General features: G+C 38.4%; 91 protein-coding genes, 1 pseudogene and 1 other annotated feature (1 of these 93 cut by a window edge). Of the genes and pseudogenes, 46 read left to right on the plus strand and 46 right to left on the minus strand.

Going from position 1 to position 81,222, the window contains the following annotated elements:
- Both GSM42_RS11860 and GSM42_RS11865 read left to right on the plus strand, forming a co-directional pair.
- A protein-coding gene (locus GSM42_RS11860; protein ID WP_160801753.1) for a hypothetical protein crosses the window boundary here: on the plus strand, window positions 1–379 show its 3' portion. The gene continues 131 nt to the left of window position 1, outside the view; only the last 379 of its 510 coding nucleotides appear in the window; the start codon falls outside the window, past its left edge; it ends in the stop codon at window positions 377–379.
- Window positions 380–387: 8 nt separating this feature from the next.
- Window positions 388–1,866 carry a serine hydrolase domain-containing protein gene (locus GSM42_RS11865; RefSeq protein ID WP_160801754.1) on the plus strand — a complete coding sequence of 493 codons (1,479 nt, stop codon included), beginning with the start codon at window positions 388–390 and terminating at the stop codon, window positions 1,864–1,866.
- A 155-nt stretch (window positions 1,867–2,021) separates the two neighbouring features.
- On the opposite strand, the gene GSM42_RS11870 is transcribed toward GSM42_RS11865, so the two are convergent.
- From GSM42_RS11870 to GSM42_RS11885, 4 genes are all read right to left on the minus strand, one after another.
- Window positions 2,022–2,288 (minus strand): hypothetical protein, encoded by a 267-nt coding sequence (locus tag GSM42_RS11870; protein ID WP_160801755.1) that lies wholly within the window; start codon window positions 2,286–2,288, stop codon window positions 2,022–2,024.
- A gap of 23 nt (window positions 2,289–2,311) precedes the next feature.
- Window positions 2,312–3,112: a septum site-determining protein MinD gene (gene minD / locus GSM42_RS11875; protein WP_160801756.1), complete on the minus strand. Its 801-nt coding sequence runs from the start codon at window positions 3,110–3,112 to the stop codon at window positions 2,312–2,314.
- A gap of 146 nt (window positions 3,113–3,258) precedes the next feature.
- Window positions 3,259–3,696 (minus strand): hypothetical protein, encoded by a 438-nt coding sequence (locus tag GSM42_RS11880; RefSeq protein WP_160801757.1) that lies wholly within the window; start codon window positions 3,694–3,696, stop codon window positions 3,259–3,261.
- A gap of 187 nt (window positions 3,697–3,883) precedes the next feature.
- Entirely contained in the window at window positions 3,884–4,276 is a 393-nt protein-coding gene (locus GSM42_RS11885; protein ID WP_160801758.1) for a YlbF/YmcA family competence regulator, read from the minus strand.
- Window positions 4,277–4,634: 358 nt separating this feature from the next.
- Here GSM42_RS11885 and GSM42_RS11890 point away from each other — a divergent pair, with 358 nt between their 5' ends.
- From GSM42_RS11890 to GSM42_RS11900, 3 genes are all read left to right on the plus strand, one after another.
- Entirely contained in the window at window positions 4,635–5,999 is a 1,365-nt protein-coding gene (locus GSM42_RS11890) for a hemolysin family protein (RefSeq protein ID WP_237446580.1), read from the plus strand.
- A gap of 254 nt (window positions 6,000–6,253) precedes the next feature.
- Window positions 6,254–6,964, plus strand: coding sequence for a response regulator transcription factor (locus tag GSM42_RS11895; protein ID WP_160801759.1), 711 nt, complete (start codon window positions 6,254–6,256; stop codon window positions 6,962–6,964).
- 230 nt (window positions 6,965–7,194) lie between these two features.
- Window positions 7,195–8,064, plus strand: a complete 870-nt coding sequence (locus tag GSM42_RS11900) for a sensor histidine kinase (protein WP_160801760.1) — start codon at window positions 7,195–7,197, stop codon at window positions 8,062–8,064.
- Window positions 8,065–8,086: 22 nt separating this feature from the next.
- On the opposite strand, the gene GSM42_RS11905 is transcribed toward GSM42_RS11900, so the two are convergent.
- The gene (locus GSM42_RS11905) at window positions 8,087–8,833 is read right to left on the minus strand and encodes a hypothetical protein (RefSeq protein ID WP_160801761.1); all 747 of its coding nucleotides are present in this window, start codon (window positions 8,831–8,833) and stop codon (window positions 8,087–8,089) included.
- Between the two features lie 686 nt (window positions 8,834–9,519).
- Between GSM42_RS11905 and GSM42_RS11910 the strand changes: the two genes are divergently transcribed.
- The gene (locus GSM42_RS11910) at window positions 9,520–9,837 is read left to right on the plus strand and encodes a ribosomal protein L7/L12 (protein ID WP_160801762.1); all 318 of its coding nucleotides are present in this window, start codon (window positions 9,520–9,522) and stop codon (window positions 9,835–9,837) included.
- A 128-nt stretch (window positions 9,838–9,965) separates the two neighbouring features.
- Here GSM42_RS11910 and GSM42_RS11915 read toward each other — a convergent pair whose 3' ends face one another.
- Complete coding sequence (locus GSM42_RS11915) at window positions 9,966–10,229, minus strand: hypothetical protein (protein ID WP_160801763.1); 264 nt, start codon at window positions 10,227–10,229, stop codon at window positions 9,966–9,968.
- A 329-nt stretch (window positions 10,230–10,558) separates the two neighbouring features.
- Here GSM42_RS11915 and GSM42_RS11920 point away from each other — a divergent pair, with 329 nt between their 5' ends.
- Window positions 10,559–10,993 carry a hypothetical protein gene (locus GSM42_RS11920; RefSeq protein ID WP_160801764.1) on the plus strand — a complete coding sequence of 145 codons (435 nt, stop codon included), beginning with the start codon at window positions 10,559–10,561 and terminating at the stop codon, window positions 10,991–10,993.
- Window positions 10,994–11,174: 181 nt separating this feature from the next.
- On the opposite strand, the pseudogene GSM42_RS11925 reads toward GSM42_RS11920, so the two are convergent.
- The 3 genes and pseudogenes from GSM42_RS11925 to GSM42_RS11935 all read right to left on the minus strand — a co-directional run bounded on the left by GSM42_RS11925 (window position 11,175) and on the right by GSM42_RS11935 (window position 14,569).
- Window positions 11,175–12,597: pseudogene (locus tag GSM42_RS11925) on the minus strand (IS4 family transposase).
- Window positions 12,598–13,001: 404 nt separating this feature from the next.
- Window positions 13,002–13,994: a glycerophosphodiester phosphodiesterase family protein gene (locus GSM42_RS11930; RefSeq protein WP_160801765.1), complete on the minus strand. Its 993-nt coding sequence runs from the start codon at window positions 13,992–13,994 to the stop codon at window positions 13,002–13,004.
- Window positions 13,991–14,569: a TetR/AcrR family transcriptional regulator gene (locus tag GSM42_RS11935; protein ID WP_160801766.1), complete on the minus strand. Its 579-nt coding sequence runs from the start codon at window positions 14,567–14,569 to the stop codon at window positions 13,991–13,993. The genes GSM42_RS11930 and GSM42_RS11935 overlap by 4 nt, the downstream gene beginning before the upstream one ends.
- 870 nt (window positions 14,570–15,439) lie before the next feature.
- Between GSM42_RS11935 and GSM42_RS11940 the strand changes: the two genes are divergently transcribed.
- From GSM42_RS11940 to GSM42_RS11950, 3 genes are all read left to right on the plus strand, one after another.
- Window positions 15,440–16,114, plus strand: a complete 675-nt coding sequence (locus tag GSM42_RS11940) for a response regulator transcription factor (RefSeq protein WP_160801767.1) — start codon at window positions 15,440–15,442, stop codon at window positions 16,112–16,114.
- On the plus strand, window positions 16,111–17,445 hold the full coding sequence (locus tag GSM42_RS11945; RefSeq protein ID WP_160801768.1) for a sensor histidine kinase: 1,335 nt from the start codon (window positions 16,111–16,113) through the stop codon (window positions 17,443–17,445). Before GSM42_RS11940 ends, GSM42_RS11945 begins: the two co-directional genes overlap by 4 nt.
- Before the next feature lie 88 nt (window positions 17,446–17,533).
- Window positions 17,534–18,211 (plus strand): hypothetical protein, encoded by a 678-nt coding sequence (locus GSM42_RS11950; RefSeq protein ID WP_160801769.1) that lies wholly within the window; start codon window positions 17,534–17,536, stop codon window positions 18,209–18,211.
- Window positions 18,212–18,261: 50 nt separating this feature from the next.
- On the opposite strand, the gene GSM42_RS11955 is transcribed toward GSM42_RS11950, so the two are convergent.
- Entirely contained in the window at window positions 18,262–18,453 is a 192-nt protein-coding gene (locus GSM42_RS11955) for a hypothetical protein (RefSeq protein WP_160801770.1), read from the minus strand.
- A 279-nt stretch (window positions 18,454–18,732) separates the two neighbouring features.
- Here GSM42_RS11955 and GSM42_RS11960 point away from each other — a divergent pair, with 279 nt between their 5' ends.
- Entirely contained in the window at window positions 18,733–19,098 is a 366-nt protein-coding gene (locus GSM42_RS11960) for a hypothetical protein (RefSeq protein ID WP_160801771.1), read from the plus strand.
- Window positions 19,099–19,430: 332 nt separating this feature from the next.
- Here the strand turns inward: GSM42_RS11960 and GSM42_RS11965 are convergent, their stop codons facing one another.
- The 3 genes from GSM42_RS11965 to GSM42_RS11975 are packed head-to-tail and all read right to left on the minus strand — an operon-like array spanning window position 19,431 to window position 21,173.
- On the minus strand, window positions 19,431–20,567 hold the full coding sequence (locus GSM42_RS11965; RefSeq protein WP_160801772.1) for a zinc-dependent alcohol dehydrogenase: 1,137 nt from the start codon (window positions 20,565–20,567) through the stop codon (window positions 19,431–19,433).
- Between the two features lie 17 nt (window positions 20,568–20,584).
- Complete coding sequence (locus tag GSM42_RS11970) at window positions 20,585–20,953, minus strand: spore coat protein (RefSeq protein ID WP_160801773.1); 369 nt, start codon at window positions 20,951–20,953, stop codon at window positions 20,585–20,587.
- Entirely contained in the window at window positions 20,943–21,173 is a 231-nt protein-coding gene (locus GSM42_RS11975) for a spore coat protein (protein WP_160801774.1), read from the minus strand. The genes GSM42_RS11970 and GSM42_RS11975 overlap by 11 nt, the downstream gene beginning before the upstream one ends.
- 181 nt (window positions 21,174–21,354) lie before the next feature.
- On the opposite strand from GSM42_RS11975, the gene GSM42_RS11980 reads away from it, so the two are divergent.
- The 4 genes from GSM42_RS11980 (at window position 21,355) to GSM42_RS11995 (ending at window position 22,670) form a co-directional block, all read left to right on the plus strand.
- Complete coding sequence (locus GSM42_RS11980; protein ID WP_160801775.1) at window positions 21,355–21,570, plus strand: spore coat protein; 216 nt, start codon at window positions 21,355–21,357, stop codon at window positions 21,568–21,570.
- Window positions 21,563–21,868 carry a spore coat protein gene (locus GSM42_RS11985; protein WP_160801776.1) on the plus strand — a complete coding sequence of 102 codons (306 nt, stop codon included), beginning with the start codon at window positions 21,563–21,565 and terminating at the stop codon, window positions 21,866–21,868. The genes GSM42_RS11980 and GSM42_RS11985 overlap by 8 nt, the downstream gene beginning before the upstream one ends.
- A 282-nt stretch (window positions 21,869–22,150) precedes the next feature.
- Entirely contained in the window at window positions 22,151–22,372 is a 222-nt protein-coding gene (locus tag GSM42_RS11990) for a helix-turn-helix transcriptional regulator (protein WP_160801777.1), read from the plus strand.
- 1 nt (window position 22,373) lies between these two features.
- On the plus strand, window positions 22,374–22,670 hold the full coding sequence (locus GSM42_RS11995) for a hypothetical protein (protein ID WP_160801778.1): 297 nt from the start codon (window positions 22,374–22,376) through the stop codon (window positions 22,668–22,670).
- A 40-nt stretch (window positions 22,671–22,710) separates the two neighbouring features.
- Here GSM42_RS11995 and GSM42_RS12000 read toward each other — a convergent pair whose 3' ends face one another.
- From GSM42_RS12000 to GSM42_RS12010, 3 genes are read right to left on the minus strand one after another with little or no spacing between them, the layout of a single operon-like run.
- Window positions 22,711–23,244 carry a class IV adenylate cyclase gene (locus GSM42_RS12000; protein WP_160801779.1) on the minus strand — a complete coding sequence of 178 codons (534 nt, stop codon included), beginning with the start codon at window positions 23,242–23,244 and terminating at the stop codon, window positions 22,711–22,713.
- Entirely contained in the window at window positions 23,217–24,338 is a 1,122-nt protein-coding gene (locus GSM42_RS12005) for a radical SAM protein (RefSeq protein ID WP_160801780.1), read from the minus strand. The genes GSM42_RS12000 and GSM42_RS12005 overlap by 28 nt, the downstream gene beginning before the upstream one ends.
- Window positions 24,325–24,531, minus strand: coding sequence for a hypothetical protein (locus tag GSM42_RS12010; protein WP_160801781.1), 207 nt, complete (start codon window positions 24,529–24,531; stop codon window positions 24,325–24,327). Before GSM42_RS12010 ends, GSM42_RS12005 begins: the two co-directional genes overlap by 14 nt.
- Window positions 24,532–24,640: 109 nt before the next feature.
- On the opposite strand from GSM42_RS12010, the gene GSM42_RS12015 reads away from it, so the two are divergent.
- Window positions 24,641–25,087 carry a hypothetical protein gene (locus tag GSM42_RS12015; RefSeq protein ID WP_160801782.1) on the plus strand — a complete coding sequence of 149 codons (447 nt, stop codon included), beginning with the start codon at window positions 24,641–24,643 and terminating at the stop codon, window positions 25,085–25,087.
- Window positions 25,041–25,829, plus strand: a complete 789-nt coding sequence (locus GSM42_RS12020; protein WP_160801783.1) for a tetratricopeptide repeat protein — start codon at window positions 25,041–25,043, stop codon at window positions 25,827–25,829. Before GSM42_RS12015 ends, GSM42_RS12020 begins: the two co-directional genes overlap by 47 nt.
- Window positions 25,830–26,261: 432 nt before the next feature.
- Here GSM42_RS12020 and GSM42_RS12025 read toward each other — a convergent pair whose 3' ends face one another.
- A complete protein-coding gene (locus GSM42_RS12025) occupies window positions 26,262–26,603 on the minus strand; it encodes a hypothetical protein (protein ID WP_160801784.1) in 342 nt (113 codons plus the stop codon).
- Window positions 26,604–26,864: 261 nt separating this feature from the next.
- Between GSM42_RS12025 and GSM42_RS12030 the strand changes: the two genes are divergently transcribed.
- The 3 genes from GSM42_RS12030 to GSM42_RS12040 all read left to right on the plus strand — a co-directional run bounded on the left by GSM42_RS12030 (window position 26,865) and on the right by GSM42_RS12040 (window position 28,625).
- Complete coding sequence (locus tag GSM42_RS12030; protein WP_160801785.1) at window positions 26,865–27,140, plus strand: hypothetical protein; 276 nt, start codon at window positions 26,865–26,867, stop codon at window positions 27,138–27,140.
- A gap of 320 nt (window positions 27,141–27,460) precedes the next feature.
- Entirely contained in the window at window positions 27,461–27,862 is a 402-nt protein-coding gene (locus GSM42_RS12035) for a RidA family protein (protein ID WP_160801786.1), read from the plus strand.
- A gap of 460 nt (window positions 27,863–28,322) precedes the next feature.
- Window positions 28,323–28,625 carry a hypothetical protein gene (locus GSM42_RS12040; protein WP_160801787.1) on the plus strand — a complete coding sequence of 101 codons (303 nt, stop codon included), beginning with the start codon at window positions 28,323–28,325 and terminating at the stop codon, window positions 28,623–28,625.
- A 579-nt stretch (window positions 28,626–29,204) separates the two neighbouring features.
- On the opposite strand, the gene GSM42_RS12045 is transcribed toward GSM42_RS12040, so the two are convergent.
- The 3 genes from GSM42_RS12045 to GSM42_RS21175 all read right to left on the minus strand — a co-directional run bounded on the left by GSM42_RS12045 (window position 29,205) and on the right by GSM42_RS21175 (window position 32,396).
- Window positions 29,205–30,827, minus strand: coding sequence for a DHA2 family efflux MFS transporter permease subunit (locus tag GSM42_RS12045; RefSeq protein WP_160801788.1), 1,623 nt, complete (start codon window positions 30,825–30,827; stop codon window positions 29,205–29,207).
- A 1-nt stretch (window position 30,828) separates the two neighbouring features.
- On the minus strand, window positions 30,829–31,278 hold the full coding sequence (locus GSM42_RS12050) for a MarR family winged helix-turn-helix transcriptional regulator (RefSeq protein ID WP_338055292.1): 450 nt from the start codon (window positions 31,276–31,278) through the stop codon (window positions 30,829–30,831).
- A gap of 362 nt (window positions 31,279–31,640) precedes the next feature.
- On the minus strand, window positions 31,641–32,396 hold the full coding sequence (locus GSM42_RS21175) for a helix-turn-helix domain-containing protein (RefSeq protein ID WP_160801789.1): 756 nt from the start codon (window positions 32,394–32,396) through the stop codon (window positions 31,641–31,643).
- 181 nt (window positions 32,397–32,577) lie between these two features.
- On the opposite strand from GSM42_RS21175, the gene GSM42_RS12060 reads away from it, so the two are divergent.
- Complete coding sequence (locus GSM42_RS12060) at window positions 32,578–34,941, plus strand: beta-glucosidase (RefSeq protein ID WP_160801790.1); 2,364 nt, start codon at window positions 32,578–32,580, stop codon at window positions 34,939–34,941.
- Between the two features lie 924 nt (window positions 34,942–35,865).
- Here the strand turns inward: GSM42_RS12060 and spoVAD are convergent.
- From spoVAD to GSM42_RS12085, 5 genes are all read right to left on the minus strand, one after another.
- On the minus strand, window positions 35,866–36,873 hold the full coding sequence (spoVAD, locus tag GSM42_RS12065; RefSeq protein ID WP_160801791.1) for a stage V sporulation protein AD: 1,008 nt from the start codon (window positions 36,871–36,873) through the stop codon (window positions 35,866–35,868).
- 4 nt (window positions 36,874–36,877) lie between these two features.
- Window positions 36,878–37,345, minus strand: a complete 468-nt coding sequence (spoVAC, locus tag GSM42_RS12070; RefSeq protein WP_160801792.1) for a stage V sporulation protein AC — start codon at window positions 37,343–37,345, stop codon at window positions 36,878–36,880.
- 171 nt (window positions 37,346–37,516) lie between these two features.
- Window positions 37,517–37,780 (minus strand): hypothetical protein, encoded by a 264-nt coding sequence (locus GSM42_RS12075; RefSeq protein ID WP_160801793.1) that lies wholly within the window; start codon window positions 37,778–37,780, stop codon window positions 37,517–37,519.
- Window positions 37,781–38,380: 600 nt separating this feature from the next.
- Window positions 38,381–38,821: a CBS domain-containing protein gene (locus GSM42_RS12080; RefSeq protein ID WP_160801794.1), complete on the minus strand. Its 441-nt coding sequence runs from the start codon at window positions 38,819–38,821 to the stop codon at window positions 38,381–38,383.
- A gap of 58 nt (window positions 38,822–38,879) precedes the next feature.
- The gene (locus tag GSM42_RS12085) at window positions 38,880–40,088 is read right to left on the minus strand and encodes an amidohydrolase (protein WP_160801795.1); all 1,209 of its coding nucleotides are present in this window, start codon (window positions 40,086–40,088) and stop codon (window positions 38,880–38,882) included.
- A 354-nt stretch (window positions 40,089–40,442) separates the two neighbouring features.
- Between GSM42_RS12085 and GSM42_RS12090 the strand changes: the two genes are divergently transcribed.
- Entirely contained in the window at window positions 40,443–40,787 is a 345-nt protein-coding gene (locus GSM42_RS12090) for a YugN family protein (RefSeq protein WP_160801796.1), read from the plus strand.
- A 118-nt stretch (window positions 40,788–40,905) separates the two neighbouring features.
- Here the strand turns inward: GSM42_RS12090 and GSM42_RS12095 are convergent, their stop codons facing one another.
- A complete protein-coding gene (locus tag GSM42_RS12095; protein WP_237446581.1) occupies window positions 40,906–41,307 on the minus strand; it encodes an Asp23/Gls24 family envelope stress response protein in 402 nt (133 codons plus the stop codon).
- Between the two features lie 126 nt (window positions 41,308–41,433).
- Window positions 41,434–42,249 carry an NYN domain-containing protein gene (locus tag GSM42_RS12100; protein ID WP_160801798.1) on the minus strand — a complete coding sequence of 272 codons (816 nt, stop codon included), beginning with the start codon at window positions 42,247–42,249 and terminating at the stop codon, window positions 41,434–41,436.
- Between the two features lie 176 nt (window positions 42,250–42,425).
- Between GSM42_RS12100 and cax the strand changes: the two genes are divergently transcribed.
- Window positions 42,426–43,493 (plus strand): calcium/proton exchanger, encoded by a 1,068-nt coding sequence (gene cax, locus GSM42_RS12105; RefSeq protein WP_160801799.1) that lies wholly within the window; start codon window positions 42,426–42,428, stop codon window positions 43,491–43,493.
- 83 nt (window positions 43,494–43,576) lie between these two features.
- Window positions 43,577–43,858 (plus strand): hypothetical protein, encoded by a 282-nt coding sequence (locus tag GSM42_RS12110; protein WP_160801800.1) that lies wholly within the window; start codon window positions 43,577–43,579, stop codon window positions 43,856–43,858.
- On the opposite strand, the gene GSM42_RS12115 is transcribed toward GSM42_RS12110, so the two are convergent.
- Window positions 43,847–44,128 (minus strand): Fpa/YlaN family protein, encoded by a 282-nt coding sequence (locus tag GSM42_RS12115; protein ID WP_160801801.1) that lies wholly within the window; start codon window positions 44,126–44,128, stop codon window positions 43,847–43,849. The genes GSM42_RS12110 and GSM42_RS12115 overlap by 12 nt on opposite strands.
- Before the next feature lie 151 nt (window positions 44,129–44,279).
- On the opposite strand from GSM42_RS12115, the gene GSM42_RS12120 reads away from it, so the two are divergent.
- On the plus strand, window positions 44,280–44,645 hold the full coding sequence (locus GSM42_RS12120; protein ID WP_160801802.1) for a hypothetical protein: 366 nt from the start codon (window positions 44,280–44,282) through the stop codon (window positions 44,643–44,645).
- A 334-nt stretch (window positions 44,646–44,979) separates the two neighbouring features.
- Window positions 44,980–45,135, plus strand: coding sequence for a hypothetical protein (locus GSM42_RS12125; RefSeq protein WP_160801803.1), 156 nt, complete (start codon window positions 44,980–44,982; stop codon window positions 45,133–45,135).
- A gap of 259 nt (window positions 45,136–45,394) precedes the next feature.
- Here the strand turns inward: GSM42_RS12125 and GSM42_RS12130 are convergent, their stop codons facing one another.
- From GSM42_RS12130 to GSM42_RS12150, 5 genes are all read right to left on the minus strand, one after another.
- Complete coding sequence (locus GSM42_RS12130) at window positions 45,395–45,703, minus strand: hypothetical protein (RefSeq protein ID WP_160801804.1); 309 nt, start codon at window positions 45,701–45,703, stop codon at window positions 45,395–45,397.
- A gap of 238 nt (window positions 45,704–45,941) precedes the next feature.
- A complete protein-coding gene (locus GSM42_RS12135) occupies window positions 45,942–46,157 on the minus strand; it encodes a helix-turn-helix domain-containing protein (RefSeq protein WP_160801805.1) in 216 nt (71 codons plus the stop codon).
- Window positions 46,158–46,172: 15 nt separating this feature from the next.
- A complete protein-coding gene (locus GSM42_RS12140) occupies window positions 46,173–46,655 on the minus strand; it encodes a DUF2975 domain-containing protein (RefSeq protein WP_160801806.1) in 483 nt (160 codons plus the stop codon).
- 527 nt (window positions 46,656–47,182) lie between these two features.
- Window positions 47,183–48,523: a helix-turn-helix domain-containing protein gene (locus GSM42_RS12145; protein ID WP_160801807.1), complete on the minus strand. Its 1,341-nt coding sequence runs from the start codon at window positions 48,521–48,523 to the stop codon at window positions 47,183–47,185.
- A 261-nt stretch (window positions 48,524–48,784) separates the two neighbouring features.
- Window positions 48,785–49,567, minus strand: coding sequence for an alpha/beta fold hydrolase (locus GSM42_RS12150; RefSeq protein WP_160801808.1), 783 nt, complete (start codon window positions 49,565–49,567; stop codon window positions 48,785–48,787).
- A gap of 511 nt (window positions 49,568–50,078) precedes the next feature.
- On the opposite strand from GSM42_RS12150, the gene GSM42_RS12155 reads away from it, so the two are divergent.
- From GSM42_RS12155 to GSM42_RS12165, 3 genes are all read left to right on the plus strand, one after another.
- On the plus strand, window positions 50,079–50,333 hold the full coding sequence (locus GSM42_RS12155) for a hypothetical protein (protein ID WP_160801809.1): 255 nt from the start codon (window positions 50,079–50,081) through the stop codon (window positions 50,331–50,333).
- 5 nt (window positions 50,334–50,338) lie between these two features.
- Window positions 50,339–50,665: a hypothetical protein gene (locus GSM42_RS12160; protein WP_160801810.1), complete on the plus strand. Its 327-nt coding sequence runs from the start codon at window positions 50,339–50,341 to the stop codon at window positions 50,663–50,665.
- Window positions 50,666–50,943: 278 nt separating this feature from the next.
- Window positions 50,944–51,426, plus strand: a complete 483-nt coding sequence (locus GSM42_RS12165) for a hypothetical protein (RefSeq protein WP_160801811.1) — start codon at window positions 50,944–50,946, stop codon at window positions 51,424–51,426.
- 224 nt (window positions 51,427–51,650) lie between these two features.
- Here GSM42_RS12165 and GSM42_RS12170 read toward each other — a convergent pair whose 3' ends face one another.
- The 4 genes from GSM42_RS12170 to GSM42_RS12185 form a co-directional block, all read right to left on the minus strand.
- Complete coding sequence (locus GSM42_RS12170; protein WP_160801812.1) at window positions 51,651–51,827, minus strand: helix-turn-helix domain-containing protein; 177 nt, start codon at window positions 51,825–51,827, stop codon at window positions 51,651–51,653.
- Entirely contained in the window at window positions 51,805–51,954 is a 150-nt protein-coding gene (locus tag GSM42_RS12175; RefSeq protein ID WP_160801813.1) for a hypothetical protein, read from the minus strand. Before GSM42_RS12175 ends, GSM42_RS12170 begins: the two co-directional genes overlap by 23 nt.
- 43 nt (window positions 51,955–51,997) lie before the next feature.
- Complete coding sequence (locus GSM42_RS12180; RefSeq protein ID WP_160801843.1) at window positions 51,998–52,105, minus strand: type II toxin-antitoxin system RelE/ParE family toxin; 108 nt, start codon at window positions 52,103–52,105, stop codon at window positions 51,998–52,000.
- Between the two features lie 71 nt (window positions 52,106–52,176).
- A complete protein-coding gene (locus tag GSM42_RS12185; RefSeq protein ID WP_160801814.1) occupies window positions 52,177–53,292 on the minus strand; it encodes an aminopeptidase in 1,116 nt (371 codons plus the stop codon).
- Between the two features lie 126 nt (window positions 53,293–53,418).
- On the opposite strand from GSM42_RS12185, the gene GSM42_RS12190 reads away from it, so the two are divergent.
- On the plus strand, window positions 53,419–53,925 hold the full coding sequence (locus tag GSM42_RS12190) for a GAF domain-containing protein (RefSeq protein ID WP_160801815.1): 507 nt from the start codon (window positions 53,419–53,421) through the stop codon (window positions 53,923–53,925).
- A gap of 19 nt (window positions 53,926–53,944) precedes the next feature.
- Window positions 53,945–55,210, plus strand: coding sequence for a cation:dicarboxylate symporter family transporter (locus GSM42_RS12195; RefSeq protein WP_160801816.1), 1,266 nt, complete (start codon window positions 53,945–53,947; stop codon window positions 55,208–55,210).
- A gap of 773 nt (window positions 55,211–55,983) precedes the next feature.
- Here the strand turns inward: GSM42_RS12195 and GSM42_RS12200 are convergent.
- On the minus strand, window positions 55,984–56,433 hold the full coding sequence (locus GSM42_RS12200; protein WP_160801817.1) for an NUDIX domain-containing protein: 450 nt from the start codon (window positions 56,431–56,433) through the stop codon (window positions 55,984–55,986).
- A 14-nt stretch (window positions 56,434–56,447) separates the two neighbouring features.
- Window positions 56,448–56,924, minus strand: a complete 477-nt coding sequence (locus GSM42_RS12205) for a PaaI family thioesterase (RefSeq protein WP_160801818.1) — start codon at window positions 56,922–56,924, stop codon at window positions 56,448–56,450.
- A gap of 131 nt (window positions 56,925–57,055) precedes the next feature.
- Between GSM42_RS12205 and GSM42_RS12210 the strand changes: the two genes are divergently transcribed.
- From GSM42_RS12210 to GSM42_RS12250, 9 genes are all read left to right on the plus strand, one after another.
- Window positions 57,056–57,262: a hypothetical protein gene (locus GSM42_RS12210; RefSeq protein ID WP_160801819.1), complete on the plus strand. Its 207-nt coding sequence runs from the start codon at window positions 57,056–57,058 to the stop codon at window positions 57,260–57,262.
- Between the two features lie 154 nt (window positions 57,263–57,416).
- On the plus strand, window positions 57,417–57,626 hold the full coding sequence (locus GSM42_RS12215; protein ID WP_160801820.1) for a hypothetical protein: 210 nt from the start codon (window positions 57,417–57,419) through the stop codon (window positions 57,624–57,626).
- A 129-nt stretch (window positions 57,627–57,755) separates the two neighbouring features.
- Window positions 57,756–57,965, plus strand: a complete 210-nt coding sequence (locus GSM42_RS12220) for a hypothetical protein (protein ID WP_160801821.1) — start codon at window positions 57,756–57,758, stop codon at window positions 57,963–57,965.
- Between the two features lie 167 nt (window positions 57,966–58,132).
- Complete coding sequence (gene trmB / locus GSM42_RS12225; RefSeq protein WP_160801822.1) at window positions 58,133–58,783, plus strand: tRNA (guanosine(46)-N7)-methyltransferase TrmB; 651 nt, start codon at window positions 58,133–58,135, stop codon at window positions 58,781–58,783.
- 276 nt (window positions 58,784–59,059) lie between these two features.
- Window positions 59,060–59,434: a 2Fe-2S iron-sulfur cluster-binding family protein gene (locus GSM42_RS12230; protein ID WP_160801823.1), complete on the plus strand. Its 375-nt coding sequence runs from the start codon at window positions 59,060–59,062 to the stop codon at window positions 59,432–59,434.
- 513 nt (window positions 59,435–59,947) lie between these two features.
- Window positions 59,948–60,550 carry a 30S ribosomal protein S4 gene (rpsD, locus tag GSM42_RS12235; RefSeq protein WP_160801824.1) on the plus strand — a complete coding sequence of 201 codons (603 nt, stop codon included), beginning with the start codon at window positions 59,948–59,950 and terminating at the stop codon, window positions 60,548–60,550.
- A 111-nt stretch (window positions 60,551–60,661) separates the two neighbouring features.
- The gene (locus GSM42_RS12240) at window positions 60,662–62,428 is read left to right on the plus strand and encodes an ABC transporter transmembrane domain-containing protein (RefSeq protein WP_160801825.1); all 1,767 of its coding nucleotides are present in this window, start codon (window positions 60,662–60,664) and stop codon (window positions 62,426–62,428) included.
- A gap of 49 nt (window positions 62,429–62,477) precedes the next feature.
- Window positions 62,478–62,891 carry a hypothetical protein gene (locus tag GSM42_RS12245; RefSeq protein WP_160801826.1) on the plus strand — a complete coding sequence of 138 codons (414 nt, stop codon included), beginning with the start codon at window positions 62,478–62,480 and terminating at the stop codon, window positions 62,889–62,891.
- 311 nt (window positions 62,892–63,202) lie between these two features.
- Window positions 63,203–63,700 carry a hypothetical protein gene (locus GSM42_RS12250; RefSeq protein WP_160801827.1) on the plus strand — a complete coding sequence of 166 codons (498 nt, stop codon included), beginning with the start codon at window positions 63,203–63,205 and terminating at the stop codon, window positions 63,698–63,700.
- A gap of 139 nt (window positions 63,701–63,839) precedes the next feature.
- Here GSM42_RS12250 and tyrS read toward each other — a convergent pair whose 3' ends face one another.
- Both tyrS and GSM42_RS12260 read right to left on the minus strand, forming a co-directional pair.
- Window positions 63,840–65,108 carry a tyrosine--tRNA ligase gene (gene tyrS / locus GSM42_RS12255; RefSeq protein WP_160801828.1) on the minus strand — a complete coding sequence of 423 codons (1,269 nt, stop codon included), beginning with the start codon at window positions 65,106–65,108 and terminating at the stop codon, window positions 63,840–63,842.
- Between the two features lie 30 nt (window positions 65,109–65,138).
- Window positions 65,139–65,291: a hypothetical protein gene (locus GSM42_RS12260; RefSeq protein WP_160801829.1), complete on the minus strand. Its 153-nt coding sequence runs from the start codon at window positions 65,289–65,291 to the stop codon at window positions 65,139–65,141.
- Between the two features lie 90 nt (window positions 65,292–65,381).
- Window positions 65,382–65,592 (minus strand) — a binding site (T-box leader).
- 49 nt (window positions 65,593–65,641) lie between these two features.
- Between GSM42_RS12260 and GSM42_RS21180 the strand changes: the two genes are divergently transcribed.
- The 4 genes from GSM42_RS21180 to GSM42_RS20375 all read left to right on the plus strand — a co-directional run bounded on the left by GSM42_RS21180 (window position 65,642) and on the right by GSM42_RS20375 (window position 74,002).
- On the plus strand, window positions 65,642–68,101 hold the full coding sequence (locus tag GSM42_RS21180; RefSeq protein WP_160801830.1) for a transglycosylase domain-containing protein: 2,460 nt from the start codon (window positions 65,642–65,644) through the stop codon (window positions 68,099–68,101).
- Window positions 68,102–68,234: 133 nt separating this feature from the next.
- Window positions 68,235–70,571: a transglycosylase domain-containing protein gene (locus tag GSM42_RS12270; RefSeq protein ID WP_160801831.1), complete on the plus strand. Its 2,337-nt coding sequence runs from the start codon at window positions 68,235–68,237 to the stop codon at window positions 70,569–70,571.
- A 235-nt stretch (window positions 70,572–70,806) separates the two neighbouring features.
- Entirely contained in the window at window positions 70,807–73,014 is a 2,208-nt protein-coding gene (locus GSM42_RS12275; protein ID WP_160801832.1) for a transglycosylase domain-containing protein, read from the plus strand.
- A gap of 202 nt (window positions 73,015–73,216) precedes the next feature.
- Window positions 73,217–74,002 (plus strand): hypothetical protein, encoded by a 786-nt coding sequence (locus tag GSM42_RS20375; RefSeq protein ID WP_202404892.1) that lies wholly within the window; start codon window positions 73,217–73,219, stop codon window positions 74,000–74,002.
- A gap of 77 nt (window positions 74,003–74,079) precedes the next feature.
- Here the strand turns inward: GSM42_RS20375 and acsA are convergent, their stop codons facing one another.
- The 5 genes from acsA to GSM42_RS20380 form a co-directional block, all read right to left on the minus strand.
- Entirely contained in the window at window positions 74,080–75,771 is a 1,692-nt protein-coding gene (acsA, locus tag GSM42_RS12285) for an acetate--CoA ligase (RefSeq protein ID WP_160801844.1), read from the minus strand.
- Window positions 75,772–75,957: 186 nt separating this feature from the next.
- The gene (locus tag GSM42_RS12290; RefSeq protein WP_160801833.1) at window positions 75,958–76,116 is read right to left on the minus strand and encodes a DUF1540 domain-containing protein; all 159 of its coding nucleotides are present in this window, start codon (window positions 76,114–76,116) and stop codon (window positions 75,958–75,960) included.
- 88 nt (window positions 76,117–76,204) lie between these two features.
- Complete coding sequence (locus GSM42_RS12295; RefSeq protein WP_237446582.1) at window positions 76,205–76,912, minus strand: 5'-methylthioadenosine/adenosylhomocysteine nucleosidase; 708 nt, start codon at window positions 76,910–76,912, stop codon at window positions 76,205–76,207.
- Window positions 76,909–77,952, minus strand: a complete 1,044-nt coding sequence (gene ccpA / locus GSM42_RS12300; protein WP_160801834.1) for a catabolite control protein A — start codon at window positions 77,950–77,952, stop codon at window positions 76,909–76,911. The genes GSM42_RS12295 and ccpA overlap by 4 nt, the downstream gene beginning before the upstream one ends.
- Window positions 77,953–78,098: 146 nt before the next feature.
- The gene (locus GSM42_RS20380) at window positions 78,099–80,195 is read right to left on the minus strand and encodes a hypothetical protein (protein ID WP_202404893.1); all 2,097 of its coding nucleotides are present in this window, start codon (window positions 80,193–80,195) and stop codon (window positions 78,099–78,101) included.
- Window positions 80,196–80,247: 52 nt separating this feature from the next.
- Between GSM42_RS20380 and GSM42_RS12310 the strand changes: the two genes are divergently transcribed.
- Together GSM42_RS12310 and mazF are read left to right on the plus strand one after the other, a co-directional pair.
- On the plus strand, window positions 80,248–80,520 hold the full coding sequence (locus GSM42_RS12310; RefSeq protein WP_160801835.1) for an AbrB/MazE/SpoVT family DNA-binding domain-containing protein: 273 nt from the start codon (window positions 80,248–80,250) through the stop codon (window positions 80,518–80,520).
- On the plus strand, window positions 80,517–80,867 hold the full coding sequence (gene mazF / locus GSM42_RS12315; protein WP_338055293.1) for an endoribonuclease MazF: 351 nt from the start codon (window positions 80,517–80,519) through the stop codon (window positions 80,865–80,867). The genes GSM42_RS12310 and mazF overlap by 4 nt, the downstream gene beginning before the upstream one ends.
- Window positions 80,868–81,222: the final 355 nt, after the last annotated feature.

An 81,222-nucleotide genomic window follows, 5' to 3' on the forward strand; every position in this document is an offset into this window, starting at 1 on the left:
TCGTGAACATGGTCAAGATAGTTTAACCGAATTAGGGGATAAAACGACATTTGTCAAAGACTTTTTAGAGATGAATGGAGTGGACCTTCATTCTCAAATAAAGCAGATCCGTAAATCTAAGAAGAGTACAGGAATTTTAGTTGTAATCGGATTTACTACTCTAATCATTACCTACCTTCTCTCCCAGTTAATCTTATCTATGTTTTTGACAGAATCATTCAATCCACTACATACAAATAATTCGTTTCAATATAATATCTTTTATCGAATTTCGGATAATTCATGGTGGAATTCTTTGCTAGTAATTACTAGCATTGTTACTTCTTTAATTGTATCTGTGTGTGTAAGCTGCTTTGTACGAAATAAAACAAACAGGTGATCAGAACGATGAAATTACGAGTAACAACAGGTAAAATCATAATTATTTTATTATGTACTTCTTTGTTGGCGAATCTTCCAATCACCCAAGCTTTTGCAAAACAAAATAATTATCAGACAATAGACAACTATGTGAAAGCATTTCTAGCAGAACATCGAATTCCAGGAGCCTCTATTGCCATTCTTCATAATAATAAAGTTTTTTATTCGAAAGAATGGGGTGTAACAGGATCAAAGAAAAGGGTAACTTCTAGAACTCCCTTTTTGATAGGTTCTATTAGTAAATCATTAACAGGTTTAGCCATCATGAAATTAGTGGAAGAAAAAAAGATTCATCTAAAAGATCCAGTACAAAAGTATATCCCATGGTTTACGCTTAAAAATCAACAAACAGCCTCACAAATAACCATAAAAAATTTACTCTCCCATACAAGCGGAATTAGCGGTTATTCAGGTTTTGCGGTAGCAGATCAAGGTTCAAAGGATATCCATGCGATAAAGAATACCACGAAAAGCCTTTCAAATATTGAACTTACTGCATCTCCTGGGGCAAAATATCAATACAGTGATGCCAATTACTTAATTCTAGGTGCACTCATTGAACAAGTTACAAAACAAACATTTGCTGACTACATGGAACAGAATGTATTTTTACCGTTAGGTATGAATGATGCCATTGCTGACAATGATACAGCAAATAAAAAAGGATATTCTTCCGGCTACCAGTCCTTGTTTGGAATTCCCAAAAAAAGTACAGTGTTATATGACAATGGAGGAGCTCCATATGGGTATATCGCAGCAAGTGCAAATGATATGGTTCAATATTTAAAGTTTGTCACCAAACAACACTCTGGAAAAATTTTAAAGAGTGAAAATATAGATTTGTTATTTTCTCCTCTTGTTCAAAAGGATAAGGATGAATACTATAGCTTTGGATGGAGAATAACAAAACCAAATTCTTATGAGAAAATGATATGGCATGCCGGTTCAACCCCTGATTCACGATCGGAAATTTTTTTCTTACCTAAAAGTGGTTGGAGTGCGGTTATTTTAACAAATAAAAACAATGAACTAGAAGCAATGGAACTTACCCATTTAAAAAACAGTATTATAAATATTTTAAATGAGGAGAAACCAGTTGACACATCTGATGATATTTCTTTTGTGCTTCTCATCTCAATAGGGATATCAGGTGTGTTTTTGGGGATTTTTATATATCTGATAGTAAAGATTAAGAAAGGAAAAAGGATTCATATAAGGAGAATTTGGTGGATCTCTAGTTTCATTTTTTCCGTATTCTCCATAGCTCTTATTCCATTGCTGATCTTTTATTTAGAATTGCCTTGGCGTTCGATAAAATTATTTGCGTCTGACCTTGCGTTACTAGTCACATGGGTAGTTATTCTTTCAGGATCTAACAGCTTGTTATCCCTCTATATATCGTTTAAACAATACACTGTAAAAAACAAAGCAGCATCCTTAAATTAAAATTTCTATGAACTATTACAATAGGAAAACAAAGTTCGAATGAGTGATTCTAAAACGCAAATCTCGACACTGGTTTATTCTGAAAGTAAAAAGTCTATCCAATTTAAGTTGGATAGACTTTCTTTTATCTCTATTCACAGGGATTGTGATCTTTTTCATTCTTTGGGAGCGCCCTTTGGTCTTACTGGGATACTCGCATTGATAATCGTGGTCCGTTCTTTTGACTGAGGAACAACCGTAACTTGTCCAACGACATCATACCCAAAATCATCACAAAGCTCGATTAATCTCGATTGAAATAGCTTTAATTTCTTTTCATCAATATCCGATCTTTGATAGCTAAGGACAAGAGATAAGCGGTCATCGGCTGTCACTGCTGTTGGTTCTTCTCTCTCCTTGTTGAACATATTGAACAAAGTCAATGCTGTTTCACCTCGTTTTCATTTCACGCGATGTGAAACAATCGTTTAATCCGTGAAATAAGTGTACCTTCTTCTAATTCGAGAAAAGGCACATCCTCTCCAGAGAGCCTACGAGCAATATTGGAAAACGCTTTACCTGCATACGATTTTCCGTCTAAGATGACAGGTTCACCTGTGTTAGATGACCGAATTATTCTCCTATCTTCTGGAACAATACCTAATAAATTAATTGCCAAATGGTTTTTTACACGATCTACACTAAGCATATCTCCGTCTTTCACCATCTCTGGTTGAACACGGTTGACTACAAGATCAATATGATCTAAGTTTGCTGATTCCAAAAGTCCTATAACACGATCAGAATCTCTAACGGAGGGAATCTCTGGATTAACCACGAGAATCGCTCGATCAGCCGCTGCAATCGCGTTGCGAAATCCACCTTCTATACCAGCCGGAGAATCAATAAGAATAAAGTCGAATTCTTTTCGTAACTCATTTACTACTTGCTTTACTTGTACTGGTGAAACCTCTTCTTTGTACCTTGTTTGGGCTGCTGGAAGTAAAGCTAAATCAGGATATTCTTTGTGGCGAACTAGTGATTGTCTCAGCTTACTGACACCTTCGATCACATCCACAATATCATAGACAATCCGATTTTCTAACCCTAACATTAGATCAAGTTTGCGCAAACCAATATCTGTATCAACAAGACATACACGATGTCCCAATTGGGCTAAACCAAGACCTACAGAAGCAACTGTAGTAGATTTACCCACTCCCCCTTTCCCACTTGTGATGGTAATGGCTACTGATCGCTGGCTCATCAACATACTCCTTTCTGGAGAAGTCAGTTATTTTTTCGTTTTATATCAAATTGGATTAAAACCGACACAATACTCGTCCAGAAGGTGTAATTTCATTTTTCCTAAATTCGACAAATATTGGTCATTTCCTTCAAAAAATGGTAAAATTAGTAATATCTTTTCTGGCAATTTCCACACTGCCTATCTTCTTCTCCTACTTGATGGGCACAATATGGGCATAAATAAATCAATAAAGCAGAAGGCTCTGATGATGGTGAATTACTTGTAGGATAAAAGTTATCCGAATATAGAAGTTTATCACTCTTAACTTTTTCGATGTCGACATCTAATAATTTTATCTCATTTTGAATATATTGTAATCTCTCTAATCCACTTTTCAAATCTTTGTTGACACGAATATCCTGTTCTTTTTCCCATTGCAAGAAAGCAATCCAACCGATTTCCTCTGCAATACGATCAGCTTCTCTTTTCTTTTCTTTCCGCTTGTAATTCAATTTGCTCAATTCAATCATTCGTTTAGAGGCTTGACCCGTTTCAGCTACACTCTTCCCTATTTTATTGCGTAAATCCTCAAATAAATTCACTTACATCCCCCGCTTTTTAGCACTTAGCCTATATTTTATATAAAAGGTGCATTCGTTCTTCGTGTCAAGCTTTTTAACTATTTTTTAGTAAAGCTCTGTTTCAAATAGCAAGATGTCAGCTGGTAAAACATTTCCATATAAGTCGTACCAGCATCTATCCAACTATTAAACATATATTACTTCAATTCTATTTCCTTTTTTGTCTTCCCAAATCGTTTGGAACTTTTACCTCTTTGGAAACAGATCTCGCTAAAATGTGGGATACTTGGAATAACAACTGCTCGACTTGTTCCTCAGCTTGCATGTACTTTCCTATCAATGGATGTTCTCTTAATTTTACTTGATATTCATCCATTTGTTCCTTCGCTTCGTGATAATTTGGATGAAAAATACCAAATCGTTTGGTTTCCTCAAAGTCTTCCTTTACTTTTTCAAATGACTTTATGATCATCTGTGCTTCTGCATTTGCATAAAGTTCTTTTTTTAATTGCAAGTAACGTTTTACTTCTTCTGAATCATTTATCTGATTACCCAATAATTGGGCTGCTTCGATCAATTCATTCATATCAAGCGTACTCATCTTACGTCCCTCCATCTTTTTTATTGTAACACAAAGTGCCCCCCTGTTTCGCTCAGGAGGGCCATGTGCAAGGAAGGGGGAAGCTATAAAAACTGCTTCCCCTACTATTTATGATAAGAAGGGAAAAAATATCCCATGAAAACAATAGTAAGTTAGATTTTCCAGTACATAATAAAAGGAAATGAGGATCATTAGGTATTTTCAGCTCTTTTGGATAATATTTCTTATTAATGTGAGCTAACTGGTAAAACAAGAGGTGTAAATCAAATACGAAGGAAAATTATTAAAAGACGAAGAGATAAACATTATCCTGTGTTATAATTTATTTTGATACTTACTTTTAGGAGGTTGTCCATCATTGGATAGTGACCATGACCTGGTTAGTCTCATTTTACAAATAGCACTAGTAATTTTCCTTGTTTTACTAAACGGTTTTTTTGTAGCATCCGAATTTGCAATGGTGAGAGTTCGATCAACTCGCATTGCTCAACTAACCGAAGAAGGAAACTTCCGTGCGAAGATAGCGCAAAGAGTACTACTCAACCTAGACGCTTACCTATCCGCTACTCAGTTAGGAATTACTTTGGCGTCACTTGGTTTAGGTTGGGTGGGAGAAAGCGTAATAGCTGAGCTTTTAAAGCCAGTTTTACAGAATTTCAACCTTTCAAATAGTGTTTTGCATATTATCTCTAGCATCATCGCCTTTATTGCCATTACTTTTCTGCATATTGTATTAGGAGAAATGGCACCTAAATCTCTTGCGATTCGTAAAGCAGAGGGAACAACCTTACTTGTGGCAAGACCGATGCAAATATTTTTTGTAGTCTTTCAGCCAGTAATCTGGATATTGAATCATTCCGCGAACTTAATCTTAAAATTTTTTGGAGTTCCGTTAGAGCCGGATCACCAGCAGGCACATACCGAAGAAGAGATTCGAATGCTGGTAGAACAGAGTCATAAAAGCGGTATGATTGACAAAACAGAGCTTTCTTTGTTTGATAACATCTTTGAATTTGCCGATCGTGTAGGGCGAGAAGTCATGGTGCCACGAGTAAACATGGTTTGTATTTATGTGGAAGATGATCTAGCGTCTAATATAGAAGTAATAAAAGAGAGTCAGTTTACCCGCTTTCCTTTATGCGGTAAAGATAAAGATGATATTATTGGGATTATTCATATTCGAGATGTATACGAACGAATTATCCAAGCAGAAGATTTTCAGTTATCTCAAATGGTAAGACCAGCAATCTTAGTCCCAGAAACAATGGAGATCAAAGATATTCTCGCTACTTTACAAAAAAATAAAACCGAAATGGCGATTGTAGTAGATGAATATGGTGGTACATCTGGTCTTGTGACTTTAGAAGATATCATCGAAGAAATCGTTGGAGAAATCCAAGATGAGTTTGATGATGAGCGTCCTTTCTTCCAGCAAAAAGGAGTCGAAACATCTATCGATGCCAGATTATTGATCGAAGAAGTAAATGACTACTTCCACACAGATATCGAAGACGATGATAATGACACCATTGGCGGTTGGGTATTCTCTCGTCTCCAAGAAGTGCCCAAAGTCGGGAAAGTCGTAGAGTACGATGGTTTAACCTTCACCGTTCAAGAGATGGATCACAACAGTGTTACACGATTAGCGGTCGTGAGGAAAATAGTCCCCGAAGAAGACCCCCTTACAAACGAAACAAATAAATTAGAAGTGAACCCTCATTAAAGCCGTTTGATATTCCCAAACGGCTTTTTTCACATCGAAACAAGAATTACTTTTCTATGCTATTAAATATAGTTTGAATATTTGTAATTTAAAACAAGGAAATATCCATAATGACATGGAAATAAGAGACTCTTACTCACGTATTTTAAGTTTTATAGATTATATAGAGATCTAAAAATCATGTAACTCCGGCCCCTCGCAAGTGATTTATAATAAAACGTAAATACTGAAGTCTTTAGTTGAGGAGAAAATATATGATGGAAAGTAAATTGCTACTAGTAGATGATGAAGTAGGATTACTCGATATGTTGACCTTTATCTTAAGAAAAGATGGGTTTAAACAAATATCTTATGCGGGAACAGCCTCAGAGGCACTCGATTATGTACAAAAAATGACCTTTGATCTTATCATTTTAGATATCATGTTGCCTGACATGGATGGTTTTGAATTATGTCGTCGTCTTCGAGAAATAACAAACATACCAATCCTATTTTTAACAGCCCGAACAATGGATATGGATAAAATCATGGGTTTGACTATTGGCGGAGATGATTATATTACGAAACCATTTAACCCTTTGGAAGTTGTCGCTAGAATTAAAGCACAATTACGTCGTCAGAGCTTATCTGTCCAGAAAAAAACCGACAAAGAGGTATACAATTTCGGGTCATTTCAATTATATAAACGTGAGGGAAAGCTGGTTGTAAATGGGAAAGAAATGAGCTGTCCAGCCAAAGAATTTGATCTCTTGTGCTTTCTTTGTGAAAACCCTAATCAAATTTTTAGTATTTCCTATCTCTATGAACGAATATGGGGTTTGGCAAGCATGGGCGACGAAAACACCGTCATGGTCCATATTAGGAGACTGCGTCAAAAAATTGAAAAAAACCCTAATGATCCAAAACGAATCATTACTATTAGAGGAATGGGGTATAAGCTCATTGTTTCAAAGGGGACGGCATAATGAATTTAGAGAAGAGATTGACATTACACTATATTATAGTTGTCGTTGTGGTCATGTTGTTCTCATATGGTATATCTTCTTTCATTATTATACTGATGTCCGGGTTCGATTTTAATCTCTATGGGATAAAAATTTCATGGTCAAGCTTTTCGGACACTACGATTTTATCAATATTTTTTCTTACTTTTCCTGCTTTTTTCTTGGGGATTTCCTTTCTATACGGACGTAAGATGAGTTCTCCTGTCTTTTATTACCTGAATTGGATTGATCAATTATCCCAAGGAAATTACAATGTTCCTGAAACCTCGAAAGCAAGAAACATCCAAATTCCAGGTCTATTTGATGAATTAAGCACAAAAATAGAAAAACTAACCAATAGATTGAAAGAGAACGAGCTCGAACGAAAAAAACTGGAGAAGACGCGCAGAGACTGGACTTCTGGGGTTACACATGACTTAAAGACCCCCCTGTCTTATATCCAAGGATACTCAACAATGCTATTGTCTGATGAACATCAATGGACGTTTGAAGAGAAGAAAAAGTTTATAACCATCATACAAGAAAAAGCGAATCATATGAATCACTTAATAGACGACTTAAATGATGCTTTTCGTTTTGAGAGCAATACCATACAACGCAGGATAAAGCAACTGGATGTTGTTTCACTCGTAAAAAAAATCGTGAAAGATGTAAGTAAACAACCTGCTGCTCGATCTAAACAATTTCGATTCGTATCGGACGAAGAAACAATCTTTTACAGACTTGATGAGAAATTGATTAAAAGATCTCTAGTTAACTTACTCATGAACGCAATTCTTCACAACCCACCTAATACGAACATTACCGTCACTGTCCAAATGAATACGATGTTGAGCATAACGATATCAGATAATGGTAACGGGATGAACGATGAAGAAAAAAATAACATATTCCAGCGTTATTATCGTGGAATTTCTACTTCAGCACCAATTGGCGGAACAGGTCTAGGCATGGCAATAGCAAAGCAATTTATCACAGCTCATCAAGGTACCATTCATGTTCAAAGTTCACTTGGAAAAGGGACCACTATTGTGATCCATCTTCCGAAACAAGATGACTAACAATCCTGTTATCGTACAAAAGTTATGCATTTTGACCAACAAAAAAGAACACCGTACCAAGTACAAATAATAGTATAATCCATTTCAATATCGTCTTTAAATTTGGCATTGAACCATCTCGTATTATTTTAAAGCCAAGTGGGACAAAAGCAACACAAAGACCTAATACAGCGACTAAAGTGTCCCAACTTGTTCCTTTAAGAACACCTAAGCTATGTATCCCCATTATACCTAATGCAATAGAGTAAGGTAGACTGAGTGTCCCAGAGAGATAAGCACCGATCGCAAGGACAAACCATCCCACCATACCAGAAAAAAGAATGGTAGCAACAACGTAAAATCCCTGATAGTTATAAGGATAAGACGCACGTATAACCTCAGTGGCTAGCTCTAATCCTTGAAAGTGAACAAGCCAGTAAGCAAGATTATCAACACCAGCGTGGTACATACGGCATAGTAGTCCAAAGATTCCTAGTATACCACCCCACAAAGCCCAACTTGGTTTTTTTATTCCAATCAATCTTACAAGAGCGAGAATACTTGGCACCAAAAGTATAACACCAGCGGTAAACAAACCGTAGGATATGGCCATAAGGGTTGGTTGTTCTTTAAAAGCTACAAGTTGACTAGGATAGTAGAAGTAGTATTCGATTCTGAGTAATTCACCAATTAATATAAGAAGTGGTCCAAATATCAGTGAAAATCCTCCCATCCACCGACCTGGAAACCAAAACTTGTCATTACTCTGTTCTTTTATATGTTCATTCATACATATTCTCCTTTTTTATATTTTTTTACACCTCCATTCCTATAATGGTCTTCCAAGATGAATAAACGAAAAACAGCTACTGAACAGAACCATAATTTTACCTGAATAGAACCTAAACTTTTGTGAGACAAGAGTTGAACATTTATAAAGTACAATGGTTTAACATTCAATGAGGATGAAGACCTTCTTAAACATGAAACAAATGAATGAAAGATGAATCATCAATGAAAAGCCGTTTGAAAGAATCAAACGACTTTTTTATTACGACTTTAGCCACCAATTGTTCACAACATGGGTGGTCATGATTTCTATTGCGAAATGCTAACAATGAGTAAAACGAATTTCACCATCTATTTCCTCCATCACTTTCCTCGGGGCATTACTATCCCTTGATTATTTATTCATTGTTATTATTGAACAATTGAAAAATAATACATTCCATCTTCGATGCTTGAGTTGGTTTTTTCATTAAATATTTATCGAGATAATAGTTTTTGGGCCTAGTGCAGCAAGGGAAGAAAATCGAAGTCATAAAATGTGCTAGAAATTTTATGACTATGGGTTAAGAGTATTATCTATTTTAGTTATTTGTATAAACATATTAAATCTAGACATACCACTATATTTTCTATATCGTTATAGTAATTACAATATTTGTGAAATATTTGATATGGAGGAGATTAGAAATGAATACATGGATCATTATCCTTCCATTTGTTTTTTGCGTAATCATCATGGTTGCTATCATTTTGTCTATTGGAAGAAGACACAATGTACATCATTTAGAGCAAAGGTTAAACCATATGGAGCATTTGCTGCGTCTGATTGCAGAGAAAATGGAAATAGAATTGGACAAAATCTCTCCTAAAGATAGAGAGATCGTAAAATTGGCTGAACAAGGGAAAAAAATAGCAGCTATTAAACGAGCAAGATATATATATGGATTTGGATTAAAAGAAGCAAAAGAATATGTGGAGAAATTAGAAAGAATGGTACACCGTTAAAAAGCGGCTTCCATCAGTCCAAACAACAGACGGATGGCAGGTTGAACAAAGTAGCGGTTGTATGAACTCTACCAAAACTATATGGACTGAATTTAAATCAACGAGGAAGCTCACCTGAAGATATTCTTCTAGTGTTTGCCTCCCTTGCTTTCCTTCGTGATGACAACGTCCTTCCAATTCGGACAGTTGAAATTTACTATGGAAGCCTCAACGACCAGATCCACGATCTTATTGGCCCCAGGAGTTCCCAGATCCATTACCTCTCCGTTCTGGAGGTTGAGAAGGATCTGATCGCTGTCAAACGCCACTCCCTCGAACAGGACAGTAGTATCCTGATCATTGATCGTTGCACGTACCTTAGCAGTAGACACGTCTACGCCTTTGTTCAACATAGTTTCATTTCGTGACCATTTTATATCTATGAAAAAATTTCTATAAATGTATTAACCGACCAATTCGATCATCTAAAAGATCAGTTATCATAGTAATCGAAGGAGCTTAACGAAACCCCATATAATGGTTTCAGATCATACAAAAAAAGAGGGTTAACCCCATAGCCATCAAGCTAAGAGAAATTGAATAAAGTTATACTCAAATAAGGAGTATGGCATTCGAGGAATAAGAGGGTACACACCATCGGACGAGAGCAGCTATCGTCTCACTACTCCTGTTAAAAGTGACATAAGAACACTTTTAAAATTATCAAAAAAAAGGTATAGTAATGTATAAGAAAAGCCGAAATCTCTTCCCAAGAAAGGGAAACCTGATGGCAATGAGCAGCGAGCCCACCTCTCCGGATCGCTTCTCCGTCGACGCAACCGGATTGCTCATGCTGGTGACAACGACCACATGTGTGGAATTTCGCGGACGCAGTACTCCCTCTGGTTACGGTGTGAAGGAGTACATGACCGACGATCACATCGTGACGGTTGACGAGCAGGGTAACCGGTTCATGGCGAACCCCAAGTCGCTGAACGGCAGTAGCCGACTCCGGGCCGGAACTTCCTATGGTTTCGTGGTGAGGTTTTTCAGCAACGAGAACTCTCCCGGAGATCGCTACAGGAAGTGTTTCACTCTCGGAGTCTGGCTCTCGTTCGATGAACAGGGATACCTCGTCATCGCGGGAACCAACCAGAGGGTCACGCTTCACGAGTAACTCAACTGAGTGCCTCTCGTTCCTCTTCTTGTCGAAAGAGGTTCTGGCTCTGCTCCATTCTGTACATTACATGCAGGGTGGAGCAGGCAATTTCCGAATCGATGCCACCCCCTACATGAAAATTGGTCGCTTGAAAAGCATACCAAATAAGCCTAGATAAGGCTTGTTCTTAAAAACTATGCTACTTCGCAGTGGATAGGCTATACTCATAAACAACACCCAATATGTCAAAGATCGTCTTTTTCTTGTATCGATGAGATTTTCGCCCATTTTTCTTTAGCTGGTGAAAGAGGCGAAGAAGGATCTTTGCATATGCTTGGGTGTTTTTCTGTATAGCCTGATGGAATAAAGGGAAATAGGTTTGAATGATATAAAAAGCCTTATACTCGCTTACCTCCATACGACTTTTGCGTAGCAAAATCTCTCTCATCTGAAACAAAGTGGAAAAACAAATGAGGATGGCAATAAGCTGCCCATACAGGTGACATTCCAACCTTTCCCGTTTCACATTCTTGCATCGGTCGATCTGAAAAAAGGATTTCCATGTTTTGAATACGATCTCAATCTGCCAACGCAGGGAATAGAGATGGTGAATATGTTCTTTTGGGACAATCTCCCAAGCAATATTGGTGATATAGACATTGATCCCAGTTAACTGTTTTCTTTTATCTGAAAGCTCCTTTCCTTTTTTCTGCTCTTTAAAATCCTGATTTTTTCTTCTCTTTTTCACTTGTACATCTGTGAGTCGGTACAAATTAGCACGAGCAGGTAGTTTTTTTTACCCAATAAAAGCATCTCGAATCTCTGTAGTTTCTCCTGGTTTCATTTGATTCATTTTTTTCTTCCAGATCCAGTAAGAGATACTCTGTTTTTTTCTTGATTGCTCCATTTCCATGGAATTCGGGTGCCGGATTCTTTTGATAGATCCGGTTTTTGAGTGGTAAACGAGATAGATGGAAGGCTGTCTGTTGATCAATCTGCTTTAGGTTATCCAGCGAAAAGTAACCCAAATCTCGTATGCACAAGTCCCTTGGTTGAAGAGTGGGGAAACAAACAGGGTTAAAGAGCCTGTCATTTCCTTTTCCGGCCCCCATATCCACATTCAAAAACTGTCCACTATGTAAGTCGTATTCCAATTGGATTTTTACCCCAGCCGCATGACTACTTCCTCCTGAACCTGGGTAATGATCAGCCAAGGAATCTGGCAACTGAAAGGAGGTCGAATCGAGGATGCGAATTCGAGTAAAAACATCTTGATATTTGGTTGGGAGGACACAATACGAACCTAGTTCTGCTTTTAGTAATTGTGCAAATAGTCGTCGAAGAAAAGTCACTGCTTGTTCATTCAAACGTTGATTCAATCCTTCTGCACTCATACTAATTCCTGTTGCAGCTTCCAACTCACTGCATAATTGAATCAGAGAAGTACTTGCTAGGTTGTGACTCAACCAAACACATAAGGTCACCAGATCTTGTCCCCGACATTTGCTTTTTCGTCTTACAAATTCGGTAGCCCTTGCCAACTGTTCGATTTCTTTAGGTGAAAAATATTTCTGCAATACCTGTGAAAACAAATGAAGTTCTTCTTTGGTGGATACATTCACAGAAAACACGCCATCCTTTCTTTTCATTCCTAAAGAAAGAATAGCGTGTTATTTTCGTTTTGAGTAACTATTTTGTTATTAGCTTGATGGGCATGGGGTTAACCCTCTTTTTTGTTTTCATTCCCTATGTTTATGGGAATTTCTAGCTCCACGAAAATGGCAGAGCTATCTTTTTCGTTGCTCCATTCAGTTGGGCTCTGTAAAACAATATTCATTAGCAGCTCCCCTTTTTATCATTTTACAACACTCATATTATATCATTTATTCTAAATATTAACATCTATAAAATTTGATACTTTTTTGTCATCGCTCGTAACGTGACCTCCCCTGTTCTCGATCAGTAGATTTCATGAGAGTCCCCTCTATGCCAGCCTTTATTATATTAAAATACGATTTATAGCTTTCTAATCCTTATCTTTTTTGTATAAAGGAGCAATTCTATCAATGCGATTTGTCCAGATCCAACCGGAATAATCAGCTGGAAGGCGTTTTATATCATCAGGTGTATCAAAGCCACTGGAAAAATCACTGCCATCTCCTCCAACCACAATAACTCTTGTATTTGCTTGATCCATTCGATTTAAAAATTTATTTGGCCAACCCCATAACCAAGGTCCTATCTTTTCAGGAATATGTAATTGAGTGTTATGACATGCTTGTGGCATATATCCCGTCCATCCTACTGCAATATAGGGAATCAAACAACTCTTCATCGTCGCTTTGGACATCACTCGCATATCCGGTAATTTTTCTTTCAAAGCAGCGATTGGTTCATCTCCACCATAAACCGTCAACTGACTTTGACGTTCTAGCGATAACTTAGCCAAATGATACGCCAATAACTCTCCTTCTTTGGGATCACTGCTCTTTATATCTATTAAGAAAGGTTTATTCGGAAAATGATCCAACACTTCCGTTAGTGATGGCATCAATCCAATCCCTTTTCCACGAAAGGGGTACGTTTTCCCATTATCAGCAGTATAACCATAGCCAATATCTACTTTCTTTAACTCAGCCATTGTGTAATCTTTTGTCACTCCTTGGACATTGGTACGGCAGTCTAATGTCCAATCATGAAAGATAGCAAACTGTCTATCTTTGGTCTCGTGCACATCAAATTCTACGACATCAGCCCCATTTTGAAAGGCAACTTCCATCGATGCTAACGTATTTTCCAGATAAGGATGTTCCGGTTTATAAATTCGTTCAGCTGTACAGGTATCGTTCTGAATATTTTCCATCGAAAAAGTTTGTCCAAGCCCACGATGTGCTAATAGTTTAGGAGTTTCACTTATTGGTTTGCTAAACATGGAAGTGTTATTAAGGTAAATAAAAGCAAGTAGAACTATAATCACAAGAAACGTTTTGCTTTTTGCAATTTTTTTCAATCTCATCATTCTATTCCCTCCCATACGATGTCTAACTGTTGTTGGATCATCTCCATCATTTTTTCTTTGTCTACATCCGAAGACCAATTGATAATGGTATGAAAAAATATACCTACGAGTATGGCTGCCACCTTATCGCTTTCCCATCGTTTGGGGAAAGAAGCATTGTTTTTCTCTTTTTCTATTAATGTGCTTAGTGTTTCTTGAAATCTCTTTATATTGGTTGACCCTGTTTCCGATCTAATCGCTGATCGCATTGTCTCTTCTAAAGTAAAGCGTAATAGATCAAAATGTTTCAGATAGATTTGTAGCAAGTCATGAAAAATATGGCTGATACGATCTCGTAAGGTGCCTTCTTGGTGTTTATGTACAATTTCATTCAACAGATCCATATAAGTGTCTGTGACATGTAACAAGATGTGTTCTTTTTTCGGAAAATAATTAAAAAATGTTCCTTTGGCTATCCCGCAGGCTATCGTTATCTCTTCCACTGTCACGTTTTCATAGCCTTTTTGTTTGAACAGCTTAATCGCATGTTTCATAATTGCTTCTTTTGTTTGCTTTTTCTTGGTTTCTCTTAGCAAAGTCCATCACCACCAAAAAATGACTGCAGTCATAATTGACCAAAGTCATTTTATCGTTAGTTAAAAAATTTTTCAAGTGCCTACAGCCACTTATAATTTGAAATTGTATGCTTTGGGAATAACCAGCAAGCAAAATACCAGGAAAATATATTTACTGGTATGAAATCTTTATATGAATAGATAGCTACGAAATGGTTGGACAAATCCACCCGAGGTCACCCCATGATACGTTTAAAATGCCGGTGCAAATGACTCTGATCACGAAATCAAGTGATACGGCAATCTCAACAGATTCTCCTCTGAGCAAAAACTTTTGAGCAACACGACTCTTTCTGCGATCACATACTGATGAGTGGTCAATTGCACAATACTCTCATCGTGAAGTCAAATATACTTACCAAAAATGACTACTTCCTAAAAGATAATCCCAATTCTTCTACCGAAACCGATCAAAACCATGATATTATTTGCAGAGAAATCGGGATACCAACCCGTGGTAGTTTCCACGGCTACAACACTGTTTAAGGGACAGCAGAAAAAATACAAAATGAGCAAATGCTACCTCCCTCATGTCCAGTAAGCTAAAACAAAAACAGACCACGAATTAGCATTTTCCGGTGAAGAGAGCTTCCATTTGTTTTCTCAGGTATAAAAAATATCACTCTCTTTGGAAGTTGAACAATTAACAAGTAGACTGAATTTATCAGATTAACGAGCAAGTATTGGGGACAGTCTAGTAACTCCCCAGCGAACCTTCCTTGGTACACATCAAGAAGATTATAGTGATTTGTTATATTTGATTTGTATTTTATGATCAGGTTTATAAATAAAAGGGAAAACTTAGCATTCATTAGTAAGGGGGTACGTGGGATGAACTCAATGGTATTACTTATTGAGGACGATCAAGAAATCGGCTCATGGGTCAGTGAGTTTTTAACCGAACAAGGATATGATGTAGTTTGGTTGAAATCTGGGCAAAAGATCATGGAGTATATAGAGCCTGCTAATATTATTATCCTTGATATCATGCTTCCTGGGTTAGATGGATTTACAGTCGGACAGCGCCTCAAACAAAAATACCCAGAAAAGCCAATCATGATGCTGACAGCTAGAACTTCCATCGAAGATAAACTACAAGGTCTTTCATTTGCAGATGACTACTTGACAAAACCATTCCATCCTGATGAACTCCATGCGCGAATTCAAATTTTACTCCGGCGTACCGGTGCTGTATCTACAGATGTCATAGAATTGGGGCACTTGCGCATCGATCGAAAAGTCAATCGGATTATGAATTCAGTAACAAATACTGAGATTGTACTGACAGGTAAACAGTTTCACATCTTTATGTTTCTCTTGGACCATGCGAATCAAATATTGACCAAAAGGCAGATTTATGAAGCGGTATGGGAAGATCCCTATATAAAAGGAGACCGAACCCTTATGGTACACATTCGCCATTTGCGAGAAAAAGTAGAGATTGATCCTAGTCAGCCGCAAATTATCAAGACCATTCGCGGCATCGGATATCGGTTGCTTACATGAAATATCGAAAGTCACTTGTCACCAAATATGTATTCCTTATCCTTACATCCTTACTCATGTGGCCCATTTTGCCCGCCATCTACTATTCACCTGACCTTTTGGTAAAACAAGGTTCGATTTATGACGCAGAAGAATTAGAAAAAATGTGGAAACAAGCAGCTAAGCAACTTCTCTCAGTAAATGACTCTACAGTCAATGAAAAGCTAGAGAAGATACAAGCACATTATCCAAAAGCAAAGCTTTTTTGGGTCGATCAATTGGGAAAAACTCATGGAATCAATGGGTATGTAACAGATATGCCCAGTCATTGGACACCCACGAACTTAATTCACTATATAGATAGGAAAAAGCAGCAAGGGATCTACACGGTGACAGCTACTATTGGCAAAAGCGATCGAGAAGGCTTTATGGTATTCCAAATACCAAATACCTTTACCACACTAGCATTTGGAACCGAAAATTTCTTGTTAACCATCATCACCTTTATCGCTGGAGTTTCATTAGTAGTCATTTCCTTGTTATTCTTCTTTGGAATTCGAAAAAGATTAGTTCACTTACAAATTGCGATGTCACATACTGGAGAAAATGGAATACCGGATGAGGTCTCCATCCATAACGGCGATGAAATCGGACAATTGGAAAAAGCCTTTAACAGAATGATTAATCAATTGAAAAACAGCAGAGACCGCGAAAAGGAAGAGGAAAACCTTAGAAAACAATGGATCGCAAATGTATCTCACGATTTACGTACACCATTGACCATCATTCGACAGCATGCCCACACGGTTCAGAGGAACCCTTCATCGCCAAAAGCCACAAAATCAATGGAGATCATTAACAATAAAATAAATAATCTTGGAAAATTACTCGAAAACTTGCTTACGTATACATTACTTACTTCTGGAAAACATCCGTTAAAAATAAAAACTATCGATGTTATCGAGGAAGTACGCCATACGATAGCCGAATGGTACCCTATTCTCGAAAAAGAAGATTTTCAAGTCCATGTAAATTTGCCAGACCAAACATTAAACTGGAATGTTGATCCATTATGGTTGCGATGTATATTCGAGAACCTGCTGCAAAACGTTATCCGATATGCCAAATCGGGTCATTATGCGGGCATTGGTTTTGTTGAACGAGATGGTTCCCTATATCTGTTTATCAAAGATAAAGGACAAGGTATGGAGCATATCTCAGAAACGAAAGGAGCAGGTATCGGTCTGTCCATCGTCTCCCTTATGACAAAAGAGATGAACATCGATTGGGAGATATCAAGCTGCTCGAATGGGACGATCCATTATTTAAAAAAGAATTTAAACAAAATTTAAATTTCAAGTCACCTTAAATTTCCATTTTACCTTGTAAAGTGGGGATTAAGGTGATTTTTTATTTTTATAAAGGAAGGGTGTTCGATTAATGAATGTAAAGCAGGACGGACAATCGAGAATGGATCAGATCGTTTATTTCATGATGACATGGTCTGTGCTGTATGGTTTGTTTCACCTCTACTGGTTGCTTGGAGGTGCAGGTTATCCTTTTAGAAATGAAGAAGGGACTCTACTATTTGCATCATTTGTCACCTATCTCCCTGCTACGACTGGAGGTATCGCATTCGTTATGATTTGTCTTCTCGGTTTATTAGTGGGTGTAGATATGAGAAAGCAGAAAACCTTTATTCCAAAATGGTTCATTCTTACCTATTTATGGGGAACTGCTGTTTTATTAATTTTATTCGTTCCAAATACAAACTTGATTGCCGCGATAGCTTATGCCTTTCTGTTCAAATTTTATTTTGATTGGCAGATGCTGAATCAGATCATATGTATCATAGGTGCGCTTACTTTTGGTTTTGCAGCTGTCGTTTTTCAAAGGAAAATGCGAAATGCTTGTGAGTACTGTGGGAGAGCAGAAAATGATGATAAATCATTTTTTCTCATTCGATGGGGCAAATGGATTACCTATACTGCCGTTCTGGCTCCTATACCCTATGCCATTACTCGCTATGCTTGGGCACTAGGCATTAATATTGGGATTGATCAGAAGTTTTTACAAGATTTTTCAAGTCTAAATCCAAATCATCGTATCACGGAGTGAATATTTGGATCTTTATGCATCGCTGGCGGACTTCTCACCCTTGGTTTAGTTCAAAAATGGGGCGAAGTTTTTCCAACTTGGTTTCCATTCATTGGAGGTAAGAGGGTACCAGTTCTATTAGCGGTTATCCCAGCAACTTGTGTAGCCATTGCTGTAACAAGTGCCGGAGTTATCTTTACTTTTTCATTAGTTGCAGTCGAATCTCTTCTATTACCTGCTGGTGATAATATCTTACTGAGCAAGAGCAACATCTGGGGTGCATTTGGGCCGATGCTTCTCTGGATTCCTTGGGGAGTTGCATTAGGATTAGCAACTATCGCTTACTATTATCGTCGGCGTGGTCATTGTAGTCATTGTGTGGGAAGATAAAAATATCATTCATCATTCAAATGATGCTTTTTTACTGATAGACAAGGACATTACAACCACTTCGATTGAACATATAAAAATTATTTTATCAACAAAATATGCTACCAAAGCAGATAGCCCATTATTTTCATTTGAAATTAGGAGATATTACTATGAAAAAAATAATGATATTAATAGCTACTCTTATCGCGTTAATAGGAATTGCCCATATCGCGGTAACTCCTTTGACATTTAAATCATTTCATACTGATGCATTGTGGTTTGGATCTGCGGGCCTTGCATTCATTTTTTTAGCTTTTCTTCACATCATGCTAGTAATAGGAGATCAGAGAACACTACATTTCATTTTTGCATACATCGGTAATGGATTAAGTGTAATTCTTTTCATCTTGTTTTTATCCATTGTATCTAGCCCAAACTTTATTCTCTTAGTTGTTTTGGTAGTGATACAAACCATATTGTTTGTATTGCTTCAACTCAAGACACGAAAAACGAATAAGTGGAAGGCAGTGAAATGAATAAAAAAAGGTAAAAAAGTATCCGGCTATTTTACCGCCAGTTGCCTAGCTAAAAAAACTTCAGATGTCACTGTCAGGTAACTGGAGCCTTCTCATGTTTATAAAAGTGCTTTTCTGCACGGAGGACTCCCCATTTTTTTGTATTCCCACAAAGAAAGTGGGTTTCGAATCTCAGTTCGATCGGCAAAGAAAAGCCTGGATCTTCTACATTAATACATATTAGATACTTATTTTCCTATATAAAATAAAGCTCTTCTATTTTATTCCATATAAAAAAAGAGCTTTTTGTGTTTGATACCACATGTAAATATTATTGATTTTGAGAGTAAAATTTATGGTTTAAGTATGACCTTGATGCAATCATCTGTTTTCGTATCAAAGTATTCATATCCTTTTTCTGCCTGATCCAAAGGTAAAATATGCGTGATTACGTCCCCAATATCAACCTTTCCTTGAGCAACCAAATCATATAGAAAAGGCATATAGTGTATGACCGGAGCCTGCCCAGATCGAATGTTTACATTTCGTTGGAAGATATCACCTAATGGGAAACCGTTATACCTAGCTCCATAAGCTCCTGTGATTTGAATCGTGCCGCCTTTGCGTACAGCTTGACTAGCAATAACAATCGCGCTCATTGCCCCGCCTTGCAATTTTAAGCCAGTAGCGAGATATTCCAGCGGAGTCATCTTTCCATCCTGTCCCACACAATCAAGTACAACTTCTGCTCCGCCTTTTGTGATCTCTCTTAAATACTCTCCTGTGTTTTCGTGTTGCTCAAAATTAACGATTTCTACATTGTTTGTTTTTTTCGCATGTTGCAGTCTATAGTCGATATAGTCAACAGCTATAACTCTCTTTGCCTCTTTAAACCAAGCAAATTTTTGCGCTAATAGTCCTACTGGTCCACATCCTAATACGATGACGGTATCTCCTTCTTTTAGACCGGAATTATCTACTGTCCAGTATGCTGTAGAAGCTGCATCTGACAGTAATACTAACTGTTCATCGTCAACTTCACAGTTTTTTGGAATTTTAAATGGGGTAAAATTGGCATAAGGAACTCGCAGATATTCTGCTTGTCCACCTGGATATCCTCCTGTCAAATCTGAATAACCAAAATAACCCCCCATTTCCCCATTATGATTGGAATTATCACATTGGCTTTCTAACTGATTTTTACAATAAAAGCATTCTCCACAAGCAATATTAAATGGGATAATAACACGATCGCCTTTTTTTACTTTGGTAACTTCTGATCCCACTTCTTCTACAATTCCCATAGGTTCATGTCCGATAATATAGTCTTCAGGAAAATTAGGAACCATGCCGTGAATCAAATGTAGATCTGAACCACATATCGCAGAGGATGTAATTTTCACGATTATATCATCTTTTTTCTCGATTTTTGGATTTGGCACTTCTTTCACTTTTACATCTTTAATCCCTTGAAACGTAACTGCTTTCATCACTCTTCACCTTTCTATTATTGATCGCTATCTATTTGTGCCATCATCCCTAAACGTGAGGTATCTCCAGGGAATAAATCCATTTTGCCAATCATGAATGCTCCTTCAATGGATTTCAGATCTTGTTTATATTGTTCGTTATAGTTATATGGATACAGCCAACCTCTGTTCATCATAAAATTAGAAACTTCCTCATGCAGAGCAAGACCTTGTTCGATTTGAGCTCGATACAATTGCCGGAGATCAGGGTTGGTAGTTTCCGTCATTGCAATAGCAGTATTTCTTACACCTGTTTTGATGGTTAATAAAAATTCCATCGCTAAAGCAGAATCAGCTAATTCCGGCATTCCTTCTGCATTTTCTACTTCTAAGTAATCATTGATCATTGTAATTCACCTCATTTGCAGGGTTCGGCATTTGATAAAAATGTTGCAGTTGTTCCAAAGTAGCCATAGACTGTGTGACATCTTTTTCCATCAATGCTTTTAAATCTTGATCAAACACAACTCCAGACATCATTTTAGATTTAATAATGCATGTTGTTTTCAAGTTAATAATTTCATGTAAATCCAATGTTTCATGATTTGCCAAATGATTGGTATCCATCTTTTCACCTCCACGAATAAACGAAAATATTTTCTCCTGTGCCAGATTATTTATACGAAAATTAGAATGAATATTTGAAAGTAAATTTATGAAATATAACAATTAACATTACTGTATAAAAACTACTTCTAAGTTGAGAATATAAATTCGTAGATACGGTAAAACACAAGTAGGAACTTTCATGCCAAAAAGATTAGGCATACATGAAACACTGGAGTTACATGAACTACTAACCTTTAAAAATACTTGCTTAACAAAATCAGCAGCGATGAGTAATCTCGCCAGTGATGCAGCGTTAAAAGATATCTTGGTACAAGATGTCTCTCAGTCCGAACAAGATATCCAGACACTTCAAAACCTGATTTCTCAACAACAGGGGGAAACTATACATGAATGAATTCTTTAAAAGTGTTTTAGGAATGGGGGATATTACAGATGAAGTGATTGCTTCTGATTTATTAATTTCTGCAAAATCAGGGGTACGAAACTATGCATTTGCCCTAACCGAAACTGCTACACCAGAAGTACGCGCTGCCTTACAACTACAATTTTCAGCAGCAATGGACTTACATGAAAAGGTAAGCAACTATATGATTGAAAATGGCTATTATCATCCTCAAAATATGAATGAACAGCTTCAACTCGATTCCCAAAATGCGCAAGTAGCATTGAATGCTTCGAATCTAGCAGACTAGGAATCGGTTACGATTATTTTTCACTTGTCTCCCTACTAACTCAGTTGAGAAGTTTGTTCTTTCATTATGAACAAATATAACCACCATCTAAATGAAGCTTTTCCTTTCTTTATTACGATAAGAAGGAAAAGCTTCTTTTTTTCACTCCTTTTCATCCAAAAACTTAATCGTAAGAAGATTAATTATCACACCGCCAAAATTTTTGGTAAAGTATACTTTACATTTGGTAAAGTTCATTTTACAATAAGTAAAAATAAGTTTACTTTCATAGGAGATAGCGAAATGAGGGATCAAAATTGGCATTTAACCAATCGTATTGCAGTGTTAAGAGCCGAACGAAAGATGACTCAAAAAGAATTAGCTGAGAAGGCAGGTGTTAGCAGACAAACGATTATTTCGATCGAAAATAAGAAATACACTCCATCTCTACTACTTGCTTTTGAAATCGCAAATGCATTGGAAGTAGAAATAACAGAAGTATTTGCATATAGGGAGGAAGAATAATATGATGGATACCATCATTACTTACACCAACGGTTTAGCAGCACTTGCTTTTTTTGTATTTGTAGGGCTTACTATTTTGGTTGCCAAAGAAGGAAAAGACGAACGCGCTACACTCTTAGGCTATAAACTATTCAGTTTCTTATTTATATTCTTGCTTTGCGGTCTATCCTTGATCATCTTTTTTACAGGTTGGAAAACCATAAACTATGTCATGCTGAGAGTTTGTATTACTACTTTGATGTCTCTGACGATATTAGCTGGATCATTTTATTGGATTATCATTCGAAGAAAGTATTGAGCCACATAAAAACGTTAGGGTATCTGCCCTAACGTTTTGTTTATGAAAAACGCAGATCACTTCTATTATCCAAATCAATCCCATAGCGAGCATAAATTTTAACTGTATTCTCCCCTGTTAGTTGTTCCTCTCGAAAACCGAGCAACTGCGCAGTTTCTATCACTCCTTCTTTTGAATCAGCTTCTATCTCTAGATAAGCGGGTATCATCGGCCAATGGTCAATCTCTAACTTGGCATTATTCAAAACAAAACTAGTGCGCTCGTTTTCTTGATACGCTTTGGGGGTAAAACCTATCAAGCAAAGCAAAGCATTCGTTTTCTCCAAATCATCTACGATCACTTCTTCTTCCTCTGTTCCGCTGATCCCATCGTTGTGAATTTTCTTTACCGTCAATGTCGTTTGTTTTCCATCATCACGCAGCCGTATCCAATGCCCGCGTCGTTGCGGGTTGATATCATACACATAACGCTTCATCAGCACTTTTCCTACTTTTGAGCCGCCTAATTGGATGATTTTCTTTTCTACTTCTTCAGGATTTATCTCAATCACTTTTGCTTCAAATTCAATGGACATTGTAGTTTGCTCCTTTTGTATAAGTTTTTCAGACGCTCATATTCATTCTTTTGGAAAATTTGTATTTCTTCTGCTACACTACTTTCCAAAAACTGATCTAACCGTTGGCAAAGATCCATCCTCTGTATACAAACCCCTACCTGAAAATCACCCCTGTGATCTTTGTATAACCGAATTCCGTAAAAACCTTCATGGCAATCTGTATCATTATTAAAAACACAAGTCATACATGTCTCTGGTAACCTTACATTCCGTAATTTTTTGTACCAGACTCTTCTTCTATTCGACAGTTCATATTCGTATCTTTCATCTGATACTCCTGCTGTAATGCGATGCGAAACTAGTGATGCCCCCAGCTGATGAAATAACCGTCTTAATGCATCTGTTGCTTCATCTCTTATTTCCAACGATCGCATGATTCTAATACTAATTTGAGGTGGAAAATCAGATAATAGATTCTGAACACGACTGATATGTGAGGGATCTAAGATTACAATATTAACTGAAGCTTTGACATTGTGCTGAATTGCGCATAACATTGCTTTTTTTAAAGCTTTAATTTTTTCATCACCCCATTTCGGAGTTCTACAAGTTTTATTTTGTACCAACATAAGCTCTTCGCTTGTAGTCCCAAATACTGAAAAATTTATTTTATGTAGTCCTTCTTTGGCTGCTTCTGGGATAACTTTTACTCCATTTTCCCCATTGGAGGTCATCCCGACAGATAAACCTAGTGATTTGATCATTTTAATTAATTCTGGTAATCGTGGATGTAAAGTTGGTTCTCCCCCAGTCAAATGAACTTCTTTAAAACGAAATCTCTCTTGAAGTTTCCTTAAAGCTGTCTTAAATTTTTCATCTGGCATGATTAATGATGGCAAAAAAGTAACACCATTACTTTTTACATAAATAGAAGTTCTACCAGACTTCCCATAACCATTCCATTGTCCAGTTTGATTATGTGAATTATCAACAGTTACAGGTGTTCCTTCATTATGACAAAAAGTACAAGTCATACCACAGGAATCAATAATTTTGATACGAAGTGTGCGGTCTTGATCAACAAAACGAGGTATTTTACTACAAGTCATCATTACTCTCCTTTGATGCAAAAATATCGTAATTCTTGCCATGAATATAGGTATTACCTTCTCCCATATCGACGATGACTGCATCAAGTAAAGCGATTTTTATGTTCACGTTATTTTTAGTTGTGATTTCAATCTGGGATACTCGTTTGGAAAGTTGCGGTTTTTGAAATTGGTTTTGATCAAAATAGTACTCCACCCGAGTTTCCTTGGGAGTAGTAGCTAGTTTGGAACGATCATAAAAACGGTATTTGGGAGCTAACGCCTTTAAATAATCCGATCATAAATTAGGTTGGAGTTTGTCAACGTTGAGTAGTATCGAACGTGGATTTATCAGTGTAGCAGATGACAAGTATATCGAGTATGCCAAGGAATTAGGGATTGCAGATGATTTGTTTGGGTTAGAAGATGAGATGACCAAGCGTGAAAAAGAGATTATGGTGGAGTTGAAACATATAGAGGAAATCTTGAACGGAAATACGAAAGTTGCCTTGGAGCGAATTCAATCGTTTATGGACATTCATCACTTTCCAGACGCTATAGCTGTTTCCGAGTTTTTAAAAGGACGGGTTTATTTTGAGCAAAAGAATTATACAAAGTCTAAAAAACATTTCGAAAGAGCATTAATAAAACTAGATGAATGTCCCAATTTAGCAACTTCAAATATTCATTGTATCTGTCTTAATGATCTAGCAAGAATGACTTTTTATGAACGAGACTACCAGAACAGCTACGATCGCCAAACAAGCTATTGACCTTTTCGTTACTAATGGAGAAAGACTCTACTACAAACCATACCTTTTCTTTAATCAGATTATTTATCTAGAAAAGTTAAATCGAATAGAAGAAGCTTGCCACTACTGTGAGCAACTACTTTTAGAAATAGATAACTTTAAAACAAATTTGTTTATTCTAATCCAAGTTTACGAGCGATATGCTACAATGCTTTGCAAACTAGGGATGCCATTAAAGGCTTTAGATTATGCTGATAAAGGATTGCAGATCGCTTGGGAAAATCGTTCATATAGAAGACTTTATTCACTTTGGATTACCACAGGTGATATTCTTATCGCCTTGGAGAGATTGAAAGAAGCAGAGGTCAGTTACCAAAAATCACTTGATATCATACATCATGTAGAAGACACTCCTAACCTAGTATGTGAGATATATGTTAAATTTGCACAACTACTCATTAAACTTGGTGATAATGAAAAAGCTGAACAAAAATTAATTCAAGCTCAAAAATATACAAATAGAATTGAATTAAATGATTTTAAAATTCGAACCTTACATTTATTAGGAACTCTCCAACAAACACAACATAGATTTGAAGAAGCAGTCCAAACGTATAACACCCTAGAAAGTACGCTTAATACAAACAGGATTCCCGTTGACATTTATCTTGCTCTATGTGAATTTTATAAAGAAATAGGTAATGTAGAAAAAATGATTCATTACCAACAACTAACTTTCCAAACCATCAAGGAGGGCATATAATATGTTGAGACAACTTTTTCCAGATGGTGAACCAGGAGGTATCTAAATTTCCTTATAAGTATGATCCTAAAATTGCTTCTCAAGTAGGAATTGAGTGACTCTTAATTTAACTGGAGATCCACAAGGATAAAAATTACACTTACTAAAATCCAGTTAATCATTATCCCTGTTCACATATTTATTGATTTTTTGCAACCTATTGTGAAATAAACTTATCCACTACCAAAAGGTTATTAATCTCAAGGAGGAATGATATAACACGTGAAAGCAGTAGTTGAATATATTCGTATCATTTATTCATATAACCTAGTACAACCAGCTACTAGGTTTTGCTTTTATCAGATTGAAAAACAAAATAGCACCTTCATCTCTTCCCCTTCTAAACTACCTTGGCCCATCTCCCCTATATCAGCAGAAAATGGGCCAGGAGAATCATTCGTATGAGGCGTAAATCAGGAGCGTTCCCGCACAGACGAGCAAAAGCAGGACTTTACCAGAATCCAGCCATAGCTTTTGCTTCTTCATTCTCTTGGGTACTGCGTTTTTACTCTTGCGCATACGTTCCATCTTTTTCGTCAGCGCATTGGAGTATTCACCGAGTTGATACGCACCCAAAAACGAAGTAACCACGATGAACGCTACTAAACTGAACAACCACATAGGCAGCTCCAAATGAGGAGAACGACAGCTCGTAGGAATGATTCTTTCGCTTCTAGTATACATCGATATCAAGATGAAGGAATGAGAAAATACACCACGAACAATTAGAATCACAAACTTTTCTCCTGTTGTACTCCAACTTGCGAACATAGTACCGAAACACAGGGACTGTATCAGCATGACGGATAGCTGTCAACCTGCCTTGATGGAACATCTATGTAAGATCTGAGCCGAAAGACGATCGCATGTCTGGATTGTTACAAGCCTCATCTTTTAAATGATGGAGTAGTTGACAAGTTTACGAATCATATCTATTTCCATTATATTATTAATAGTGGTTGCTCAAATCGAGCAGCATGATGAGATGGAGTCAAAATGGCTACTTTTACTTCTGAAATCAATCCGAAGGTTGTTGTTCAAAACCTGCCTAAGAACTACACGGAGGGACTACAAGCACTTCATTTCTCGGAAGAATTTTTTTCCCATGAAGATTATACAAACGTGAAGTGTGGTTATTCTTTTCGGATTACCTCTGATTATGTGAGGGTAACAGAGTATCGATATGGTGTAGAAGTGAAGGAAACCAGCGTATTCCCAGGTGGGGAGCATCAGATTTCCGATTCCAAGGTTACGGTGAGCTGGTCTAAGTAGAACCATAGATTCCTGTCCGAGTAGTGAGTATAGTAATACATTCTAACTACTCGGACGCAAAAAATAATGATACTATGATTATTATAAAAATGTTGCTACCATTATAAAGTAATTTATTTTACCTTTTAAAGGAGGGAATACCTGATGAAAAAGAGATCAATTCAATATTTATCTATGGGAATTGGGTATTCTACTGCTGTTTTTTTCTAAAATCGAATGTTAACAGGATAAGTCTGTCAACATTTAAGAGAAGATTAAAAAACAGTGGAAATATATAGCGTATTAGTTATATATTCTCTATCTAAAAGGGGACTTTATAGATGAACGTAAACAACGATGTAGTAAAAAGATATAACCCAAAAAATATAGCGAAACCTGTTGGACAGTACAGTCATGTAACGAAAATAAGCAGAGGTGCTGAACTATATGTATTTTCTGGTCAAATTGGTATAGATCAAAACAACAATATCCCCACAGATTTCAATCAACAAGTAACCAATACCATGAACAATATTGTGGAACTTCTTTCTTCTCAAAAATTGACTCCTAGTCATGTTATCAAGATAAACATTTGGGCTACAGAAGAAATCGACTGGGATCATTTCTATGCGATTTGGAATAGAGTATTCGGTAGCACACCTCCTTCGATGACGATTGCTTACATCAAAGGATTAGGTTTACCTGAATTAAAAATAGAATTAGATGTTTGGGCTGCTGGTTAATTTTAAAGTCAAAAGGATACTCTGAGAATGGAAAACACGCTATTCTTTCTGTAGAAGGATGGCGTGTTTTCTGTGCAACGATAGGAGCTGTTCTTTTTTGCATACTTAGGATACAGGACTTTTTAGGATAAAGTGTACATGAAGAAAAAAGATAATAGGAAATCTCTTTTTACCTGTACGTTACGGACATTGTTCAGAAGTTCCTGAGCTTCCTGATTCATGCTTCCCTCAATAGTCTTTTCTGAAATTTTGTTATAACAAGCAGCACTTTGATTAACTACATTTATCTGGATCGAAAAAATAAGATTCCGAACTTCCATGTTTCAAAGGGAAGATAGCAGCAACCTTGTCACTACCCCTACAACAAAGGTGAATGATATTTCTAGTAAAAGAAGAAATCTCCTATTCTATAATAAGTTTAGGCTGAAATACAGCCTGTGACTTTGAGAGGACTCACACCATGAAGGAAATTGATCTGAAGTACCCATCCTTCAAAAGCGTTGGAAAGTGGAAAGCGATACTTTCTACAAATCTCATCTACTCATCCAACCCTCCTAAGGTGATTGGAGACTTGGGTGATTATACTCTCCTCGTCGATCAAGGTAACGACTTTATGATCTTTGGAAACGGACTGAATGTTTGGTTTTATCGGGGTCACCTTAAGGGTGAAAATCATCCTAATTTCTTCCCCATCGGTAAGTCTGAGGAAGTCAAGCACAATGGTGTGGTGATCTGTAAGGTCACAAGTATTGCGCGTAGGTAGGTAAATCCTACTGAATCCTGACACACTCAGTCTGGGCAGCATCCAGTTGTCCAGGCACACGAATATAAGGAAATGATATAGATGGAGAGTCGTCAAAGGGCGGCATTTTATTTTGAATATTTTAGTTAATCCGATGATTCCAATTCTTAGTTAATATGATTCCCGCCTTTCAACCTAGGATACTACTGTTGGAACAACAGACTTTATCTAAAGTAACCCAGGCGACTTCACTTTACACAATACCAGCGCACGTGTCATTACTCCAAACAAACGAATTTCCTTCTCAATCAGAATCTGTATAGCAAATCATATGTATCAGCCTGTGTCGTTTATCGATGATGATTAATGTTCCTTTTAAACCAAAGTCAAAAACCAATCTGACCATGCTTCACCGGATCTATACACTTCAATCTCCAAATATCTTTCTTGGTAAAGCCCTCAGCATTTTCATATAAACAAACACCTCCGTCATCGTTATTACGATTCAGGTAGGTGTTTGTGCCTTCATTTCATTTTATGGGTTCTGTACAATTTACTGGGGTATTTCTCTGCCATATATCCGTTTATAACAATTCTAACTTAAGACACTTCCACTGCTACCATGCTGCCTGTGTCACTTCTTTTTTCTTCTTCCTTCTTCACTTCTTGATTCGTAGTACGTAGTGGAATCTCTTTGAGGAAGAACACCAAAATAAACGCTACTACCATCACCAATGTTCCTGTTAAGAAAACGGTAGATAAGGTGTTGCTCAAGGCATCACGGATGTTATCAATCATGTGAACAAATACTGGTTGCGCAGAAGCTGGTAAGCTTTCTTGTGTTTTCTCCAACAAAGGTGTATTCATCAGTGCCTGTGGATTCGCAAAAGTTAGCATTTGCTCAGCTGTTTTTGGGTCTATTTTTGCCAGTTCTGGCGCAGATGCATTCAATGATTCTTTTAAATTCGTTGTCATGTTATTTGCCATAACAGTACCCATCACTGCAATCCCAATCGTTCCACCTAAGTTGCGGAATAACTGTGTAGAAGCAGTAACAGCACCTAATTCTTTGTGCGATACTGCATTTTGTGTTGCCAATGAGAATACAGGCATCCCAAGCCCGATACCAAATCCGAAAATAATCATCGCAAGTACTGCCATTAGAACACTATCCATATATACCATCATTGCCATCCCTAAAATCATAATCGGGGTACCAATAAGAGCGTAGCGTTTATACTTACCTGTTTTCGCCATCCATTGTCCTGTTAAGGTACTTGCGATCACCATCACAATCGACATTGGCATCGTTACATAACCTGCATATGTTGGAGAGATTCCGATAACCCCTTGCACAAAGAAGGAAATGTAGATCATCGCTCCCATCATACCAAAGTTCATAATAAAACCAATCAAATTCGAGACGGTTACGACGTTATTTTTAAACAAATGCATGGGCATGATTGGATTTTTTGCTTTGCTTTCTATGAACACAAAAATAACACCAGATACAATAGTTACTGCAAGCAGTCCTAAAATCTGTGGAGAACCCCATTTATACTCTGTACCTGCCCATGAAAATGCAAGTAACAAAGGAACAAGCGTTGTGGTCATAAACAAAGAACCTAAGTAATCCACGCTTTGACGTTGTCCATTTGTAATCTTTGGAAACATCGTCCAAATCAATGCAAGTGCAATAAAGCCAATTGGTAGGAAAATCCAGAACAACCAATGCCAATCCATATGATCGATCAAATATCCGCCGAGAAGTGGTCCGATCACACTGGAAAAACCGAAGATAGACATCATGATACCCATCCACTTACCTCGTTCACGGGGTGCAAATAAATCCCCTACTGCTGTGATAGCGGTAGATTGAATAATACCAGCACCAATCCCTTGGATACCACGATACAGAATAAACTGATAAACATCAGAAGATGTCCCTGTTAAAAAGGCTCCGATCATAAACAATAGAATACCTACAAGTAAAAAAGGCTTGCGCCCATACATATCAGACAACTTACCGACTAGTACCGTTGCAATGGTGGAGGTAAGCAAATAAATGTTAATCGTCCAAGTATAATAATCCATCCCATCAAGGATCGCTATGATCCGTGGCATTGCCGTACTGGTAATCGTTTGGTTGATTGCCGCAAAAAACATCGCAGCCATGATAGCGATCATGATGGTCATTTTTCTTTTTGATGATAAATGCTCCATGCTACTCTTGTTTCTCCTTTTTCTTCACGTTATCAATTAATGTAGTGAAAATACGTTTTAAATGTTGAACATCTTCTTCGTTCAACAGGTGAAAATACGTATTCATAATTTCTTTTTGTTTTTTTTGCTTTTCCTCTATAGTGGAATATCCTTTATCAGACAAAGAAATATTTACAACTCTCCGGTCATTCTCAGCCCGCTCCTTTTCTATATATCCCTCTTTTAACAATTGATCCGTTATACCTGTAACTGCTGAAGAAGTAAGACTTAATACTTCTGCGAGTTGTGAAACCTTTTTTGGCCCTTCTAGCTTCAACAGATACAGGATTTTAAACTGGGTAAGCGTTAAATGATAACCATGCTTGTTCCAGTCTTTCGATATTTCCTTTAGAAAAGTATGAAACATAGAGGTTACATGAAATAACTCCTCATTTTTATTGATCGGTTTCACCCCCAGCTAAAATTTATTTCATGAGTTGATTATTCATTAATAAATGTTTCATGTATTTAAATATTAATCACTGAATAAATATAGCTCATTTACTATTATGCTGTCAAATTTTTTTTGTGAAAAAGTAATGAATAAAAAAACTACCCTTATCGGCGGTAGCTGTACTTGAAACAGGAATATGGTGTTATCTGTGAAGTTAGGTCAAATGACTTTCATAAAATCATCGATAATTAAAACTAATTGCTTAGGATTACCATGCATTGGCAAGTGTTCAGTATCTCATTCTTCCAATTTGAGAACCGAAATCGGCAATGATTAGACTAATGGGATTCCTGATATTTCAAGAGGAGGTTTATGATAAATTAATAGGTATTTCTGTATTGTTTTGGGGTAATGCCAACAAATTTCTTAAATACTTTGGTGAAATAACTTTGATCAGTGAAATGAAGATATGTGCAAATATCGGTCAAAGAATAAGAAGTAGAGATTAACAACCTTTTTGCTTCTTCTATTTTTTGTTGTTGAATATATTCACGAAGAGAAATTCCAACTTCATTCTTAAATAATTGACACAAGTAAATTGGATTTAAACGATTCATTTTGGCTATGTTAGAGATACTACATTTAGCGTAAAGATGTTGAGCAATATAAGTTTGACAAGATGTAACTACTTTTGAATATTTGTTTTGTTTTTGAAAGTGAACATGATGTGCAAATTCAATAAATACAGCAGTGAGGAATTGATCAATCTCTACCACTTCCGACAAACTCTCTACATGTTGGATATACAAATCACTCATCGTATATGCCTGTTCCAGTTGCACTCCGCCTTCTATTGCTGCTCTAGTTGCTAGGGTTACTCCACAAATCGCTAAATTTTTTTTGTTTCGTAAGGCACTGCTTTTGGAAAGTGTTCCTACCCCCTCAATAGAAGGATGTTTTAAATAAGAAATTAAATCATTTATATTTCCATCCTTAATTGCATTCATAATTCGCTTTTCATGTGAATCACTATGAAAAAAATTATTTTGACGTTGAAAAGACAATTGAGCATAAATTAATTTCTCTATTCCAGTGCGATATCTTAAACTTTTATTTTTTTGTCTGTTTTCAAGCACTGTTTGTCTCCTCCCTAGCACATACTATTTTTCTTTAGATTTTACTATAAAAACGCTTTCAATATAAATAAAATACTACTAGAAATATATAATTCACTCGTATTTTTAAAAATTGAAGTTACATCCATGCAGAAGGGAGCGTATTTGAACACGGAGAGAAATATAAATGGGAGGAAATCACATGCATGAAAGACAAAAGTCATCTACCCGACTAATTAAAGTTGCAATAACAACTGTGGCTTTGGCTTTATTTGCTACAGTAGGTGTAAATGGTAGCATTGCTAATGCAAAAGACAATACAACTCCAAGATTAGTGGACAAAAAGTCGATTGATGCAGTAATAAATGCGATGACCTTGGAGGAAAAATCCAAATTAGTTGTAGGACAAGGAATGCCTGGTTTTATGGGTAAGCCTAATGCAAGTGTTGCTGGGGCAGTTGGCAAAACCTATGCGATCCCTCGTCTTGGAATTCCCAGTTTACTTTTTGCTGATGGACCTGCTGGACTTCGTATCCTCCCCACTCGTGAAGGGGAAACCAACACTTACTATGCCACTGCATTTCCAATCGCTACTGCACTAGCATCCACATGGGATACCAAGGTCGTGAACTCCGTTGGAAAAGCTCAGGGAAATGAAGTCAAAGAATATGGATTAGATATTTTATTAGCACCAGCATTAAATATACAACGAAACCTATTGAACGGAAGAAATTTTGAATATTATTCCGAGGATTCTTTAGTATCCGGAAAAATGGCGGCAGCAATGGTCAATGGTGTGGAATCAAATGGAGTAGGAGCAACGATTAAACATTTTGCTGCTAATAACCAAGAAACCAATCGGATGACTATTGACACAGTGTTATCACAAAGAGCTTTGAGGGAAATTTATCTAAAAGGTTTTGAAATAGCGATAGAAGCTTCAAATCCTTGGTCTGTGATGAGTGCTTATAATAAAATTAACGGTACAACCGCTTCACAAAATAAAGATTTGCTAACAACCATACTGCGAGATGACTGGAACTATAAAGGTTTTGTGATGAGTGATTGGTTTGCTGGTACGAATGCTGTAGAACAGATGAAGGCCGGTAATGAACTTATCATGCCTGGGTCAGCTGAACAATCTACTGCTATTGAAAATGCTGTAAAAAATGGAACGCTGGATGAAAAGATTCTCGACCGTAATATTAAAAATTTCCTATTAGCTGTATTAGAAAGTCCTACCTTTAAAAAGTCAAATTTCTCCAATAAACCAAACTTAAAAGCAAATGCCCAAGTAGCTCGTCAAGCAGCAGCTCAAGGGATGGTTTTATTAAAAAATAACAAGACATCTTTACCAGTTAGCAAGAATGGCCATATTGGTTTATTTGGAAATACCCAGATTGAAACTATCAAAGGAGGCACTGGAAGCGGTGATGTAAATGCTAAGTATACCGTTTCTATAGCAGATGGTTTAAAAAATGCAGGATATAAGTTGGACGAGACATTGTACAAGAAATATCAATCTTATATTTCTACTTTAAGACAAATGGATGAATACAAAATTAAAGATAGCCCTTGGGGTCCTGCGTTCGGAAAAGTTACCCCGGTCATTCCAGAAAAATCATTGAGCGATGCAGAGATTCAAACTGCAGCAGATAAAACCAATACCGCTGTAATTGTGATCGGAAGAAATTCTGGAGAAGGCATTGATCGGAAAAATGAAAAAGGTGATTTCCTGCTGACAGATCAAGAACAAGCTATGATCACCAATGTTTCCGCTAAATACCACGCCCAAGGAAAGAAAGTAGTTGTTATTTTAAACATCGGTGGTCCTATTGAAGTTGCAAGTTGGAGAGATAAAGTAGACGGTATTTTGTTAGCTTGGCAACCAGGGCAAGAAGCAGGAAATGCAGTAGCAGATGTATTATCTGGAGCTGTAAATCCATCAGGTAAATTAGCACAAACATTTCCAATCAAATACAGTGATATCTCATCTGCAAAGAACTTCCCTGGAACTCCGTCAGATAACCCAACAAAGGTTGTTTATGGAGAAGATATCTATGTTGGTTATCGTTATTACTCCACATTCAATGTAAAAGCTGCATATGAATTTGGATACGGTCTGTCCTACACAAAGTTTGATTATAGCAAAATAGGTGTAAACCAAAAGAAATTTAAAAATAAAATCAAAGTTTCGGCTACTGTACAGAATACCGGGAGCAAACCAGGACAAGAGGCTGTTGAAGTTTATATAAGTGCTCCAAACGGAAAGCTGGAAAAACCAAAATTGGAATTAAAAGCATTTGAGAAAACAAAAGAATTGAAACCTGGTCAAAAACAAAATTTATCCTTTGAATTAGATGCAAAAGACCTAGCTTCATTTGATGAAAGTCAATCCGCATGGATATTAGAAAAAGGTACCTATCAGGTAAAAGTAGGCGCATCCTCAGAAAATATAAAAGGAACAGCCACATTTACCGTTGATAAAACAATAGTAGTAGAGAAAGTGAGTAATGTCCTAGCTCCTCAAGAAAGCATCGATAAACTTTCCCAATCAAAACAATAGGAAAATAACAGGAAAATCCCCCCTAGTGTTAGGGGGATTTTCCTTTATAAGCACATCAACTACGAGTAAAAATGAAAATTACTATGCTATCCTGTTTGTTCACTGCCTTCTGACCAAACTACTATGTAAACCTGATCCTCTGATATATTAAGAGCTACTGGGTCTTTCGTTTGATCTATTTTTCATTTGTGATCTTTTGAAAAATTTCTAATGGAAGGTTTTATACGACGTTTTAATTTTGATAATTCTTTACAAGCTATAGTTCCTTTTTTCGTTTTCAGTCTTCCCAATAGGGGTAAAATTAGAATGATTCTATCCCTTATTCTCTGCGAATTAGAACCATTCGATCAACTACATGTAAGTAAAATAAAAAAGCCACTCGATTGGATAGCTCTTATCTTTATACTTATCTTATGTACGTGTGTCTGGACAACTGGATGCCGCCCAGACAGGTGTGCAGACAGGGATTAGCTAGCTAGCCATCCAACCGCACCGATCCCACTTATTACACCAATCTTCCAAGAGACATGGTGGCTTCTTACAGGTCCACTCCATGGTGGGTTCAATGGGTTTGATCTCGATTTCCTCGTTCTTTTCAGGAACTGTGCTCTTTGTTTCTACTAGTGTACAGGCCACTTTTCCTCCATTAATGGGAACTAGTTACATATTCAGATTAGACTATCTAGAATCAAAATTCAAGATAATGCTTTACTTTCCCATCTGTAATTCTTATTTTTGTATAGTCAGATAGCTGCAAACGATGTGTATATGAAAATCATCCAATATACGCTATTTGTGGATCTACCACGTTAAAAACTACATTAAGCAGTCTAGTTAGAGAATCGAAACAGGGATCATATCACCAGTGATAATACCATCTGTAATTTTATCCTCTACTCAGATACATAAAAAAACCCAGTACTTCTATGTACTGGGTTGATCATTTTCAAATGAAACTGCATGGGCAATACAAGGGATATTCTCCCCTTGTTGATAAGATACAGGGCTGAGCAGAGCACCTGTTGCAATGACTAATATTTTTTTGTATTTCCCCTTTGTTAACTCTTGCATTAGCCTTCCATAGGTCACAATAGCACTACTGGCACAACCACTCCCACCTGCAAATGTCTCTTGATCTTTGTTGTAGATCATCAGACCGCAATCTGAGAACTGCGGACCCATATCATATCCTGCTTGAGAGATCAATTCGCGGGCAATCGGATGTCCTACTGTAGCTAAGTCTCCTGTTACAATCAAATCATAGTCCGAAGGAGTTCTGCCTGTATCTTTAAAATGAGAAATGATGGTGTCGGCTGCGGCAGGAGCCATCGCAGAGCCCATATCAAAAGGATTTTTGATACCACGTTCCATTACTTTTCCTATGGTTGCAAAACGAATACGAGGTCCTTTTTTTGCTTTTCCAATAACCGCTGCACCAGCACCTGTTACCGTCCACTGTGCTGTATTTGGCTTTTGACCACCATATTCCGTTGGATAACGATATTGTTTTTCTGCTGTACAGTTATGACTGGAAACACCGATAACAGCATGCTGTACAAATCCTGCGCTCACTAGCGAAGAACCAAGTGTCGTAGATAACATGGACGAAGAGCAAGCTCCATATATCCCCATAAAGGGAATCCCTAATTTTTGAGCAGAAAAAGACGCTGTAATATTTTGATTCAAAAGGTCTCCAGCTAAATAAACGCCTATTTCTTTTTCTTTTTTTCCGGATTTATGAATTGCTGTATCTACTGCAGTCGAAAGCATCTTTCTCTCTGCTTTTTCCCATGTATCTTCTCCAGCATATAAATCATCAAACGAATGATCCAAATATTTGCCGATGATTCCTTTCCTCTCCATCGGACCAGCCACAGCTGCTGAAGCTAAAACTCTAGTATCCGGGCTAAATTCCCATGTCTTTTTTTCCATTTTTTCAGCCCCCAATTGCCATCATAATAAGCGTCCGAATTAAGCTGACTGCAAATGCTGAAAATACACCCCATGCGATGACAGAACCAGCTAGTTTAAACATATTGCCGCCTACACCGAGCACATAACCTTCTGCTTTATGTTCCAAAGCAGCAGAGGCAATGGAGTTTGCAAATCCAGTAACAGGTACAGCAATTCCTGCTCCTGCCCATTGACCAATGTTATCGTATACTCCAAATCCGGTTAGCAAGCATGTTATGATGACAAGTGTAGCTACCGTCATACTACTGGAAATTTCCTTTGGGTAACCAAACCCTTTTCCATAAAGCATGTTTAATGCTTCGCCAATAATACAGACAAGCCCACCAACTAGGAAAGCCTTGAGACAATTAACAAAAATATTTGGATTGGGTCTATGCTTCTGAGCTAATTGATCATACGCTTTCTCTTGAGCTGTTTGTTGTTTATCCATTTTTTTACCTCCCAACTATCACATCATTATCCTTTGCGTTTGGAGGTTATTTATACTAGTTCATATAGAGGAGATAAACTCCATTATCTGTATATATAAAAATCCTACAAAAGATACAATCTCTTGTAGGATTTATTTTCGCTTTTATGGGCATGATTCGGAGCCTGCACATCATTTGGATAATGTGTGCAGACTTGTTGGATAGAGAGCAACTCCCCATCCTCCATGAAATTTTCGCTCTATCACCATCACTTCAACCAAGCCTCCTTGATACCAAATGGAGTCTCTAAGTTGAATGTGATAAGTGCAGAGCCATAATAGCTTATAAATTGGTGGGCCCTCAACTGGTTGTTGAGGGCTCGAAGGGTCGGTGGCCCAACCCCACTTCCGTACCAAAATGGTACTTCGGTGGGGCTCGGTCCACCAACCGGTCATGTGGGCGGGACACCCACATGACCGGTTATTTGCTGGAATCCCTTCCCTTCTACCCGCCGAAGCGGGTAAGCCGGGACCCGAAGCCCCTTCGGGGCTTCGGGAGGCTTTCGCCTCCTAACAGGGCTATAGCCCTGTCAGGTTGGGCCAAGCCCAGGGAAAGGGTGTTTCCGTCTAGACCGACTTCGAGAGAGCTACAACGCCCCTCCGTCGACTGCATTCCCCTCGAACGCCACATACTCCTCATGGTCATGTCATATTACCAATCAACGTAAAGCCGTGGGCTTTCTCTCAAAAGTGCTATTCGCAACAAGATCCAGACTTTCGTCTAGAAATTGCAACGGATAACCGCATTTGAATTGAGAAAGCAAAGGATATTCCTCCACAGTTTACGCCAATGGCAATACACACCCACAAAGTAGTAGTGACGCACGAAGTTGTGCAGCCGAACGAAAAAACGATGTAGCCCCCCCAAGCCGGGTTCAACTTATGGATAGTATATCACGAGAGGATTAAATTGTGTGCTGAATATATAAATTTATTTTTGTTTTATTAATATGTCAAAAAAACTACCAGATGTTACATCTAGTAGTTTTAGAAATTTTACAAATTATTTGAAACATGATTATTATGGGTTTCAGATATCTCATTCAATGCTTCACTAGCTTCATTCTGATATGGAGATCTGACTGCAAGATCACCTAAGGAAACAATCCCTACCAACTGATCTTGATCCACGATTGGCAGGCGTCTGATCTGTGCTTCTGCCATTTTTTGTGCAGCATCGTCAACAGACATATCTGGTGTACCATACACCAAATGATCTGACATAATAGTATTGATTTGGCATGAATTTGGTTTTTTCTCTGCAATCCCTCTTGTGACAATGTCTCTATCTGTAATAATCCCTTTTAAGTGACCATCTTGACAAACAGGAACCATCCCTACATTTTCATTTCTCATGATGACAGCTGCTTCGAATACATTATCATCTGGAGAGAGATGGGCTATATCCGTAGACATAATATCTCTTACTTTATGCATACCTATATACCTCCTTTTCTCCCTCTAGCGTAACCGGAAATCAAGGCAGTCATGCATCCTACAAGAAAGAGGTGAGCAAAGTAGGCTTATCTATCTCTTTTGTTCCCTCATGTAAGTATTGAAGAGCACCTTTGACCAATAACTCCAATCCAACCTTCATCGCTTCCTCATCTACATCAAACCGTGGATGATGGTGTGGTGCTGTGATACCTTTTAGCTCATTGCCAGCACCTACAAAGCAAAACGTACCTGGAATCTCATATAGATAATAGGCAAAGTCTTCCCCACCCATTAATGGATCCATCTCCTCTACTTTCTCTTTACCAACAATTTGTTCTGCTACTTTACGCAGCCGCTCGGTTTCTATAGGATTGGTAATCAGCGGAGGATACCCCTTACGAATTTCTATTTCATATGTAGCGCCATACATATGACAAGTATCATGAACAACTTCTTTGATCCTACGGAGCAAAAACTCCCTGATGTCAGGGGAGAATGCACGAACCGTTCCTTTCCACTCACATGTATCCGAGATTACATTGGACGCTTCTCCACCATGGATACTCCCGATAGAGATAACTGCAGAACGAACTGGATCTATTTGCCTGCTGATAATCGACTGGATATTGACAATTGCGTGGGATGCAACAGCAATGGCATCCGTTGTAGTATGTGGTAAACCACCATGTCCACCTTTTCCGATGATATTTACTTTAAAAACATCACTAGACGCCAGCATATGTCCAGCTCGATATGCAACATATCCAGTTGGTAATGGAGACCATAAATGAACGCCATAAATGGCATCTACCCCATCTAAAACTCCTGCTTCTATCATTGATTTTGCTCCGCCTGGCAGCAATTCTTCCGCATGTTGAAAAATAAATAAGATATTTCCGTATAATTGCGATTTCATTGTCGTAAGAATAGATGCTGCACCCATTAGCATTGCCATATGACCATCATGACCACAGGCATGCATAACTCCAGGGATACGTGAGCGATAGGCACAATCTTTTTCATCTTGGATGGGCAGTGCATCCATGTCAGCACGTAAGGCAATGGTTGGACCTGCATAGTGTCCGCGAAGAAGACCCGTTACTCCACCACCTCCCACACCTGTCCGAACTTCTAAACCCAAACTTTCCAAGTGTGCTGCAACACGCTTGGAAGTCTCTCTTTCCTGAAATGAAACCTCTGGATATTGATGAAATGTTCTTCTCCATGATACTAACTGTGGAAACAGTTCCTCGATCCTTTGTTTCATAAACTTACTGCTACTTTTACACATAGACCTATGTCCATGTGAAAATTGTTCGATGTTTCCTCCTAACAATCAGTTGTTAGAAAAAAAGCAAAATAGAAAATATTCAACTGATATGTCAGTAGAAATCATTCATCCCATCGCAACCCATTTTCAGCATCCTTTCAGACATATATCTATTGGTAGCAGTGTACACCTGCCTTTCTTGGAATATTAAGTGTTATTGTTGAACATTCGAAACGAATCATTTACACCTCCTTACCAATTTCTTTGATTTGTTACCTTGCTTTCCATTGGGGTAACATACTATCATGATTTAAGTAGAGCGTATCATACACTTTAGGGGGGTCACCAAACATGTTCTTTCCAGATGCAAAAACAAAAGGTTTTAAAAAAGAATTTAAGGAAATCGAACAGTTGATGAAAAAGCTTGGCTTTACTCGCTGGGCTTGGGATTACAAAAAAGTTACATATGATTACAAATATACGGTGGATGGAGTTGATTATTACCTCAGGCTCCCATGTCGCGTCGTAAACGACAAGCAATTAGAACATCCAAAAGCAATTGTGGAAACAGATATCCCAGTATTTGCACGGCATTTCTTCCCACATGGATTAGATAATGATGCAGCAATTCCAGAAAAAATTCAATCTGATGTGATTGAAAAAATTAGTGAAGTGGAAAAAAATTTATCTGCATAACGGAAAAAGAGAAGAGGCGGAAGGAATCCTTCACCTCTCTTTTTTTATTCAAAAGTAAAATGGAAAAAGAAAACTACCCATTCGGCAGCTTTCTTTTCCACTCATTTACTTGCTCCATTTAACCAATACCATTTTCTAGACTATCTATATCCAAGTGGCGAGCATTTTCTTTTAACTCAACGCCTTCGACTTTTACGTTTACTTCCACCACTTGTAATCCAGTCATATTCTCAATCGCTTGCTTAACCTCTTCTTGCAGGCGATAACACACATCATGAATAGGGACAGCAAATTCAACAATCACACGAAGATTGATAATCGTCTCTACTTCACCAACTTCAACGGTGACTCCCTTGCTCATGTTTTTCCCGCCTACACGTTTTGCCCAACCCTCTGTTATGCCACCTGACATACTGGAAATCCCGGTTACATTACTCGCTGTTAGACCTGCAATTACTGCTACTACATCATTTGATATCTGAATCAAATTTTGTTTTGTCATATCATGTATGCTACTCATTGCGAAGTAGCAGTGTTCCCCCCTTTCCCCCTGATAAAATGACGAACGAGGAAACCTATGTCGGAAAATTCAAATCAAATGGATACAACTACATTCTATACAAATTTGAACCTTATTTCAAATCCTTTAACTCACTTTGTAACCGGCGATTTTAACCATCATTTGAACTTGAGGATGCGTTAAATTAACTTTATAACCATAAAATATTTTATTTTGTATCTCTATTTCATACGGAAGCAAATACTTTCCTTTTATCAATCGATTGAATAAATGATTGGATTCTAGTTCATCTAAATGAAATTTTCGCGATATATCATTTTTAATCCAAGTGCTACCATAACTTTTCCCTATGTTGTTTGGATCGCGATACCATTCATAAATTTGTACAACAGTATTGTGAATTAATCGATCTACTTGAGAGAGAGTACTTAATTTTTCGACATTTAAAAATTCAAGCAGATTATGCGCTTGATCACAAAACTCATGTAGCTGAGCAGATTTGGATAAACTCTCATCCCAAAGACAAAATAACTCCACCCTTTTCCCTTTTGACCATAAGCGATCCAACAAAGGAATCATATCTTGATCTGCGCTCACAATCACAAACGTATGAATTTCAGGAATCTGAAAAAGCACTTCCATCGTATCCAAACAAAGCTGTATATCAGCTGCATTTTTACGATCTTTACCTTCTCGTCCATTGCTGTATACTTGATTTACATGAACTCGTTTTTTTTGTAAACTCATCATGGATAAGTCAACTTGTTCAAAATCTGCATATGCTTCCATCATTCGGATCGAATCTTTGCCATAGTATTCAGATAAGCGAACAAACAAATTATGGGAGTCATCGGGATGGTCCGGGTCCATATGGTACTTTTTTAGCCCATAGTAAACATTTTCTAAATCAATGAAAATAGCTGTATCCTTCCGATAATCCACTCGCAGCCCCTCCTTCCATATTTAAGCATGTTGGGAATATTCTCTGAATATTATCGTTTTCCTGCTTTTTTCTGATGATAAACATTCGACTTTTGAAGGAAACATATTGACAAAATCCGAGTTTTTTGTATGTAAGTTCCCTGTTAGCAAATACTAAAGCAAAGGAGTAAATGCACATGAATCAAAAATGGTTTTATCCTGCCCTCATTCTGTCTACTATCGCAAGTGCAGCAGCAAAATTTCTTGGCGGCGGACAGTCCCTGCAATTTGCACTGGCTTGTTTGTCGTTACTATTTTGGGCAGGACTACTAGGAAAAGCTACAGAAAATGTAGCACATTATGCAGGTGAACGCCTCGGCGGACTATTGAATGCAACCTTTGGAAATGCTGCCGAATTGATCATCGCCATCTTTCTTGTAAAAGAAGGATTATTCGACATGGTAAAAGCAAGTATTACTGGATCGATCATTGGAAATTTATTATTAGTACTAGGATTAAGCCTTTTCGTTGGTGGATTAAAATTTAAAATTCAAAATTTCAACCCTCTGCTCGCTGGGCATAATGCCTCATTAATGATGCTAGCCGTTATTGCTTTGGTTGTTCCAGCAGTCTTCTTAAGGGATCATAAAACTGTATCCCCAAGTGAAGTAGAAACAGTAAGTATTATCATCGCTTCTGTACTTATCATCGGGTACTTCCTCTGGCTTTGTTTCTCCCTTATTACGCATAAAAAAGAACTGGGAGAAAGCATAGACGGGGCTCCCAATACGCAGCATGAAGAACCTGATTATTCCAAAGGGATGTCCATCTTACTATTGGTGGTTTCTACTGTATTTGTTGCCATCCAAAGTGAATGGCTTGTACATACTGTTGAACATGTAGCAAAATCTCTCGGTTGGTCTGAATTGTTCGTAGGGGCTTTCTTAATCGCAATCATCGGGAATGCTGCTGAACATAGTGCCGCTATCTTCCTTGCTATGAAGAATAGAATCGGAGCTGCTGTGGAAATCGCCATTGGTAGCAGCTTACAAATTGCTTTGTTTGTAGCACCAGCACTGGTATTTATTAGTCTTTTATTCAATAATCCAATGGATCTTATTTTCACCCCTTATGAACTGACCGCCATTGGTGTCTCCGCTATCATCGCCTCTTCTATCTCTAGGGATGGTTCAACCAACTGGTATGAAGGTACACTTTTACTAATTGTATATATTATCTTAGGAACTGTATTCTTTGTTGTTTAGTCCACCAATGGTGGGCTTTTTTACTATTTGGTAGGGAAATAACAGGGTATAAAAGAAATAAAGAGAATGGAGGTTGATGGAATATGTCTATTTGGCGTTACGAACGAGAGGTAGAAAATATTAAAATTGAAATCGCACGATTAGAAAAGTTGATGAATGAAAAACAAGATGATTTTCAAAGAGCTACGAAACGGGGAGACGAGACAAAAGCAAGGCATGATCGCCGGGAACAACTACGGATCAGCAGCAAAATCCGTTTACTCACACGTGAATTAATTTTAGCTGAGCGCAAACTTGAGACGGAAGCAGAAGAGACAAATACAAAAATATCCCCTACCATTAGTGGGGATATGCTAACCTTCTAAAATGAGTGTATATAAATCAGCTAATTTTTGCTCCAATTCATGAAGAATCTGTTGTCCATCTTCTCGATAGATCAACCCAACACGAACAGCAAAATCGATCTCGCGTGATAAACCAAACATTTGTGTATCTAATACTTCTTCATAAAGTGGACACTTAGGTAGAGTTAAGTTGGCGAGTTGAACTCCGATCAACTGCTCTATCTTTTTTGCATCTTCTCTCAACAGAAACAATGCTTTTTGATGTATATCGGTCTCAATCGGAACGGCCAAGAATGAAACCCCCTATCTACCGCAGGCTCACGGTTCTTCCTTGAATTTTAGTCTCTCATATATAATATAATAGTCCTATTCACCCTATGCTACAATCAGTTTATCATGAATAAGATCATTTTTGCAAAAGACGATAGAGAAGAGGATACCTATGCATGACATTATTTTAATTACAGGAAATGTAAAATTTAACATAACACTCGATCCAACGATTTGGATTTTTGATGATCGACGCTTTGAACTTGCCGATCGAATCACGGAAACAGAAGGATTAGCGATCGAAATAGAGCCGTTTATCCTCCATGCTGAACCCGCTGAGAACACAACCAAAGCAATTTGCCACCTCGAAGATGGGGAAAACATTACCATTTCGCTCGCAACTCTGCTAAGCAGCTATCTTTGTTTTGCGATTGATGGAAAACCGGTAAAAGATGGAGGACCAGCCTTGCTGTATTTTGCTGATGGATCGAATAAAGAAAATCCGATAAAAGGAATCCAGCAAATAGAATTGGTGTAACATACTACCAAATCCCCGAAGAAGACTGTGTGAACATAGTCATTCTAAGGGGGTTTTATTTCTAAATACAAGATTCACTCAACTATAGCTCACGCATACCACTAATATTCTATTATTTCTAATAATTATCTACTTCTATGGGTACCTTTTTGATAAAATGAAGGTAAGTTGCTTGGAAGGTGAAACATGACCGAACCATGCAAACCGTCCTCTAATCACCTACAAGAAAGGAAAAGGAAAAAAGAGGACGAAAGTAGGTACCATATAGTTGGTGTTAGTGAAGTGAACGGAGGAAAAGTGGCTGCGAAGTGCCCTTGGTGTAAAAAGAAACACGATGGCAACTGTCCAGGCGCACAGAAGAAGTCGGACAGAATCCAAGTGGGCAGACCGACTAAGCCCCGCAAGTGCGGTTGGTGTGGTAAAAAGCACACGGGAAGCTGCCGCGCAAGTTTCTAAGCCAATTGCAATTCGGTACGCCTTAAGCCAGTAAGGCTTCTTACAACTCGTGTACCTTCTTCCGCTGTTCATCTCTTATTCCCTGCCTGTACAGAGATAAACAAAAGTCGAAGGAACAAGTGTCTCAGACACTCGCAACACAACGATATGTACCTACGGAGGCGTTCCTTTTCAACCAGAAAAGGGGCGTGCTAATTTTATAGGGCTCTATTTTGTTTCCTACATAATCGACCAATCAAAAGATATTCCCCGTCTAGGTATATACACCTAGACGGGGAGTGGTCAACAATCCATCACTCGTCCTGAGCGGACCAGTATTGGATTAGCTTACCATTCTTATCAAAAGTCAAGATTTCATCCACAGAACCATCCGTATAGACCAGAATGCTATTACCCTTGATCTCGACTTTCTCCACTTCTCCATCAGAACCAAAGGCAGCGAAATAGCAAGATAGGAAAGTATTTCGCACCTTATTATTGTATCGGACCTCTAGGATGCCGCTCATTCCCTTACACTCACCAGCACCTTCTAGTGGAACAATATAAGCGTTCTTGAAGTCGGGATTATTCACTGTTTTCGTGTAATTTCCAGGAATGGACATGAAAGCTCCTATATGTGTGGTATCTGGACACATTTATTATATCGCCATCTGAACAAAAGTGCACTGAATGTTTGTTCATGCATGAAAAGCACATATTTAGATTCTCTTAAATTTGGAAACACCAGACATTGATAAACTGGTGTTTGATAAATATATCCCATGATCTCGCAGTCTTATCATTGCCCTTATTGAAAATTTGTTTTCCTTTCCTTGTTACATACTTCTATTTGGTTTAATCTTAAGTTTCATCGTCATTTCGGTATTCCAAAATATCCCCTGGCTGACATTCCAAAGCCTTACAGATCGCCTCTAAAGTTGTTAATCGAATCGCTTTTGCTTTCCCATTTTTCAAGATAGAAAGGTTAGCCATTGTGATTCCAACTCGCTCCGCAAGTTCTGTCACACTCATTTTCCTTTTCGCCAGCATCACGTCTATGTTGATGATAATCGCCATCTTATTCACCTCAGATCAGACTACTAAATCATTTTCCGCTTTTATCGCTATGGCATCTTGCAGAAGTCGTTGAAGAACAGCAGCAAAGACAGCAACAACCATGGAAACAAAAATAAAAACCATTCCGATTACGATGATACCTGGAGCGTCGTCTTTCTCTGCTATAAGATAGAATAGGGGCATACCTAAGACATATAAAATACTGACTGCGATTGCACATTGTTTTATCTTCTGTATAGCTCTTACCGATAATTCCGAAAAAGCTTTGTTCTTGTCAATGTAGTTTAAAAGTTTAAAAGCTTGATACAAAGCAATGTAAAAAGGTATCGCTGTTGCATACAAATCGATAAAAACGAGATATTTCAAATAAGAAATATCTGGATACAATTCCGCTGCAAACCCTGCTATCTCAGGAACCAAAAAGATGCACAAAGCAAGGACTGGAATTCCAATGAGAATAACAGCTATCTTTAAAAAGAGGGTTGTACCTTGTTTCATAAAAAAGCACCTCACGTATTAATGGTTGATTTGACTTTACCATATTATTTATCGCTTAACAATAAATAAATATCGCATAAGGATTTATTTTTGTTGTTGTGCAAGTAAACTGTTTTGTTTTAGAAAGAATAAAAGCATTTCTCATGATGAGAAATGCTTGGTACAACTTAAAACTATTTCATTTATGATTATTTTTCCACTAGTGATGAGAGTGAGAAATTATAATTTAGTTTGTCAATCAGAAAAATCCATTGCAAATCATCTCCAAATATCCTTATAAGTAAATATATAGAGAATCTCTTATGTTTCTTTAGATCTAACAGACACCAATCCTTGTAGAACTGGTGTCTATTCAATAATTTTTACTATCTTGCAGCCTCATTACCCATAAAGAAAATAACAAGATTAGAGTATTTCATTAGTCCTCCATCTTGGAAGATCAATTTTAGTTGTACAAGTATCTTTAGGTCAATAGTATCTATGATTTTGCAGTTTCATCATCATCAATTATATAGGTATTGGGAATATTAAAAAATATCATATAAATCCGCCTCCAATCTCCATCCCAATTTCCTTTGCAGAAAATAAAACTCCTCTGCCCATTGAGAAAATTCTTTTCTATGATCCATTTTATCAAAGCACCCAATTAATTCATACACAGCAGTACACTTTTGTTTAAAATAATCATGCTTATCGCATAGCTGGACTGCTTCTTTAAAATATATGATCGCTTTATCATATTGTTTCTGTTTTTTTATACAAACCCCAGATATGATCAAGATTTTTACTAGTCGAAAATCATCTTTTATCTTCCGTCCAACGGAAAGAGCATTTTTCATACAATCTTGGGCTTTTGCCCATTTGTTTTGCATGGTGTACAAACTCGTCAGATAAGTGTAAGTATCAGCATGTCTTCGTGGTGATTTCTGTTCTGCATCCATATCTAAAGCGAGATAGAAATATTCAAGTGCTTGTTCATACATTCCTTGTTTGAGATAGATACTTCCTAAGATGTTTAAAAAATCGAGTAACAAACTTTTTTGTGATAGATTACATTGAGTGATTTCTATGCTGTCTGCGCAACATCGCTCTGCTTCGTCGAGTTCATTATTTTTCATCAAAAGGATACAGTGCAATTTATGTAAAAGCAATTTTACCCGCATTCTTTGAATTTGATGAATCGACGACCAAATTCGTTTTAAAAGTAAATATGATTCTTTTATAAATCCAGATCTATATAAGTAAAAAATATGATTACAGATTAAAGCATATTTAATTTCATTTTGCTCCTCTGCTTTAAATTGCTTTAACCCTTTCTCTACATGATAAATAGCTTCCTGTAAATTATTTTTCCGATAACAACAAGTACTTAATTCATTATGACACTTTGCAATTAGATGTTGTTTGGCTGTTAAAATTTGTTTCTTACAAAGTTCAATGGTCTTATCCCAAAGCTTTTTAGCTCTTTCTATATCATTATAAGCAAACGCTTGTAATCCTTTTAGATAATTGGCATAGGGATATAAGGCATGGTATTCACTAGGCATGTACCTGTTAAGTAATACTTTTGTCTGTGCTAAATCCTTATCATCCAACATACTCTCCACACATTCCAATTTCCTTCGCAATATCTCCATCTCCAACGATTCCCGTCGCTTTAACTCCTCTACTCCCTCCCGATCATATCCAAGCATCTCAAACAAATAATAGACCTTACTCTCCGAAGGGTTACCCTCCATATTCTCGATATTGGAAATCGTCCCCACAGAAATATTCTCGTCTTTCAAGTTCTCCAAAGTAAGCCCTTGATCCAATCTGATCTTTCTTGCTAGGTATGCAAGCAGCAGTAAATCGTTTTGAACATTCATTTGTTCTCTCACCCTAACCATATTCCATAAATTTATTCCATATTATGATTGATTGGTCATATAATGGCAAATATTCATTTTTCATTTGAGATGATAAAAAGAATTGAGGAATACTTTTTTAGATCTCTGTTGAGGTGGAATTTATCAGAAATATTCAAACGGCTTGAGAGATGAGACTGAAAATTTGGTTATAGAAGGGTTAGAAGGGATCCTTTGTCAGATATTTTGCGAATGAAAGCTATTTTCTAATAGGCTCATCTGTCATTGGGACTGTAACCAATCAGCTAAGCTTTTGTAGAAATCTCTTGGATTATCCATCATCATGAAATGACCTGCTTCTGGAATGCTGTACTTTTTTATTTTTTGTAGAGGGCTGTCCAAATAAGAGCACTCTGTTTTTTCCCCCTGCACGTAGGTTTTACGGGTAATCGATTGGAACAGTTTTAACAACTCCCCGCTGTCCGACCAGTGCACCAACGAACGAGCACTCTGATAAAAGGCTTTTGGGTCACTTTGCTGACACCATACAGCCCAAGTGAGCAAGTCGGGTTTCTTTGAGGTTTTCAGTTTATGCACAAATTCATCAAAGCCGCTTTCGATGAAGCTTTGTTCTGTTTGTTCTGCTACTTGTCTACTAACTAAACCAGCGTCTTGTGAAACCAAATTTCCTTCTACATTAAAAAAAGAACAGAGTTGTGGCAGATGTTGTGCAGCTAAGAGACCTATGGCACCTCCCATGCTGTGAGCCACTACATGCAGTCGTTTTGCGTTGATGTTCCTTACTACTTGGATCAATATATCAGCTTGTGCTTGTAGGTCATAGGAGAATTGATGAGATTGATCTGAGTCACCAAAACCGATGAAGTCAAACGTACATATTGAGAAATCATGCAACTCAGGGGCTTCAAAGGCTTTAGTGAACGATTCTTGGGAACATCCCAATCCATGTACAAATAAAATCAATTCATCTGAAGTTCTCCGCTGTCTTGTTGCTACTGTTAACTCATCCCCAGCGTAATCTAAACAAATAGGAATATGCTCCATTTTTATTCTCCTTTACGAATAGATCTTATGGCTCCATTTTATCAATGAATGAAGTCAGATTATAGAGAATAATCCTGATCCAATCCGATCTTTCTAGCTAGATAAGTAAGTAGTGGTAGATCGTTTTTGAATGTTCATTCGTTTTTTTCTGTTATTTAATAGCAAATATTCATTTTTCATTGAATGGCATGAAGAATAGTGAAAAGCATTTTGGTTAAACGGCTTATTTATTTGTTTTTGGCTTTTTATCATCAGAGATATTCAGTAATTTTACTAGAAAGGATTGAAAAATTGATTATTGATGGAAAATTATACATTTAGATATAATCTAGGTAGATAAATCGATAAGAGTGAAAGCAGGTATCTTTCTAGTTAAGATGGAAACCTCTTGATCTCATTAACTGTATATTTAGTCTTTTTGATTCATGATTATGAAAATCAAAAAGGGAGGTATCCAAACAAATGACCAACCATCCCCTCTTCTTACAACAAATTGACCCTAGATTGGATCATGGAAAACAAAACGATTCCGCTTGAAGTAACAAACTCACTCCAAGTGATAGCAGATAAATATCAGTACTCCGCTGATCAAATGCATCAACATAAGGTACAAGTGGTTGATGAGCTACACCAGACAGAAAAAGGGTATATCACTACCTTTTTGTTCCCAAATGGATTAGATGATAATGAACGATGGTTGCACGCACTCGTTCGAATGGAAATACGACGATTGCATCAAATTTGTAATTCTAGAAAAAAAGGGTGAGGAAAATGGCTTTGCAATTACAGGTAGAAGGCTGTCAAGAGAAGGTGAAAGCATTTGATGAGTCTTTGAGGGCAATATCTCAGTGGCGTTTTTATAATCGATTGCTGACTTCGATTGGAGAAAATGAACTTAGAATGGATTATTTGTTGGATGAAAAGCTTTATGAAAAACCTTCTTTACCAACGAGAAAGGTAAGCAAGCTGTTTATCACAGGTGAGCATGGGGAGCAGATTGAAATTGTTCTGCTCGATGCTCATGTAGTGGATATGGGCAACGCTACCTATGTACACGGTAAGAGCTATGATATTTTTGCTTGTTGTAACAAGCCATGAGAATGAAATACGAAAAAGCTACTTTAAGAAACCTATCTTTTTTTATTTGATCGAACAATAACTAAGCAGTTGTTGTATGGGGGAACAGTCAAATGATAGCTACAAGCTCTTTCTTACACCGTGCTTAATAACAAGCTCTTCTGATAGTTTCTTGCATATATGGTGTAAACAAAAAAGCAGCCCTTCCTTTGATTTTAAATATGGAATTGTTATATTCCTCTGAAATATATGTATGCTATACTCGATACAAGCGCACACTTGACTGTTCGGAGGCTCACATGCTCACCCCTTATCGCCCCTTCTCCTGGGCCAACCCCTTCTTCGATGCCACCATCAACAACGTAGCCCACTACTACGGTATCACACGTGAGTGGCACTCCTTCGCCCCTCCCGTTCGTAACAGTAATCTGGCGAAGCAGCTGATCAAAAAAATGATCCCGATCAAGTGGGATGACCAGAAGTCGGAGCTGCACGGAGAGCGTCGGTTCTACACTCGTCTTCAGTTGCTGCTCAAGACCATGAACACTGACCGTGTTGATGCGATTCGGCTGATGCTGCAGGCGGTCCGCCATCACTTCGATGCAGACAAGATCCTCGCTGACACGCTGGAATGCCGATGCCGGGAGAAGTCCAACGAGAACGTCGACGAGGCGGAACTGGCAGCTGCCATCTGGGAGGAGCTCGCCACTTCTCCGGAGCGAGTGCGGCTGCTGGATGAAGCGGATAAGCTTCAGCAGCAGGTGGAGCTGCTTCTCGACTGAACCAAGTGTTCAGCAAACGGGACGATTTACTTCTAGGAGTTAGGTCGTCCCACCACTTATCATCAAATCTTTCTTCTATACCTGCATTCATGGTTATCCTTTATTCTCGTTGCATCCACCAAACTTTCAGTGCGACATGGGGGCGGTTCTTGTGTTGCATACTTGAGCATATAAAAATGAATTTACAAAGAAAAAGTACTTGATCATAAAATCGAGTACTTTTGTTATGTGGGCAATAAATCATGCTCGTTTTTCTTTTTAAAAATCACTTCCACCTCAACACCTAAGGCATCTGCATGCTTGATGAGAGAAGAAAGGGTGAGACTACTTTCTGCATTTTCAACTCTAGAAATAGCACTTTGTCTTGTGTTCCATTTTTTAGCCAATTCTGATTGGGGCATTTTGCTTCTTTCTTAGCTTAATAAGATCAAGAGCAATCTTTTCTTCCAATTTGGCTTTTTTGTATAGCTCCTCAAATTCTGGATTAGCTACTATCTGTTCGCTAATAAATGTTTTAATGAAACTCATGTCGTCACTTCCTCCGATCGATTAAGAAAATCTTTTAGATACCTTATCGCCTTTTCATTTCACGGCGTGGGGTCTGTTGGGATTTCTTCGTAAACCCATTAGTGAGAACAATCTTTATACCACCCAAAGAAAAAGGTAATACACGGAAAATATTACTCTTCCATGGTAAGTTTCCTCAAAAAAGCGATCGTCACCATAATGGTAACGATCGCTGCTTTTTTTCTACTTCAAATTCTCCGGATTCAATGCTTTCAAATCTTCGACCACAAACAAACCATCTTTGCGGATCAACTCACCATCGAAATAGATCTCGCCACCGCCGTACTCTTTGCGCTGAATACATACGAGATCCCAGTGAATCGCAGATCTATTTGTGTTATCTGCTTCTTCATATGCTTGACCTGGTGTAAAATGGAAGCTGCCATTGATCTTCTCATCAAACAAGATGTCTCTCATGGGATGATCAATATTTGGATTTACGCCAAGGCTGAACTCTCCAATAAATCTAGCACCTTCATCCGTATCAAAGATTTGATTGATTTTCTCAGTATTGTTTGCTGTTGCATCGATAATTTTGCCATCTTTGAATGTAAGGCAGACATTATCAAATAAGAAACCATTGTAAATGGTTGGTGCGTTGTATTGAACTGTCCCATTAACGGAGTTTTTCACGGGAGCAGTGAAAACTTCTCCATCTGGGATGTTATGTTCTCCTGCACAGCTGATAACCGGAATTCCTTTGATGGAAAACTGTAAATCTGTCCCAGGTCCTTTGATATGTACATGATCTGCTTGTTCCATTCTCTTTACCAGTGGCTCCATTGCTTTCGCCATTTTGACATAATCGACGTTGCATACATCAAAGAAATATTTGGTAAAACCTTCCGTACTCATATTCGCGAGCTGTGCCATGGAACCAGAAGGATAGCGAAGTACTACCCATTTCGTATTATTAACACGCTCTTCTGTATGAATAGCATGAGAATAGATACGGCTGTACAAACTCATTTTTTCATCTGGAACATCGCTGTATTCGCTGATGTTTTCACTTCCACGAATTCCGATATAACAATCCATCTGCTTCATTTGCTGCAAGCCAATTTGCGTCCAAGCGTCTAAGTGAGCTTCGTTTGTTCCCATCAATAAGCTTCTATGAACCTGTTGGTCCGTCAGTTGGACAATCGGAATACCTTGTGCTTTATATACTTCTTCTACAAGTGCGATCGCTAATTCTTTATCATTACCAAAAAGATCAATCATTACCTTTTCCCCAGGCTGTACCCGACAGGAATGATTGACTAAAATATGAGCTAAGGTAAAAATTCGCTCATTTACCATAATTATCTAACCTCTTTCCCAAATTATTATTGGCAGGTAAAATAGATGAGGTAATACAATACCTTCCATTTTATCAGAAACAGTTTTATGGCAAAAGGAAAATAAAAAAATTAGGAGGAAATTTAAATGTTTCACGTTCAGAAACCAACAGGACCAAAAGAAGCACAATATACATCGATGACAAGACAACTGAAATCCCTCTTGGAAGATGAGCGCGATTGGCTGGCCAATCTATCCAATACAGCCAGTTTTCTAGCCCACTCCCTACATGATATCAATTGGGTCGGTTTTTATTTGCTAAAACAAAACGAATTGGTATTGGGTCCTTTTATGGGGAAACCCGCTTGTGTCCGCATCGCTGTTGGCAAAGGTGTTTGTGGAACTGCTGTAGCAGAAAACCGTACACAAGTAGTATCTGATGTCCATCAATTCCCTGGACATATCGCTTGTGATGCGGACTCTCAATCCGAAATTGTCATCCCTCTTGTAGTAGATAATAAGATCATTGGTGTATTGGATATAGATAGTCCAATCGTAAATCGATTTGAAACGGTAGATAAAGAATACTTAGAGCAGCTTGCTTCCATTCTCATTGACGCAACAGACTGGGAAAACATCTGCTTGGATGTTTAAAGCTTAGAAAGGAGAAAATATGAAAAAAATTAGTTTAGCTTATCAAATTTTAATAGGTTTGGTTCTTGGAATTATCGTAGGTGCTGTTTTTTATGGCAATCCAAAAGTGGCGACCTTCTTACAACCGATTGGTGATATTTTTCTTCATCTGATCAAAATGATTGTTATCCCGATTGTTGTTTCGACCTTGGTCGTAGGGGTAGCAGGCACAGGGAGCTTTAAAAAGTTAGGAAAATTAGGCGGAAAAACACTTCTTTACTTTGAAATTATTACGACAGTTGCTATTCTAATCGGACTGCTTATAGCAAATGTATTTCAACCCGGTCATGGTGTAGAAATGCAAAATCTGCAGAAAAGTGATATTGGCTCTTACGTCTCAACAGCCAAAACGCAAGAGAGTCATAGTTTTGTTGATACACTTGTCAATATCGTGCCCACCAATATCGTAGAATCCTTAGTAAAAGGCGATATGCTCGCTATTATATTCTTTTCTATTATGTTAGGACTAGGAATTGCTGCGATTGGAGAAAAAGGGAAACCAGTTTTGCAGATATTCCAAGGAATCTCTGAAGCGATGTTTTGGATAACTAACCAAGTCATGAAGTTTGCACCATTTGGTGTTTTTGCACTCATTGGTGTGACGATATCTAAATTTGGATTGAGTTCCCTCATCCCTCTAGGAAAATTAGCAATATGTGTGTATGGTGCAATGATTTTCTTTATTATTGTTGTCTTAGGTCTGGTAGCAAAAATAGTCGGAGTAAATATATTCCATATCATTCGGATTCTAAAAGACGAACTTATTCTGGCTTACTCGACTTCCAGTTCTGAAACCGTTCTTCCTAAAATTATAGAGAAGATGGAGAAGTTTGGCTGCTCTAAAACTGTCACCTCTTTTGTGGTACCGACCGGCTATTCCTTTAATCTTGATGGTTCTACCCTTTATCAAGCATTAGCAGCATTGTTTATCGCTCAGATGTATGGCATCGATATGCCAATCAGTAAACAGATTACATTGGTACTTGTATTGATGTTGACCTCCAAAGGAATCGCAGGAGTACCGGGTGTATCGTTTGTCGTCTTGCTTGCAACGCTTGGTTCAGTGGGAATTCCAATGGAAGGACTTGCCTTTATCGCCGGTATCGACCGTATTCTCGACATGGCACGTACAGTAGTAAATGTGGTTGGGAACTCGCTTGCTACTGTTGTTATTTCGAAATGGGAAAAGCAGTATGATCCGGAAAAAGGGAAAGCTTATTTGCAATCTGTTCGTAGCGCAGTGTAAAAAATTACAATTATTATTTTTATGAATGGTTTTCTATAATAAGGTCATAAGTAATAGGCTCGACTAGGTAGGTCACGTGAAACCGGAAATGAATGAATACGAGGGTCCCCGTTGTGAGTGCCGTTCACCCAAGTGCACTTGTAAAAACGCCGTTCTCCAACGTGGAGTTACCTGCTCGGACTGCAAGGATGGATCGCACGTCTACTGGGGTAAGCGTTAAGACCTCTAATCGAGGCTAGGACTTGGGCGATCCGATCGATGACGATCTGGATCGCCCGCCTGCAATCATTCCTATATCGTAGAAAAGCATGGCAAATGCCATGCTTTTTATCTTTCTACTACTATTGTTATCCATACCACGTTTCACACTAACCTAAAAAAGAAATTACTGGGGGAAAATCATATCTGTCATAAATTACAATTGTATTTTTAATCAAAAAAGTTCTATAGTAAGTTAGAAGTAGTTAGGTACTAGTAGGCAGGTATCGTGAGCAACACTATCACTGGCAAGGTCGTCTTCCACCGTGGAGAGCACTTCTGTGCATGCTCCAACACCCCGCTGCAAGCCGCAACACGTAATCCCGCTCGTTGCGAGTGTGTGGTAAAGGTGCAGGTGGCTGGACAGATATGTGAACACTGCGGGATTGAGTTCCACGTATATCTGGACGCCTAGCCCTGGCTCTTGGGTGATCTGATCCTTCACGATCCGATCACCCGCCCATCATATAAAATGAACGACTCATATAGATAAAAGCATGGCATGTGCCATGCTTTTACTTTTCTACTAATACAGCATTGTCTGCTCCACGAAACACTTGATACATCCGATAAGCTCTTCTCATTTCTTCTTTCATCCATTCTGGAAAAGGCTCATTCGCTAAGTTTTTCATATCTACCCAACGATAATCGTCATGTTCTGGACTCAGTTTGATGTCACCAGCTGGGTTACAACATGCAAATTTCATGATTACCAAATGCTTTTCATCCATCAACTCATCATAGATATATGCGGGAGAAATAACTTTCACACTTAGGCCTGTCTCTTCTTTCACTTCACGAGCCAAAGCATCCATGATCAATTCTCCTGTTTCTAATCCCCCACCTGGAAAATCCCATCCGTGGGAATGGCGATCTTTTCTCTCTTTTTTCGAACGTGTGAGAATGAGCACGTGATCTTGATCAAAAATGATTGCTTTTGGAGCGATTTTAACTGGTTTTTTCACGTTTTCACCTGCCTTTATTTCAGACGGAAAAAGGTAGAACTAGCAGTAGCAATCAATTTTTCCCGCTCATCTTTTACCTTGCTTTCCATCGTGATAATGGTTTTGCCTTTTTTAACAAACTTGGTATAAGCATAAAGCCAACCTTCTTTTCCTGGCGAGAGAAAATGAACTTGCAGATCAATCGTTACAGCGCTTGTCTCTTCTCCCAATGCTTGAACGGCTGTCGCCCCCATCGCTGTATCAATAAACGTCGCAGTTATGCCGCCATGTAAAATCTTATATCGATTTTTCAATTCATCCGTCACGCACATACGATGAATATAAACATCTTCCTTCTCATCATAACGCATAAATTGAAAATTCATCATCTCTTCAATATAAGCAAGGGGACTTACTCGCGTGCGTTTTAGAGCTTGGACTAATTTGTGGATAGTATTGATTTCTACTTCTGATAGGTCTTGAATTTCGGATTGTAGTTTCTCAAGTGTCATATACATCGTCCTTCTCATTTGTCTCGTCTTTATTATAGTTTTTTTCGGCTCACTCTACACCCCATCTCTAGTCAAGTTTCAACATTTTAAATATAATAAAAGTACCGTCGTCTAGATAAAAGGAGAAAGAGATGATTAGGGTTAGCCCTGAACAGCTGGTCGACGAACTTCAGCGCAAGCTTACGGACAACCGGATATACGTGAATGTGGTTCTCCGAAACGGACGAGTTGAGGTCTCAACTGGGAAGGTCCCTACTGATGTGACTGGCATGTCTGTTGATGATGCTTATAAGCTCATCGAACAGAAGATGGATATGGCAGCCGCCCAGAAGAAGTAAGGGTCATTCCTTGCGTTCCTCAGGTAAGTCTTATCACCTACCTGAGGAACCATCTTACAAATAATTATAGATATTTTATTTATAACTAATGAAAATTATTTAAAATTCAAATATAATAGGTAGGTATTGTTTCCACCATTCTAGGAGAATCCACATGTCCAAGGCTCAGGATTTCGCCACCCTCCTGCATAATGATCCTATACTTGATGGTTTGATAACCGTCTATGTGCTTGAGGGCGGGCATCTTGCTGTCGGTCATAAGAAAAAGACACACAAGAAACGTGTGACTTGGGCTCCGGATAAACTGGCAGAGGCTTCCTATAAGGACGTTATGAACGAAATAACGAAGAAGCTTCTCTCCTAGTATTTGTGCCCCCAATGGCTTATAGCTATTGGGGGCACAGCTGTTTAAAACATAACGTTGCCAATATTATGCCTGTTTGCTAAGATAAAGATGTAATATCACTCCGAAATATAGATATAGGAGTTCAAAATGGCTAAGAGTGTGGAAGCACAGTATGCCGAGAAGCTGCGGGATCAGCTTGGTGACGAGTTCGAGGTTAAGACCGAGAATGGTGAGGTAAAGATCACTCGTCGCAAGCCTGAGATCAGCCACCGAGTTTCCAAGATTACGCGGGCTGATCTGGAACCCAAGCGGATTGCTAAGGATGCAGATCATATCCGTGAGGCGCTGGGTAAGTAATTTCAGCATCTGATACACCCCCTCAGATAGAATTCACCTATCTGAGGGCTTAATTCCAAACACAACAAACCCTTGGGTAAACTTTGGGTTTTTTTGATTCCATCCTTTTCAAAGGATCACATTTTGTTATAATAGTGCTTATTTCATAAATGGAGCGAACAGCAAACATGCGCTTACGAAGAAATCCTCAGGCGATTGAACTACTTACTTCTCATCCTCTCAGTGTCACAGACTATGCGGCTAGGCAGGGAAATTGGAAGGAGCTCTTTGCTAACCCTCATCCCATCTATGTAGAACTGGGTACAGGCAAAGGACAATTTCTAGCTAAAGCATCCACGATTTATCCAGAAATCAACTGGATTGGTGTAGAGAAAATACAAGAACCTCTTTTACTAGCTGCACGAAAAGGCGAGGAAACTGGCAATACCAATGTCCGATATTTGTGGATGGATATTGCCAACCTACAAGAAGCATTCTCCCCCGGTGAGGTTGATCGATTTTATCTCCACTTTAGTGATCCGTGGCCAAAAGCAAGGCATTACAAACGCCGGCTGACATATCGAGATTTTTTAAAGGCCTATGAAACACTGCTTTCTCCTTCTGGTGATCTGATTTTAAAAACAGATAGTGAAAGCTTGTACCAGTTTTCCGTAGAAGAGCTTCAGGAAACCGGTTGGGATATCGTCGAACAAAGTGATGACCTGCATCAAAGTGAGTGGGCCAAAACCAATATTACTACGGAGTATGAAGAGAAGTTTTCAGCTCTTGGTATGCCTATTTATTACTTACGTGCAGTCCCAAAACATACCGAACTCTAAAAATCAATAGATCTAGTTGAAAAGAGAAATAGGTATCCAAAGACAAATTGTGATGATGGTTATGCTAGAATCCCCAAAAAGCCACAGATTATTTGGCGAAACTCTTTATGCGTAATTATAACGAAAAATCAAAAACGTTCTACATAAAAAGACTAGTCCACTAGTCTTTTTTATCGTTCTCCAATTTCCCCTCGCTTATCTTTCCAACTGGCAATAAATCAAAAAAGGATGATATACTAGAGTTTGTAAGGATTCTCTACAGAAAGAGACCATACCATGAGTACGAAGATCCAGATTGATACTCCCATGAGCCGATCTTGGGAGATCAGTACTGATATTGATCCAAAGGATTTTGAGGTAAAGCCTACATTCCGCCGTGATTTCTGGTATCAGATCATCTCCTTCACCATTGGTGACAAGGAATATGAAGTGGAAGTGGGCAGTACTGTTGTAAGGATCGATCTTGTACGAGCCAATGGACAGCCTATCCCGAAGTATCGGTTTGGTGATAATCCACGTTTCAGGGGTCTTGAACGGGTCACTGGAGTGAATAGCACTGGTGCACCATTGGGAGAAACCCTCAAGAAAAACGACAAGAGGGAGCTTAGCCTCAATGGTGTCAAGATCATTGAGGTCAAGAGCCTGCGTTAATCCTTCAAGGTATAACAGACAATCATGACCAATGTTTCGAGGTAGCTTCGCGCTATCTCGAAACACCAAATCAACTGTTATACGAACAAAATTTCATTTATACTCCCTCTTTCCCTCTCTTTTTATCTCTTCTAAAAGCTATCCCCAGATAAACCAAAATACTAGAATCAACAGCACTCTCACTGATATACTCCATACATTCTAACCTGTCATTTACATACCAATATAGACAGTTGGATTTGTTTTTATAAAAATTTACCAAAGAACAGGAACCTCCTTGAAATGCACCCCTGTTCCCTGTATAATACTTGTTTGTATGGCTCTAGAAATATCCCTCCTACGGGAATATGAGGATAGCACGCAAACGATAGGTGAAGGGATCACCCTCACTGATTCGCCCTATAGATTATAGGTACCTACTCCTACCGCCGCTATCCGGATGAGTATGGTAAGCATCAGCGGATCAGCCCCTGTCATTTGCTAAAAAACGCAAATGAAAAGGAGTTTTACAATATGGCACGTTATACTGGCCCAACTTGGAAACTAAGTCGTCGTCTTGGCATCTCTCTATCTGGAACGGGGAAAGAACTAGCTCGTCGTCCATATGCACCAGGACAACACGGTCCAAACCAACGTAAAAAATTAAGTGAGTACGGCATTCAGCTCCAAGAGAAACAAAAACTACGTTTGATGTACGGCATGAATGAAAAACAATTCCGTAACTTGTTTGTTCGTTCCGGCAAAATGAAAGGTATTCACGGGGAAAACTTCATGAAGCTGCTCGAATCCCGTTTGGATAACCTCGTTTACCGCCTTGGTCTTGCTCGTACCCGTGCTCAAGCTCGTCAATTGGTTGTACATGGTCATATTACCGTTAATGGTAAAAAAGTAGACCGCCCAGCATACCAAGTAGCACTGGGAGACACGATCAGTTTACGTGAAAAAAGCCGCAACCTCACCATTGTAAAAGATGCTCTGGAAGATCGTACTTTCACACCAGAATACGTTTCTTTCGATGCTAACAAACTAGAAGGTACTTTTAACCGTCTACCTGACCGTTCTGAGTTACCAGCTGAAATCAACGAAACCCTTATCGTAGAGTTCTACTCTCGTTAATCGTTTCTTGTTCAAAACTCCTCTACTACCTAGAGGAGTTTTTTTCTGTTCATTTTCCGTTCATATAAAACCATTATACTAATAATACAAAACATTATTGGAGGGAAAAGTGTGAAAGAGAAAGAAACATCATCAAGTTCAAAAACACAATGGAAAAAGTTTTTGAACCTAATCCAACTAAATAAATTACCAAAGTCTTTAATTGTACTAGTTCTTGGTTTATCTTTGATATCTACGATTGCAGGTCTTATCGTTCCTTGGTTCACCAAAGATGCAGTTAATGTGATGACAACAGGCTCCTTAACAATATCAACCGTTCTTTTACTCGTCGGAGCTATTCTGATTCAAGCCGTCATGTCTAGCTTTGCAACATATAATCTTGCTTACCTTGGCGGGATCGTTGTTGCAAATCTTCGCAAAAAAATATGGGCCAAGACGCTGATGCTTCCCATCCCATACTTTGATAAGAATCAATCTGGGGAAACCGTCAGTCGGATTAACAATGATACGCAAATCATTCGTGAGTTGATATCCAACCAATTGGTATCCATGTTTACAGGTGTTGTCTCACTTGTAGGTTCCTTGTGCATTTTGTTTTATTTGGATTGGTCTATGACTCTTGTCATGCTAATTGCGATCCCAATCATTGTCTTTGTCATGCGTCCAATTGGTATGAAAATGCGTGGAGTTTCCAAAGGAATTCAAGAAAAGACGGCTGTTTTTACGAGTTTGCTTACACAAGTGGTATCTGAAATTCGATTAGTAAAAGCATATACTGCGGAACCAGTCGAACAAAAACAAGGGGAAAAAGAGATCGATCATCTCTTTCAATATGGGTTAAAAGAGTCCAAGATAATTGCTATTCTTCAACCACTCACAGGTCTTATTATGATGTCTATGCTCGTAATGATCATCGGGTACGGCGGCATGAGAGTAGCTTCTGGAGACTTGACTGCTGGAGAACTTGTTGCCTTTATCCTGTATTTGTTCCAGATCATTATTCCTGTAACCACCATGACACAGTTTTTTGTTGGTCTCCAAAAAGCAATGGGCGCAACGGAACGAATCGCTGAAATATTGGATAATGAAACAGAAGGTATGGATCAAAAGGAGCAAACAGCAAAAGTAAACCCACAACTACCAATTCATGTGGAAAATCTCTCTTTTGCATATGAAGGCAAAGAAACGATCTTGCATAACCTAAACTTCACGATTGAACCTGGTAAAGTTACTGCACTTGTAGGTCCTAGCGGAAGCGGAAAAACAACCTTTTTCTCCCTGATGGAACGTTTCTATACACCAACAAGCGGCGTTATCCGACTAGGTGAACATTCGATACCTGAGTTTTCTTTACGCGATTGGCGGATGGGTATTAGTTATGTCTCACAAGAAAGCCCCCTCTTAGCAGGTACGATCCGAGATAATATTTGCTATGCAATGACTAGAGAAGTATCAGAAGAAGAACTCCTGCGTGCTGCAAAACTCGCTTATGCAGACGAATTTATTCTTGATCTGCCAGACGGTTTTGAGACAGAGGTAGGAGAAAGAGGAATCAAGTTATCTGGCGGACAGCGTCAACGTATAGCAATCGCAAGGGCAATCTTACACGATCCAAAAATATTAATGCTAGATGAAGCCACATCTAACTTAGACTCCGCATCTGAGCAAGTAGTGCAAGAAGCATTGCAAAACTTGATGAAAGACCGAACAACACTAGTTATCGCTCATCGACTATCAACCGTTGTCGATGCTGATCAGATTGTCGTATTGGAAAAAGGAAAACTTACTGGTACAGGAACTCATGAAGAATTACTTGCAAGCAATGCACTTTATCAACAATTGGTTCAACAGCAGTTTAAAGTAGAATTGGCTAGTTAACCTTAGTATAATAAGATAGATCACTATCTTCTGTGAGAAAGGAATTCCTATGGCTGTCAAGGAAGAGACCCTCGGTGGCTTCACGATCCATAATATCGGTGAACGGCACGACGGCGAAGCAACGGACTACTGGGGAGTGATCTTCAGGGCTCCTATTGGAGAAACCCTGAAAATTTCCGGTGAAGTGGCTGCTGAGGCCTTCAGCGTCCGAATCGTAGAAAACGAGGGTGCACGTTCGATCCACCTCGTTAATGTGGTTCGTTTCGACCACAACGTCCTGAGCGGAGTCACTTCTGGGATGGTCACTTGGGAGCAGGATCGCCAGCAGTTCTCGGTATCACCTGGCATCATGGCTTGCTTCACTGTCTGTGGTAAGCCAGTGGACACGAGTCTGCATGACGGCGGTTGGCAGATTCATCACAAGAACGGTTCGTGGGTTGCGGAACCCTACGTGATCGAGTAATTAGATCTACGTTTCCATGTAGATCCCTCCTGTGCTATTACTATTAGGACAGGAGGAAGGAAAATAATGATATAGCAATAGATATGAAAGGTTTCCTTTTTATAAAGAAAACCTATACGATTCTGTATTGGAAATACCGGAAGTTTGACGGAAAGATGTATTGCCTTTTCTATGATCTGCGATCCCAATAGTAACCTACAAGAGCGAAAACTATCGCTCTTGTTATTTGCTGCTATATAAATAGATAGAATTACTAAAGGTATCCCATTATAATAATATTAACTGCATACCTTCCTGTGAAAGGAATCACAATGACTGTAATGGAAGCAACTGTCGCCGGTTACGAGGTGGTCGGCTTCGCGGAGAAGCAGACCAGCAAGCCCGACAAGTTCGCGGGATTTACTTCTCCCAAGTACATCCCTTCGCCTGATGAAGAAATGCTCATCGGATTGGAGGAACACAATGTCGTGGTATCGATTCGTGGCAATGTACCTACTGATGGAAAGACATTCATTCAGTACGGTCAAAACGGCGCGCGAATCAACGACAAGACCGATGATGACCCAGAAATGGTCGGATACGCACACTTCTTGGGGATCACCGAGTTTGTGCACCCGAACTTCTGGTTGAACTCTCCCGGAACCAACTTGTCCTTCTATCCGATGAGGGATAAGATTTGTTTCGCTCTGGGTAAGTCTGGAGTCTTCTTCCTCAACGGCGAGCGAATCGAGCAGCGACCTTACAGCTGTTGGGTTGTTTTTCGAGATGAGCAAGGAGAATGGACTTACCGCCCAAACAACCCCTGCTGATTAACAATTACTTTGGAAGGTATGGTAGGATGTCTCTCCTGTCCATCTACATCAATTGGGCAGGAGACAAAAAAATAATTTTCCATTTCATAGATGCAGCAAGAACCCATATCAACTAAAATTGATATGGGTTCTTGCTTTAAATCGAAGATAACTCCGCCAAGAAATATTTTTTCTTCCCTCTACGAATGACAAGATATTTATCATCAATAGCTTTTAGGCTATTTACCACTGTAGAGATATCTGTTATTCTTTCATCGTTCACAGAGACTGCACCATTTTGCACAAACTCGCGTGCTTCACGTTTGGATTTTGCGGCTCCTACTTGAATGAGCACATCTATCAGAGGTAGCTCGTTTCCTTCGATAGCAGCTGATGGAACGTCTTGAAATCCTTCCGCAATTTCAGATGCTGTGAGAGAACTAACTTTGCCTTGAAACAGTGCTGCTGTAATATTTTGCGCGCTTTGCAGTGCTTCTTCTCCATGCACTAATCTTGTCATTTCTTCTGCTAATGTGCGTTGGGCATCTCTCTTCTCGGGGGCTGTCTCTACAGCTTCCACTAATATTTCGATCTGATCTTTGGTTAAAAATGTAAAATATTTGAGGTATTTGATAACATCTGCATCATCGGTATTTAACCAAAACTGATAGAATAAATATGGAGATGTCTTCTTTGCGTCTAGCCAGACTGCTCCACCTTCGGTTTTACCGAACTTTGTTCCATCACTCTTGGTTACAAGTGGAATAGTTAATCCAAAGAGCTCATCGGATTTACTTCCAGTCTTGCGGATTAACTCTGTACCAGCAGTAATATTACCCCACTGATCGCTACCGCCAACTTGTAATTCACAACCGTAGCGACGGTGTAATTCTAAGTAATCATAGGCTTGTAAAATCATATAACTGAACTCTGTAAAAGAAATTCCTTTTTCAAGCCGTGAATTTACCGATTCTTTTGCTAACATATAATTAAGCGGGAAATGCTTTCCTACATCTCGTAAGAATGGGATAAATTCTAACTCACCCAACCAATCATAATTATTGGCAATAAGTGCTGGATTTTCTGCTTTCTCAAAATCAAGGAAACGAGACAATTGGGATCGAATACTATCTGAATATCCTTGTACAACCTCTTTGGTATTCAGTGTTCTCTCGGATGCTTTCCCACTTGGATCACCAATAAGTCCTGTTCCACCACCTACTAATGCTATTGGCTGGTGACCATACTGTTGAAAACGGCGAAGGATTAAAATCGGAAGTAAGTGTCCAATGTGTAAACTATCTGCTGTTGGATCAAATCCGCAGTACAATACAATAGGTTTTTGCTCTAAGCGTTCGTCCAATTTTTCTGGATCTGTATTTTGATAGATCAGTCCTCTGTAAGCTAAGTCTTCTAATAGACGCATGAATATATTCGCTCCTTTGTGAATAGATATTTACTTTCTATTGTCAATAATTGGAAATCGCTTTTGCTCTTGTTTGTTTGCAAATAGCTCTTTGATGGGAATCGCTTCCCCACGATTGTATTTTTTTGTGAGCAATTGTTTCGACAAAGCATCTGCTAGGGTGGGCTTATTTTCCTGTGTCATCTCTTTTCACTCCTTTTTGAGGAGACTTTTTTCTGTTTTATCAACCAAACCAAGTAAATAGGTGGAGAATACAAAAAAACTCCATCCCTAAAAAGGGACGGAGCTATGCCCGCGGTACCACCCTTGTTGAAAACAAAAAAGTTCTCCACTCAAAATAAGATATAACGGGTCTCCCGTGCGTCTATACGCAAAAGCTTCCTAAGTGTAATTTGATCCTATGTGTTCGACTGGTTCTCACCAATACCACCAGCTCTCTGAACGATGCAAACATAGGACTACTCGCTTAGTTCATCGCTTCTTGTTTATCAAATTATGATATAATATTACCTTATCGCTGAGGGGGTATCAAGGTGAATCTACGAAATTGGAAAATAAAACCCCATGTAGACACCAGGAAAATTATACGCTGGAGTATACGATTAGTAGTAACCATTCTAATTGCCATTGTAACGATTGGAGTAGTTCTCATTGGTGCAGGAGCTGGAATTGTTTCCGCTGTTGTGAAAGATGAGAAAGTTCGAACAAAAAAGGATTTTGACAATGAACTAAACAATTTATTTCAAACGAGTTATGCATACTTCCAAAATACCGATAAAGATGGCAAACCTGTCACGATTGGGGCGTTACGTTTTGATAATGATCGTCGAATGATCAAAACCGTCAAAGATGTCAGCCCTCACTTGACTAATGCCTTTATTTCTGTAGAAGATCGTGATTTTTACACTCATAATGGGGTAGTTCCTCGTTCCATCGCAAGAGCTGCACTTCAACAAGCAATCGGGAGTGAAGTGACCACCGGTGGTAGTACACTTACCCAACAATTAGTGAAAAACATTGTGTTGAAAAACCGTTCGAAAGATATAGAACGAAAAGCAAATGAAATTATATTAGCTCTACGAATGGAGCAAATGTACTCCAAAGATGAAATTTTTGTTTACTATATGAACAGTGTCTTCTTTGGAAAAGGTGCCAATGGACGAAAAATGTATGGTGTTCAAGCAGCAGCAAAAGGGCTATTCAACAAAACCCCCAAAGAACTCAACTTAGCTCAAGCTGCATATATTGCTGGTATGGTTCAACGTCCAAATGCCCTAAATCCACTTGATGAAGATCCAAAAAATTATCAGCGTGGAATGAAACGATTAAAACTAGTATTGACCGAAATGCTCCAAAATAAAAAAATTACACAAAAAGAATACAAAGAAGCACTTCAATTCAATATAAAAAAGTCATTGGCAAAACCGAGTGATTTTGACAATGGATATGAAAAGTATCCCTTTATCATGTTTGCAATGGAAGATGAAGCCGCAGAAACTTTAATGGAAATGGACAATCTCAATTTCCAACAATTGAGCAAAGAAGGAAAGTATCGTTCTACGCTTGAGGAATATAAGAAAAAAGCAGTTACTGGCGGTTATCGTTTTTATACCACTATCGACGAAAACTTATATAACTCTGTCAACAAAGCAGCTACGGAAGGTTTGGAATATACAGATCGTACTTATGGTAATAAAACTGCCCACGAACAACTTGGTGCAACCATCATTAACAACAAAACAGGTGCTGTTTTAGCTTTTGTGTCAGGAACCGAATCATTTGATAATAATCAGAAAGATCATGCTCTACAGGTTCCCAGACAGCCTGGATCATCCATTAAGCCACTGCTTGTTTATGGTCCAGCTATTGAAGAAGGAATCATTTCCCCACACTCACAAATTTTAGATGAACCGATTATGAAAAGTGATGGTTCTGGTTATTACAAAAATAGTAATGGAAGATACAAAGGATTTGTCAGCGTTACAGAAGCATTAAAATGGTCTTACAACATACCGGCTATCAAAACATTTAATGCACTGGGACATCAAAAAGGATTCAATTACTTGAAAGAATTAAACCTGCCACCATCCCCAAAAGATGGAGAAGCAGCAGCAATTGGTGGAGCTACCAATGGTTATACAGTAGAAAAAATGACAGCGGCCTTTGCAACTTTAGCAAATCAAGGTCTGTATAATAAACCTTATATGATTTCCAAAGTAACCGATGCAGATGGAAAAGTGTTATTTGAAAGAAAACAAAATCCAAGGCGCGTTTTCTCCCCACAAACCGCTTATCAGGTAACCAGTATGCTAAAAACGGTAATGGATGGAACAGCATCTTATATAGGATCTCGCATACCTTCTGGATATGAAGTTGCTGGAAAAACAGGGACTACCTCTGATGACAAAGATTTATGGTTTATTGGTTATACCCCTGAAGTAACCATTGGAGTATGGAGTGGTTATGATTACAACTTCCCAATGGATGGTGACGATAAATTTTCGAAAAAAGCATGGATCAATATTTTCAAAGCAGCTGTAGAAGAAAATTCAACATTGATTCCAAAAGGCAGTGACTTCGAAAATCCAGGAGATATTGGACCTGAAAAATGCGGATTTGAATGCGATAAAAAGCGAAGTTACGATAATCAAATTAATGAAGCTAAAAACAAAGAGAAAGAGAAAAATAAAAATAACGAGAATAAAAAACCAACCACTCCAACAAAACCATCTACACAACCTTCTACTCCACCTCCTAGTAAAGATGAGGATGGCGGGAAACCACCTTCATCAGATGGCGGAACTGGTGATGGGAACAATGACGGAGGAGATGATAATGGAAACGACGGTGGAAGCAACAATGATGGAGACAATGGCGGTAATGGTGGAAACAACAATGACAATGGGTCTACAAATAGTGGCACCGAAAACAATAACGATGCAAATGGTTCACCTGCCGATGGAGGAAATAACTCTCCATTAACCAATCCGTAAAAGCCCTTAGAGGGCTTTCTTTTTTTTGGATAAAATTCCCTTTAGGAAGTCCACATTGTCACAAGAATTCTATAAGCTTACCCTTAATATCCTGTGGTATAATTCGTATCATATGAGGAGGGGAATCGGAGAAATGCAAGAGCAAAATTATATACAGGTGTCTACCAAGAAAAAAAGCAGCAAACTAAGAATCCTCTTGGTTACACTTTATGTCATATTAACCCTCGTCTTAATTGCAGCAATTGCAGTAATAGGCGTTGGGTCTGGAATCGTGTCCGCCTACACAAAGGATGAGAAAGCCCGTACCAAAAAAGACTTTGATGAATCACTTAATGGTTGGTCTGAAACGAGTTATGCATACTTCCGTGATGCAAATAGTGGTCAGCCAAAATTAATCGGTGCCATGCACAATGAGCAAGACCGTGTGTTGGTACGAAAACTATCTGACGTGAATCAATTGTTATTGGATGCCGTATTATCAACGGAAGACAGAGATTTTTATTCTCATAATGGAATTGTACCTACCTCTATCTTGCGTGCTGCCATGCAACAAGTAACTGGCAGTGAGGTAACGACAGGTGGTAGTACATTAACACAACAGTTAGTGAAAAACGAAATCTTAGGGAACCGAGATAAATCCTTTGAACGTAAAACACTAGAAATTGTCAACGCATTGCGTCTGGAAAACTACTATTCCAAAGAAGAAATCTTTGTCAGTTATCTCAACAGTGTTTATTTTGGAAAAGGTGCCAATGGAAAACACATGTATGGGGTAATGGCTGCTGCAAAAGGTCTGTTTAACAAAGATGCCAAAAATTTAACGCTAGCAGAAGCAGCTTATATCGGTGGAATGGCTCAACGTCCAAATGCATACAATCCTTTTACTTTTAGTGATGAAAAGAAGAAGCAAGAAAATATCAAGCTCGGCAAAAAACGAATGAAACTTGTACTCGATAACATGGTGGTCAATAAAAAAATCACCGCAAAGCAGCGGGATGAAGCTGCCAAATACGATATCACCAAATCATTTGCAAAACCGAGTGATTTCAAAAATGCGTACGCGACTTATCCATTTGTGATCTCTGCAATCGAGAGCGAGGCCATTAAAACGTTACAAGAGATGGATAAAAAATACCATCCAGAAGAAGCAAAAGATAGAACCTATAAATACTATACCGATAAAGTCCGTGTGGGCGGTTTGAAAATTTATTCTACTGTCGATCAAGCACTTTATGACAATATGAATAAATCCGTGGAAGGAATCGACTTTCCCCGTAAAAAGATTAATGGAAAATTGATTCGAGAACAGATCGGTGCTGTCATGGTAGAAAACAAATCTGGAGCAGTCCTCTCTTTCTTTGCAGGAACAGACTTTGAGGAAAACCAAAAAGACCATGCTTTTGATGCTGAAAACCAACCAGGTTCTGCGATGAAACCATTATTAGCATATGGTCCTGCCATCAACGAAGGAGTTATTTCACCCAACTCCATCATTGTCGATGAACCAATCAACAAAGAGTACAGTTCTGCTGTCTATCGTAACTCCAATCGTAAGTATAGTGGGCCAGTTACTGCTACCAGAGCATTGCAGTTCTCGTATAATATACCAGCTATTAAAGTATTCCGCGCTACACAGAGTAAACTGGGAAGACAAAAAGTATTTGACTACATCAGAGCAATGGGAATGCCTCCTCATGAAAAAGATGGAGAAGCACTCGTACTCGGTGGTGCAACTTACGGGTATACCGTAGAACAAATGACTGGTGCATATGCCATGATTGCCAACAATGGTCAATTTAATAAACCACACCTAATCTCGAAAATTACCGACTCTCAAGGAAATGTGATCTTCGATTATGCAAAAGAACATGCACCAAAAGAAGTATTTTCCCCACAAACTGCTTATCAACTCACGAAGATGATGAAGACAGTTGTAGATGCTGGAACAGCAGCAAGTTCTATTGGGCAGATCGGTGGCTACAATATTGCTGGTAAAACCGGTACAACTACCAGCGAATACGATCTTTGGTTTGTTGGATACACTCCAGAAGTGTCCCTCGGGGTATGGTCGGGCTTTGATTACAACAAAAAAGGCGATCAGAACTTAGCAAAAACGGCTTGGGTCAAACTGTTTAAAGCAGCAGCATCTACCAACCCAACACTTATTCCAAAAGGGTCGAATTTCCAAAACCCTGGTGGATCATCCGGTGAAAAATGTTTTGAATGTAATCGAAAAACCCCTGCATCGTCCGATTCGAATAAATCAAATGATAATAATCAACAAAAAGAAAAAAAGCAGGAAAAAGAGAAAAAAGAACAAAAAGAGGCAAATATCACTCCTCCATCCAATCAAAATACGAAAGAAAAACAGAAAGAGACACAAGAAACAACCACTGAAGAACCTAAAAAAAATGATGGACAAATTATTCCTAGTGCTGGGGAAAAACGAAAAGAAGATGATCAAACATAATAGCTTTAAAAAACTTCCTTCTCAAACAATTAGAAGGAAGTATTTTTATGAAGACAAAAATTGTTCAATTTCATAAAAACGTCACCATTATTGTTAAATCCCATAGCAAAAAAGACGAAAGTAATAGAGAAGATTCACTTCTGATTGAAAAAAAAACATTGTCACAAGATATCTATAAATGTAATCATTACCTCTTGTGTTATAATTCGTACATATGGGGAGGGGAATTGGGCTAATGCATGAGCAAAAAAATACACAGGTGCCCACCAAGAAAAAACGCAGCAAACTAAAAATCCTCTTGGTCACACTTTATGTCATATTAACCCTCATCTTAGTTACAGCAGTTGCAGTATTAGGTGTTGGGGCTGGAATCGTGTCTGCTTTCACAAAAGACGAAAAAATAAGGACCAAAAAAGATTATGATCCACAATTAAAAGGTTGGTCCGAGACGAGTTATGCATACTTCCGTGATGCAAATAGTGGTCAGCCAAAATTAATCGGTGCCATGCATAACGAGAAAGACCGTGTGTTGGTACGAAAGCTAACTGATGTGAGTCCAAGTTTATTGGATGCATTATTATCAACAGAAGACAGAGAATTTTATTCCCATAATGGAATTGTACCTAGCTCTATCTTGCGTGCTTCTATGCAACAAGTGACTGGCAGTGAGGTAACGACAGGTGGTAGTACGTTAACACAACAGTTAGTAAAAATCGAAATTCTAGGGAACCGAGACAAATCCTTTGAACGTAAAGCACTAGAAATTGTCAACTCATTGCGTCTGGAAAAATACTATTCCAAAGAAGAAATCTTTGTCAGTTATCTCAACAGTGTTTATTTTGGAAAAGGTGCCAATGGAAAACACATGTATGGAGTAATGGCTGCCGCAAGAGGCCTGTTTAACAAAAATGCCAAAGATTTAACGCTTGCAGAAGCAGCTTATATCGGTGGAATGGCTCAACGTCCAAATGCATACAATCCTTTTACTTTTAGTGATGAAAAGAAGAAACAAGAAAATATCAAGCTCGGCAAAAAACGAATGAAACTTGTACTCGATAACATGGTGGTCAATAAAAAAATCACCGCAAAGCAGCGGGATGAAGCTGCCAAATACGATATCACCAAATCATTTGCAAAACCGAGTGATTTCAAAAATGCGTACGCGACTTATCCATTTGTAATCTCTGCAATCGAGAGCGAGGCCATTAAAACGTTACAAGAGTTGGATAAAAAATACCATCCAGAAGAAGCAAAAGATAGATCTTATAAATACTATACCGATAGAGTCCGTGTGGGCGGCTTGAAAATTTATTCTACTGTCGATCAAGCACTTTATGACAATATGAATAAATCCGTAGAAGGAATCGACTTCCCCCGTAAGAAAATCAATGGAAGAATGGTTCGTGAACAAATTGGTGCTGTGATGGTGGAAAATAAATCTGGAGCAGTCCTCTCTTTCTTCGCAGGAACAGACTTTGAGGAAAACCAAAAAGACCATGCCTTAGATGCACAAAATCAACCAGGTTCTGCTATGAAGCCATTATTATCCTATGGTCCTGGTATCAACGAAGGAGTTATTTCATCTAACTCCATCATTGTTGATGAGCCAGTTAACAAAGAGTATAGTTCTGCTGTTTATCGAAACTCCAATGGTAAGTATAGTGGACCAGTTACTGCTACCAGAGCATTGCAGTTCTCCTATAATATCCCTGCTATCAAGGTATTTCGTGCCACACAGAGTAAACTAGGAAGACAAAAAGTATTTGATTACATCAGAGCCATGGGAATGCCTCCTCATAAAAATGACGGAGAAGCGCTTGTACTCGGTGGCGCAACCTATGGATATACCGTAGAACAAATGACTGGTGCATATGCGATGATTGCCAACAATGGTCAATTTAATAAACCACATCTAATCTCAAAAATTACCGATTCTCAAGGAAATGTAATCTTTGATTATGCAAAAGAGCATGCATCAAAAGAAGTATTTTCCCCACAAACTGCTTATCAACTCACGAAGATGATGAAGACAGTGGTAGATGGAGGAACAGCAGCAAGTTCTATCGGACAGATCGGCGGCTATAATATTGCTGGTAAAACCGGTACAACTACCAGTGAATACGATCTATGGTTTGTTGGATACACTCCAGAAGTGTCCCTCGGGGTATGGTCTGGTTTTGATTACAACAAAAAAGGGGACCATGACTTAGCAAAAACGGCTTGGATTAAACTGTTTAAAGCAGCAGCATCTACCAACCCAACACTTATTCCAAAAGGGACGAATTTCCAAAATCCTGGTGGATCATCCGGTGAGAAATGCTTTGAATGTAATCGTAAAACGCCTGCATCATCCGATTCAAATGATTCAAGTGAAAATGGGCAGCAACAACAAAATACCGGTATCGTACCATCCAATCAAACGCAAAAACCAAATGAAGAATAAGCCCTGAACAATAGGCTCTAACAATCAAGCAAGTTCATATCTTTTTTACTAGAAAAACTCACTTCTAACAATTAGTAGTGAGTTTTTTATTAACAAGAAATAGGTACAAAGACCAGATTAAATAACCAATCAAAAATCACACCATCGTCATAGGATACCAGTAATAAATAGTTATTTTATATTAAAGGATGGTGTGATTTTCATGAGATGGCAAACAAATTGTCGTAGAAAGAAAAGACCCTGCACAAGAAAGCCAAAACAAAGAAAAATTAAAACATCTCAAAGAGAAAACAATTTTAAAAATAAATCAAAAAGTGAGAGCAAAGCAAAGAACGAAAATCGAATACAAATCACCATCAATTTAGCTGGAGGTGCTGGCCTAGCTGCTAATCAACAGCCTCTTACTGTTCGTTATAAAGATAATGATGATGAAAAAGAGATAACATTATCTGCATTAGGGGAGGAACAAGACGAAAAGCTAATTACCATTTTAAACGATGACGATGATGATGACGACGATGACGATGACGATGACGACGATGATAACGATGATGACGACGATGATGATGACGACGATGACGACGATGATGACGATGATGACGATGACGATGATGACGACGATGACGACGATGATGATGATGATGACGATGATGATGACGACGATGATGATGACGATGATGATGACGACGATGATGATGACGATGATGATGATGATGATGATGATGACGATGATGACGACGATGATGACGATGATGACGATGATGACGATGATGACGATGATGACGATGATGACGATGATGACGATGATGACGATGATGACGATGATGACGATAATGATGATGATGATGATGACGATAATGATGATGATGACAGTAATATTCAAACAGAGAATAACGAAAGATCCACTAGAAGATTACGCCCTCTCCCTCGCAGAGGAAATTCGAGAAGAAAAAGATTTTATGGGAGACGTAGGTTTAACAGACTTTAAATCTCATTTATGGAATAAATCACATAGATATAAACCAAAAAGCCACTCAATTATAATGAATGGCTTTTCTTCTTGGATTAATCTTCTAACGTTGATAAGTCTCCTGCTGGAAGTCCTAATTCCCACGCTTTCAAGACACGACGCATGATTTTACCACTGCGTGTTTTTGGCAATTTATCTTTAAATTCGATTTCTCGTGGAGAAGCATGTGCAGCTAATCCACTTTTTACGAAAGCTGCTATTTCTTTTTTTAATTCTTCTGATGGTGCATAACCATCCCGTAAGGCGATAAATGCTTTAATGATTTGACCACGAAGCTCATCTGGCTTTCCAATAACCCCTGCTTCTGCAACTGCAGGATGTTCTACCAGTTTGCTTTCCACTTCAAACGGTCCTACCCGCTCTCCTGATGTGTTAATGACATCGTCTTCTCGCCCTTGGAACCAGAAATATCCATCTTCATCTTGGTATGCAGTGTCACCGGATACATACCAACCAGGAATTTGGAAATATTCTTTATATTTTTCTGGATTGTTCCAAATCGAACGCATCAGAGATGGCCAAGGTGTTTTGACTGCGAGATGTCCCATTGTGTTAGGTGGCAACTCTAGTCCATTATCATCAATAATCGCTGCATGAACACCTGGGATTGGACGACCCATCGAACCCGGGCGAATTTCCATTTGGGGGTAATTTGCTATCACAATTCCACCTGTTTCTGTCATCCACCATGTATCATGAATTCGTTTCTTATATACTTGCAAGCCCCAGCGTATCACTTCAGGGTTTAGAGGTTCTCCTACACTCATTATATGGCGAACATTGCTCAGATCATATTTTTCTACTACTTCATCTCCAGCACCCATTAACATACGAAATGCAGTAGGTGCGCTATACCATACAGTTACTTTATTGGTTTCCAGTGTCTGATACCAATCATCAGGGCTGAATCGACCTCCACGAATCACATTTGTCACACCATTTAACCAAGGTGCAAAAATGCCGTAAGATGTACCAGTTACCCAACCAGGATCAGCCGTACACCAATAAATATCATCAGAATTTAGATCGAGCACCCATTTTCCTGTCTGATAATGCTGGATCATTGCATGATGAACATGTAAAACACCCTTTGGTTTTCCAGTGGAACCCGATGTGTAGTGTATAATCATAGGATGTTCCAAATCTACCCATTCCATTGAAAAGTCGGAAGACTCTTGAAACACTCCTTTTTCAAATGAGTAGTGACCCAATTGCTGATTGTCTTCTCCTCCAACTAATATAATTTTTTTCAGATGTGGGAGCTGATCCACTGGAACTCGTTTTAAAAGCTGTGGTGTAGTAACCAGTGCTACTGCTTCGCTATTATCCAACCTATCTTGAACGGCAGCTGTCATAAAGGCTTCGAACAAAGGTCCCACAACAGCCCCTATTTTTAAAACCCCAAAAAAACTAGCATAAAATTCAGGTGTTCTTGGCAAAAAAATAAAAACACGATCTCCTTTTTCAATATGTAAGCGTTTTAATAAATTTGCAAAGCGATTTGAATGCTGTTTCAGTTGTTCATACGTAATATTTTCAGAACGTACTGGATCACTATAAGAGAGGGCAATCTTATCTCCTCTACCTTCCTCTACGTGCCGATCGACACACTCGTAGGCGACATTTACCTTACCAGTTTGATGCCAACTAAATACCTTTTCAACATCAGACCACTGGAAAGTATCTTTTTCTTTTTCATAGTCGCTCAGATTATTACCTGTTGTCATAGGATTAATAGATGTAAGATGTTCCAAAAAAATCGCCTCCTTACTCCTATGATAAATGAAAAACCAGCTTCTATCCAGATGTAAGAATTAGAAGCTGGTTTTTCTTTTTTAGTAGATAAGTTTTATCTTATCTACATTAAGACTGGTGTCTACGCCCTAAAAGGCTTCGACACACAGCTAATTATTTTAGTGATGCTTGGGTTTAAAGGTATGGCAATCAGTTTCCTCACTGTTATCAGCTTGTTCTTCATGCTGAGCAACAACATAGATCTGATCTGCTTCGCATCGGTTACCTTGACCCCAATAGGTACAATTGTTAACCTCACACATCACATCTTTTGGCATCAACGACACCTCCTCATTCGTTGGTTGAGTGATATCTTACATGTTGATGCAATAAAACCACTATATAAACGAGACTAGCTCGTAATCGTTAAGCTACCCCGTAATTGTGGATAAGATGCAACATAGATGTTACCAATTGAGAGGATCGTATTGCAGCTAGCTCTGTAAACTTAACAAAATCGACAGGTGCCTCGTGATCAGCTCGATCTGACATCGAACGAATAACTACATATGGTATATGGGCCAGGTAGCATACATGGGCAACAGCAGCTCCCTCCATCTCCACACAATCACCATTTAGTTCTGTATATAGATACTGTACAAGTGATGGATCAGAAATAAATTGATCTCCAGAAAGAACTTTACCCGTACGAACGGTAATTCCATCCAATTCCGTTGCCGCAGTTAAGGCAGTTTGAACAAGTTTTGAGTCTGCTGGGTATTCAGATATTGATTGATAGGGAACAGTGCCTCGTGGAAATCCAAGTGTACTTGCATCTAGATCATGTTCTTGACAAGAACTAGAGATGATCATGTCGCCTATTTCTAACTCTGGATGAAGTGCACCTGCGACCCCGATAAAAAGTACCGAATCTACTTGATATTCATGGATGAGTGTCTGGGCAGAAATAGAAGCATTTACTTTGCCAACTCCAGATTTTGTGATGACAATAGGCACATTAGCCAACGTCCCTGTTATAAACTGATTTCCATAAAAATCTTTTGATTGCGTATTTACCATACCTAAGAGCAGTTGTTCAATTTCTACATCCATTGCTCCTATTATGCCGATCAAGATTGTTCACCTTCTATCGATCCAAGAGGACGGGTAGAACTCCGTAACTTTAAGGAGTGAGGCAGTGTTACTTGTCCTGTTTGAACCTCTTCACCATGCATATATTTAGTTAATAAACGCATCGCAACTGCTCCCAAATCATACATCGGCACATCCACTGTACTTAGTAATGGACGAACTTGTGATGCGATAGGAATATTATTGTAACCAATAACCTCAATATCTTCAGGTATTTTCTTACCATTATCTAAAATAGCATGAATAGCACCTACTGCCATCTCATCACTCAACACAACTACAGAAGTCGGAACATCAGTTAAGCTCAGCAATGTAGACATTGCTTGATATCCAGAATCGTAACGATAGTCTCCTATCCGAATCAAATGCTCATCAAATTCAATCTGATGTTCTTCGAGTGCATGTTTATAACCGATATAGCGTGGATACCCTTTCACAAGATCGGTAAGTGGACCACCAATTAATGCTATTTTTTTATGTCCACCTTGTATGAAGTGAACAGTTGCATCATAAGCCGCTTCATGTTGATCGATTCCGACTGCTGGTAATGCATTGTCTTCCACTTTTGTTGCAACCAAAACAACCGGGACATTAGTATGTTCATAAATTCGAAGATGTTCCTCTCTTACATTTCCACCAAGGAAAAGTAAGCCATCTACTTGCTTCTCTAACAGAGTTTCAATCAATTGTGTCTCTCGTTCTTGTTGTAGGTCAGAGTTACACAAAATAATATTGTATCGATACATCGTTGCAATATCTTCAATTCCACGTGTAACTTCCGAGTAGAAAGCATTAGAGATGTCAGGTATAACCACACCAACAGTCTTTGTTTTTTTACTCGCTAGTCCACGAGCTACTGCATTAGGACGGTAACCTAACTGTTCTATCACACCAAGAACTTTTTTACGAGTTGCTGGTTTTACATTGGAATTTCCATTTACGACTCGAGAAACCGTTGCCATAGAAACGCCTGCAACGCGGGCGACATCATAAATTGTAATAGTTTCTTTCTTTTTGTCCATTTTTCTCTGACCTCTTTACTATAGAAGTATCATTTGTAGTATAACAAATTGTATACAAAAAAGACCCAACACACCAATTTTTGAAAAGATAATTGTAATGACAATCATTACCATTCTCCAAAAAAGGCTGTATGAGGTCTTTTTTATTATTTTTGTGCCATCAATTGTAGAACATACGGTAATGTATCCCCCATAATACTAGTCCAAGCATTTGGAGATCCACGATTAATCCAGATGATACATTGTGTCGGGGCGAGTGCTTTAAACAATTTTTTGGTCGAAATCAACCTCGGAACCATTTCTGGAAGATTGTTGTTCCTTCGGTGAGCTTCGTCAATTAATGTTTTCGCATATTCCTCAGATGTGAAAAAATCAGCAATCTGATTCTCATCTTGGCTTGCAAGAATCACCATTTTTCCTTCTAAATCAACAATTACCCAGATTCTCCTCAGATCGGCTAATGCCCTGCAAACTTCCCAGCCATTTGCCATTCCTTTTCCTTCATTTGTCGCAGTCTCCAGTACTCTTAAACCATAAGCAACATCATCAGGAATAGCAGGATTACGAGGCAAAACAGGAGGAACATTCTCTGTTTCTACCTGCGGTTGCTCGTTTTGTTGGACAGGTTTCTCTTCCTCTTTCACAAACTTTTCTTCTTGTTGGAAAGTTGTTTCCGGTATTGGTTCAGGTTCAGGTATTATATTTTTCTCATTTTCGCTTTCATTTATTTGATTATCGGATTGAAAAAATAAACTCGTATGTGGGATCGTTTCAGAAAAACCGTCATCGTCATCGTCATCCCAAGGATTATCAAATGCTGAATATGTGTTTTCTGAAACAGTAGATTCCTCATGGTTTTCTACGACATTTTTCTCTTCTTGCACGTTGTTATTTTTATGAGTTTGTTCTGGCACTTCATTGTCTTGCTTCACTGTAACTGATTCCGGCTTAACAACTAGCTCTGGTTTTACTACCGGCTCTGGTTTTACCACAGGCTCTGGTTTTACCACAGGCTCTGGTTTTACCACAGGCTCTGGTTTTACTACTGGTTCTGGTTTTACCACAGGCTCTGGTTTTACCACAGGCTCTGGTTTTACTACTGGTTCTAATTCTACTATTTTCTGTTCAGGCATTACGTTGATATCGGATTTTTTCTCTTCGGTTATCGCATCTGTCGAAGAGGTTGGTATTTGATATTGCTGTGCTTCTACCTTTTCTTTCTTTGGTACAACTACAGGTGCTTCTGATGTATATGTATCTTCTTTTTTTCTATCTGTGCCAAATGTTAATGGCTCTTCTTCTGAAAATGCAGATTCCCAATCGATCACTTCTGTTTCAGTAGTTTGCGTAATTTTGTCTTCGTGAATATTTGCGGTTTCTTCTGGCAGCGATTCTACTGATTCATTTTCACTTGGAATCGGCAAATCTGGAACATCTGGAATAAAGGAATAAGAATTTGTCGTTTGTTCGACATATCCAGTCTTTGAACCATTCTTTATCTGCACCACTTGGTCAGGATTGAGCAAAAATGCCTCTGGTAAACCATAATTCACGTATAAAGTCTTAGAACCAAGGCGTTCGAGGTATTGAAAAATCTTTTCCCAACTGATCGAAGTAGCAACTCCGCCACTTTTTTCTGCGCTCTTACTAGCTTCTTGTTCTCCTGTATAAATAACGATCGTCGAAAATCCAGGTTGATATGCTCCTTTTAAAACAGAAGAACCTGAACGTATAACCCATGCATCTGCTTGTTTGGAAAACATATGGATACAATAATAGCGGATCCATTCCAGCAATTGATGTTGAACGACGAAAAATCTGGAGTCAAGCCCTGGATTAAACATCAACCCTTCGGCATTGGAGCGGTAAGCTTTTAACAGAAATGGTAACGCTGGCTCGTCTGTCATCTCCAGATACTCAGGTTGCCTTACGCGTACCATTTTTGCTGCTTCTTGATCTGTAAAAGCAACTACATACTTGGAACCAGGACGGTTACTTCTAGCTAACAATGGCTTCTTGCCCAGTGACGATTTTTGATACAAAACTGTTAATTTCCATACATTTTGGGCAAAATATTGAAATAATTCCTCCGGTTTTACCTGATAGCGATTTGCTTTTTCCAGGTATTCTCTTGCACTCACGACCAATCTTCCCCCATCTATCTTTCCTGTAGTAGTAGGTTTATCATACCAAAAGGTTACTAGAAAGCGAAACCATAGAATACAAACAAAATTTCCGCTCAATTGATTGCACCTTCGTACGTACGTCTGATATACTTACATCGAGGTGATAAATATGGGTCAAGAAATGCCAAAAAAATTCCCCCGTAGATTGACGAAAAATGGGAACAGTTTAGCTTTTAATGTCCCGTCAGAACTCACAAAGGATTCAAAACCGGGAGATTTATTTTATATGTATCAAGATGAAAATGGAAAGATTGTAATAGAAAAAGCAGAAACTGAAAAGAGAAATAGAAAATATAAGTTTGAAGACCTCATGTCTAAAGTCACCAAAGAAAATGCAAATAAATTTGATTGGGGTAAGCCTATAGGGAGGGAAATTTGGTGAGTTACATTCCTAAGCGAGGCGATATCATTTGGATGAATTTTGATCCACAATCAGGCCATGAGCAAGCAGGCAGGAGACCTGCTCTCGTTTTATCCGCTCATGAATATAACGAAATTCTTGGATTGGCTCAGGTTTGCCCGATTACAAGTAAAACAAAAGGATATCCATTTGAAGTGCAGCTTCCTGAAGATTTAAAAATTAATGGAGTTGTGTTATCTGATCAAGCAAAAAGCATTGACTGGAAAGCAAGAGAAACTTCTTTTATTGATGAATGCCCTGTCTCGACGTTGACAGAAGTTCTATCTAAATTATTAGTTGTTATCGATCCGGATGAATTACTTTTATAATATTTCCATTTTTCATTCAATCATATTATATCAGGTGGGACTCGCACAGTTTGAGCTAAGGCTACTCGTCCTTCAAAGAGGCTCCGTTTACAGTTAGCTTGTGACGCTTCACGCGGTTCCCAGCCATTTTGGGTTGTCCAATCATAGGTGATGAACTTCCTTATTTTTTTATCATCATACTATCATTACCATTTCCTCTTCCCGTTTTTCAAAATATTATTTCTGATTATATGATTTAATAAAAAGACCCAACAATATTTTTGTAGTGAACCCAAAAAGTTAGACACGAAAATTAGGCAGCTTGCTGCCGGGCATGAGTTCGGTATTGTACTGGACTCATGCCTTTTAATTTTGT

The sequence above is a fragment of the Shimazuella alba genome, assembly GCF_009831235.1.
GTDB classification, from domain to species: Bacteria; Bacillota; Bacilli; order Thermoactinomycetales; family Thermoactinomycetaceae; genus Shimazuella; species Shimazuella alba.

Excerpts from the sequence above, each read along its gene's own strand:
- GSM42_RS12155 (WP_160801809.1), top strand. The coding sequence starts at position 50,079 with ATGGAAAACAAAACGATTCCGCTTGAAGTAACAAACTCACTCCAAGTG.
- GSM42_RS12275 (WP_160801832.1), top strand. The coding sequence starts at position 70,807 with ATGCATGAGCAAAAAAATACACAGGTGCCCACCAAGAAAAAACGCAGC.
- GSM42_RS11915 (WP_160801763.1), bottom strand. The coding sequence starts at position 10,229 with ATGTTGAACAAAGGCGTAGACGTGTCTACTGCTAAGGTACGTGCAACG.
- GSM42_RS12090 (WP_160801796.1), top strand. The coding sequence starts at position 40,443 with ATGTTCTTTCCAGATGCAAAAACAAAAGGTTTTAAAAAAGAATTTAAG.
- GSM42_RS11965 (WP_160801772.1), bottom strand. The coding sequence starts at position 20,567 with ATGAAAGCAGTTACGTTTCAAGGGATTAAAGATGTAAAAGTGAAAGAA.
- GSM42_RS12035 (WP_160801786.1), top strand. The coding sequence starts at position 27,461 with ATGAACGTAAACAACGATGTAGTAAAAAGATATAACCCAAAAAATATA.
- GSM42_RS11900 (WP_160801760.1), top strand. The coding sequence starts at position 7,195 with ATGAGTTCTCCTGTCTTTTATTACCTGAATTGGATTGATCAATTATCC.
- GSM42_RS11970 (WP_160801773.1), bottom strand. The coding sequence starts at position 20,953 with ATGATCAATGATTACTTAGAAGTAGAAAATGCAGAAGGAATGCCGGAA.
- trmB (WP_160801822.1), top strand. The coding sequence starts at position 58,133 with ATGCGCTTACGAAGAAATCCTCAGGCGATTGAACTACTTACTTCTCAT.
- GSM42_RS11950 (WP_160801769.1), top strand. The coding sequence starts at position 17,534 with ATGAATGTAAAGCAGGACGGACAATCGAGAATGGATCAGATCGTTTAT.
- GSM42_RS12140 (WP_160801806.1), bottom strand. The coding sequence starts at position 46,655 with ATGAAACAAGGTACAACCCTCTTTTTAAAGATAGCTGTTATTCTCATT.
- GSM42_RS12175 (WP_160801813.1), bottom strand. The coding sequence starts at position 51,954 with ATGAGTTTCATTAAAACATTTATTAGCGAACAGATAGTAGCTAATCCA.
- GSM42_RS12215 (WP_160801820.1), top strand. The coding sequence starts at position 57,417 with ATGTCCAAGGCTCAGGATTTCGCCACCCTCCTGCATAATGATCCTATA.
- GSM42_RS12230 (WP_160801823.1), top strand. The coding sequence starts at position 59,060 with ATGAGTACGAAGATCCAGATTGATACTCCCATGAGCCGATCTTGGGAG.
- GSM42_RS12060 (WP_160801790.1), top strand. The coding sequence starts at position 32,578 with ATGCATGAAAGACAAAAGTCATCTACCCGACTAATTAAAGTTGCAATA.
- GSM42_RS12210 (WP_160801819.1), top strand. The coding sequence starts at position 57,056 with ATGATTAGGGTTAGCCCTGAACAGCTGGTCGACGAACTTCAGCGCAAG.
- GSM42_RS12195 (WP_160801816.1), top strand. The coding sequence starts at position 53,945 with ATGAAAAAAATTAGTTTAGCTTATCAAATTTTAATAGGTTTGGTTCTT.
- GSM42_RS12260 (WP_160801829.1), bottom strand. The coding sequence starts at position 65,291 with ATGACACAGGAAAATAAGCCCACCCTAGCAGATGCTTTGTCGAAACAA.
- GSM42_RS12205 (WP_160801818.1), bottom strand. The coding sequence starts at position 56,924 with ATGACACTTGAGAAACTACAATCCGAAATTCAAGACCTATCAGAAGTA.
- GSM42_RS11975 (WP_160801774.1), bottom strand. The coding sequence starts at position 21,173 with ATGGATACCAATCATTTGGCAAATCATGAAACATTGGATTTACATGAA.
- GSM42_RS11885 (WP_160801758.1), bottom strand. The coding sequence starts at position 4,276 with ATGAGTACGCTTGATATGAATGAATTGATCGAAGCAGCCCAATTATTG.
- ccpA (WP_160801834.1), bottom strand. The coding sequence starts at position 77,952 with ATGGACAAAAAGAAAGAAACTATTACAATTTATGATGTCGCCCGCGTT.
- GSM42_RS12310 (WP_160801835.1), top strand. The coding sequence starts at position 80,248 with ATGGGTCAAGAAATGCCAAAAAAATTCCCCCGTAGATTGACGAAAAAT.
- GSM42_RS12000 (WP_160801779.1), bottom strand. The coding sequence starts at position 23,244 with ATGTCCATTGAATTTGAAGCAAAAGTGATTGAGATAAATCCTGAAGAA.
- GSM42_RS12185 (WP_160801814.1), bottom strand. The coding sequence starts at position 53,292 with ATGGTAAATGAGCGAATTTTTACCTTAGCTCATATTTTAGTCAATCAT.
- GSM42_RS12130 (WP_160801804.1), bottom strand. The coding sequence starts at position 45,703 with ATGTCCATTCCTGGAAATTACACGAAAACAGTGAATAATCCCGACTTC.
- GSM42_RS12075 (WP_160801793.1), bottom strand. The coding sequence starts at position 37,780 with ATGACCGGTTGGTGGACCGAGCCCCACCGAAGTACCATTTTGGTACGG.
- GSM42_RS12125 (WP_160801803.1), top strand. The coding sequence starts at position 44,980 with ATGGCAACTGTCCAGGCGCACAGAAGAAGTCGGACAGAATCCAAGTGG.
- spoVAC (WP_160801792.1), bottom strand. The coding sequence starts at position 37,345 with ATGGATAAACAACAAACAGCTCAAGAGAAAGCGTATGATCAATTAGCT.
- GSM42_RS12160 (WP_160801810.1), top strand. The coding sequence starts at position 50,339 with ATGGCTTTGCAATTACAGGTAGAAGGCTGTCAAGAGAAGGTGAAAGCA.
- GSM42_RS11895 (WP_160801759.1), top strand. The coding sequence starts at position 6,254 with ATGATGGAAAGTAAATTGCTACTAGTAGATGATGAAGTAGGATTACTC.
- GSM42_RS12120 (WP_160801802.1), top strand. The coding sequence starts at position 44,280 with ATGCATGACATTATTTTAATTACAGGAAATGTAAAATTTAACATAACA.
- GSM42_RS12250 (WP_160801827.1), top strand. The coding sequence starts at position 63,203 with ATGACTGTAATGGAAGCAACTGTCGCCGGTTACGAGGTGGTCGGCTTC.
- GSM42_RS12165 (WP_160801811.1), top strand. The coding sequence starts at position 50,944 with ATGCTCACCCCTTATCGCCCCTTCTCCTGGGCCAACCCCTTCTTCGAT.
- cax (WP_160801799.1), top strand. The coding sequence starts at position 42,426 with ATGAATCAAAAATGGTTTTATCCTGCCCTCATTCTGTCTACTATCGCA.
- GSM42_RS12110 (WP_160801800.1), top strand. The coding sequence starts at position 43,577 with ATGTCTATTTGGCGTTACGAACGAGAGGTAGAAAATATTAAAATTGAA.
- rpsD (WP_160801824.1), top strand. The coding sequence starts at position 59,948 with ATGGCACGTTATACTGGCCCAACTTGGAAACTAAGTCGTCGTCTTGGC.
- GSM42_RS20375 (WP_202404892.1), top strand. The coding sequence starts at position 73,217 with ATGAGATGGCAAACAAATTGTCGTAGAAAGAAAAGACCCTGCACAAGA.
- GSM42_RS11940 (WP_160801767.1), top strand. The coding sequence starts at position 15,440 with ATGAACTCAATGGTATTACTTATTGAGGACGATCAAGAAATCGGCTCA.
- minD (WP_160801756.1), bottom strand. The coding sequence starts at position 3,112 with ATGAGCCAGCGATCAGTAGCCATTACCATCACAAGTGGGAAAGGGGGA.
- GSM42_RS12040 (WP_160801787.1), top strand. The coding sequence starts at position 28,323 with ATGAAGGAAATTGATCTGAAGTACCCATCCTTCAAAAGCGTTGGAAAG.
- GSM42_RS12020 (WP_160801783.1), top strand. The coding sequence starts at position 25,041 with ATGAACGAGACTACCAGAACAGCTACGATCGCCAAACAAGCTATTGAC.
- GSM42_RS12080 (WP_160801794.1), bottom strand. The coding sequence starts at position 38,821 with ATGCATAAAGTAAGAGATATTATGTCTACGGATATAGCCCATCTCTCT.
- GSM42_RS12005 (WP_160801780.1), bottom strand. The coding sequence starts at position 24,338 with ATGATGACTTGTAGTAAAATACCTCGTTTTGTTGATCAAGACCGCACA.
- GSM42_RS11980 (WP_160801775.1), top strand. The coding sequence starts at position 21,355 with ATGCCAAAAAGATTAGGCATACATGAAACACTGGAGTTACATGAACTA.
- GSM42_RS12245 (WP_160801826.1), top strand. The coding sequence starts at position 62,478 with ATGGCTGTCAAGGAAGAGACCCTCGGTGGCTTCACGATCCATAATATC.
- GSM42_RS12095 (WP_237446581.1), bottom strand. The coding sequence starts at position 41,307 with ATGAGTAGCATACATGATATGACAAAACAAAATTTGATTCAGATATCA.
- GSM42_RS12290 (WP_160801833.1), bottom strand. The coding sequence starts at position 76,116 with ATGCCAAAAGATGTGATGTGTGAGGTTAACAATTGTACCTATTGGGGT.
- GSM42_RS11985 (WP_160801776.1), top strand. The coding sequence starts at position 21,563 with ATGAATGAATTCTTTAAAAGTGTTTTAGGAATGGGGGATATTACAGAT.
- GSM42_RS12150 (WP_160801808.1), bottom strand. The coding sequence starts at position 49,567 with ATGGAGCATATTCCTATTTGTTTAGATTACGCTGGGGATGAGTTAACA.
- GSM42_RS12045 (WP_160801788.1), bottom strand. The coding sequence starts at position 30,827 with ATGGAGCATTTATCATCAAAAAGAAAAATGACCATCATGATCGCTATC.
- GSM42_RS12190 (WP_160801815.1), top strand. The coding sequence starts at position 53,419 with ATGTTTCACGTTCAGAAACCAACAGGACCAAAAGAAGCACAATATACA.
- GSM42_RS11905 (WP_160801761.1), bottom strand. The coding sequence starts at position 8,833 with ATGAATGAACATATAAAAGAACAGAGTAATGACAAGTTTTGGTTTCCA.
- tyrS (WP_160801828.1), bottom strand. The coding sequence starts at position 65,108 with ATGCGTCTATTAGAAGACTTAGCTTACAGAGGACTGATCTATCAAAAT.
- GSM42_RS11910 (WP_160801762.1), top strand. The coding sequence starts at position 9,520 with ATGAATACATGGATCATTATCCTTCCATTTGTTTTTTGCGTAATCATC.
- GSM42_RS12135 (WP_160801805.1), bottom strand. The coding sequence starts at position 46,157 with ATGGCGATTATCATCAACATAGACGTGATGCTGGCGAAAAGGAAAATG.
- GSM42_RS11995 (WP_160801778.1), top strand. The coding sequence starts at position 22,374 with ATGATGGATACCATCATTACTTACACCAACGGTTTAGCAGCACTTGCT.
- GSM42_RS11945 (WP_160801768.1), top strand. The coding sequence starts at position 16,111 with ATGAAATATCGAAAGTCACTTGTCACCAAATATGTATTCCTTATCCTT.
- GSM42_RS12170 (WP_160801812.1), bottom strand. The coding sequence starts at position 51,827 with ATGCCCCAATCAGAATTGGCTAAAAAATGGAACACAAGACAAAGTGCT.
- GSM42_RS11990 (WP_160801777.1), top strand. The coding sequence starts at position 22,151 with ATGAGGGATCAAAATTGGCATTTAACCAATCGTATTGCAGTGTTAAGA.
- spoVAD (WP_160801791.1), bottom strand. The coding sequence starts at position 36,873 with ATGGAAAAAAAGACATGGGAATTTAGCCCGGATACTAGAGTTTTAGCT.
- GSM42_RS11865 (WP_160801754.1), top strand. The coding sequence starts at position 388 with ATGAAATTACGAGTAACAACAGGTAAAATCATAATTATTTTATTATGT.
- GSM42_RS12085 (WP_160801795.1), bottom strand. The coding sequence starts at position 40,088 with ATGAAACAAAGGATCGAGGAACTGTTTCCACAGTTAGTATCATGGAGA.
- GSM42_RS12270 (WP_160801831.1), top strand. The coding sequence starts at position 68,235 with ATGCAAGAGCAAAATTATATACAGGTGTCTACCAAGAAAAAAAGCAGC.
- GSM42_RS11920 (WP_160801764.1), top strand. The coding sequence starts at position 10,559 with ATGTATAAGAAAAGCCGAAATCTCTTCCCAAGAAAGGGAAACCTGATG.
- GSM42_RS12145 (WP_160801807.1), bottom strand. The coding sequence starts at position 48,523 with ATGAATGTTCAAAACGATTTACTGCTGCTTGCATACCTAGCAAGAAAG.
- GSM42_RS12220 (WP_160801821.1), top strand. The coding sequence starts at position 57,756 with ATGGCTAAGAGTGTGGAAGCACAGTATGCCGAGAAGCTGCGGGATCAG.
- GSM42_RS11960 (WP_160801771.1), top strand. The coding sequence starts at position 18,733 with ATGAAAAAAATAATGATATTAATAGCTACTCTTATCGCGTTAATAGGA.
- acsA (WP_160801844.1), bottom strand. The coding sequence starts at position 75,771 with ATGACAACAGGTAATAATCTGAGCGACTATGAAAAAGAAAAAGATACT.
- GSM42_RS11930 (WP_160801765.1), bottom strand. The coding sequence starts at position 13,994 with ATGATGAGATTGAAAAAAATTGCAAAAAGCAAAACGTTTCTTGTGATT.
- GSM42_RS12030 (WP_160801785.1), top strand. The coding sequence starts at position 26,865 with ATGGCTACTTTTACTTCTGAAATCAATCCGAAGGTTGTTGTTCAAAAC.